This is a genomic window from Sphingobium sp. TomTYG74, from assembly GCF_055393875.1.
Genome location: NZ_AP027342.1, coordinates 837,501 through 952,843, shown reverse-complemented (window position 1 = coordinate 952,843; position 115,343 = coordinate 837,501). Strand labels below are relative to the sequence as shown.

Sequence of the window (115,343 nt, the reverse complement as noted above, 5' to 3'; positions counted from 1 at the left end):
CGGATGCGACGGCAACAAACCTCATCGACGATTCCCTCGCCAGTGATTTTGCCGCAATAGGATCGATAACTCCGGATATTTACGACCGCTTCCTGACGCTCGGCCGCTACGCCGCCGCCTCGCATAACGGCACGGTACGCACGGCGGGGCTGCTGTTCACCTGCTCCGCCTTTCGGCCAGCTATCGAAAGGGTCAAGGCCGACCTGTCCATTCCCGTCGTCACGCCCAATGAGGGCGCATTCGACGAAGCGCTGGCGCTCTGCCGGGGACGGGAAGAAGGCGGACGCATCGGTCTGCTGCTTACTTTTCAGGGATCGGTGGCGCCGCTGACCGGCGAAATTCATGCGATGGCGGACGCTCTTGGCCAGGCGCGTCCCCAGATCGTCCCGTCGGTCGCGGAGGGTGCGCTGGAGGCGCTTCAGGCGGGCGACAGCGATCTGCACGACCGGCTGAGCGTGGCCGCCGCCGAGGCTTTACCGTCCGTCGATGTGGTCGTGATCGGGCAGTTCTCAATGGCCCGCGCTGCCCCGCTTATAACGGCATGCCGCCGCGAGCCGGTGCTGACCACGCCCCATATGGCCGCGCGCAAGCTGAAGCGCCTAGTGGAGGCGGCGTCCATATCTTCATGATCCCCAACAACGGCGGGGGTTCAGATGCGAAGAATTTTGATAGCTCGACGCCCGCGCTTCAAGGGGTTTCGACCGTCTGTCCGTGCCGCTTTCAAATCACTCCATCTATCATCTGTCTGGCGAAGCGCGGCATGAGTGGGAGCATAGCATCGTGGGCATGGAGAGGTGCCGCTGGTCGATCACCTTCCGCTCGCTTTCGGCCAAGGGCATCCTGATGGGACGTGCCGGTTCAGCCGACGTTCCCGCCTGACCCTTGTTCCAACCAAATCCGCGCCCATATCCCTATTATCGTCAACAACGGAAAGGAGGTGGTCTGATGTCTCATTGTCACATGCCGGTCATGGCAGAAACGAAGAGTCTGACCGCCGCTGCGGGGGTCCGCCTCTTCTGAGCGCGTCCAATCGGCTGACAATGGAAAGGCCGTCCGGGATCAACCGGGCGGCCTTTTACCTTGGCGGCGTCTGAAAGCCTTCAGTCGCTTGTGATCGCCAACCTCTCGAGCGCAATTCGTCTGATCCGTCTTCGCTTTAGCCTGAGGCTTGTTCCCGCCGCCATCGAACCAATTGAGCCGCAGAACGTCTAACTGCTCAGAGCCATGAAAATCGCGACCTATAATGTGAACGGCGTCAACGGGCGTCTCCCGCTACTGTTGCGATGGCTCGAACAGGCCGCGCCTGACATCCTGTGCCTGCAGGAATTGAAGGCGCCGCAGGAGAATTTCCCGGAGCAGGCAATCCGGAACGCGGGATATGACGCGGTATGGCACGGGCAAAGCCGATGGAATGGTGTCGCGATCTTGAGCCGGGTCGGGACCATTCATGAAACCCGGCGCGGCTTGCCCGGCGATCCTGAAGATGCGCAAAGCCGCTATATCGAAGCGGCTGTGAACGGCGTCCTTATCGCCTGCCTATACCTTCCAAACGGCAACCCCCGTCCCGGCACCAAATTCGACTTCAAACTTCGATGGTTCGAGCGGCTACACACGCATTTGGCCTCGCTGATCGAACTCGATGCCCCGGTGATCGTGACAGGCGATTATAATGTGATGCCGACCGATCTCGACGTCTATGCTCCCGATCGCTGGCGCGATGACGCGTTGTTCGCGCCCGAAGTCCGCGCCGCCTATCAGCGCCTGCTCGATCAGGGATGGAGTGACGCGATCCGGCAACTGCATCCGGACGAGGTCATCTACAGCTTCTGGAAATATTGGCGTGGCGCATTTGAACGCAATGCCGGGCTACGGATCGATCATGCGCTGCTAAACCCGGTAGCCGCTCGCAAGCTGGTCGCTGCCGAAGTCGATACCCGGCCCCGCGCATGGGAAAAGACAAGCGATCATGCGCCGGTCGTGATCACGCTGGATATCGGGCAGGGGGAGACATGACCCGGCCAACTGCTACCTCAGACGAAGATCAGCCGATCCTCCTTCCATTGCCGATGGAAGCGCGTCTGGTTGCCGAACTGCCCGTGCCGCCCGGCTGGCAATATGAACCCAAATGGGATGGTTTTCGCGCTGTGGTCGGCCGTGATGGAACGCGCGCCGCCATACGCTCCAAGTCCGGAAAGTCGTTGGCCCGGTTCTTCCCGGAAATTGTTGAAGCTCTGCTGGCGACGGCTGAGCGCCGCTATATTCTCGACGGCGAGTTGATCCTCCCTCTGAATGGCACGCTTTCCTTCGATGCGCTTCAGCAGCGGCTGCATCCAGCGGAAAGCAGGATTCAGCGTTTGTCACGAGAGACCCCGGCGCAGCTCATGCTCTTCGACTGTCTGGCGCTAGGCAACAGCGAACTTATGGATGCGCCTTTGCAGGATCGCCGCACTGCCTTGGTGCGCTTTCACGCCAGGAATGGGACAGGGATGCTGCGGCTGTCGCCAGCGAGCGACCGGATAGAGGATGCGACGCGCTGGCTAGAACGGAGCGGCGGTGCGCTGGACGGGATCATCGCCAAACCGCTCGACCTGCCCTATCGCTCCGGCGAGCGCGCTATGATGAAGATGAAGAACTACCGGAGTGCTGACTGCGTCGTCGGCGGCTTTCGTCGAACTAGGGACGGGCAAGGCGCTGCTTCATTGCTGCTGGGGCTTTATGATGAGACAGGCGCGCTGCACCATGTCGGTTTCACCTCCAGCTTCAAGGCCAGCGAGCGTTCGCTTCTTTTGCAGCAGCTCGAACCGTTCGCAGGCGGGCCGGGCTTCACGGGCAAGGCACCGGGTGGACCCAGCCGCTGGAACCGGGGCGAGGAAAGCGCATGGGAACCGCTGCGTCCGGAATTGGTAGTGGAAGTGAATTATGATCAAGTGACCGCAGGCCGCTTCCGCCACGGCACGCGCTTTCTGCGCTGGCGTCCGGACAAAGCTGCGGATCAATGCTCATGCGATCAGTTGCAAGCAGAGCTGCGGCCTGCCGAGGTCGATCAGCTGTTGAAAGGCTGACTCACGCGCTGCTGCGCCCGCAGCGCTATGCTGCCATCCTGCCCAGCGAAGAACTATGCCCGCTACTAGGTCGTAAACTCATAAAATGGCTTGAGGATTGGCCATTTGCATGATTCAAGAGCCTCCAGATTTGGAGGGTTTGATGGCACGGCGGCGGTATGAACTGACAGATCGGGAATGGGCGATTATCGAGCCCTTGCTTCCCAACAAGTCGCGCGGCGTGGCCCGGGTGGATGACCGTCGAGTTATCAACGGGATCATGTGGCGCTTTCGCTCGGGAGCGACGTGGGCCGAAGTGCCCGAGCGCTATGGGCCTTCGACAACCTGCTACAATCGGTTCGTCCGCTGGCGCAAAGCCGGGGTGTGGGACCGGCTGCTGGCAGCGGTTTCTGCCGGATATAATGGCGAACTGGTGATGATCGATTCCACCTGCATGCGCGTCCACCAGAATGGTGCGACGGGCAAAAAGGGGGAGGCTGCGATCGTGGCATGGGACGTTCCCGGGGCGGCCTTACCAGCAAACTCCATGCTCTTGTCGATGCTGACGGACGCCCTGTCAGCCTGAGACTGACAGGCGGGCAGGTCCACGACGCCTGTGAAGCCGAGGCGCTGATCGAGGCCATCCCCGAAGGCGCAACCCTGCTGGGCGACAAGGGATATGACAGCAATGCCATCCGTGAGGCCGCTGCCGCCAGGAACGTTTGGGCCAACATTCCCAATCGATCCAACCGCACGCAACGCTTCGCTTTCTCGCCATGGCTCTACAAACAGCGAAACCTCGTCGAGCGCTTCTTCAATCGCATCAAACAGTACCGCGGCATCGCGACCCGCTACGACAAAGACCCGGCCAACTTCCTCGCCGCCATCAAGCTCATCTGCGTTCGCCTCTGGTGCAACGCGTAATGAGTCTACGCGCTAGTAGAACCGGACGGTCAGATGCCCGGGATCGCGCAACTCAACTCACGAAATCAGCCACTCTTCTGACTAGGTGTTTGGTCCCGACATTCGGTCGAGGACGGTGTCGCACCTGCTCAATATCGACGAGACACTGGCGGTGAAGGTGGCCGATGGCCTTGGCCTGCCTCTGCCCGATCCGGCCGTGGCCGCGCGCAAGCCTATCACGGACCTGCCGCCCTCCGACAAGCTCAGCATCGTCAAAAATGGTCCGAAGAGTTTTCGCGGTCGAAAGCTGGGCGTCCTGCTGAGCGACGGAGCGGACGCAAAATTGCTCAAGGCGCTGATCGATGCAGTGGAGGCAGAAGGCGCCATCTTCGAGATCATCGCCCCGAAGATTGGCGGGGTAACCCTGTCCGATGGGACGCGGATAGCTGACAAGCACAAAATTGACGGTGGGCCGTCGGTGCTGTTCGATGCCGTCGCCATCATCGTGTCCGCTGAGGGGGCAGCGCTGCTGTCGCTCGACGCGGCAGCCAAGGATTTCGTCACCGACGCTTTTGCCCATTGCAAATTCATCGGGATCAGTGCTGAGGCAGAGGCGATTTTCGCTAAGGCGGGTATAGCCGACGATCTGGACGAGGCTTGCCTGCCGATCGGCACTGCCGACGACGCCCGCACCTTCATCGCGGCGTGCCGCACGCTTCGCCTCTGGCGACGTGAACTGAAGGTGGACCTTGACGCCCACCCTCAAGCATAAAGCACCGCGGCGCAGTCTTAGGGCTTGATGAAAATGTTGAATCGGGATGGGGACCCACGTGAGCAGGTGAACCGACCCTTTGTCGCCGTTCAAAGGTAGAACGCAGCGCCCTAACAGCGGCCCCTCCCCTCACCGGATTTTGCATGATCATCTTTCACAAGGGGGCAGCCGATGGTGGCACATGTTCGGTACGAACAGCAGATGACCGTTGACAACTTTGCTCGCTGGCTGGCTCTGTGGCAGCAGGCCAGCAGCGAGTTGCTCTCCTCCGCCGCAGGCGCAGCCTTTCAGGAGAAGGCGGAGCGGATCGCCAAAAGCCTCCAACTCGGCATCCAGTTCTGCCGCGAAAGGAATGAAGGATGATCAAGCACCTTCCTGACGGTGTGACGCCATATAAACGCACCCCAACCTTCACTGAGGAGAATATCCCGGCGGGTCTTCTGAATGACCATCAAACCAAAGAAGGCACCTGGGGCCTGATCTGCGTGGAGGAAGGCCAATTGCGCTATGTCGTGACTGATCCGCGCAGGACGCCAGCAGAGACAAAGTTGAGCAAAGATGCGCCCCCCGGCATTGTCGAACCAACAATTCTTCACCGGATCGAGCCACTCGGCACCGTTCGCTTCCATGTCGAATTTTTCAGGCTGGAGCGCTGATTTGCCGCCCATAGTGCTGCGCGACTGCTCGCTGAAACGACTCTTATGAGAGGTTTGGCGATGGATTCTCTCCAGCAGTAGACGTTCAGCTTACTTCGCGGCCGTCACAGGACTGGTCATTCATCGCTTTAAATCGAACTGCGTCAAAGTCACTGTCGACCAGCTCGTGGACCAACAGCGATGAACGACCACTATCACCAACCGCTTCACCCGCTCTTTTCACTACTCACTGTGCGCAGCCCATTCGCCTATGTTGGTTTCCTGACCGATCAGCGCCAGTCCATGGGCGATCGACGTCAGTTCATTGCCCGAGGCGATGCGATTAGCTGGGAAACGCTCTTCAAAAATGCGTCGTACCGCAGGGATTAGCGAGGAACCGCCGGTAAGAAAAATATGATCTATCCGTCCGGCTGAAAGACCCGCCTTGGCAAGCGTCTCGTCCACTGTCGCGCCGATGCGGTCGAGATCCGGAGCGATCCACTTCTCGAAATCGGTGCGGCTGACGTCCGCCTCCACATACACGCCGGCGCTATCAAAATGAAAATGTGCATGCTCTTGGGTCGAGAGTGTCCGCTTCAATTGGGCAACCGCGTTATAGAGGGGGTAGCCAAGCTCATTTTCCACAACGGCGATCATTCGACATATTGCAGCGGGATCGGTCGCAGCTCGCTTCAGCTTCTGCAATTCAGCGAGCGTACGGCGATTATGCATCAGCGCAAGGCGAGCCCAGTCCCCAAAATCGGCGAAATGGCCCGCTGGTATCTCCAGCGTCTTGCCCATGGACGCATATGTGCCGCCTTTACCCAGCATGGGGAGTACCAACTTGTCCATGATGCGATAGTCGAAACGATCGCCCGCTATGCCGATCCCGGCGGACCCAAGCGGTATGCAGCGTTGCGCCGTGCCCGGCGCCTCGATCCGCACAACGGAAAAATCGCTCGTACCGCCCCCGAAGTCGGCGACCAGCAAGGTTGCGGGTTCAGTGAGCCGCGCGGCGAAGCTGAAAGCCGCCCCCAGTGGTTCGTAAACATAATGCACTTCCCGCTCGAGGGCCGCGAACATGAGGTCGTAGCGCTGGCGAGCGAGCCTGTTGTCCGGCCGTTGCCCTGCATAGCGAACCGGGCGGCCAACAACGACGCGCGGCGGCAACAGCTTCAGTGCATCGGCCGCACGTGCCCGCAGCCGCTCCAGAAAAACATGGCCCAGCTCCTCGAAGCCTAATCGCTTGTCGAAAATGGTTGCATGCTCGAACGCCCTGCTTGCAGCGACGGACTTGAAGGATTGCAGGAAACGGCTGCCTTGAGGGAAATCCAGAAACTCGGCGATGGCCCATGGTCCTGCTTCCCGCGCAATGCCGCCCGGCACGCCGCTATCCTCCCAGAAGCAAAGCGCGGAGCGAAAGATGGGGCCGGAATTGCCGGGCGCCGGGTAATCGACCAACCTTGCGCCACCGTCAGTATTGCCCAATGCCACAACGGAATTGGTTGTTCCAAAGTCGATCCCGATTGAACAAGCACGCGAAGTCATGTCATTTCCATGTAATTTGGCGGAAGGTCACCTTGACCGGTGGGGCGGGCGCCTATCACAGGCATGGGCGCGCGGTGCAACCTTTACGATATCCCGGCCGAGTTGTTATCGCTCCGCACATCACCTCAAATCGGCCATGATCGCGCGAACTGCGATGGCATTGCCGATTGAAGCGCTCGTAACGGGCTTTCCCGTTGGAGAGATCACTACGCCACCCATTTTAAGGGCAGCGGTCGGCCAAAAGAATATCGGCCGTGATGACCATTGTTCCCGCCGTCACCCGCGCGGCGATCCAGTCGTCCGCCGCGTCGAAGCCGTCACTGACCACCGTGCGGCTGATCAGCGGATGACCGGATATCCGCAAGGAATCTGGATCATCGGGAAACCACATTCATGCAGCATTGCAAGTCATTGTCCGCCACGCTCGGCCTGGGCAAGGCGCCGTCCGGTGATTACCGTCTGGATGATGAACAGCAGGATCAGGATCATCCCGACCGCCCCCACAAAGACATCGAAGCCCGACACCGCGCCAAAGATGCCGGGACCGGACCCAAGCGCCATCATCATCAGGGTCAGGGCAATCAGCACCAATCGCAATTCCGTGGGACCAGCGGCTAGATAGGACAGCTTGAACTCTCCTAGAACACGGGCGGAAAGATAGGCGTGGATCGAAAGCAACAGATAACCGGCCAGCGCCACCAGCGCGACATCCATGGTCACGAAGGGGCTAAGGCCAATGCCTGCAAGGATCAGCAATGTCGCCAGACCATCGCAGCTGTGATCGATAAAATAACCGTAGGAAGGACGTTCGATATGGCGATAACGCGCGATGCTGCCATCCATCGAGTCCCCGAACCATTGGACGACATAGCCGACGATGGCAAGGAGCAGCCAGGAGGCCCCCACACTGCTGGCGACATACCCCAGGAAGGTCATGAGTGCGCCAACCATGCCAAGTGAGGTCAGGCGATCAGGCGTCACCCACTGCGGCATTCGGCCGCATAGCCAGTTGAGCAATCGCCGTTCTTTGGCGGCTAACCAATTTTCCTGAATTCTCGAAAGCGAAGGCACAGTCTGTGATTGGATTTTCATACGATCTTATGAAGCCATGCCTTTCGATGAGCAACGTCCGAAATACCGGCAAATCAGATTATGTGACAATGGGGCGAACAGCGAGTGGGTGAACGGGTAGCTTGTGGCGGTTAGGCAACGACTTTTGTAATGATCACCTGGTCAGAACAGATGACTGGCACCGACATATTTCTGCCTCAGACCCCTTGGCGCCACTCAGCCGACGATTATCGATCCCTAGGTGCAGACGCGGGGCTTTTCCGCAATGGATGCCCAACCTGCCGTCATGAGGTCTACCGTTCAGCGCGAACTAAGGCCGATCGACATTCAGAGCATGGTGATCCATGCGTCGAGCCCAGGTGTCGCTAAAGATGGCGAGGGCATGCGCGCTTGCGAACCTCCCCCGCCAGCCGACATGTTCGAAAGATTTCCGGCGTCGGTAGCAATCAATCAATAGCCTGATGGGTGGATGCCACAATCGATCGCCGCCCGATCGCTATTTCTGCCGCCGCGACTGGCAGGCATTTGCCCATGCTTATAGAGTCTGCCTGTTGAGTCTGAGAGCATTGGTGACGACGCTGACGGATGACAGCGCCATCGCGGCCGCCGCAATCATGGGTGAAAGCAGGATGCCGAATAGTGGGTAGAGCAGGCCCGCCGCGATCGGGATACCGGCAGCATTGTAGATGAAGGCGAAGACGAGGTTTTGCCGAATGTTCGACATGGTCGCCCGGCTAAGGAGCCGGGCGCGGACGATGCCGTTGAGATCGCCCTTGAGCAAGGTCACGCCTGCGCTCTCGATGGCGACATCCGTTCCAGAGCCCATGGCAATGCCGACATCGGCGGCGGCAAGGGCTGGAGCATCGTTCACGCCGTCACCGGCCATGGCGACCACCCGGCCTTCGCGCTTGAGCTTGGCGATGACCGCGTTCTTTTGATCGGGCAGCACGTCCGCCTCGACCTCGTCGATGCCCAGACGGGCCGCCACCGCCTGCGCCGTGGTCTTGTTGTCGCCCGTCAGCATCACCACGCGGATTCCCTCATCGCGCAGTGCGGCGAGTGCTTCCGGGGTCGTCTGCTTGACGGGATCTGCGATGGCAATAATCCCTGCCGCTTCGCCGTCGATACCAACGAAGATCGCGGTCGCGCCGTCCCTCCGCAGATCGTCGGCGGCAGCGGCGAGCGCACTGGTATCGACGCCCTGATCATCAAGAAAGGTCGCGTTACCAAGGACAATCCTGCGCCCTTCGACGATGCCGGTCGCTCCGCGTCCGGTCGGAGAATCGAACGTGCTGACCTGAGGCAAGGCCATCGACCGAGCGCGGGCGGCTTCGACAATGGCAAGAGCAAGCGGATGCTCCGAAGCCCGTTCGACCGAGGCGGCGAAGCGTAGTAACTCGGCCTCCATCTGGCCCGCAGTCGACACTATCGCAATCACGGCCGGGCGCCCTTCCGTAAGCGTGCCGGTCTTGTCGACGACCAGTGTGTCGACCTTCTCCATATGCTCCAGCGCCTCGGCATTCTTGATGAGGACGCCCAGGCCCGCGCCTCGGCCCACGCCCACCATGATAGACATCGGGGTTGCCAGACCCAGCGCACAGGGGCAGGCGATAATGAGCACCGCGACCGCCGCGACGAGACCGTAGGCGAAGCGCGGCTCCGGCCCCCAGATACCCCAACCGGCAAAAGCAAGGACGGCGACGGCGATGACGACCGGCACGAACCAGCCCGAAACCTGATCGGCCATGCGCTGAATCGGCGCGCGCGAGCGCTGTGCCTCGGCGACCATCTGCACGATGCGAGCCAGCATCGTGTCGCGGCCAACCTTGGTCGCCACGACGACAAGCGCGCCGGTCTGGTTGAGTGTACCGCCGATGACGCTGTCGCCCTTGGCCTTGGTGACCGGCATGGATTCTCCCGTCACCATGGACTCGTCGAGTGATGAACGTCCGTCCTCGACAGTCCCATCTACGGGCACCTTTTCGCCCGGTCGTACCCGAAATCGGTCGCCAACGCCGACGAGATCGAGACTGACCTCCTCGTCCTCGCCATTTGCGAGCAGACGGCGGGCCGTCTTGGGGGCAAGGCGGAGGAGTGCCTTGATCGCACCTGAGGTTCGCTCGCGCGCGCGCAGTTCAAGAAGCTGGCCGAGCAGGACGAGGACAGTGATCACCGCCGCTGCCTCGAAATACACAGCCACCGTGCCATCGGCGTTGCGGAAGGCTGGAGGGAACAGTTCAGGGGTAAGTGCGGCGACCATGCTGTAAGCCCATGCGACACCCGTGCCCATGGCAATCAGGGTGAACATGTTCAGGTTGCGGGTCTTGAGCGAGGCCCAGCCCCGCGTGAAAAACGGCCATCCGGCCCACAGCACGACGGGCGTCGCCAGCACCAGCTGGATCCATGTTGAAACCGGCATGGGCACGAAATGATGAAGAGCGGGAAACAGATGCCCGCCCATTTCCAGCACGAACACGGGAAAGGCGAGGATGAGGCCAATCCAGAAGCGACGTGTCATGTCAGCCAGCTCCGGACTGGGGTCACTCTCCGCACGCGCCATTTCCGGTTCGAGAGCCATGCCGCAGATCGGACAGGCGCCGGGATGATCCTGTCGCACTTCCGGGTGCATCGGGCAGGTCCAGATCTTGCCCTCAGGGTTTGCGTTCGGGACGGGCGGCGCTTCGCCAATATAGCGCAGGGGATCGGCCGCGAACTTTGCCTGGCACTTGCTGCTGCAAAAATAGAAAGTCTTGCCGCCATGCTCGGCGCGATGCGCCGTGCCATGCGGATCGACCATCATACCGCAGACGGGATCGCGCACGTCCTGCTCCACCTTGGAGGCGTGATGATCGTGACGGGCATGGTCCATCTCAGTTCCTCGTCTGATCTGTCCCTGCTGCTCGACAGCGTGTTGACGTCAATAAGCCAAGGCGGGGGCTTTGAATGCTTAAAATAGGGCGGTCGCGTTGGGCGCGCGCTACGGTACGATACTTATATCGCGCGCATGGCTGACGGTCGATGAGCGCCGCATTTCAATTTCGCGAGGACAGGAAGATGAAACATTCGGCGGAGGGATGCTCATGCTCCCACGACGGCCACGTCGGCTTTCGCTCAGCAGGCCGATCCGCAGGCAGATGATCAACCCGCCGCGCAGGCAACCCTGTCAGAGAAACCTGTTCCGAACGCGCCTGCGCGAAGATCAACCTCGTTCACCGCACGACACGACCCTATACCCCGCAAACCAATGGCATGGTCGAACGCTTCAACGGCCGCATCGCCAGCGAAGTGATGGGCATCAACGTCGCCGGCCATGCTGATCTGGAAATCCTGCTGACCGGCTTCAACCGTGCCTACAATCGGCGACGACAGCGCGTGCTCCTCGGCAGCTCACCATGCCAGAAGGTAGAGGAGCGGATCGGCCTTATGCCCGCGCTCGCCAATCCTCTTTACAAGCCGACGGCACCGGACGATCTTATGACCAAAGTCGACGACATACTATATTACGCCAATGATGTGTCGCAACCAGACAGCTAGCAGAAGGGTGTCATCTATATCCGGCGCTTACAGCCGGTCGAAGCAATGATAATGATTATGTTAGTCGAAACACCGGCTGTCCATGTAAACTGTGTCCACCCTCAGAGGACATTTGTGGTTCGCTCGTGCAATGACCTATTTCAGAACGTCACCTTTAGAATGGCGAGGGCCGTCAATCCTGGCAAGGCGCCTCTATTTCCGTGACGATATGCCACTGGTTCTCAGCCTTGACCACGACGTAGTTCCAGCCAGGCTTAATGCAGGCGGTGACGGAGTGGCCATCACCATCGGTTATCGACCAGCGCGCCTGCAGCAGCACAGTGTTCCGGCCCAAGGCTACTGCCTTGACATTGGCAAGGTGGCTATTCTTCCAGCCAGCCTTGGTCCAGGGTTCCACATATTCGGTATAAAGGGCTGCTTCTAAATCGCCGCGATTTAGTATCCGGGCCTCGTTCCCCCGGATGAACTGTACCTGGGCAAGATAGTGACCGTAGAAATTCGGGCTGCCGCTAACGAAATCCGCCGCGTAGACCCGCTCGTACCACCGGTTTGCCTCGTCAGCGAGAGAAGATGGAGTCTGTGCCGTGGCCTCGCCCGTAACGGCGACCAGTGCGGAAACGGCAATAGTAAGCAATGCTGTTCTCATTCTTACCCTCAGGGATGATGTTCCGATGTTAGTGAAGCGCCTTGAGATAGCAGATCGCGGCTGCCCGGGCGGCCGCATCCTTGACCCCACCAAATGCCATGCGCGTACCGCTCACGAAGGTTTGCGGATTGGCCAAGAAGGAGTCGAGAGTCTTCTCGTCCCATGTTATACCTTTCGCCTTCAGCGCAGGCGAATAGGCGAACCCTTCCATCGAAGCCGCTTTGCGGCCGACAACATCCCACAGATCGGGACCGGTCATATTAGGCTGGCCCTTCTGAAGGCTGTGGCACACCTCACACTGGATGACAGTGGTCTTGGCCAGTGCCTGATCGCACTCGGGATCAAGCTTTACCTCCTTTGGTAGCGGAGGCGCAGCATCCTGGCTTGCGACACTGCCGCCTGAGCTTTCCGATTCTGAATGGCTAGCCTGCTTCGGCTGCCCGCCGCAGCCGCCCAAGGCTAGTGCGACAGTCATGGCGGTTACCGCGATGCGGTAATGAGCAATCTTCATCCTTCTTCCTTTTCCGTCCGTCAGGCCTTGACCAGGTCCTTCGCGATCTGCTGACCGGTGCTGACACCCATCTCGATACCGCCGTCCATCCAACCGCGCCACATGGTCGCAATATCAGAGGTGGCAAAATGGATATTGCCCTCAGGCTTCTGCAGTTCTGGTATCAGTGCGAACTGATGCGGTCGCAGCGTGCACCATGTCCCCTTCGAGAATGGATCGAACGCCCACTGGTAGCCAAAGGTCGCCTCCAGCTCGAGATCAGGAATGAAGGTGCGCAGCATGGTCTGGACCGCCTCGAGATTATTGACATCGAAGCTGCCATCAAGGCCATAGGACAGCAGTGTCGTCCCCTCCGGCCCGGACTTTTCAGTATACCCATATTGCAGCGGTCCGAAACTGTCATCGGCGGTAAGAAAGATATTGCCCAGTTCGGCCTTGGTCTTAACGTGAAGCTTGTTGCCGTTGCCGACATGCCGTTCCTTCGACGTCTTCAGCTTAACTTCGGCAAGGGCGGGTTCAAATTCGAAATCGGCCCATGTATTAAGCGGAGCGGCAAGGACCACCTTACGGGCAGTCAAGGTCTGCCCTTCCTCGGTAGTGACCTTTACCCTGTCCCCTTTCTGCTCGATCCGCTTGACCGGGGTACTCAATTTCACTTCGGTTTTGCCGTCGTTGATCATTGCGTCGATGAGCGAGATAGTACCCTTCTCAAACTTGTAACGGGAGGTGGCATTGTTGAAATCGGTCGAATTGCTGCCGAGGTTAGCCCACCAGCGGAGCATTTCGAGAAAGCCGCCCTCATTGCACTTGGCATGAGACATGGCCGACCAGATGGCGTTCACATTGATGCGGACATCCTCATCCAATCCCATCTGGTTCAACCGGTCCTGGATCGAAAGGTTCTGATAGGGCTTCCACTTGTCGTTGAAGAAGGTGTCATAGGGCCGTTCGAATACCTCGCGAGACATGCCGCAATAATCGGTCAGCGCCCTATCGACCTTGGGCCAGAGGGTGGCGATGTCCGCCTCAACTGCCTTCCCGTTCTTGAGGTAGATCCACCGTTCGGGAGCGACAGCCGCTGGCGTGTCAATAATCGGCAGCTGGTAACGGTTTACTTCCGCCCAGATATGCGGTTGCAGCCAGTAGAGATAGTTAGCGCCGAGTTCCACTTTCTCGTCGCCGAACGGGGCAAAGAAGGTGCGTCCGCCAAGGCGGTTGCGGGCTTCAAGTAGTATAGTTTTAAGACCTGCCTTGGAGGTTTCGCGAGCGGCGCTGACACCAGCCATGCCGCCCCCCACGACTATAACGTCGTAGTCCGAACCACCGCCGCCATTGACGGCAGAGCAGCCCGATAGGGCGACTGACGTGGCAACAGTGGCGACAGAAACACTAGCGATGAAATCCCGGCGGGAAACGGTTTCAGCGGTTTCCGCTGCGGCAATGGATCTGCTTCTCGCCTTTTTGAACTTGATCACTGCCTTCTCCGATTGATGCCCACTTCAAGTCAGGACGGCAGCCTTAGCCCACTTCTGCCAGCTGTAATGGCCCCGCCTTTACACTGAAGTGTGATCTGATGTGACGAAGCATCAATACCTCTTTGAGGGTATTGTAAAGCAGGCGCTCAGCCCTGAATTTCAATTCCTGCCTCGCGGAAAGAGGCCTGGGGCGCAGAAGCCTAAAATTCAGAAAAAATAGTTCTGTGGGGAAAATTATGAGAAAGTCATATTTCTGTCAAGGTGCGGCATTTTGCGCGTTCTTCATGTCCGGCATCTCGCCGCTTTATGCCCAGGAGGTGGATACATCTTCCGGGCTGGGGGATATAGTCGTCACCGCTCAGAAGCGCGCGCAATCCGTGCAGGATGTTGGCATTTCGATCTCCGCTTTTTCCGGTCAGGACATCGCACAGATGGGCTGGTCCAGCTCGGAAAATATCGCTGCGCAGACTCCTGGCCTGGTCGCCACGTCCTTTTCCGGCGGCGGTTCCACCGGCCTCTTCTCGATCCGTGGCATTTCGCAGAACGACTTCGCGGACCATCAGGAAGCACCGAGTGCCGTCTATGTGGACGGGGTCTATATGGCGCTAACCGGCTCGGCAACGGCGGAAATGTTCGACGTCGATCATGTCGAGGTGTTGCGCGGCCCGCAGGGCACGCTGTTCGGCAGAAACGCGACCGGCGGGCTCGTCCATATCGTCACTAAGGACCCGACGCGAGAGTTCGAGGGTTATACCGATATCACGCTCGCCAAATATGGGCAGATGCGCTTCGAAGGAGCACTTTCCGGACCGTTGTCCGACACGGTGCGCGCGCGGATCGCCTTTGTATCGAACAAATCCGATGGTTATTTCAAGCATTCAGGAACCGGACTGGCAACCAACGCTGGTGAGATTTTCGGTGAATTTCCTGAAAAGGCAAAGGCGACCAAGGCAGACAGATTTCGCAATTTCGATAATCAAAACATCCGCGCGAAGGTGGATTGGGACGTCACCGATGCCGTGACCGCTGGTTTCACCTTCAACTATGGCAGGGTCAACAATGTCGGAAACGCGTATGACACTGTGCCTACGCCAAACGGTGTCATCGACCTCAACGCCACGGACTTTTTCGGCTCTCCTTTCGATCCGAAAATCAACTCGGAAGCTCCAAATATTCGCGGTTTCGTTGATAAGGAATCCTATTCCTACACTGGCGACCTAACCTATACTGCAGATGACTGGAATCTGACCGCTATCGTCAATTATTCTAAGAGTAAAAAGTCATATCTCGAAGATGATGATGGAGGTCCGTATAATATTGCTGCGTTCGGAACGGATCAGGATGCTAATACGTTTAGCGCCGAAGTCCGTGCCAATGGAAAGTCTGACAGTTTTACATGGACAGCCGGACTATATTACCTGGTTATAGATGGTAATTATTTTGGAACTTTCCAGTTTCCTGGCGTGACAGGGGCGACAGACAGTGTTACCGGCGATCCGATTCCCGGCTATGGTTATGGCATTGATCTCGACTATGGACTCAAGACGAAGGCTTTCGCTGCCTTCGCCCAGGGAGAATATGAGTTGACCGATCAACTCAAGCTGATCCTCGGCCTGCGTTGGACGGATGACCGCAAGCAATATAATATCAAGGCCAACTGCGTCGATATTCCCGGTGGCCTTAGCACCTGCGCGGATGTCACCATCCCTGGGTCGCTGCTGGCCGAAACGGATCGCTCCCATCTCAAGCTGAACAGCAGTTTCTTCACCTGGAAGGGCCAGCTCGAATATTCGCCCAATCGGAATCTGATGTTCTATCTCGGTTATAACCGAGGGGTGAAGGCGGGCAGCTTCACAGCGCCTCTCGACGGCCTGCTCAGTGTTTCAGAGCTGCCGTTCAAGCCTGAGACGCTGGATGCCTATGAAGTGGGCATGAAAGCTGATCTCATCGATGGCGTGATGCGCCTCAACATGAGCGGCTTCTATTACGACTACAAGAACTATCAGGGCTTCATCTTTACTGGCCTTTCCTCAATCGTGAAGAATTTCCCCGCGACGATCTACGGCGGCGAAGCGGAACTGACCATTCGTCCGTTGGACGGTCTAGAAACCCGGTTTGGCGTCGCGGCGATGTCTGCGAGTGTCAAGGATGTCGAGGTGGCACCGGGAACATTCGCCAAGCAGCATATGATCCTCGCGCCCGATCTTACCGCCAATTGGCTGTTGCGCTACGAGCAACCGGTCGCCAATGGCACCCTGTCGTTCCAGTATGATGGCTCTTATACAAGCCGCCAACATTACAACACAATCAACGGACCACTGGTTAGCGGCAAGGGGTATGCGCTGATGAACGCGCGCGTCGGCTACAAATTCCCGCTGGGGAATAAGGATGCCGAAGTGTCCTTGTTTGTACAGAACCTCGCTAACAAGAAGAATCAGACCTACGCTTTCGACTTGACGTCCTTTTTTGGCAACACCATTCAGGTCTATGGTCCCCCGCGCATCTTTGGCGGCACGGTACGCGTGAATTTCTGACCCTGCCACCATGGCTCCCGGTTCCGGTGGTAAGCATCGTGACCGGGAGTCGAGTGGATCTGCGGACGGCTATTTGCCGGGCTCAGAGACGGTTTCGAAATTCGGCGGTAGGCACTCGCCGTCGGGCATCCCCCCCATCTAGAGCATGATCCGATCAGATTGAATCGAATCATGCTCTATTTGTCTTTGTTTTCCGCATTTTCCGGGCCAGCAGATGATGCCATCTGCTTCGAAAATGCTCTAGCACGCCGCCAGTTCCTCCTCACGTTGCAAACTTGGATAGCATCACTTCTACCATCTGAAGGGTATTGTGAGGTACGAGAGAGGTCGAGATAATGGCCTGTTCGGCCAGGTGGGGCACCGCCGACATGCAGTCAGACCAGGAGTTTCCATGAACGAAGAGTTGCAGGCGAAGGTTCGTCCAAAGCCGACATGGGCGATCCTGCCCGATGACTGGAGCCTTCTCTTCGTATGCTTTGCTTTTTCGCAAGCTATCGGCCTGATCACCTATTGGGTGCTGCCACTGCTGGCAGGCTCGCTCATGGCTGGATTGCACCTTAGTGCAACGCAGGTCGGATTTCTGGGAACAATTGAATTTTCCGGCCTATTTTTGAGTTCCCTTGCGCTTGCCCCTTTCATGGATCGCGGCATTCGACGACAGGCCGCCTGGGCGAGCGTCATCATAGTCATCAGCATCAATTTACTCTGTGGGACACTCGAACTCGACATGACCAGTTTTGCGGTCCTGCGGTTCATTGCCGGGCTGGGCGCCGGTATCGCCCTGACAATTGGCAATGCCTCGATCGCGAACGGCGTGAACCCGGAAAAACTGTCGGGACATCTTACCCTGCTGCTGGTCGGATTCATGATGATCCTGATGCCGACCTTTGCCTTCATCAGCGAACATTATGGCCATCGGGGCGTGTTTTTAGCGCTGGCCGGAACGGTTGCGCTTGGGGCGCTCGCCACACCCTTCGTGCCACGCAGGCCGAATGAAGAGGCAGCGGCTATGGCCGACGCGGAACAGGGCGGACCACATGTATTGCTGGGCCTCAACGGTATCATGCTGATGCTGGTTGCGTTGTTTTTCGGCCTGAGAGACACGCTGCCATGGCTCGTCGCCGAGCAGATCGGCACCAAGACTGGAATGAGCCTCCAGCAGATAGGTACACTATTCTCGGTCATGTATGGTATCAGCATCATTGGTCCGGTCATGCAGTTGTTCCTATCGCGAACCATGCCGCCGAAATTTCTGCTGGCGCTTTCGCTCGTTGTCGCCGGGTTGTTCCTGTGGCTCTTCACCCTCGCCAATGGAAGTGCGATCCAGTTTAGCATCGGCATCGTCGCCTGGGCGACGATATACTTCATGGCTTATGCCCAGCTTTATGCGGTGGCGGCGCTGGTCGATAGAAAAGGCAGGCTGGCGTCAGCGCTCGGCGGGGCGTTCATCGGCGGCATCGCTATCGCGCCCTTTATTGGCGGTTATCTCAATGACATGGGCGGATATGATGCGATCGGCTATGCCGAGATCGGCCTGACCCTCCTGATGGCGATCTTCGCCATGACCATGGTTTCGCGCGGAGGCCTGGCTTGGGGGGCGTCGGACAGAGGAAGGAAGGCCGCGATTCCAGCCTGTCCTCACGACGTGTGTGCCGATCGGCAGTAAAGGATCGGGGAAGAAACGCCATCAATCCTGGCGAGACGCCTCCACACTGTGGCGGTAGTCACTGGTCACCAGTCTTGACCTGGTAAGGGGGGCGCAGAGCCAGCCATTGATGTTGTCGGCATTATTTGTCCAGACTTGGTTGGAACGAGCAGCCTTGCCGTGACGGAAAGCGCGCAAGCCTCAAGCAACTTCTGGAGGACCAAAAGCGTAATGGGGACCCTTATCACCAGATCTTGGCCGTGAGCGCCCGGCTGCGCCCTGCTCGGCGGCGAGATTGCGGTTGCGTGGTGGCGATTTACAACGCAGCCCGTCCACGATGCTCGCGAGATCCTCGCTGCTGGGTTGAGCCCCACCCGATGTCGAATGCGCTGATCCCGTTGGGCAACCGCGCCACATCATCCGCCGTCAAATCCGGCAGCGCGCGGCGATCGAACGCGCGCTGAATCGTCGCCCGCCAGATGTGACCAACCGGGGCCGAATGGAGAGCCCTCCCCCTCCTGATCGCAATTGCTACGCCCGACGCTGAGCAGCCGCGCACCGGAGCGGTCGATTCATCCTCGACAACGATCGCCACCAACCCCGACGCGCGCAGTCGGCTCTGTCGCAAAAATTTGGCAATGGGACAACGGGATGGCCGAACGCCCCGGGGGGAGATGGAAAGACATTGTTTCGAGGGCGGCATCCGCGCGGATCATGCCACGATCTACCGTCGGGTGAAGCATTATGCGCTGCGGTTTGCTCGTGCGACCAGGCGACCGACAAGCGATCGGCGATATAGGTAGCGAGTTCGGGTTTTCGCGCAATCTTATCGCCGCGAACGCGGCGCTCGCGGGCCAGGTTTTGCGCGACGGTGGGGAAATAACCTCGAAACAGCGGATGCTCATCCAGGTGCCGGGTGCGCTTGAACTCGCGAGAAATCGTCGACGGATGACGGCGGAGCGCTGCTGCAACCTCCCGCACGAACCGACCGGTCGCCACCAAACGATAAACGTCGCGCCGCTCGTCCAAACCCAGATGCTGATAGCTGTTCATCATGTGCCTTCCTGGAAAGGGGATCAAACCCCTATAAAACCTAGGATTTCGCACTTCGAAATAGAATCCACCGGCAAATAGAGCGCTCGATCGATAAAGGCGTGACCCCGTGCCGACACATAGGCGGCGAACACGCCAATCTGGCAGTTCGTGTCTTGCTCGCCGACCCGATTTGTTGACGCGCAACACCACAGGATGCCTTGCCCTGCTTGAGGAATCCGGTCTCATCAATGACCAGAACTCCGTCCTGTGTGTCGAGGTTCTCGACAACAAACTCCCGCACAATGTCGCGAAGCCCGTCCGCGTCCCAGCGCCCGGCACAAATAGCCTGATTCGCCAAGGCCTCGGATCACCCGCCGCCTCAGCGCGCATCCAACCCGTCTTACGACGCTCGTCGCTCAGCAGGAAAACGCTGACGCTGCAACTCGTTACTGCGTGAACAAGCCGCGCATACGACCCTTCACGTCGCGAAGCGACGGTGCCCACAGCTCCAGCGTGGTCTCAATCGATGCATCCGTCATCCACGGCCTCCTTACAATGGAGACCCTTTGATTCAGAGTTTCAATCGATATGCAACTGTAATGCGAGCCTTTCTGTAATTTCTTTCACGAACTAAGACAAAATCGGGATTTCACTTCTCGCCGCCGAACGCTTCGGCGTCAGCATAAGGGAACCACCAGAAATCATGGGATGAGCAGGACGGGTCGATCATCACCATCTTAGAATGCCGGAACTGGTCCAGGCCTTCCGCTCCTAGCTGGCCACCCATGCCGGAGATCTTGCGGCCGCCGAACGGCGCGGCGTTATTGTCCATCAGTGGCGCGTTGATCCAGGTCATGCCGCTTTCAAGCTCTTCGATGGCGCGATGCGTTTCGCCAAGGTCCGTGGTGTAGACCGTCGATCCCAGACCATATTCCGAACGATTGGCGAGCGTGAGGGCTTCGTCGAAATCAGCGACGCGGCAAATGGACATCACCGGGCCGAAGCTTTCGACGTTCAGGATTTCCGCGTCCGGCTGGACGTCCGTCAAGACCGTGGGTTCGACGAAATAGCCCGCGTTGAGGTGAGACGGACGCGCGCCGCCTGTCGCCACCTTGGCCCCTGCCTTGATCGCACGGGAGACAAGTCCTTCGTAGCGACTCCGCTCGCGCTCCGACACCATCGGCCCCATATCGACCTTGTCCAGGCCGTTGCCGATACGAATCTTTCGCGTCAGCCCGACCACCTTGTCGATGAAGGCCTGGTGGATGTCCTGATGGATATAAAAGCGCTCGCCCGATGTGCAGACCTGACCCGCATTGAGATTGGCGGCGAAGACGGCGGCGCGCGCAGCAATATCAAGATTCGCCGACGGCATGACGATGAACGGGTCGTTGCCTGACGTTTCGATCAGAGCCTTTTTGAAATTTTCGGCGCACCCCTTCGCGACGGCCCGGCCCGCGCCCACGCTGCCAGTGAAAGCGATGCCATGAATGTCCTTATGTGCCACCATCGCCGTACCGACGCGGACGCCGCCCGTGATCATACCGATCAGGCCAGCCGGGAGGTGCGGCATCATCGTCTTGAGGAAAAGGATCGAGGAGACTGACGTGTGGTCGGACGGCTTCAGGATCACGGCATTCCCGGCGCCCAGCGCCGCCGCCGCTTCCCAGGAAAAGAGGCAGTAAGGGAAATTGAAGGCCATGATGATGCCGACGACGCCGAGCGGATGCTTGGTGACGAGGTTCATATGACCGGCCACGACCGGCCCGACGACGCGGCCATGATCATGACGGGACACTTCGGCATAGTAACGGAACGCCCATACGGACCATGTGACCTCGTCAAAGGCTTCCTTGTAAGGCTTGCCCATTTCGCGGGTCATCGATTCAGCCAGCAACGGCCGGTTGTCCTCGATCGCCTGTGCGACCTTATGAAGCGCTTCGGTACGCTCCAGCGCCGAAAGCTTGAGCCATGCGCGTTGCGCCTGCATGGCGCTGGCGACCGCCTGATCGAGTTCGGCGTCGGTCGCGTCCGATACGCTCGCAACCACTTGTTCCGTGGCGGGATCGATCACGTCAAGCGCGGTCGTGGAAGCACTTCGCCGCAGCTCTCCGTTCACCAGGATATGGTTGCTATAGTCGGCAAATGGCTTGAACCCAGACATCAGAATGCTCCCAGAAAGACTATGGTAAAGTTCAGTTGCGCGTCGCTCTCGCCCGCCCGGTCAAGCTCCAAGCCAACCCCCACCGACGGCATAGGTGTAGCCTGTGCAGTATGATGAGGCGCCGGACGCCAGGAAGAGAGCCGCGCCTCGCCGTTCCTGCGGCGGGCGTAGCGCTTTATCGGCGGACGAGCCAACAGTTCGGCCTGGAGTCGGCGAACGTCTGGCGACATTAACCGGGGCTATCGAATCTGCCCGGATGCCATCGGGAGCGAGCATGGCGCCCAGCGGGCGCGCAAGCTGCACGACCCCGCCCGTCGTCGCCGCGTAGCCGATGGAGCCTCCGCCACGATCCTTCATCACCTTGGCCGCCGCCAGAGATCGGCAGAATAAACAATCGCGCCAGCGTGAGACAGGGCGGTGCCAAGCTCAAAGCCGATGCCGCGCGCGCGCCCCGTTACGAGAGCAACTCTCCTTTTGAGCTTGAACAAATCCATCATGTTCACGCGCCACCTGGCCTTCTAACTTCCAAAGTTATGAAAACTCTGTTCTTTTTTAAAAGTGCACGCTTTTCTTCAAAGCAGCGAAAATTACGACAGCCGCTGGAAGACGACTTCCTTCAATAACTGGAAAACAACTATACCCTAATTCGCCCGTTGGTGCCGGTGGCGACCTTGATCGGCAATACCTCTGCGAGGGTATAAACGAAGCCCTGCCGTCAAGGCCAACTCCGCGGTCTCCAAAACACGAAAGGAAAAATCACCAGTTCAACCCTCGCCCCGCAACGCTTCCATTGCTATGGATTGTTTTAGCCTCCTGGCTGCCGCAGCACCGCGTTGCGGAGGCGGTGCAAGCAAAACCAGGTTCCGGTCAGTATGAGCGGCGTCGCGACGGACACGATCGCCGAAGCGTGCAGAGCAGGCGCGAAGGGCTCTATCCCTTCAAGCATATGCCCCAGCAGCGACACGCTATAATAGCTGATGGCGACCACAGACAATCCCTCGACCAGTTGTTGAAGCCTCAGCGTCATGCTGGCGTTTCGTTCGAGCGAGGTCAGAAGTCTGGCATTCTGATTTTCGATCCGCGTTTCGATCCGGGTCCTCAGCAAATTGGAAAGATGGGCAGCGACATTGGCGATCTGGTGCGACCGTTTAGTGAAGCTCGCACATGTGCGCACCGCCGGAAGAAAGCGGCGCTGGGTGAAATCAATGAGCGACTGACACCCCCTTATCGGTCGGGGAGCCAGTTCGGCCAGCCGCTCATCAACCAGTTGAGCGTATGCTGCGGTCGCGCTCATTCTATAGTTTGTTGCGCCAGCGACGGCGCCGATCTCCAACGAAAGCTGACACAACTCGTCCAGCAGATCGTCATCACGGACCTCCGGATGACTCAGCATCTGGCCAAGCTCCCCCAATTTGGCTTCGGCTTCGAGCAGCAATCGCGATTGCGCTTGGGCCACCGGCAAGCCCATAAGGGCCAGATTGCGGTAGTTCCCCAGTTCCTGAAAACGCTGCACGGTACGTGTGAGGTCGCCATCACTGGCGCCGTTTGCGGCCACCAGAAGCCTGCCATATCCTTCAGGCCCGATACGAAAATCGGACCAGATACGAATACCGTCGCCTACATGGCAGGATACCAGTTCATCGCCAAAGAACGCCATATCCTCCAAGCGGGTCTGAGCCTTCTCCTCATCTTCGACGATCTCGATCCTGGTTGCGCGTATCGCCGCCCCCGGCAATTTTTCCATTTGCGAAACAGCATGGTCCGTCGAGTCCGCTTGGCCGGAGTCTATAAAAAGAGTGATAGTGCTTGCTTCGCTGTGACGCTCCCAGGTGTAAGCTATCCCGTCATGCAGCGTTCCTGAAACATGGCTGGCGCCGGGGAGACAAGCTGGCTTCCCACTGAATTGAGCGACGAAATCGCGTTCCTGCGCCCGATCACCTTCATCTAGAATGTTGAGTATCTGCACGATCTCCATCGACGCTGAAAGCCGTGGCCAGCGCCGCAAATGCATTTCTCCGACGACCCGCTTGCGGAACTCATGTTCTCTCACGCTCCCCGTCCCCTCACTTGGCCATCCTCTTCAAACACCTTTCTCGAAACGGCGCATCCGCAGATTTTTGCTGTTCATCCCACTAGATAGAAGGGTGGCGGGCTTGACCCGCGTCCTAAATCAGTTCTGGACGCTCAGGCCCGCCACTCTTTCGCCGTGACAGACCTATAGCTGACGCGGGATGGCCATGCTCCTACCCTCATCGGAGTAGTTACCCAGTCGCAGACTTCACCTTCGACCATTGCTGCCCCTGAGAAATGCGGCCTGCGAGACGTTGGGTTACGAGAGACGGATGCCACACTTCTATCTGATGGTGGCCAAGAGCAGCCGCCTTTTCGGTTGGCGCACCCTCTAGGTGGCCCGTGCTCGCCCCAGCCGCGCCCGCATATACTACCCCGAGCGGGGTATTGTTACACCAGTCCGTCATCAGCACAATGCCATCTACACAATAGATTTCTTCCTGATGGGTGCGTCGTTCCAATAGCGGATAAACAGTTTGCCGGACATTCAAACGCTCCGATCAAAATTTAAAGACCTGCTGCCGGGTGATGACTTGATGGACCGGCAACCTCTTCACATGCGCATGTGAATACCTCTGCGCACTCGCCATATCGCAGACATCTGGAGTGTTTTTCGTGACGTCATATCCGAGTTCCGCCGAAGTCGTAATCATCGGTGGCGGCATCGCAGGATGCTCCATAGCGTACCATTTGACCAAATTAGGCATTTCCGACGTAGTGCTGTGCGAGCGCAAGCAACTGACCTGTGGCACGACCTGGCATGCGGCGGGATTGGTCACACAACTCCGCGCAAATCGAAGGATGACGGAGCTTGCCTATTATACGGGGCAGTTGTTCGGGCAGCTGGAGGCCGAAACGGGCATGGCCACCGGCTATATGCAACGGGGTTCGCTGCGCCTTGCCAAAACGCCCGAACGGCTTGAAGAGCTTGCCCGCGGCGCATCGATGGGGCGCAATTTCGGTTTGCCTGTCGAACCCGTAACCCCCGGCCAGATCAAGGAGCGCTGGTCGCCAGTAAACATCGACGGCATCGTCGGCGGATTCTGGTTCCCCAATGACGGTCAGGTCAACCCCATCGACGTAACGATGGCCTATGCCAAAGGCGCGCGCATGGGCGGCGCCAAGATCCTTGAGCAATGCTTGGTCAAGAACATCATCGTCGAAGGCGGCAAGGCTGTCGGCGTCATGACAGAGCAAGGTGAAATCCGGGCGAAGAAGGTCGTCATCACCGGCGGCATGTGGTCGCGCGATCTGGCGGCGCAAATCGGCGTAAGCCTTCCCCTGCATGCCGCAGAGCATTTCTACATCGTCACCGAGGCTATCCCGGAACTTCCCCGCAACCTGCCTGTCATGTTCGTCACCGATGAGCATGCCTATTATAAGGAAGATGCGGGCAAGCTCCTGCTCGGCTGCTTTGAACCTAACGCCAAGCCTTGGGGAATGGACGGCATCTCGCCCGATTTCTGCTTCGACACGCTGCCCGAAGATTTCGACCATTTCGAGCCGATCCTGGAACTCGCGGTAAACCGTGTGCCACTGCTGGCCAATGCGGGTATCCAGCTGTTTTTCAACGGACCTGAGAGCTTTACCCCCGACGACCGTTACCTGCTTGGCGAAACGCCCGAGGTGCGCGGCCTGTTCACCGCTTGCGGCTTCAACTCGGTAGGCATCTTGTCATCGGGCGGCGTCGGCAAGGTTCTTGCGGACTGGATCAATGACGGCATGCCGCCGGTCGAGCTGGTCGATGTCGATGTCCGTCGCACGGTCTCATTCCAGACGAACAAGAAATATCTCCACGACCGGACGACGGAAACACTGGGCGCCATGTACAACATGCATTGGCCCAACCTGCAGATGGAGACCGCGCGCAACGTGCGCCGCAGCCCCTTCCACGATCGCCTGATCGCCAAGGGCGCATGGATGACCGAAATGAACGGCTATGAACGGCCCGGCTTCTTCGGCGGCACAGGAACGGCGCCAAAAGTAGAATATTCCTATCATAAGCCAAGCTGGTTCGACGACACTGCTGCCGAATGCCGCAACACGGCGGAGAATGTGTCGGTCTTCGACCTCAGCTGCTATGTCAAATATCTGATGGAGGGCCGCGACGCTCTCAAGGTTCTCAACCGGCTTTCCGCCAATGAGATCGACGTGCCCGTCGGCAAGCTGGTCTATACCCAATGGCTCAATCCCAAGGGCGGTATCGAGGCCGACGTCACCATCACGCGCCTGTCCGAAACATCCTTCATGATCGTCACGATCGCTGCGTCCCAGCGCCGCGACATGGCCTGGCTGAAGCGGCATATCCCGGATGACGCGCATGCCCATGTGGTCGACATCACGTCTGGATTGCCGATGCTGGCCGTGATGGGACCCAAGTCACGCGAGCTGCTGCAGAAGATTTCGCCCGCCGACTTCTCCAACGAAGCCTTTCCCTTCGGCACCAGTCTGGAAATCGACCTTGGCTACGCGAAAGTCCGCGCCAGCCGCGTCACCTTTGTCGGCGAACTGGGTTGGGAACTCTACATGCCGGCCGAATTCGCCCAGCATGTGTATGATGTCCTTGTCGAAGCGGGAACGGAGTTTGGACTTCGCGACGCTGGCTTCTTCGCCCTCAATTCCCTCCGCATGGAAAAGGGGTATCGCCACTGGGCGCACGACATCGGCGAGGAGGATACGCCACTGGAAGGCGGCCTGGGTTTCGCGGTCGCGCTGGACAAGCCGGGCGGGTTCATCGGCCGAGATGTGCTTCTGCGTCAGAAGGAAGCAGGCAAGCTCACCAAACGCCTCGTCCAGTTCAAGCTGAAGGACCCGGACGCCCCCTTCGTCTTCCACAACGAGCCGCTGTGGATCGGTGACCGAATAGTCGGCGACATCTCTTCGGGCGCTTATGGCCATCGCATCGGGGCTTCGCTGGGGATGGGTTATGTCCATCACGAAGATGGCGTCGACAAGGCGTTTCTGGAAGGGAGCAGCTTCGAGGTCGAGATCGCATGGAAACGGCATGAGGTGGAGGCGCAGTTGGGGCCTTGGTATGATCCAAAGGGCCTGCGCATCAAGGCTTGAGCCGCCAAAGCCACCTTTCTCACATCAGCAGTTGCATCTTGAAGGCGCTTAGCGTCGCCGGGAGGATATCATGCGCATTCTCGTTCCCGTGAAGCGGGTCATAGATTTCAATGTAAGGCCCAGGGTCAAGGCGGACGGAAGCGGCGTTGACCTTGCCAACGTCAAGATGGCCATGAATCCCTTCGATGAAATCGCCCTTGAGGAAGCGATCCGCCTCAAGGAATCGGGTCAGGCAGCCGAGGTCATCGCCGTGTCCATCGGCCCCGCCAAGGCGCAGGACACGTTGCGCACGGCGCTGGCCATGGGGGCGGACCGCGCCATCCTTGTCGAGACCGACACGGACGTCGAACCACTCGCCGTCGCGAAGATTCTGAAAGAGATCGTGGCGGAGACCGACCCGGGTCTCGTCATCCTCGGAAAACAGGCGATCGACGACGATGCAAATCAGACGGGGCAGATGCTCGCGGGACTCATGAACCGGCCGCAGGGCGTCTTTGCAAGCCGGATCAGCGTCGATGGCGACGCAATCGATGTGACGCGGGAGATCGACGGTGGCCAGGAAACGGTAAGGCTGTCCCTGCCAGCGATCATCACTGCCGATCTCAGGCTGAACGATCCGCGCTATGCCTCGCTTCCCAACATCATGAAGGCGAAAAAACAGCCTGTCACGATCAAGAGTCCCGCGGACTACGGGGTGGATTGCACGCCACGCATCAAGACCCTGAAGCTGGCCGAGCCGCCAGCCCGCTCCGCCGGTATCAAAGTCGCCGATACGGACGCTCTGGCTGTCAAAATCAAGGAAATGGGAGTTGCCTGAGATGAGAACTCTCCTTTTGGTCGAGCATGATAATGGCGCGGTAAAGGACGCTACCCTGTCCGCCGTCACGGCCGCTGCCAAACTCGGCCCCGTCGACCTGCTGGTGACCGGATTTGCGTGCCGTGCCGTGGCAGAAGCCGCCGCACGGATCGCGGGCGTCGATAAAATCCTTCTCGCTGATGCCCCCTGTTACGAGCACGCGCTGCCGGAAAATGTCGCGCCGCTGGTGGCAGCCCTTATGACCAACCGTGACGCGTTTCTCGCCCCGGCGACAAGCATGGGGAAGAATGTAGCCCCGCGCGTCGCCGCGCTGCTCGATGTCATGCAGATTTCGGAGATCCTCTCCGTGGAAGGCGAAAAAAGCTTCACCCGCGCGATCTACGCCGGAAATGTCATCGCGACCGTCCAATCCACAGATCCCAAGCTGGTGATCACCGTGCGGGGTTCGGCCTTTCCCATGGCGTCCGCGACAGGCGGTTCCGCCGCGATCGAAGAGGTTTCCATCGGGGCCGACGCAGGTCTATCGACTTTTGTCGGTGCGGAAATCGCAAAGCTGGAACGCCCTGAACTGACCTCCGCCAAGATCGTGGTTTCCGGCGGCCGCGCGCTCAAGGATGCGCAGACCTTCGAACAGATCATCATGCCATTGGCCGACAAGCTGGGTGCAGGCGTGGGCGCCAGCCGCGCCGCCGTCGACGCGGGTTATGCCCCCAACGACTATCAGGTGGGGCAAACGGGCAAGATCGTTGCTCCCGAACTTTATATCGCGGTCGGCATATCGGGCGCGATCCAGCATCTGGCTGGCATGAAGGACAGCAAGACCATCATCGCCATCAATCAGGACGAGGACGCGCCGATTTTTCAGGTCGCCGATATCGGGCTCGTCGCCGATCTTTTCACCGCCGTCCCTGAACTGACCGCGAAGCTGTGAAGCCCACGGCGCGCAACTGGGCATAGAATTTTGGAGAAGAATGTGACGACCGATATCCTCACCGTATCCTGTCCGTCAAAGCGCGGGATCGTGGCCGCCATTTCCAGCTATCTGGCGAGCCAGGGATGCAGCATCTCGGATTCCTCGCAATTCGATGATGTGGAAACCGGCACCTTCTTCATGCGGGTCAGCTTCGTCTCCGAAGAGGGCAAGTCGCTTTCGGAAATCGCGGAGGGCTTCTCCCCGATCGGCGCAGAGTGGAATATGAATTTCGAATTTCATGATTCCACAGTCAGAATGAAGGTCATCCTGATGGTGTCCCGCTTTGGACATTGCCTGAACGACATTCTGTATCGCTGGAAGATCGGCATGCTGCCGATCGACATCGTGGGCGTCATCTCCAACCATTTCGATTATCAGCATCTTGTACTCAGTCACGATCTGCCGTTCCACCATATCAAGGTGACCAAGGATAATAAGGCTGAGGCGGAAGCCGAACTGATGGCAATCGTCGAGCGCACGCAAGCCGATCTCATCGTCCTTGCCCGCTATATGCAGGTGCTTTCGGACGAACTGTGCCGCAGGATGCCGGGCCGGGTCATCAACATCCATCACAGCTTCCTGCCCGGATTCAAGGGTGCGAAGCCCTATCACCAGGCCCACAAGCGCGGCGTGAAACTCATCGGTGCCACCGCCCATTACGTTACTGCGGAACTGGATGAAGGCCCGATCATCGAACAGGAAACCATAGCCGTCACGCATGCGCAGAGCGCGGACGATTATGTATCCATCGGACGGGATGTGGAGAGCCGCACATTGGCCCGCGCGATCCACGCTCACATACATCATCGCGTATTCGTGAACGGCGACCGGACGATCGTTTTTCCCGCCAGTCCGGACAGTTACGCCGCCGATCGCGTGGGCTGAAATCACCGTCGGCACCCGGCTGTCCACAACACCCGAATGACAAGGCTGACCATGGCGAAGATCATTGACGGCAAAATGATGGCCGATGGCATTCTAGAGACCGTTCGCCACGACGTGGACGCCTTTCGGACACGCTGTGGCATCGCGCCCACCTTGGCGGTCATTCTGGTGGGTGATGATCCGGCGAGCCATGTCTATGTCTCGCGCAAGTTGAAGGCATCCAAGCGGGTCGGCATAACGTCGATCGAGCGGCGCCTGCCGAGCGAAACGACCCAGGATGCCCTTCTGGCGGAGATCGATGCGCTGAACATCGATCCCACCGTGCATGGCATATTGGTCCAGCTACCGCTGCCGCAGCATATTGACGCAAGCGTGGTGCTGGACCGCATTTGCCCATCGAAGGACGTGGACGGCTTCCATCCCGTGAATGTCGGCCGACTGTCTACGGGTACTCACGGACTGATCCCCTGCACGCCGCTCGGTTGTCTTCTTCTGCTTGAAAGCGTGGTGCAAGATTTTTGCGGCCTCAAGGCTGTCGTCATCGGAAAGTCCAACATCGTCGGCAAGCCTGTCGCCCTGCTTTTGCTGGAAAGAGAATGCACCGTCACCGTCACGCACATCAACACGCGTAATCTGCCGTCCATCGTTTCAACCGCCGACATCGTGATCGTGGCCGCGGGCAGTCCCGGCCTGGTGCGCGGCGGCTGGGTCAAGCCCGGAGCGATCGTGATAGACATCGGCATCAACAAGATTGTCGACAAGGATGGCCGGAGCATAATCGTGGGTGATGCGGTGACTTCAGAGCTGGATCATGCCGCCGCCGTCACCCCTGTGCCGGGCGGCGTCGGACCCATGACCATCGCATGCCTGCTTTCGAATACAGTCCGCGCAGCCAACATGATGACGGCTGGTTCGTCACCGGATGTTCAAGGGGCCATATCCGTCCCTCGCGTGGCCTAGAGCATTTTCGAAGCAGATGGCATCATCTGCTGGCTCGGAAAATGCGGAAAACAAAAGACAAATAGAGCATGAGCGCGCAGGTCAGTCAGTTGCTGCGGGGCACCTGCCCATATTGAAGCAACGGATCGGCATCCAGGCCGACATTCACTTCCCCAACCACGTCGATGAACAGCGAAAACAGTTCCGCCATCGAATTGATATCCAGCTTGGCGTATATATTCCTCCGATGCACCTTCGCCGTGCCCTCGGCCATTTTCAGCCGTTTCGCGATCACATCTATCGGATATCCTCTCAGCATCATTTGAACGACTTCGAACTCGCGATCGGTCAATAGCGAGCGGCCGAAATTATCGCGGGCTCTTTTAAGATCGTCGTGCAGCTTCACTTCTTCGGGCGAAGGAGGAGCAAATAGTTTCGGATCGGCAAAATGTCGCCAGCTCGAGGAAAGCGTGCCGAAGACAATCGGAGCAATCGCCTTGGCCAGTTCCAATTCCTTATCCGAATAACGCCCCGCATCACGGGAGCGCGCGAAGGAAAGCAATATGTGCCCGCCCTGCCCCTCCGACATGCAATAGCACATCTCATCGACAAGATCGGTGTCCACATAGTGCCGAACGAAAAAATCGCTGGCTTGAAAATCATCCTGATCTACCACGTCCTTAAGGCTGATCGCCTGATTTTCGATGGACCGCTCAATGGCGAGATAGAATGGATCAGTAAGGTAAAATCCGTTTTTATAGTCGTCGACCTGCTGCTGCCTGACAGAATTCAGCGTGCGATGTTCCACCACCTCTGGTCCAACATTTTCCCGAAAATGAAACAACATCATCTCGTCTGATCGGAGCGCGGCCGAGAACATGTCAAACAGCGCCTCTGCTCTCGCCTTACCTTCCAAAGCGATAAGCTGGGCGATCTTGCCATTCCACTCAGGGGAAGCCAGATATTCCAGTGACAACATTTCAGACATTTCCCCCTGCCCTGACTTCAAAACGAAACATGTTCAGGCAAACGCGTCCCGGCCAGCCCGTTGAAGACGCGTCAATATGCCGGGTCCGCGCTGAATTGCGCCGCAAGCCAGCGTCTGAAACGGACGATTGATGGGTCCGACCACCGATTGGCAGGGCCTCTGAAAACATAAGCTCCCAGTGTCACGGGCACAAATTCCTTTTCACGAGGCACGACCTTCACCAGTCTACCCGCCGCAAGATCTTCGGCAATGAGATAGTGATTGCCAAGCGCGATCCCTTGGCCAGCGCGCGCGGCGGCTAGCGCCAGATGGGCATGACCGTATCTGCCGGTCGGGGTGTTCGGCGGAAGATCGATAGATTGCGCTTGCATCCACATGCGCCATTCCACATCGCTGCGTTCCTCGATCAGCGGCAATTTGGCCAGGTCTTCCGCCGAACGGATTTTATCGCCCCAGCGAGAAACGAACATCGGCGAGGCCAACGGAAAGACATGCGGCCTCGCCAGTTCAAGCGTTCGCACACCGCGCTTCCGGTCCAGCGTCTGGCTATCGCCTATATATCGAATGTCGCCATCAACGGCGTTGTTCGAGAGGTCGAGGAGCCCATCTTCCGACCGAAGATCGACCGGCGGCATCCCGTTTCGACCAGACGACATCGCCAGCCGCGTCGCGAGCCAATGCAACGCCAACCCGCCGACGCAGGATATTACGAGCTTGCCATCGGTTCTGCCCCGAACGGCATCCGTTGCTTCCCTCAATTCATTGAAAACCCTCACCAGGCGGCCATGATAATCAACGCCGACCGCTGTCAGCTGCCCGCTTTCCCGGTCAAGCAAGGTAACGCCCAGGCGCTCTTCCAGCCCCCTTACGTGACGGCTGACAATGGCATGGCTTACGCCAAGGGCCTTCGCTGCTCGCCGGATACCACCCAATCGGCCCACCGCCTCAAAGGCCTTGAGGGCGGAGAAAGGAGGCAATGGTGAATTCATCGCGTTCAGCCATATAATTAGATGGTGACTTCAGGTTACCAAACCCGCCGCCGAAAGCAACTGCTCCCGAGATGCGGAATCACCTAATGTGTCAGCATCAGGAAAGATTCCAGAAACCATCATGAAGGTCATCAGATGCGGAATTCAGAATATATCGCTCGTCGCGCGAAAGCCGTTCCGCAGGGCGTCGCCACCGCCACCAATATTATCGCCCACAGGGCCAAGAACGCCACCATCTGGGATGTCGAAGGCAATGCCTATATCGATTTTGCGGGCGGGATCGCGGTTCTCAACGTGGGCCATCGTCATCCCAAGGTGATCGCGGCGGTTCGCGACCAGATCGACAAATACACGCACACGGCATTTCAGGTGGTTGCCTATCCGCCTTATATCGAATTGGCTGAGCGGCTGAACGCTTTGGCGCCCGTCGATGGCGATGCCAAAACCATCTTTTTCACGACCGGCGCGGAAGCGACCGAAAACGCAGTCAAGATCGCACGCGCAGCCACTGGCCGCCCCGGCATCATCGCCTTTGCGGGCGGCTTCCATGGCCGGACCTTGCTGACGTCCGCCATGACCGGCAAGGTTTCGCCCTACAAGAAGGGTCTTGGACCCTTTCCCGGGGAAATCTACCATCTCCCCTATCCCAGCCCGACCACAGGAGTCAGCGTTGAGGAAACACTCAAGGCTCTCAACTTCCTGTTCGCGGCCGACATTGAACCCGAACGCATCGCGGCTTTCATCATCGAGCCGGTCCAGGGCGAAGGCGGTTTCCACAGCCCGCCGCCCGAATTTTTCCAGGCGCTCGACGATATCCGTCGCCGTCATGGCATATTGGTGATCGCGGACGAGGTTCAGACCGGCTTCGCGCGAACCGGCAAGATGTTCGGCATTGAACATGCGCCGATCAAGCCGGACCTCCTTACCGTCGCGAAGTCGCTGGGCGGCGGCTTTCCGATTTCCGGGGTCATAGGGCGCGCTGATGTGATGGACGTCATCGGCCCTGGCGGTCTGGGAGGAACCTATGGAGGCTCTCCCGTCGGGCTGGCCGCAGCCTTGGCGGTGCTGGATGTGATCGAGGATGAACGCCTCCTCGACCGTGCCAATGTCATCGGCCACAGACTTCGCGAACGGATTACGCAGTTCGCCGAGAACAAGGATCTGGTGAAAATCACCGGCCTGCGCGGCCCCGGGGCGATGATTGCCTTCGACATCGTCGATGAACATGGCCAACCCGACGGCGTTGAGGCAAAGCGCGTTTGCTCTCGCGCGCTTGAACATGGGCTGATATTGCTAAGCTGCGGCCAGTCCGGTCAGGCTATAAGAATTTTGGTGCCGCTGACTGTCGAGGACGAAGTGTTGGAGCAAGGTCTGAATATTCTGGAGAAGGCGCTGACAGTTTCCGCGAGGGAGGTCGCGTGACCTTCCCACACACACTCTCTCGACCGGACCTGCTCAAGGAAGCGGCTTTCATCGACGGGCAGTGGATCGAGGCAACGGCGAAGATCGCCGTCACCAATCCCGCAGACGGCTCTGCGCTGGGGACTGTGCCCAATTTGGGCGCGGACGAAACAAAGCAGGCGGTCGCTTCCGCCTGGCGCACTCAGGCCGATTGGCGCAAGCTGGCTGCAAAGGCGCGCGGCGCCATACTGCGGCGGTGGGGCGAACTGATGCTCACGCACCAGGACGATCTGGCGACAATTTTGACGCTGGAGCAGGGCAAGCCTTTTGCCGAGGCCAAAGGCGAGGTCGCCTATGCAGCCTCCTTTCTGGAATGGTTCGCGGAGGAAGCACGGCGGATCAATGGCGAATTGATCCAGCCGCACGCATCCGATCGTCGCCTGGCCGTGCGCAAGGAGCCGGTTGGCGTCGTCGCCGCCGTCACGCCCTGGAACTTCCCCCTCGCAATGATCACGCGCAAGGCAGGGCCTGCTTTGGCCGCCGGTTGCTCGATGGTGCTCAAGCCCTCTGAACTCACACCCTTTTCGGCACTGGCGCTCGCCGTGTTGGCGGAGGAGGCAGGGGTGCCTGCGGGGATATTCAACGTCGTGACCGGCGATGCGGCACCGATCGGGGAAATCCTGACCACGGACCCGCGAGTGCGAAAATTCACGTTTACGGGTTCGACGGGCGTGGGCAAAATGCTGGCGGCACGCTGCATGTCGACAGTGAAGCGTGTTTCCCTGGAACTGGGCGGCAACGCGCCCTTCATCGTCTTCGATGACGCCGATGTCGAAAGCGCGGTTGAAGGCGCTCTCATTTCAAAATTTCGGAACACCGGCCAAACCTGCGTCTGCGCGAACCGCTTCCTCGTTCAGGATGGCATTTTCGACATCTTTGCAAAGCGCCTGGCCGAACGCGTCAGCCAATTCGTGGTAGGCGCGGGCATGAACGGACCCACCGACCAAGGGCCGCTGATTGATAAGCGGGCCGTGGTCAAGGCATCCGCTCATGTCGATGACGCAGTGACGCGTGGGGCGCACATTCTGACCGGCGGTCACGCGATCGAGGGCGAAGGCAATTTCTTCCTTCCCACGGTATTGGCAAATGTTTCTGCCGACGCGCTGCTTTGCAAGGAGGAAACATTCGGCCCTGTCGCTGGTCTGGTGCGGTTCCAAAGCGAGGCTGAAGCGATCGCGATGGCCAACGACACTTCGGCCGGCCTCGCCAGCTACATCTACACGCGGGATTTGGATCGAAGCATTCGCGTTTCGGAAGCGCTGGAATATGGAATGGTCGGCCTTAACACCGGACTGATCTCGACGGAGGTCGCGCCATTCGGCGGCGTCAAGGAATCAGGCCTTGGGCGCGAAGGCTCCCACTGGGGCATTGATGATTATGTGGAATTGAAGTTGATCTGCACGGGCTTATGAGACCTCACATGACGAGATTGAGGTCAAGGGGCATTAAGGTGGCATCGACTGGCTGCGCTTGGCGGGATCGAGCCCGCGTTCGAACAGCGTGCCTAGGATCGAGGGATCGATCTGGCTCCAGTCGCGCCGCGCGGCGCTGAGCAACTGGTCGATATCCTCGCTCGCGACCGGCAGCACACTGGCATCGGTGAACAGCCCGCCGTTGAACCATTCGATCGGCTCGAAATCGATGTCGCCGCCGATCGCCATCGCGCTGAACAGCTTGGCGGCATTGCCCTCGAACCGCTCGGGCCGCACCCGGCTGGCGCTCAACACCTTGGTGAACAGATGGTCGGGCAGCAGGCCGACATCCTCGGCGAACATGCAGAAGACGAGCTGGTTGACGAAATGGGCCACCCGGTGCGGCTCGCGCCCCCGGTCGCGAAGCCGCTGGGCGATGCCGACGAATTCGCGCGCGGTCTCCTCGGTCAGTTCTTGGCGCGACTTGGCGGGCCTGAATTGCTCGGAATCGGTGAAGGCGGCCCTCAGCCGATCGCGCACCGCGCCGTCGGTCAGGTCCTCCAGCGCGATCTCGTGCGTTTCCTGAACGCTGTTGGTCCAGTTGGTGCGGATCACGATCCGGTTCATGTCGGATACGATCAACAGCGGCGGATTTTCCAGCGCCACCGATATTGCAGCAGCTGGCCATAGGCCTTGTCGAGATTGGCGTGGCGGCCCTTATATTCCCAGCCAAAGCATTCGCGCCGCCAGACGTCCGCCCAGCGGTTTCCGCCGCTGGTCTTGTTCGCACCCTTCTCGGAAGTGAACCACTCGCCTTTCGGATCGGCCGAGACCGGATCGTGGACGCCGAGTAGCGCGCACAGATCGTTGAAATGGCTCTGCGACGGACTGCTCCTGCAGCTCGACGTTGCGCCATTTCTTCAGAAAATCGTGCGGTTTCATGCGCCCCCGGGAACAAGTGATCGAACCTGCGTCAATTTTGCGCAGCCCCGGCTCTTTAGTAGCCAATCAACACGATGGAGCAATCACCAAGGGCGCGCTGCTGCCGGACAGCCTCCTATGGCACCAGCGGCAGGTTCCACCGAAAGCTGCCGTCCAATGGCCGCCAGAGAGCGGCGGAACTGGTCGGTGCCGCCATTCCCTGCAGATAGGTCATGCGGTTACATTCGCCAACATAGCCGTCGTTCGCGCGGCCGCAGGCACTCGCTGATACCAGCCGATCATTCATGTGAATGCACCGGCTTCCCAAGGATGTCAGGAAGCCGGAATTTTCAGATTTCGGTCCGTTCAGACAGCGTCAAAGCATCATCGATATCTACGCCGACATATCTGACGGTATTCTCGATGTTGGTATGACCGAGCAGGATTTGCACTGCCCGAAAGTTGCCTGTGGCTTTGTAGATCAGTGAAGCCTTCGTTCTTCGCATCGAGTGTGTGCCATACTCCCGCCTGTCGAGGCCGACCGTCGAGACCCATTCGTCGACGAGGCGCGCATATTGCCGTGTACTCAAATGACCGAGGTAATCGATCCTGCTTGGGAATACGAAGTCGCGGATCGTCCCGCCGCGCCGATCAAGCCATGCCTTCAGGCTCTTGCGTGCCTCGGACATGATCTCGAATTGCACCGGACGGCCAGTCTTTTGCTGGACGACAGTCGCGCGATCACGAAATGATCCTGCACTCATCAGGTCGCCGATCCTGATCTTGACCAGATCACAGCCACGCAGCTTGCTATCGATTGCCAGGCCGAAGAGCGCCCGGTCCCGTAGACGCTTATGTTCGTCCAGATAGAAACGGATGGCCCAGATATCACGCGGCTTCAATGGGCGCTTTGGCCCAACATTCTGCCCTGCATTCCAAGGGCGCCGATCATGTATGGCGGGATCAAGGTCTGAATGTCCCATGATAGTTCTCCGATGGCCAAGATTGGCCGACCGGAAGATATCGGAACGTCGTTGTGTGCGGTGATTTGAGCCTCGCGACATCGTGCCAAATTTTGCCAAACCCGCGAGGCGGTGCGGATGCTCGCAATTGTCGAGTTCATATCGACCAGTTCATCGCCGAACGTCGCGGCCTTAGCCGTATGCGCCGAAGTGATTGGCTATCGCCGATCCAGTCCTCAGAATTAGTTCGTAGGAACGCGCTATCGGCTCGATATATCTCGTTTGAATATCGGCATAGACTTGGGTTAGGTCGTCCGGGTAATCTGACCGAACGGGGATATTGAAATCGGCCATCGTCGGTGCCGATACGGGGAACGCCCATCGCAGTTGCCGCACCGCGTCGTCGATCCGTAAACTCAGAACCATATGCAGCACGTCCTCGCGGCTGATGTCATTAGACCGTGAGAATGGGGGGATTTGGACAGCACGAAGAAACATGTGCTGCATCAACGCAAGCCGAACGGCATGGAGCGCACCAAGAGACCGCCGGAGATCTTCCCGGCCTTCGTCGAAGTCTTCGTCCGGAATATGGTCGAGCAAGCGATGGAGTTTCACCGCATCGACGCGCAGCCGCGAGACGAGCGTCCGGAACGCACTGTTGCGATCGTCGACCGTCAATTGATTGGCCAGCGCCAAACAGGCGGCTTCAAGATGTCCTTCCATGCTTCGATAGGGCCGACTAGCCCAGTAGGCCGAATTGAAAAGTTCGCCGTAGGCCGCGACCGACTTGATGCTTGCGAGCCGGTTCCCGGCCCTCAGCAACCGAACAATCTGCCGACCTCGAGCACTCGACGTGAGCATTTCCGCAACGGCTTCCATGTTCTCGGTAGAAGCGGTGCCGACACCGGCAATGAGATTTACCGGATAGCCAAGCTGCTGAAGGATCGCATTGTGGGGGATGGCCCGAATCTGCCGCAGGTTCATCTCTCGGTCGGTGGCCAGATCCGACTGACGCCGAGCCTTGCGACTGCCGGTTTCATGCAGGAGACCAAGGCCAAACGCGGTGATCGATCGCGCGTAGGTCCGGGACTCCATGAACCCGCGCTGGACCCTGCGGATGCCGCGGTAAAAATCCAGGCTGATCTCGGTATGGTCGTAGAGCGGATCCGGTTCCTGTTCGGGCATGCCCGTTTCAGCCTCGGCAATGCGAGATAGGGCGGCCAGCGCGAGCTGCGGCGTACGAAAGTACATGTAACCGTCTCCGCCCTGGAAGCTTGCCTCGAGTTCAACGGCGATGCCTGCTTCAGCGAAATGGCTGCGCGCCCAGCAGCTCATCGGGTAGGTCTGACGATCCAGCATGCTGCCCGGATGAGCCCCACGGCCCATCGATTCCCCATGGGTGTTGAAGATCAGGGCAGAAACGTCGTTGAGGCCATATTTCGCCATGGTGCGTGCGAGGCGACCATGCAGACGCTCAATCGCAAGGGCCGCCGGAAGCTGTCCGATGAACCGCCCCGCGTCGGAGAAGCCCGTCTGAATCGCCAGGCGGCCTCGTCCTCGCACATAGGCCTGATAGGCCGGTTCCGCCAGCAGGGCGTCGAAAAAACGTTCGGCCTGTTCCATCGCGCTCTCGGTTTCGAAGAGCGGGGAGACGTCAACTTTCTTCTCAAGGCCGAACAGGCGGGCAAAGTACAAGGCAGACATTACCGTTTGGGGGTCTTCGCATTCCGCGATGAGCATTCGGATCGGCGTGTCGGCGTCAATGTGTTCGAAAATCTGCGCCATCGCGAGAAACTGGCGAACAGCGGTGGTGTTCTCGATGGCCAGCACTGCAAAACTGGTTTGGCGTGGCCGGACTTCGTCCAGAATCGACCGGATGCGAAGCAAAGCCGTCTTGCTGGCCAGGTCCAGCCTATTCTCTGGATCGATCCGTCGCCGGATCGCGTTGTGCAGTTGGGCGGCGTTGACGCGGAACTGGATCCCACCCATGCCCAGCCCATCGGCCTTCATCGCGCAAACAAGGGTGAGCAGGGAGCGTGCGCGCGCTTCTTCAGCGTCGCGTGCAGAGTTTTCCAGAGAGGCTATCACGCGATCGAGCGAAGTCAGCTTCGCCGGATGCTCCGCAGCCAGCGCATTGGCGGCGACGGATATGGAGTCCGGGTCGGCCAATTCGCTGGTGAACAGGTCGGCCATCTCGGCCGAATGCGTCTCGGCCGCGCGGAGCAGTAAGACGCATTCGTGCTCGGGCATGATCTCTTCGAGCACACGCGCGTAGCGTGCCAGTCTGATGGCTTTCTCCTGAAGGCGGCAGTGGATGCTGGTCGTCCAGCCGATGTCGGTCCGCCCGTCCATGTCGTATCCGACCCAGGTGGCAAACCGGAAAGGCACGGGGCGAAACTCCCGCCATTTGTCCGGAAATCGATCGAGGGCGTGTTCGAACAGCGCATCGACAATCTCATCGCGGGCGTTCTGGGCATGCGTCAGCGCGGACATGGCCTCCGCATGTTCGTGCGCCAGCGTAATGGCAGGTCGGACGGTTTCCGCATTGAAAACGATTTGCTCGTTCTGGTCACAGCAACTGGCTGCCCGAGCAATTGCATCGCTCTGTGCCGGGGTCAGCAGGAAAGTCGGGTGAGCCGTGAACACGACATGTAGCAAGGGCGAGGACCAGCGCTTGGTCAGGTCTTCGAAGGTATGTGATCCGGCCGCCAATGAGCGAAAAACGGCCTTGTTTTCTTCGTTATCGACCGGCCGAAGAATGCGAGCGAGACGGATTGCCCTGCTTTTCAGGCTTTCGCGCTCCAGCTCCGCTACGATTTTCGCCAGACCATCGCTACAAAGCGCGCCGGTTTCCAGCAACCGGGAGATTTCCAGGCTCAACTGGAAGACAGGATTGTAAAGCGGGCTTTCCTGCGTCCGCTCGTGCAGCGCTTCCAAACGTTCGCGGAGCGCTGCGGCATCAACTGGAGGCGAAAGAGGCGCCGCAGCCCTTGTGGCCAGGCCTGAATGGCGATCCCGCTGTTTAGAAGTCAACATCGCCGCTCAACTCTCGCATGGCCGCGCGTTCGAAAACATACTGCTCAAAGCACGCAAAGTTGTCGTTGGATGCGGGCGAAGTTGCAGCAATGCTGCGTACGGATTCACATATCGATCGGCTTTGCCTGTATTCGACGCAAAGTCGGGCGGATGCCTGAAAGTCGGCTGTTTGAGTCATGGTTCATCTCAATCTGAATCAGAGCCACAGCCAGCTATCGAAACGCGCCGCCTGCCCCTTGATCACGTTGTCTTCATCGACAAGAGTCCAGACGGTCGCTTGTTCGATGCGAAATTCCCAACCTTTGGCCGTGACACGGTCCCCCGCGTAGCCGGGCTGACAGAGGCTCAGGGATTGGCTTTCGCCAGTTCGGCAGCCAGCAATAGCTGACGGTTCCAGACCCGCGCGGCGTCCGGATCCTTCACGATCTCGACGGACAGTTCACCGAGCCCCGAAATCTCCGCATCGATTCGATCGCCGACCTTCAGATAAGTGCCTGAAGCGTGACCGACCCCCGCTGGCGATCCAGTGAACAGTAGGTCTCCAGGCCTCAGAGTGATGTGCTGACTGACATCGGCAATCAATTCCGCAACGTTCCAGATCATTTCTCCGGTATGCGAGTCCTGCTTCGTCTCGTCATTGACCCGCAACCTTAGTGAGAGTTCGTCGGGACTGATGAACTTGGCTGGAACGATCCTGGGGCCAATCGGGGCACTGTCGTCGAAGCCCTTGCCTCCGAACAGGTCGAATTGCCGCCGCTGCCGCTTGTTGAACTGCAGATCGCGCGCCGTCAGATCGAGTCCGATCGTATAGCCTGCCACGTGGCTCATGGCTTCATCGAGAGGGATGCGACGCCCCACCTTGCCGATGACCACTACGAGTTCGATTTCCCAATCGAATGCCTCCGATTGACTGGGATATCGCACAGTCTTCCCAGGTCCGACGATCGATCCAACCTGCTTGGTGAAGTAGAGGATGTCGTTCGCCGCTTTGTCGAAGTCGGCAATGCCGAAGTCCTTGAGCAGATGATCGTAGTAGTTGCTGCCTGCGCAGATGACATTGGCTGGCCTCTGCAACGGCGCGAGAAATGACGCGCCTTGCGTTGACGAGATCGGCGAGGGAAGGTCACCCCGTGCAAGGGCGCCTTCAATCGCGCCGAGCATGGTTCCCCAATTTTCGAACAGCGGAACCAGATCGGGCCCGTTCACGGACGCTTCCGGCACGAGGTCGGCAAGAGCATACAGCTCGTCGCTCAATTCCAGCACGGCACATGGACCATTGGCTCCCTCGATCAAGGCTAGCGCAAAGCTCATCTGAAATCCTTTCAATCCACCAGGGATCTGGATTGGCCAAAAATTCCGCCAACCCCGGCAAACGGGATATCGCCACCCTCTTCGATACGAAGGAGCTGATTGTATTTGGCCAGCCGCTCGCTGCTGCGAACCGACCCGATCTTGATCTGGCCCGTTCCCAAAGCAACCGACAGGTCAGCAATGAACGTATCCTCTGTCTCGCCGGACCGTGCGGAAACCACAGCCGCATAGCCAGCCGACTTCGCGACCGCAGTCGCTTCTATGGTGCCGCTGACCGTACCGTTCTGATTGAGCTTGATCAGCGCGGCATTGGCCGCACCTTGTGCAATTCCCTTTTTGATCCGCTCGGCGCTGGTGACGAAGAGGTCATCGCCCACGACCTGGCAGTTCGGTAAGGCGGCCGTGAATTTGCGCCAGTTGTCCCAATCATCCTGTTCGAGCGGATCTTCTATCGAGACGACCGGATAGCGGCGGGCCAGATCGACGATGAAATCCGCCATTTCCGCGCCGGACAAGGCGCGACCTTCGCCCGCCAACCGATAGCTGCCATCCTCGAACAATTCGCTGGCCGCGACATCCAGCGCGATCGCCGCGTCCTCGCCTGGCCGCAGTCCTGCGGCTTCGAACGCACGCACCATGAGTTCCATGGCCTGGTCGGCCTTGCCGAAACCCGGACTTAGCCCACCTTCGTCTGCCAGGAGGGTCGTCAGACCACGATCCTTCATGAGGCGCGTTGATGAAAGTCTTACCCGGGAAATCATCTCAAGCGCTTCGCTGTACGACTTTGCACCGACCGGTATGACCAAGAAGTCCTGGAGGTCCATCCCGCGACCGGCGTGTGCGCCGCCACTCAAGATGTTCGTCATCGGCATCGGGATTGAAATGGCCGTGCCTGCCAAATCCGCAAGATAGCGGTAGAGCGGAATCCCCTGATGATCGGCAGCGGCGCGTGCCACTGCCATTGAAACCGCGAGTACGGCATTGGCACCAAGCCGTTGGAGCGATGCGGTCCCATCGATGTCCCTCATCAGCTGATCGATAGTTTGCTGATCCAGCGCCGACTGCCCGCAGAGCGCGGATGACAGTTCTTCATTGGTATTGGCAACAGCAATCTGGACGCCTAGACCATCATAGTGATCCGGATCCTGGTCCCGCAGTTCCCATGCCTCGTATCGCCCCCTGGATGCTCCGGACGGAGCGCAGGCGCGACCGAAGCTGCCGTCTTCCAGCGTCACATCGGCTTCGACCGTGGGCCGCCCACGACTGTCGAGAATTTGTCGCGCGCGAACCAAGGTAATCTTTGCGGAAGATGTCATGCGTGAAGCTCCGGGAAAATGAGAAAATCGGAAGATTGGGGTGCAGCCTTCATAGCGAGCAGTTCGTTTGCCTTGGCTTCGATGGCGCCGGAATCGAGCCTCGCAAGATAGTCCGCCGGTGATTTGCCGAAGAGCCGCGCCAGCAAGAGGCACGCAGTGACATGTGCCAGCCCGGCATCGACTATCGGTAGGCCTTTGGCCCGGTAGCCATCGAGAAATGTTTGGATCGCGGCGCCTAATTTTGCCGGATGACCGCCTACCAGCGCGGATTTGAGCATCAGGTGCGCGAGGCAAAAGGCGACGTCGAAACGGGGATCGCCCCAGTGCGTGACTTCGAAGTCGAGGATGACGGCATCGCCGCCATCGGCAAGAATATTCTTCGGACTGTAGTCGCCATGGACCAACGCCTGCCGTCGCCCGAGCATAGCGGCCGTAATTTCACGAATGCGAGGCGCGAGATGGGGCTTTTGCCCGGCGACGTGGTCGAAGAAGGGCTCGACCCTGAGTTCGTGAAAGAACTGCAAATCGTCGAACCGGCGCGCGAGTTCCGGACGCTGCGCGGAACGGCTGTGAAACAGCCCCAGGATTTCCCCGACGCGAGCCGCCGTCGCCAAGTCGATCCTTCCATCCAGCAGATCGGTTTTCCAGTTGCGCAAGCGAGGAGCAACGAGCCGCATCGCAAAGCAATTTTCATCGGGGCGCACCCAGACGATCTCCGGGACGGTCTCCGTGCCGCCAACACTGCCAAAGGCCTGGATCGCCGCCACTTCGATCATCGAACGCGAAGGGTCGGAAAACCAATCCGCAGCAACCTTGAGCTTGGCCAACGCCTTCTTGACCACCAGTGGTCCGTCCGGAGTGTCGATGACACGGACGTCGCTCGCCACGCCGCCTTCAAGCGGGATGCCTTGATCCTCGGTATCAGACATCGGGTGCGTTCCGCGCATGTTTCGGGCGTTCACCCCTCAGGACCCTGATAGCCTCTTCACAGGCACGGCGGCGAAGTTCGGCCATCGACGCATCCGATGCATAAGCCACATGCGGCGTGACGGTAATGAGCGGATGATCGACGATCGATCTTGGCGGGCACGGCTCCCCATCGATGACGTCGAGCGCCGCGCCCCGGATCTGTCCAGCCTCAATGGCCGCAACTAACGCCTCGTTGGAAACGATCGGCCCGCGACTTACGTTGACGATGAGCGGCCTCTTCCGAGTGGCCGAGAGGAAGACGGCATCAACAAGCCCGGTTGTTTCCGGGAGCAAGGGAACATGGACGATGATCGCATCGCACTCGGCCTGAATTTCGCTGATACTCGAACTTCTGGCCACCGAGGCATCCGGCCTGAAGTGGGGGTCATAGGCCAGAACGCGGCAGCCCATCGACTTGAATTTCCGGGCGGTTTCGCGGCCGATCCTTCCATAGCCCAGAATGCCGATGACCTGGTCCGAGGTCCGAAGAAGACCGGTCGCATTCGACTCCCAGCCATGGCTCTTGGAGGCGGCGTTCAGTCTCGAAATGCCGCGGCAGTGGTCAAGAACAAATCCCAGCGCGTGGTCGGACACTTCCTGAACGCAGTAGTCGGGCACATTAGTGACCCAGGTGCCACGCGCCGTGGCGGCATCGACATCGATATTGTCCAGTCCTACGCCCAGCCGCGCGACGATCTTCAAGCGAGGCGGCATTTCAATCGCCTTGCGGGATACCGGCGCCCAGCATGTGACGATCGCCAGCGGCGAGCAATTCGCGACCAGTTGCTCGACCTCTGTCGCGGTGCCGGCGACCTCGGGACCCACCACCAACCGATATCCGGCACCTTCGACAATCGATGTCTCGATATCGAGGTCGGGCCAGGGATGATCCGTCAGCAATATACAGCCCGGATCGTTGGTAATCGAATCACTCATCGTTCGACGGCATCCTATTTAATGCGAACGTTAGCATTTATCCAGATTGTTTATGCTGTCAACCGGTTTTGAGGACAGAGGCGTTTCGGCCGCGACCCTGAGTGTAGTCGCCATCAAGAAAAGGGGCGGTTCAGCGGCCTGCTTTTGGTGATCATGGGGCGATGCCACCTTCGCTTGACCGGGTCGGCGCCTTTCCGCCAATCGGGTCGAGAGCATGTTGACATCAGCCGTATTGCTCCGCTAGGTTAATGCTAACGATAGCGCAATGCGATTCCCGAGCCATAGGAGCCTTACAATGCTGCCCCCCGTCAACCTTCGTCCGGCGTTCAACATCACGCGCACGAGCCACGTAACTCTTACCGTGGCGGATTTGCAGAAGAGCCGCGAATTCTACACGGAGGTGGCAGGCCTCGTAGTCTCGGATGAAGATAGTGAGACCTGTTATCTGCGCGCGCTTGCTGAGGCCTGCCATCACAGCCTAACATTGGTTCAATCGAAAGATGGCGGCAAATGCCGACGTATCGGCTTTCGCGTACTGAGCGATGACGATCTCGATATTGCCTATGACTGGTTCACCCAGCGCGGGTTGCCGGCCAGTTGGGTGGAGGTGCCGTTCCAGCAACGGACCTTGCACGTTGAGGACATCGACGGAGCGAAACTGGAATTCTGCGCCCATATGGAAACCCGCCCACGGATGTTCCTCGACAAGAGAAACCATCGCGGGGCGTGCGCCCAGCGTCTGGACCATTTCCAGACCCACACATCGAACATGCAACGTGCCTGTGCATTCTACAACGAGCTCGGGTTCAGATACTCGGAATATATCGCGCATGAAGACAAGCTGCTCGCAGCCTTCATGTACCGTAAGGGAACCTGTCTCGATCTGGCGATCGTCCCTGGCATGTCGCCGCGACTTCACCACTTTGCCTATACCGTATCGGAGTCGCACGACATCTTCACTGGATGTGACATTGCCGGGCTTCTCGGTTACCCCACGAATGTCGAGCGCGGCCCTGGCCGCCATGGTCCTGGCGGCATGTTGTTTGTCTACATTCTCGATCCTGACGGACACCGTATGGAGCTCTTCAACAGCCACTATCAGACCATCGATCTCGAGATCGAACCGGTTCGCTGGGAGGCTGCATCGCTTTCGACCAGTTTACGCTGGGGCCTTCCGGCTCTTGCCCGGTGGTATTTCGAGGCCAGTCCGTTTGAAGGTGTCTCGCTCGCGGCCCCTGCGCAAAAGCCGGATCCGGAAACGCTGGAAAGCTATCTGATGAAGCTACAGCAATCAGGAGGCAATTGCGGAACGCTATGACGCGTGTGGGCATCATCTTGAACAGCGAAAGTTGATGCAGTGACTATCAATGTCGCTTGAAAGTCGTGGGCAAGATACAGGGTATGCGCACCTTACCCTCAAAGTCAGAGAATTGGTCAAGGAGAGACAGGGCGATGGAAGGTTCTGGAGCTGGTGTACCAGTAAAAATCCGGCGACTTGTCACGCGGCATGACAGTCAGGGACGATCCGCCGTCGCCTCCGACGGCGCGCCCACCATATGTTCGGCCTATGAGCATATTCCCGGCATGGTCACGCGTCTCATATGGGCGACTTCGACCGGAGAACCCGTCAGGAGCGCACCGGAAGATCCAACGACACCGACGCTTTCCCATGTGCCGCTACCGGGTGAAACCCGCTTCATCGTCGCGACCTTTCCGCCCGATAGCATTTTCGCGTCTACATCGTTCGATGGAGCCAAGGCGGGAGAAGAAAATTTCCGCCTCAGCCCCGGCCTTGCCGAACTGTTCGACGAGGCCGGATTTCATCAGACCGCTTCGATCGATTATGGAATCGTGCTTGATGGCACGCTGACCCTGGAACTGAGCGACGGGTCGAAGTCGGTCCTCCATCCTCACGATGTCATTGTTCAGAATGGCACCCGTCACGCCTGGCGGAACGAAACCGACAAGCCCGCGACCATAGCGTTCATATTGATCGGAACTTCACGAGACAAATGCAACGAAACTCAATCAGGAGAGATTTGAATGACCCGGACAATGGTCGCCGCCAGGCTCCACGAACTGCATAACCCCATGACGCTTGATACGCTACCTGTACCTCAACCGCGTTTGGGCGAAGTGCTGGTGAGGGTGAAGGCGTGCGGCATCGTTCCAAACATGGGCAACGTGATCAACAACTGGACGTCCTGGTTCCCGCATCAGCCTTTGCCGAAATTTCCCGCGATCTTTGGCCTCGACCCTGCCGGGATCGTTGATGGCGTCGGTGAGGGCGTTATCGGCATTAATCCAGGAGACCGGGTTTATGTCAGCCCGCTTCGTTCATGCGGTTCCTGCAGGCCCTGCTCGGCGGGCCGCCGGACGGAATGCCGATACTACACGCTGAACGGCTACTTCAGCACCAGTCCCGACGGACAGAAAATCTTCGATGTCAATCAATATGCCGGTTTCGGCGAATATATGCTGGCTCCCGCCTATGCGATCGTCAAAATCCCGGACAACATGACCTTCGAGAAGGCAGGCCGGATGGGCTATCTTGGCACATCCTACGGCGCCTTACGCAACGCCAACGCGGGGCCGGGACAGGTTGCCTTCATCGATGGCATTACCGGGACGCTCGGCGTCGCCTCCACGCTGCTCTGCTTGGCTATGGGAGTGACGAAGATTCTTGGTACGGCGCGCAACAAGGAGCTTATAGCTCGCGTCAAGGCGTTTGCCCCGAATCGCATCGAGATACTGACGCTGGGCGAGCGCTCGGCTGCCGAATGGGCCATGGAACATACGGACGGCCACGGCGTCGATTTCGTCATTAGTGCGCTTGGCGCACGGGCGCCTGTCGAAACGGTCGCTGACTCGATGCATGCGCTCAAGCGCGGCGGTCGCCTGGTGGTGATCGGAGGCGTTGCCGATCCGCTGCCGGTGAACGTCAAATGGCTGATGGACGAGCAGATTCATATCATCGGTTCGAACTGGTTCACCACCGAGCAGGGCCAGGAACTGGCAGATATGGTCGGTGCCGACGTCCTGGACATGAGCTACCTGAAGGACGAGATCTATCCACTTTCTCAGGTGAATGAGGCTATTTCCGGACTCAGGGAACGGGACGGCGGGTTCAGCAACTACGTCGTTTGCCCCTGACGGAGTTCAATACTTCACCCCCCGGACCGCATCCATATGAGGGGTGCGGTCCTTTTTTTGGCCGACGTCCTATCAGGTTTTGATGGGGTGCGTGCTGCGGCGAACAATCAGCGTCGACGCCACAACCGAACTGTGTTCGACCATGGGAGACTTCTTGTTCTGCTTGTCTCGCAGCTGATCAAGGAACCAAAGAGCGCAGCTTGTGGCAAGATTCTCGACAGGTGGCCGAATAGTCGTGAGACCGCCGTGCCACCATGAGAACCATTCGGGATCGCCAAAGCCAATGAGCGAGGGGACATTCCTGTCCCAGCCGCGCGTCTCGAGCCATTCGATGATGCCGATCGTCACATTGAAGGCGCCTGAGATGATTGCCGTGGGTTGCTGGTCGAGCGACATGACCTCGTCCAGCGCCACGCGTCCGAATTCACGGGAGGGCGCTCCAACCCGGATGATGCATTCGCTGACGTCGAGTCCAGCCCTTTCACAACCAAGCAGGAAGCCTTCCCGGCGCGATATGCCGGTGGACAGCGATCCCTCACCGCCCAGATAGGCGATCCTACGGTGTCCGAGCGATGCAAGGTGGGCGACGGCTTCCTTGATCGAGTTTTCGTCGTCGATGCCGAACCAGGTATTTTCGAGCCCGTTCACGCGCCTGAGCAGCTGAACATGCGGAATCTGGCGAAGGAGTTGGAGGCTGGCACGCTTTGGCGAGGGCGTGGGCACGATGATGATGCCCGCAGCCTGGGCCGCGACGAGTTCACGTATGTTCCTGATTTCGTCGTCTTTGTCGTCGCGGGTGAGCGAGAGGACGAGGCGATAGCCATGGCGTCCACAGACATCGGACAGCGCCTGGGCTATCGTTGAATAGAAATCGTTGCTGATCTCGGGCACCAGAAGGCCGATCAGATTGCTTGTTCCCCCTCGAACGATGCGCGCGGCAATATTTCCAGCATAGCCGGCCCGGTCGGCCGCCTTGCGAACCTTCGCCTTTGTGTCTTCGCTAATTCGAGGATCATCCGCCAGGGCGCGACCAACGGTCGAGACAGATACTCCAACAGATTTGGCTATTTCTCGGGCTGTTACCATTCTCTCACCCTAGCAGTGCGAGGAATGTTCCGCAAAGCGATCGATGATCGACGCTTGCCGGCTTAAACGATGAGGCCGCTTGCAGCGCAAGCTGCAAGCGGCCCCTCCACTCAGAAGCGGTAGCCCAGCGAGGCTCCAAATGTGCGCGGCGGGTCATAGGTGCCCTGGATCGGGAAGCCCTGGAAACCGCTCGACACCTGGGTCGAAGAATAGGTACGCTTGTCGGCGATATTCTTGATCCACAGCGAAGCCGTCAGCCCATTCTCACCCTCGTAGCTCAGCGAGGCATTGTACTTCGTGTAGCTCTCCTGAGAGATTTCGGGTCGGTTGTAGAACGAAAAGTAAATCTGGCTGGTGTAGGCCACCTCGCCGCGCAAGCGTATGTCGCCGCCGCCAACCGGAAGCGAATACTGCGCCGCGAGGTTGGCCGTGTATTTTGGCGCCTGCGGCAGACGGTTGCCGGCGAGATTGATCAGCCCAAGCGTTGGCCGCGCCGAGTCTTCCGACAGGAAGCTTGTGAATTTGGCATCGAGGTACGAGGCGTTCCCCGACAGTTCGAAACCGACGAACGGCTTGATCGTGAACTCTCCCTCGATCCCGCGGACCCGCGCATTTGCGGCGTTTACGAGAACTGCGGCGGCATTGAGAATGCGCTGAACCTGCAGATCCTTGTAGTCGTAGTGAAAGATCGAGCCGTTCAGCCTCACGGCGCCATCTGCCAGCGTGGCCTTGAACCCCCCTTCATAGTCGGTCAGCTTTTCAGGCTGAACCGCTGGAGAGAAGCCCGCAAGGTTGAAGCCGCCCGACTTGAAGCCCTTCGCATAGGTTGCATAGAACATCAGATTGTCGGTTGCCTGCCAGCTCAGATTGAAGCGCGGCGTAGTCGAGCTGAAGGTCGCCGATGCATTCTGGAAACTGGTGTAATTTGGCTGAAGTCCAGGCGCATCGGGCGTGAACAGTTCGACGGCTCCGCGCTGGTCGATGTACTTCGTTTCACGCGAATAGCGCAGGCCGACCGAAAAGGTCAGGCCATCGATTAATTCGTAGTCGAGCTGGCCGAAGGCCGCGCCGGCCTCGGTCTTGAGATTGCCATTGAAGTGAAGGCCCTTGCTCATGAAAGCCGTGCTGAATGTCAGGACCGGAGCGAAGTTCGATTCGGCGTAGATCTTCTCATGGAAATAGTAGCCGCCAACGAGCCATTTGAGACGCCCGACCTGACCGTCTAGCCGCAGTTCCTCGCTGAATTGATTTGCCTTTTCATATGTTCTGATCGTCGACAGATCCGCCTGCGTGCCGTCATGATCGCCGCGAACATCCGCGCTGGAATTGCGGTAGCCGGTAACGGATGTGAGAGTAACGCCGCCCAGATCGGCGATCAGCGTCGCGCCGAGCCCCCAATTGCGGCGCTCATCATCCTGCCGAATATTGGCGAACGTATCGCGTGGGTTCGCCGGAAAGGTTCCTCCCAGAGATACGACTCGGGGGGGCGAGTCCGGATTTCCCTGGCCGACGAAGTGAATGGCGAATGCGGCATCGCTCTGGTAACTGTAGTCGGCCGACAGCAGCAACGAGACCGACGAAGACGGCTCCAGTCTGATCTTACCCCGCATACCAAGCGAATGCTCGTTGTCGATGTCTTGGCCGAGATTCAGATTTCGTCCATAACCGCTGCGGTCAGTCTTGGTGAAGGCAAAGCGCGCCGCCACGCCTTCGGTGACGGGTCCGGTGATCGCCCCCTCTTCCTGGAAGAGGCTATAGTTGCCAACCGTCGCCTTGACATAACCGCCAATGGTATCCTGCGGATCGTTTGTGATCACATTGATCGCACCGGCCGTGGCATTGCGACCATAGAGCGTTCCCTGGGGGCCGCGCACAACCTCAACACGGTTGATGTCGAAAAAGGTCGAAAGCTGCGAACTCGGACGTCCGATGTAGATACCGTCGGAATGGTATGCGACGCGTCCTTCCTGGCCACCGACGGTTGCGTCCAGACCCAGGCCTCGAATGGCGATTCGGGCGAAGCCAACCTGTTTGCCGAAATTCACGCTGGGCAGCGATGGGGCCAGACCTTCGAAGCTGGTGACCTGCCGATTCTGGAGCGCCTCGCCGCCAACGGCGCTGATCGCCAGTGGCACCTTTTGAACAGATTCGGAGCGCTTCTGCGCCGTAACCACGATTTCGCCTTCCGCGACACTGGCGTCGGCAGTCCGATCAGCTTGCTCCTGTGCATGTGCCGTAGCAAGTGAGGCGAAGGAAACCCCCGCCGCGATGGTAATCTTGAGTGCGCTCGAAAGTTTCATGTTCCTCTCCCTAAGCCAAGCCGCCCATTGATGGTCGAAGCTTTGGCGGTTCCGGCGGGACTCGCGCCCTGCAGCACCGTGTCTTTCGTTGACTGGGGCGGGTAAGTCAACATAATTATGCTATCGTTAGCAGAATCTGCGTGCCGGTCGCATTTGGAATGCGGCAGCTAGTGGTGTCAACAATGCCAACAAATTGAGCGTAAATGTCGGAAAGGGATCATTATACCTACGGGGCACGATCGCACAGGGACCGTCGCCTTATGACTGAAATCAAATTCTCATGCTATCGTTTGCGCTTGCAATCACGCTTGGATGCGAGTGATATGCTCGCCGATTCGCAATGGTAGCCGACACATCCGCTCGGATGGGGCAGCACCTTGAAAACAACTCGGGAAGGGGATGCAATGTCGAATCCGCAGTTTGTAACAGCAAGCGATCTAGTGAACGCCAACCCTTTGTCCCGGCTTCAGTATCTGGTGATAGGATTCTGCTTCGCAATCGTGTCGGTCGACGGGTTCGACACCGCAGTGATCGGCTTTTTGGCGCCAAAGATCGCGGCAGAATGGCAATTGCAACCGCAAGGCCTGGCTGCCCTTTTCGGGGCCGCTCTGTTCGGGTCCATCGCCGGATCCGTAATCTTCGGGCCGATTTGCGACTATATCGGCCGGACACGTACCCTGGTTGTCGCCACCTTGATGTTCGGGATTCTCACTGTTGCCGCGGGTCTTTCCCAGAATCTGACGCAACTCATCGCGCTACGGTTCCTGGCAGGGATCGGCCTAGGAGGTGTCCTTCCCTGCGCCATCGCGTTGACGTCCGAATATGCTCCGGCGACCAGACGGTCTGCATTGGTCAATGCCATGTTTTGCGGTTTCACATTAGGCGCGGCCACCTCCGGCCTTATCGCCGCTTGGCTCATCCCGGTGTTCGGTTGGCGGATGGTTTTCCTGGCCGGCGGCCTGGTCCCGGTGACATTAGCGATCGTTTCCCATTTCATTCTGCCCGAATCGCTCAGCTTCCTGACCGCAAAAGGTGGACGGGAAGATGAGATACGTGCTGTTCTGGCCAAGATCACTCCAGGCGGTGTGCCCCTGGATTGGTTGCCGCAGTCCGAAGTCGTTTCTGCAGGAACGCCAGCGACCGAACTGTTCGCGGTACGTCCTCTTTCCGGAACATTGCTGTTGTGGCTCACCGCGTTCTGCGGCTTGATGTCGATATACCTTCTCAACAGCTGGATGCCCCTGCTCCTTACCCAGCAGGGCTATTCCATCAGCCAAGCCTCCGTAATCGGCGCGATGTTCCAAGTGGGTGGGACTCTCGGAGCAATCTTCCTCGGCATCCTGATGGATCGGAAGAAACCCAATCGGGTGATCGCGATCGCGAGTCTTCTGGCCGGCTTCTTCCTTTTCGCGATCGGATGGTTCGCGGGGCAGCCAGTTCTTCTCGCGGGAGCACTTTTTTGCGCGGGGGTTTGCATTCCGGGCGCTCAAGTCGGATCCTCCGCCTATGCCGCAACTTGGTATCCGACACGTGTTCGTGCGACCGGGATCAGTTGGATGAGCGGCATGGGCCGCGTGGGATCACTTATCGGCAGCGTCGGTGGAGGGGTGTTGGTCAGCATGGGGCTCGGCATCGGCGGCATTCTTGGCCTTCTGGCAATACCCATGACAGTGGTTGCGGCCGCAATGGCCTTTCATGAGCGCATTTCTTACAAGGACTAGGTGCTTGGACAGGTTTGCGGCTAGGCTAATCCCAGTTGTCGATCGTGTCGCCTGCGATAGTTCTTCACGGGGTTCGCCCGGCGAGGCCCGAGCGCGGAGACCGGCCATTGTAATAGGCGATCTAGCGATCAAGGCCAGCTTTCAGCTTCGAACCGGTCTCGAAGGCATGGAGACAACCCGACGCAGAAGCCGACAGGTCAGCACTGTGCGGATCGCCCAGTCCATGATCGCGATCAGGTACCGGAAACCGCGCCAGGTTACATCCGCGCACCACATGTGATTGGATCGCCAGCTACGACGCCATTGCTTACAAGCAATATTGGGCCGTCGAACGCTTCTTGGCCAAGCTCAAACAGCGGCGCTGCATCGCAACTCGATACGACAAGCGCCCCGGCTTCATCAAAAACGCGCCATCATCATGCTTCAGCCCAAATGATAAATCGTCACTACAGCCTAGCGCGCCTCACATGTTTCGAGCGCCGCTCCAGATGCGGCGCTCAATCATCTGCCCTATCGGCTTCACCCGATCAGAGCCTCACCAAATCCGCTTCGATCGGCAAGCACGCGGGTCCGGTGACGCGGGCCGACATATTGTACCAGCCGATCGTGAAAAGCAGGGACAGCATCTGTTGATCGCCGAGGTTGCTGTGGACTTCCGACCAGATTTCCGCGCCCACCCCTTCGGGATCCCGGGTTGCGTCACGCGCCAAGCGAAGGACTGCCTTTTCCAGCGCCGAAAATTCCTCCGAAACTTCAAATTCACCAATGAGCGCCAGCTTTTCAGCCGGAACACCCAGTCGCCTCGCAATGTTCCAGTGGCGAACCTGCTCATAACGGTTGCCCAATGACTGGCATGTCATGATGACCGCAAGTTCACGAAGCACAGGATCGAGACCATAACCATCGCGCACGGCGTCTGCCATGTCGAGAAAAGGCTTCAAGATATCCGGGCAATTGGCAAGCAGCGCGAAAACATTGGCATCCGCCACGTTCCTGCGCCGTAGATCGAGAAGCTCGAAAACTTCGGGAGCGCTGCCACGCCGTACGAGCGGCAACCTGCATTGCTTATCGTCGGAATTCATTGCGATGTTCTCCATCTTTGGCCGAGTCTTACTCCCTTGGGATCCCGGCATCCATGACAGTCCTATTGAGATGTCGAACAGGCATGGAAATGAACGATTTTCCACTCGCCTTTCCGCCTGTTCAAGACCGTGGTGGCGATGAGAGTGCGATCTTCGCTAGACCCGTCTTCGCGAGGCATACGATTGATCTGCGGCCCCGAGGCGATCGCAACGTCGCCATAGACGCGGATCGACATCTCGCCACGCCAGCATTGGCGCGGCGCGTTCATGAAGGAAACCAGTGCTCCGGCCTTGTCATCGATCCGTCCAGTGATGTGGACATGCGCATAATCGTCACCGAGTAAGCGGCCAAATCCATCGATATCATTCGAACTGATGAGTTCGCACCGCGCGTCTTCAATAGCGTGTACCGCTGCTATGTCCATTTGCATGTCGTTTTGCATCGACAATGTCCCCTATGCTGTTTGTGCTCGACCCGTAGCCTTGGGCAAACATAGCATCTGCCGCCGCACTCCCGGCAGAACTTTCGCTTCGATCGCGGTGCCGATCCGGTCGGACCAGGACCATGTTCAGGTCGAGGATCACACGACCCTGCAGGCTTGGGGTTCGACGAAGAATGCGGGATTGAGGATGACGGATTCCATGCGTTCGATCATCTCGAACAGCTTCGGAACTACTTCGCGCCACTGACTGTCGGCGTAGAGAGCCGCCCGCCGGGCCGCCCGATCGTTGGCATCCGCATAGGCCCACATATGCATGATTTGATTGAGCTCCCCCGTTTCGGAGAAAAAATATCCAAACGGCTGCCCGAGGTGCCGAATTTGTGCTTCAAGCCCTTCGGCCCTGTACAGAGCCAGATAGTCGTTCACTCTGCCGATCTTGAGCGTATAGATGCGCTGTTCGACGATCATTGCATGTCTCCAAACTGAAGCAAGGCCGCCTCACCCAGTTTTGGCGAAACCCTTGGATGGGCGAGATCCGACCGCGAAAAGCGAATTGGCAATCGCACGCCGGGAATGCCGACACCCCCTTCACCGCCCATCATGAGCATCATGCCACGGCTAACGATTTGCGGGTCGGCGAATGCATCGGCGACCGTATTGATCGGACCCGCGGGCACTCCTGCAAGTTCGAGCTCGGCCAGGAGGGCACCTCGCCTCCATTGTCGTGTGCGGGCTGCAACAAGCGCGCTAAGTTCGATGCGATTTTCGATGCGCAGCGAATTGGTCGCGAAGCGGTCCTCCCTGGCAAGTCCGACAATAGCGCAGAACCTGCGGAATTGTTCGTCATTTCCGATCGCGAGGATGATCCAACTATCTTGGGTCGGATATGTTTCATAGGGGGCTATGTTGGGGTGCGCATTGCCGAGACGTTTGGGAGCAGAACCAGATATCAGATAGTTCATCGCCTGGTTTGCCAAGGTGCCGACCATCACATCGAACAACGCCATATCGACATGTTGGCCCATCCCGCTCTGCTCCCGCTCGGCTAGGGCAGCCTGGATGCCGATTACCGCGTAGAGCCCGGTGAGAATGTCCGCATAGGCAACACCGATTTTTTGCGGTGCCCCATCGGGTTCACCTGTCAAATCCATGATGCCGCTCATCCCCTGAACGATGAAATCATAACCGGCGCGGTGCGCGTAGGGGCCATCTTGGCCAAATCCGGTGATCGAACAATAGACGAGGCGAGGGTTGACTGCGCTGAGCGAAGCGTAATCTAGACCGAACTTCGCCAGTCCGCCAACCTTGAAGTTCTCGATGACCACGTCGGCGGACTGCGCTAGCTGGCGGGCCTGGACTCTTCCGCTTTCTTCGGCGAAGTCTATTGTCACGGATCGTTTGCCGCGGTTCGTGGCATGGAAATAGGCCGCGTCCCCGCTGCCGTCCGCATGCTCAACGAACGGCGGCCCCCATTTGCGCGTGTCGTCTCCGGCCGGACTTTCGACCTTGATGACCTCCGCGCCAAGATCAGCAAGGATCTGACCGGCCCACGGGCCGGCCAGAATCCGGGCGAACTCAACGACCTTGATGTCGGCAAGCGGAGTTTGGGTCATCCTAAAAGGCTGCCAGCCCGGTGATCGCGCGCCCGAGAATGAGGGCGTGAACGTCGTGCGTGCCCTCGTAGGTGTTGACAGTCTCCAGATTGACCATGTGGCGGATGATCTGGAATTCTTCCGAGATGCCGTTGCCACCATGCATGTCACGCGAAACGCGGGCGATATCAAGCGCCTTCCCGCAGTTATTGCGCTTGATCAGCGAGATCATCTCAGGCGCGAAGGCGCCTTCATCCATCAGTCTGCCGACACGCAGGCTTGCCTGCAGCCCGAGTGCGATCTCCGTCGCCATGTCAGCCAGTTTCTTCTGGTACAACTGGGTCGCGGCGAGCGGGCGGGAGAACTGCCTGCGATCCAATCCATACTGGCGCGCCGCGGCGTAGCAGGATTCCGCGGCCCCCATCGCACCCCAGGAAATCCCGTAGCGAGCCCGATTGAGGCAACCAAAAGGCCCTTTGAGACCTTCGACATTCGGCAACAGCTTGTCTTCCGGTACGAAGACATCGTCCATGTTGATCATGCCGGTGATCGACGCTCGCAGGCTGACCTTGCCCTCGATCTTCGGTGCGGAGAGCCCCTTCATTCCCTTGTCGAGTATGAAACCGCGAATGGCGCCACCATGCGCTTCGGATTTTGCCCAAACGACGAACACATCCGAGATCGGTGAGTTTGAGATCCAGGTCTTGTTCCCGTTGAGGCAATAGCCGCCATCGACTTTCACGGCGCGAGTCCGCATCCCACCAGGATCGGAACCCGCATCCGGTTCGGTCAGCCCGAAGCACCCGATCCATTCGCCGCGCGCGAGCTTGGGCAGATACTCCATGCGCTGTTCTTCCGAACCATAGGCATAGATCGGATACATGACGAGACTGGACTGCACCGACATCATCGACCGATAGCCCGAGTCCACTCGCTCGACTTCGCGCGCAACGAGCCCATAGGCGACATAGGAGGCAGCAGCGCCGCCATAGGCCTCTGGAAGAGTGATGCCGAGCAACCCCTGTTCACCCATTTCAGCGAAGATCGCCGGATCGGTATGTTCCTTTGCGAAGGCCTCGATCACGCGCGGTTGCAGGCGGTCCTGGGCGAAGCTCCGCGCCGCGGCCGCGATCATTCGCTCGTCTTCGGTCAGCAGGCCCTCAAGGCCCAAAGCGTCTTCCCAATCATACCTTGCCAGCTCAGCCATCCGTTTTTCCTTCTCGTGACCTGCAAAACCTATCGGGCGCTTTGATTTCTTAAACTGAGAAAAATTGTATTTTTAATCTCAATATGAGATCAAATTGTCATGATTGATCCTGAAAGCCTGAAAGCCTTTGTGGCTATCGCCGAGCTCCAACATTTCGTGCTTGCCGCTGACCGCCTCGGCGTCGCTCAGTCGGTTGTGAGCAAGCGGCTCAAGCGGCTTGAGGACCAGATTGGAACCCGTCTGGTGGACCGCGGCAAGCGGAACAAAGTGCGACTGACCCATCCGGGTGAACTCTTCCTGCCCGAAGCACATGCAGGTATTGCCGCACTCGAGCGAACCGAAGCGCTCGGGCGCAAATTCGGCAGGGGCACTGCAGGGCCAGTCAGGATCGGCTATGTCTTTTCGGCGATCATGGCAGGCGTGCTGCCCAACATCCTTCGCCTCCTGCGATCTCACCTTCCTGAACTGGAGGTAGAACCCGTTTCGCTCGAAACGCCGGAGCAGATTTCTGCGGTCGATGATGGAAAGATCGACTTCGGCATCATCAGGCCGCGACCCACATACCCTGTCGGGACACTGGCCAGGACGATACACGCGGAAGACGTCGTAGTGGCCTTTGCTCCTGATCACTTTCTGGCCGGAGTGCATCCGCTGCGCGCGCGCGATGTCGTGGAGCACCGCATAATCGTGCCCCAGTTCCACGAGGAAGTCGGGTTGATCGACATCATCCGCGGCGTTGCAAGGACTGCCGGGTCGCCGCTGCCCCCTATTCAGCGAACCACCGATTTCATAACCGCTGCGGGCCTTGCTGCATCCGGAACAGGAATTGCGATCGCTCCCAGATCCCTCGCCCGACTGAACCTCCATAACCTGTGCTTTCGCGACATCTCGGACCATAGCGCGCGCTTGGAACTCGTCCTTATAGCCCGGTCCGACATACCGTCGGCGATCAGCAACGTGCTGTCCGGTTTCCCGTCAACCAGCTGACACGGAGACTATCTCGTCCCAGTTTGGCCTGCCTCGGCCCTTGTCGCAGGCGGGGACGGAGGGGAGTTCTTCATCCAGCCAAGCGTCCCAAGCGCGGCAAGGACCAGGCAAGCAATCAGCCATATCTTGAGTCTGGCCAAGCCGAGCAACGGTAGCGTCGGCTCGGAATCAGGGCCGTCTCGGTGTCGCAGACCGGGAAGCATATGTGACAATACATCGTCCCTATTGAGGAAATGATGCTTCATCGAAGCTGCGACATGCAAGACGATCAGGGCGAGGAGGCCATAGGCCAGCCACGCGTGAATACCGCTAAGGTGGAACGACAGGGTTCGCCGAACGCCTGCTTCGGCCTCAGAGATGAAGTTTGCATAAGGAACTGCAAATTGCCCGAAGAAGAGCGTGCTGGCCTTGAACTCCTTATCCAGCGACTCCGCCCATTCGGTCGAAATATACAACCAGCCTGTCAGCGGGATGGCGACGAGCAGCAAATAAAATAATGCCTGCGCAATGAGAGCGGCAAGTCGCTCCCAGTTCGCCATGCCGACGGGCAGGCCAGGTGCCTTGCGGCGGAGTCTGAGGGCAATACGCGCTAGCGTGATGGCAAAAACCAGCATGCCAAGCGACTTATGGAACTGGAAAATCGGGAATGCGGATTTCATCCGTGCCGGATCCCGGATCAATTCGAGCATCCACCAGCCTGTCCCGATCAGCACGATCACAACCAGTGCGGATATCCAGTGGAATGCCATCAGACCGAACGAATATCGCTTGGGCGCCATGGCACTGGATTCGGGACGCTCCACAACGATTTGATCTTCAGGCATTCTCGCCTCCTGTTTTGACAGCGTGCGCGCCCGTCCTGCGCTTCAAAGGCTATCCACACACCAACTTATATGCTAACGATAGCACAGGTTGTGATTTGATCAAGGCCGCAATGGCCATTAGTTTCAAGGAGGTGTGTAGTGCAGACTATCGGCGTAATCGGGGCAGGCCAGATGGGTATCGGTATTGCTCAAACGGCCGCGCATCATGGTTACAGCGTACTGCTGTCGGACCTCGATATCGAACGTGCCGAAGCCGCAAAGGCGATGATCGCCGGATCTTTGCGCAGGCTCGAGGAACGGGGGAAACTGGATGGCCTGACGGCGGATGAAATTGAGCACAGAATCACGCCGGTTGCTGGATATGGCATATTTCGCGACGCTTCACTGGTGATTGAAGCAGCCACGGAACGCGAAGCGGTCAAAGCGGCAATTTTTAAAGATGTGGCGCCGTTTCTTGGGGATGGCGCAATTCTGGCAACAAACACGAGTTCGATCCCGATCACCCGGCTCGCTGCGAGTGCGAGAGACCCTAGCCGTTTCGTGGGCCTTCATTTCTTCAATCCAGTCCCCCGGATGGGTCTGATCGAAATCATTCCTGGAATGGCGACCAGCCAAGCCACTGTCGAATATGTTGTCGGGTTCGCTGAATCCTTGCAAAAGCAGCCCATTCTATCTCAAGACGAGCCGGGTTTCATCGTAAACCGCCTTCTCTTGCCGATGATCAACGAAGCCGCATTCGTGCTTGGCCAAGGGACGGCCGGAACGGCTGACATCGACAAGGCCTGTGTCCTTGGTCTCAATCACCCCATCGGGCCACTGCAACTCGCTGATTTCATCGGACTCGACACCTGCCTGGAGATTATGCGATTGCTGCAAGAAATGACCGGAGATCCAAAATATCGCCCGGCGCCGTTACTGATAAAGCTTGTGGAAGCCGGGTGGTTCGGCCGCAAATCAGGGCGCGGCTTCTATGAATATTGCGGAAATGAACCCGTCCCCCTGCGGTAACATTCCCTATGCCCTGGCCGCCCCTTGTCTTGCGGCCCACTAATCCGCTTCTGCACCATGGCACTAGGCTCGGGAATCGTTAAGCGGTTTGCTCTTCGGGGCTTCTCACCTCTTGTTCCGACGGCGCGACAATCGACATCAACCCAGCCCTCGCGGTTCTAAGGCTATCCATATGCCATCCTAAATGCTAACGATAGCACATTGCGATTCGATCAAATCCGGTCGAGGCCGCGCTTGCTTCAAAGTAGTTTTTTCGGAACGAAAAGGATACCAGTATGCAGACGCAAAACAACTCAGAGGCCAAGGCGGGTCCCAAAGGCTGCCAGGAAGTGGACAGAAGATTGGTAGCGCGGGTCGAGGCTATGGTGACACACCGCACCGACGAGGCGCTGAATGCCCGTTTGGGTATCAGCTATAATACTTGGCGCAAGCTGATCGCTGGACAACCTGTCCGAACCTCATTGTTAACCCGCCTAGAGGCGAAGCTGAACATGCTCGAGGCGCAGGAGCATGGCTGAAAGGTAAGCCAGCTCCTCCGTCAGCACCGGCATGGCAGGCGCGGCCTCGGGCTGCAAAAACGGCAACGCGGAGCGAGGTCGACGAGATCCGTCTGCGGCATATGTGTGCCTCGCCGCCGCAGCCGAGATGGCGCGGGTTTGAGGGGAGCCTGAACGGTTCCTCATCTGGTGCGGCGTCGGCTTCGAGCAGCGCCTGTTGTATATTGGCGCTGCTCCCCTGTGTCGGAATTCGGCAACAAAGCGGTTGTTCGCGGCGCTCCGCGAGGCCGTCGAAACCGGCCTTTCATTCACGGGCGAGTTATGAACCCTTCAGGCCGTGAGCAGACTTTCTCGAGTTTAGCCACATTCGGCCGACCCTTAACCTGTCGCCATCTGGGTCATTAACGCATAATCTGTCTTACCCGTACCCAGCAGCGGTAGCGAATCCAACACCCTGATCTCGCGCGGCAGTGCCAACTCGGTCACGCCATTGGCCCTACCCCAAGCCTGCAACGCCGCCGCCTTTGCATCCCGCGCGGTGGTGAACAGCACCAGCTGCTCCCCCTTGCGCGCATCCGGGCGGGTGACGACCGCATGTTCGGCTTCGGGCCAAAGCGTCGCGACATAGCCCTCCACCGCAGGCAGCGAGATCATCTCGCCACCGATCTTGGCGAAGCGCTTGGCGCGGCCCCGGATGGTGACAAAGCCCTGCTCATCGATGGTGACGATGTCGCCGGTGTCGTGCCAGCCTCCCTCGGGCGGTTGCAGGATGCCGGGCGTGTCGGCCTTCATATAGCCCGCCATGATATTGGGGCCGCGTATGGAGAGCCGTCCGCCCTCGCTGATCCCGGGCACACTGTCCAGCCTCGCCTCGACCCCCGGCAGCAGGCGGCCGACCGACCCGGCGCGGTAATGCATCGCCGTGTTGACGGCGATCACCGGGCCAGCCTCTGTCGCGCCATAACCCTCCAATATCCGCAGCCCGAATTTCTCGGCATAGATTTTCCGCGTCTCGTCCCGCACCCGCTCAGCCCCCGCGAAGATGTAGCGCAGCGAGTAGAAGTCATAACCATGCGCCATCCGCGCATAGCCCGACAGGAAGGTGTCCGTCCCGAACAGGATCGTCGCATTCGCGTCATAGGCGAGCGCCGGCACGATCCGGTAGTGCAGCGGACTGGGATAGAGTAGCGTCCGCACGCCATGGAAGATCGGCAGCAAGGTCCCGCCGGTCAGCCCGAAGCTGTGAAACACCGGCAGCGCGTTCAGCACGACGTCCGACGAATTGAAATCGATCCGCGCCGCCAGCTGCCGGCAATTGGACAGCAGGTTGCGATGCGTCAGCACCACGCCCTTGGGTAGGCCTTCCGACCCGGAGGTGAAGAGGATCACCGCCGCATCATCGGGGGAAATCCTGAGCTTCCCATGCATCCTTCCGGCAAAGCGGCTGGCGATCAGCCCACGCAGCTTCGCACCCGCACCGATGGTCGCACCCAAATCCTCCAGCCAGATAAAGCCGATTCCTTCCGCCTCCAGCCCTGTGATCACATCGCCAAGCTTCCCCTGCTCGACAAAGGCGCGCGCGGTGACGATCGTCCGGATCTGGGCCGCAGTGCAGGCCGCCTTCAGATTGGCGAGGCCCGCCGTGAAATTCAGCATCGCGGGCACGCGCCCGCCCGCCTGCAGGGCAAAGAAGGCAACCGCCACACCCGCAACATTGGGCAGCAGCACACCCACCGCCTCACCCTGCCGCGTCGAGCGGCCCAAGGCCCGCCCTAGCACTAGTGCCCCCGTAACCAGCCTTCCGTAACTCAGCGGCTCGCGCTTCACATCCTCGACCACCAATGCCTTGGCGCCATGGACATGCCTCGCTTCGAGCAGCGCCTCGAACAGCGTCCGGTCCGTGTCCGACGTCGCGAACATCATCTGGCTCATCTCGTCATAGAGCCGTCGCCCGGCGATCGCCCGCCGCGCCCGCGCCGTCATCTCGCCTTCTATGGTGAAGCGGCGTGGTTCCAGCACGGTCAGGATGATCTTGGGGAAACGCCGCAACCGCACCTTCCCCTTCAATCGCGAAAATGGCGTGAACTGGGCGCCATCGATCCGCACGGGGATGATCGGCGCGTCGGCCTTGTCCGCGACCATGCCGGGGCCATCGAAGACCTTCATCAAGGTGCCGGTGACAGTGATCCGGCCTTCGGGGAAGATCACCAACGTCCGCCCCTCGCGTACCGCCTTGACCATCGCTTTGGCCGACAGGGGATTGGTGGGATCGACCGGAAAGGCATCGAACAGCGGCAGGAAGGGCTTCACCCACCAGGCCTTGGCGATCCGCGTATGCACCGCAAAGGTCGGCTTGCCGGGGAGGAAGGCGGCCAGAAGCAGCCCGTCAAGGAAGGACACATGGTTGACGACCACCACCGCCGGTTCCCCAGCGGCGGGCATGTTCCGAGCGCCATGCGCCTCTACACGATAGCAGAGCTTCAGCAGCCCGCGCACGATCGCCTTGATCACCGTCTCCGGCAGCAGCCAGCAACTGATCAGCGCCACCGCCAAAGTCGCAAAGCCCATCACCCCGATGATGCCGGGTACGCTCTCGCCCCGCGCCAGCATCGACGTCACCGCCGAGACGACCGCCACCGTCGTCGCCGCATTGACGATATTGTTTGCCGCGATGGTGCGTGACCGCTCTTCGCGTGGGCTGTGCGTCTGGAGGATGGCATAGAGTGACACGATGAACATCCCGCCCGCAAAGGCGATGCCGGTAAGATCGACCATGATCCGCCAGCTTCCAGGCGAGCCCACGAATTGCGCAATCCCGGCGCCCTGATGCACAGGTACAAAACCACTGGTCGATAACCAAAGATCGATCATGAACCCAGCCAGCGCCAGCGCCGAAACCGGCACGAACCGCGCAGACACATGCCCGCCCAGCAGCCGGTTCACCAGCATCGATCCCAGGGCGACACTGATCGAGAAGATCAACAGGAACAGCGTCGCGACCTCCTGCCTGGCCTTCAGCACCCCGCTCACCAGCGGCGCAAATTCAGCCAGCAGAACCGCGCCCACGGCGAAAAACCAGCTGATGCCCAGAATCGACAGCCAGACGCCCCGGCCATGCCGCGCGGCCTTCAGGATATGCCAGGTGCTCTTGAACACATTGCGCTCGATCCTGAGGCCCGGCGCTACCGCTGGCGCGGGCGGCACGGCAAGGCTGATGAGGAAGCCGAAGATCGCGACGCCGACAGCCACAAGGCCCGCCTCCCAAGGCGCGATAACCCCCGCCAGCAACTGCCCGCTCAAGATCGCGAGGAAGGTTCCCGCCTCGATCAGTCCGGTCCCGCCCATAATCTCATGCGGATGCAGATGCTGCGGCAGGATCGAAAATTTGACCGGCCCGAAAATGGTCGAATGCAGCCCCATCAGGAACAGGCAGGACAGCAGGATCGGCACCGATTGTAACCAGAAACCTGTCACGGCGAGGGTCATGATGACGACCTCCGCCGCCTTGACCACGCGCACCAGCTTTGCCTTGTCCCACGCGTCAGCCAATTGACCGGCAAGCGCCGAAAAGAGGAAATAGGGCAATATGAAAAGGCCTGTGGCGATCGTCGCCAGCATCTCCGCCTTATCCGGCTCGGCACGATAGAGGCCGAAATTGGCGAGGAACAGCAGCGCGAACTTCAACAGATTGTCGTTGAACGCGCCCAGAAACTGCACCACGAACAATGGCGCGAAACGGCGTTTACCCAGCAAAGACAGATCAGGTGCGGACATATTCTTACCCCCGTCCTTCAGCCATTATGCGGCATTTGTCGCAGAGTTGTTAACCGGTTCGCGCAGCACGCGATTATAAAGCCATCCGATCCCGATCAGGCTGAAGCCCAAGGCCAGGAACGCCCCGATCCGCAGCAGCCCAGAGAGGCCCGACGCGTCGAGTAGAAATACCTTGGCAACGGCGCAGAGCATCAGCAGCAGCGACGCGATGCGCCAGTCATGCGCTTGGGTACGGATGCCCCAAAGCAGGAAGCCGATCGCCAACCCCAGCGCAAGTACGGAACGCAGGATGTCCTCAGCCTCACCCAGCCCCGGCACGGTCAACACCGACCCCACGAACATCTGCCGCACGCTGGCCAGCGCAAAGAGCGCGATCAGCAGCATTCGCAATATATCCGCAGGCCGCTGCAACAGCTCCTTCCTGCGCTCGACCAACCCGACCGCCACAAAGGGCAGACCGAACGCCGGCAGCAGCAGATTAGCGACCGGCCAGTCCCCAACCGCCTGAGCAGCCCAGAGCGGATCATGCAGCAGGACCGTATAAACCAGCGCATGGCCAAGGCCCACGCCGATTAGCCCAAGCGCTACTCCGCCCGATTTCGCCCACCGCCAAACGCCAAAGCCCAGGCCAATCAGCACAGCCTCCCAAATCACCCTCTCAGCTAGGGCCAGGCGCACCACGTCCGCGTCATTCACCAGCCCAAAGATCTGCTTGTAACCGATATGGATCGCGACTCCGCCCATCACCGCCGCTGCTGCAAGGCCCCCCTGCCGAACCGGCAACGGTACGGCCCCACCAATCCGCCACAGAGCGACGCCCAAAAACAAAGCCGGAACCGCGAGCCGTCGCAACGCCTCTCCAACCTGCGGCAAGCCCGTCACCAGCATCGGCTCCCCCGCCAGCGACATCAGCGCATGGCCAGACCAGACCGCCAGCGGCCGGACCGCCCACAGCAACGAAATAGCGGCCATCACACCCAGCGCAGGGAGCCACCGCCGCGCGCCTTGCGCCAGCATAACCAGCCCCAGAGCCACCGCCACCGGCAACCAGAGCGCGGGCATGATCTGCGCCACCGCCCCATAACCGAGCAGCGCTGCAAAACCTTGCGCCACCAGCCGCCCCTCGCCGAAACGTGCGCGCCAGCCGAACAGGACCGCCATCAGAGCCACCGCCAGCCAGCGCAGCCCCGCCTCGGCGGGCACGACAGCGTCACCCCAAAGCCGCGCGACCTGAGCGAAATCCCATCCGACCAACGCCATCACTGCGCCCAGCGCAAACGCCCAGCCGCTCCACTCGACGCGATGGTCCCCCGCCCGTTCCGCCAGCATCAGCAGACCCGCCGCCACCGCCGCCATGACGATGGCCAAGACCCATCCCGCCAGACCGAAGTCGCCCGCCGCGACCAGCAATGCCGCCGCTGTCGTCGCAAGCAAGGCAAAGCGCTCATCCTGCCGGCGCTCGGCACAGTTCCAGCCCAACATCATGGCCGCGACCGGCATGGCCGTGATCGCCAGGGCCAACAAGGCAAAGTTGCCGTCCGCTCCCATCTGATGGAAATGAACAACACTGACGAGCAGGCCACCCAAGGCCAGCCCAGCGACCTGTCCGGCCTCCACCAGCCCCCCGTCCGTGCGCCACAACCGTCCCAACGCCGCCCCGCCATAGATCGCGCCCATCGCTAGCATCACCAGCGCAAAGCGGCCCATTTCCGGCTCCGGCCAGATTCCGGCGAGCAGCAACGCGACACTCAGTCCGACCGCGCTCAGGGGCCGCAAGGCCGCATCGCGCCCTAGCCAGACCAGCGCCACAGACAGCAGAGCAAATAGGCCCCAATGCAGCATCGCAAAACCGCCGGTCGCGACCAGCGCCGCCATCTGCGCCGCTGCCACCACAGCAGCAGCTATGCGCACAACAGTCCCTCGCGTCCCCGAAAAGGCCAGCAATGGGAGGCCCACGCCCAACGCCAGCAGCAGCAGCCCGACCGACAGCGAGGAGGCCCAGTCCAGAGCCCCCATGACCAGCAGTGCCACGCCCCAACCGGCTCCGCCGATCAACGCACTCACCCCCAGCCACATCCAGCGCTGTGTCCGCGAGAGCGCGCACAGGCCGCCGACCGCTAGTGCCAGGTAGCAACTGAGCAGGGGCACATTGGGCGACCCCGCCTCGACCAGCGCGGGCGCGGCCAGACCGCCCACAAGCCCCAGCAGCGCGCTCGGCGCCCCGAAACGTAGCGACAGCCCCATGGCGAGCGCCGTCACGCCCGCCAGCCCGGTAAAAGCCGTTCCCGGCCCGACAAGCCCATAAAGCCCGTGCGCGGCCAATATGCTGACATAGAGCGTCGCCAGCCCCGCTCCGGCCAGCGCCTGCCGCACCCGAGGATCGCGCACCCGCGCCTCCTGCCACAGCGCGGCTTCCGCTCCGCCGATCAACGCCGCGCCGAACAGCAGGCCCAACACGATCCGCACCACAGGGGACAACAGCCCCGCGTCGATCGAATATTTGACCAGCAGCACCCCGGCCACGGCCAGCGTCACCCCGCCCGCCCAGATCGGCAGCCGCCGCCCGAACAGCTCCTCAAAGCCGAAGGAGGGGCGCGATGGTCCAACCGATGCGGCGGCGGGCTCCGGGGCAGCCTCCGGCTCCGCTTCGACTGGCTCTTCCACGACAGGTGCAACCGGCTCGGCTGGAGGCGCAATGGGCGGCGCAGGCGGGGTCGGCCGCTCACGTATCACGATGACAGCGGATCGCACGGCCTCGTCTGCCTGCTCGCGCGGCTGCGGTCCACCCTCCAGCATGGCCAACCGTTGCTCGGCAGCCGTCAGCCGCGCCCTCATGTCGAACAGCATGATTCCGAAAATCAGCAGAACAAGCGCCACCAGCATGAGTCGCATTCCTCGAAGCGGAGAATGTGCCGTCGCTATCGCAAAATTTTACGCTGTTCAATAAAATAATTAGACACTGTTCAATTGTGCCGCTATCGAGCCCTTCATGGGAAGACGCTCCGACCACAGCCGCGAAGAACTGAACGCGATGATCCTCGCCCAAGGCCACCGGCACATGGCGGAGGTCGGTTTCGCACGCTTTTCCTCGCGGGAGGTAGCCAAGCGGATCGGATATTCGGTAGGCACGCTCTATAATGTGTTCGGCAGCTATGATCGGCTGATCGTCGCGATCAACACGCGCACCTTCGACCTGTGGTCGGCCTTTCTGGAGGCGCGCCTAGCCGGTAATCCACCGGATCGGATCGCCGCGTTGGTCGATGGCTATTTCAGCTTCGCTCGCGAGAATATGAATATCTGGATGGCGATCTACGACCACCGCCTGCCATTGGGCGTGCCGATGCCGGAGGACTATGCCGGGCAACGCGCAGGCCTGACCGAAGTCGTGGTGCGCGAAGTCGCCGCCGTCCTGCCACTCCAAGGCCGCGACATCGCACCGCGCCTCGCCCGCTCGCTGGTGGCTACCGTGCACGGTCATTGCACCTTCGCGCTGAACGGCAGTTTCGCCTTGCTCGGCGAAAGCGATCCGCTCGACATGGCCATCACCCGCGTCAAGGAATCCTTGAGGGCGGCGGGGGCAAAGCTCTAAACAGAGACTCACAAGGGGAACAACCGATATGCCAAGCTGGTTCGAAGAGCTGGAACATGATCTGCAATCGCCGTTGGCGGTACGGCGGCTAGGCAGCGGATGGTTTTCGGGCTTTTTCGGGCTGTTGCTCAGTTTCACCGGCCTGTGCCTTGTCGTGGCCCTGCGATGGCCCGACTGGTTCGCCACGCCCGAACTTGCAGCGCTGCATAGCTGGTGCGGCCTGCGTCCGCTGGTTCATGGCTTTCTAATCGGCGGTTATGCGTTGGCTCTTCTCAGCTTGCTCCTGCGCCCGCGCAAGGCGATCGGGGCCACTGCGCTGATCATCGCGCTGCTTGCCACCCTGCTCGGCGGCGCGGAGGTGCAGCCGAGCGAAACCCATGATTGGGGCATCTTTTTCGGGCTGGATTTCTTTGCGGTCAACATGGTCGCCACTGGCCTGATGTTCGCGCCCATAGAGCGACTTTTCCCTCACAAGGCGCAGCAGCGCCTGTTTCGTCAGGAATGGCGCGAGGACCTGTTCTATTATCTTCTCAGCTCAATGCTGGTGCAGCTCATCACCTTCCTGGCCCTCGCGCCATCCAGCTATATCAATGCGGCCACAACCGGCCTCGCAGGTATCCGCGCCATGGTCGCCAGCCAGCCCTGGCCGCTTCAGTTCCTTGAAGTCGTGATCCTGACCGATCTCGTTCAATATTGGTTCCACCGTGCCTTCCATCGTGTGCCCTTCCTTTGGGGTTTCCACGCGGTCCATCATTCGGCCAAGGCGATGGATTGGCTGGCGGGTGCGCGCATGCATTTCTTCGAGATCATCGCGCTGCGCGGCGTTACGTCGTTGCCGCTATTGACCTTCGGCTTCTCGCCGCTGGTGATGCAGGCCTATATCGGTTTCGTTTATATCTACTCCTCGCTGCTCCACGCGAACCTGAAGGGCGACTTCAACCGCCTGGGCCAAGTGATCGCAACGCCCCGCTTCCACCATTGGCACCATGGGATAGAGGCCGTGGCAGTGGACAAGAATTTCGCTATCCACCTACCGCTGCTCGACCGTCTGTTCGGCACCTATCATCTTCCCGACGGCGAATGGCCCAATGGCTACGGCGTGCCCGAAAAGGTGCCGCAAGGATACCGCGCGCAATTTCTTTATCCCTTTCGACGCACACAGGATGCGTAGAGGGATGACCTTCGGGTTACACAGGAGGGCGCTGGGCGCGGGTCGCTAATGGTCTAGGTGTTTAGTCCCGGCATGTGATGGTGTAAATTTGACCTCATCACAACGGAGGGAGCTATGGGCCAGGTTCTCCACGGCAGCGCCAAGACCACGCACACCATTCGAGGCGAACTACAGCGATCGCAAGCTTCGGTCGCGCACCTCGCGAAGCGATACGGGATCAACGAGAAGACCGTCTTGAAGTGGCGTAAGCGGCAGTCGGTGGAAGACCTGCCGATGGGGCCGAGGGAACGCCGCAGCACCGTCCTCTCGGCCATGGAAGAAGCCGCCATCGTAGCTCTGCGCGTACAGGCGAGGCTTCCGTTGGACGATGTCTACATCGCGTTGAAGGATGTGATCCCGCATCTGACGCGCTCGTCGCTGCATCGCTGCCTACAGCGGCACGGGATCAGTCGCCTACCCAAAGCGGACCGCGAGAAGCCGAAGAAGTTCAAGGCATACGAGATCGGCTATTTTCACATCGATATCGCCGAACTGCGACACGAGGGCGGCAAGGCCTTTCTCTATGTCGCTGTCGATCGCACATCAAAGCTGGTCTTTGCCCGCATCTATCGCAGGGCGACCAAGATGGTGGCAGTCGGCTTCCTCAAATCCCTGATCCGCACAGTGCCCTACAAAATCCACACCGTGCTGACTGATAATGGCGTGCAGTTCGCCCAGTTCGAGCGCGGCACCGGCCTGATCTTCCCGCACATCTTCGGGCGTGTCGCCCAGGAAAATGGCATCGAGCATCGGCTAACCAAGCCCTACCACCCCTGGACCAACGGTCAGGCCGAACGCATGGTGCGGACCATCAAGGAAGCGACCGTCAAATCCTTCCAGTACGCGTCGATCCTCGAGTTGCGGCGGCACGTCCGCGACTGGCTGATAGCCTACAACTTCGCCAAACAGCTCAAGGCTCTCAGGTTCAAAACCCCATACGAGGCTATCGAGGAACTCTGGAAATCAAAGCCAGACATCTTTATCGTCAAGCCACACCATCACATGCTGGGACTAAACACCTAGTGGGGGGCCAGCCGAATGGCTGGTGCCGGAAACGAATCAAGGAAACCGAACCCTTGGCACCGCTTACAACGGCGGCGGCCGCCAACATAGCCGCCATTGACAGCGCCTAATCAGGTTATTGGAATCTGCCCTACGTTCATCCGCAGCTGACATGGCCTAACAAACGCGACTGTCGCCATTCACCAACTCATGAAGGGCCTTATCCGGGGAGATGGGGCCTTGTACAACGGACTGCAAGGCGCCTCGGCGAGTTTCGCAGAAATGGCTAGCAGGTCGTCGTTATCGCCCTTTTCGTGCCCATAGGCTGCCAGCCAAAATTCGGCTTGGCGCAGAAATTCATTGGAGGACGCCAACCACGCTGCGGTTAGCCGTTTTGGCGTAATTGACGCGACTCATTCGCCAGACCTCTTGAGCGATGAAATCAGCGGCGATCCCATGCTCCATCAGAACGAGCGCCAGTTGGGCGGGGAAACGCCGGGCCAACGTGGCAGCAGGCGCCAGCGGCATCAACACGGGCAGCAGAGTCCGCTCCGAAACCAGCATTGCGACTTGGGGCTGCCAGAACAGAGCGGTGGCGTACCAGTTGCCCAACGAGGTATCACTTTGGCCGGGAGGTGAAATTTCCGGCTTGATCCGATCGAGCAACTTCTTGGTGCAATGCAGGTGAAACATTGGGCCAAGGGATAAGGAGTAACCGGTGTTCTCAGGCCACGGCGGTCCATGGCATGAGTTCGCCGACGGCGCTGGCCGGATGACCCGCGGCCAGCTTGCCGAGCGTTTCGGTCAGCCAGGTGTGCGGATTGATACCGGATATCTTGCAGTTCTCGATGAGCGTGGCGATGACCGCCCAGTTGTCGCCGCCTTCATCGGAGCCGGCGAACAGGGCATTCTTCCGATTGAGCGCGAGGGGTGGGGTTGAGCGTTCGACGGTGTTGCTATCGAGATCGATGCGGCCATCATCAAGGAAGCGGGAGAGGCCATCCCAACGGGTGAGCGCGTATCGGATTGCCTCGCCGAGCTTGCTCTTGGCGCTTACCTGGCGGTTCCGCGCACCGAGGTATTGGTGGAGGTCATCGACGATGATGCGACTGCGTCCACTGCGGATCAACCGGCGTTGTTCGGCAGGCAGCCCTCGTACCTCGTCCTCAATGGCATAGAGCTGGGCGATCCGGCGCAGCACTTCGGTGGCGACTGGCGAGCTGTCGGCCAGTTCGTAGAATTTGCGGCGCACATGTGCCCAGCAAAAGGCGAGGTGGATCTGGTTGCGCCGCCGGGCGAGCGCGGCGTAGCCACCATAGCCATCGACCTGCAGGATGCCGACGAAGTCGCCCAGGTGCGTTTCCGCCCGCTCGCTCTTGCGATCGGCAGCATAGACATAGGCAACCATCGGCGGATCATCGCCGCTCCACGGGCGATCATCGCAAGCATAGGCCCATAATTGCCCGGTTTTGGTCCGCCCTTGACCGGGATCAAGCACTGGTGCGGTGGTCTCGTCGGCGAACAGCCGCTCGGATCGCCGCAATCGCTCCAGGATATGGTCGCGCAGTGGGCGCAGGTACCAAGCCGCCCGTCCCACCCAGTCGGCCAGCGTCGAGCGATCAAGCTGGATGCCTTGGCGGGCGTAAATCTGTGCCTGTCGGTACAACGGCAGGTGATCAGCGTACTTGGCGACCAGCACCTGCGCGATCAGCGCTTCGGCAGGAATGCCGCCCTCGACGATCCGTGTCGGCGCCGGGGCCTGCACAATGGCACTCTCACACGAACGGCAGCCGTAGCGCGGACGGCGCGTGACGAGCACGCGAAAGGTGGTGGGCACGACATCGAGACGCTCGGCCACATCCTCGCCGATCTGGTGGAGTGAACCCGCGCAGCAAGGGCAAACCTTGTCCTCGAGATCGACTACCTGTTCGATCCGTTCGAGATGGGAAGGCAGTGATCCGCGGTTGGTCTTGCGCGGCCGATCCGCCGGTGTCCGCTTCGCCTTGTCGCGGGCCTGCTCGGCCTGAGCCAATGCTGTCTCGACTTCTTCCAGGGAGAGCTCGAACTGGTCGGGATCGAGCTGTTCGAGGACGAGCGCACGGAGCGCTTCGACGTCGTTGGGAAGGTCCCGCTTCCATAAGCATGAGGGCAGTGAATCAGCAGACGAAAGCCCCGTCAACTGGCAATCTGCGGAGCAATCGGGCGCCGCCCGCCATGCACTCGGCGCCAGTCCAGGCCTTCCGGCAGAGCGCCCAGTTGCGCCGCCGTAAGACGCATCACGCCGTCCTGGATGCCGGGCCACTTGAAACCGCCGGACTCCAGCCTCTTGGCCATCAGGCACAGGCCGGTGCCGTCCCACCAGACCAGCTTGATCCGGTCGGCGGGCTTCGCCCGGAACACGTAGATCACGCCCGAATAAGGATCACCGCCGTACTCAGCACCAACCAGCGCCGCGAGCGAATCTGCACCCTTGCGAAAATCTACCGGGCGCGTCGCCACCATCACCCGCGTACCAGGCCCTATCCCGATCATCGATCACCATCAATGCCTGGGCCCTGCAGAGCTTGGATAACGGCTACCACCAGATCGGTCCGGGCCGCTTGCCCGATCCGGATAACGGCACCACTGACCTCGACCTCTACAACCCCATCGTGCGAACCCGGCGGCGATGTCTCGCCAACCACGGGCACGAACATCGGCTCGTGACGGGGCGAAATCTTGCTGGCCTCTACCGCGTAACGCAACTCCCGGCGCCATGTGTATAGCAGCGCGGTGCTGACATCCCGCTCGCGTGCAAAGGCAGCGACATTGTCGCAACGCTACATCTCCGCAACGAGCGCCAGCTTCTGCTCCAGCGTCCAGGAACGCCGTCGTCCGGCCAACCCGCTGAGAACTTCAACCCGTCGAACTGGCTTCAGAGCCACTCCAGTGTGAGTGTCCAATGCGGTCGTAAGGATGGCGTCGTCCATCCCCGCATCTCTGCCTGAGCCACCAAATCAGACAAGGTGGCGCCAGAACACCGGTTACTCTGTTCGAGCGGAAGGTGCCGCGTTGATGGATCAACTAATCGAAAGCGTGACGATCTATCCTGACGGCGCTCGGGGTCCCGAAGCGCAGATCGTGTCCAACGTGACGGATCTGGCGGCGTTTGCCTTAAACGACAACGCCGCCCCGTGGGGCGGCGTATGTAGTTCTATGCCGTGGGTTGCGGGAGCCGAGTTCCACCGCTGCAGAACTCGCTTTCCCTTGAACGGGTATGTTCTCGGGGCGAGACCGTGACAGGATTGCTAAACCGGCAGATTGCACCCACGGCCCGCCGAAAGTGGGTGAATAGTATCTGTCTCAATAAAATTGTCTCGCAGAGTTTGCGAGCGCCAAAAATTCCTACATTTTTTAACCGGTTTGCTAAAAAACTGGTCACTCCCGCGTCGATACTGGAAGCGCGGTAGCGGATCGCCCGCGAAAACCTCTTACGCAGCGATCTCTTCGAAGATCGCCATAGTGCGCTCAAAACGGGCAAAAAGCTCGTCAAGCTCTTCCGCTGTGATGATAAGCGGTGGGCAGAAGACGATCGTGTCGCCTAAGGCTCGCACGATCAGTCCTTGGCTGAGCCCGATTTCAACCAAGCGCGCACCCGCCTTAGCGGCTGGATCGAAGCTGATCCGGTTCTTCGGATCAGCATAAAGCTCGATCGCGGCCACCAGCCCCACCCCTCGCACTTCGCCGACATATTTTCGGCCTTCATAGCTACGGAGCGCCTTCCAGAATTGCGGCATCAATGACTGCACATGGCCGACCACATTATCTTCTTCGTAGATCTTGAGCGTTTCCAGTGCGATGGCGCAGCTCACCGGGTGCCCCGAATAGGTGAAGCCATGTCCGAAGGTGCCGATGGTGCCGCTGTTTCGGGCGATGGGAGCATAAACCTTCTCATTGACCATCACCGCCGAAATCGGTGCATAGCCGGATGACAAGCCCTTTGCCGTGGTCAGAATGTCGGGCTTCATGCCGTAGGTGGTCGATCCGAACATCTCGCCCGTCCGGCCATAACCGCAGACCACCTCGTCCGCGACGAGGAGCACGTCATATTTGGCGAGGACTTTTTGAATCTTCTCGAAATAGGTCGTGGGCGGCTGAATCACCCCGCCTGCGCCCATCACCGGCTCAGCGAAGAAAGCGGCGACGGTCTCCGGCCCTTCCGCCAGGATGCGCTTTTCAACATTGTCGGCCAAGCGGGTAGCGAAATCCTCTTCGCTCTCACCAGGCTCGGCGTAGCGGAAATAATGGGGGCAATCGACATGCAAGATGTTATGGATCGGCAGGTCGAAATCACGGTGGTTCGTGATAAGGCCACTTAGGCTTGCCGAAGCCACCGTCACGCCATGATAGGCGTTGAGCCGGGCAATGATCTTCTTCTTTTCAGGTTTGCCGATGGCATTGTGATAATACCAGATTAGCTTGACGGCAGAGTCATTCGCTTCGGACCCGCTGTTGGCGAAGAACACCTTGGACATGGGCACGGGCGCGATGGAGAGCAGCTTGTTGGCAAGCGCGATAACCGCCGGGTTCGATCGACCGGTGAAGGTGTGGTAATAGGGCAGCCCCCGCAACGCATCGCTGCCCGCTTTGGCAAGGCGCTCGTTGCTGAAGCCCAGCGAAGCGCACCAAAGGGCAGACACGGCTTCAAGATAACGCCTCCCCTTATCGTCTTCCACAAAAACGCCGCCACCCGTGGTAATGACAAGGGGGCCGACCTCAGGATGGGCCTCCAGGTTGGTGAAGGAGTGAAGGTGAGCTGCAATATCAGCTTCGGCATTTTCGCTGGGATCGTACATTTTCGTCCTGCTTGTAATCGTTAAGAACTGACTTCGCGGCTACGTTCATTTTCATGCACGCCCGGTAGACCATACAGCCTTTAGTAGTTGACTTGCCTTTTCTACATTTACGCCCACGGGGCGGAGCATGATTCAGTTTAATAACTCGGCGTGCTACAACAGCCTGAGATTTCCGTTGAAACCCTGCTCGAGCTCAGACGCCTAACTTTCCTCACCAAAGTGCCAACGCGGCCACACTAGGCCCGCCGCCATAGGTCGAACCCTGGCCGCGAAGCGCTCAATCGCCAATTTTGAAATTTCCATTGGACTGTAGCGGCGTTCGCCTGGTCAATGACACTTCCCAAATCGTGCCGACGGGGTCAGAGAAATAACCGGCCCGATTGCCGAAAATCAGGTCTCTCGCTGGCGAAATTACCTTGCCGCCCAGTTCCACGACCTTTTCGAGGATCATTCGCTGTTCGTCCTCATCACGAACGACATAGCTCAAGATGACACCGCTGAACGCGGGCGGGTGCTTCACGGCATCGGCTACTTCAGGCGGAAGCGGCTCTCCAAACGCCTCTTCAGCACCCAATATCCTGGGGCTGATCATGAATACGAACCCATTGGCGTTGAACAGTGGAAGAGATTCGCGGCTGAGGGATGATCTTTTCCAACCAAGGGCTTCGTAAAACGCACATGCGCGTGGAACGTCATCGACGCAAATCACTATGCAGCTCAGTCTCTGCTCCATGATGGTCATGTCCATTGTTTCCTCTCTCATTCGGTCCATTCAGCGCGATAACCGGCTGCCTCAGTCGGCTATCCGGTTACGCAACTGTCCAAGCTTGAGTGCTTCCAGCACGATTTCGTCGCCAGCTTTCAGCCAGCCATGCTTGTCGCGGCCTTTGGTAAACCGCAGTTCGATGATGCAACCGCTTGGACAGGTGCCAGAACCGATGACGTCGCTAGGATAGAGTGTTGCATCCGCCGAAGCGTGCGCCAGCAGACGAGGCCAGTTGAAATACATCTCGCGCAGATTGCTGTCTGACCAGCACTCACCATTGACGCGACCAGTGAGCGGCAGGTCGATGCGCCCATCAACGATGTCGAACTCATCAGGTGTTGTCAGCCATGGCCCACTAGACGTGGCGAAATCCTTGGCCTTGGCGGGGCCCATGAATAACTTGGTCTCCTGTGCGCCAAGGTCACGCGCTGACCAGTCGTTGATCAGCATGAAGCCCGCGACATGATCGGCCCAGTTCGCGTCATCGACATCGAGGTCTCTCACCGGCGACCCCATGACCAACGCCACCTCAAGCTCATAGTCGAGCGATTTTGCCTTACGCGGCGGGATAACGGGGTCATCCGGACCAATGAAGCAATTGGGATTGCTGAAGTAGAAAACCGGAATTTCATACCATAGCGGGTTCATCTTGCCGCCAATGCCCTCGACGCAATTTTTCGTGTGCATCTCGAAGGCGGAAAAGTCCCGGAATGACCGCGGTTGCGGTACAGGGGCCAGAAACCGCACATCTGCGGCATCGAAATTCCGTCCCAGCGCAGGCGCCTGCCGCGTCATCGCGACTGCGACCAGATCATCGGGGCCAGCGCCCGTGACTTCCGCGACACGCCCATCATCCAATATCAGTACCAAGGACGTCGTTTCGTCCCGCAGGACTGCCCGGCCAATCTTCATGAGTTTTGATCTTTCCTATTTCGCGCTGCTTGCGTGCGCGCATCTTGCGCTTCACTCCCAAGCTGCGTCAGTGTCGCCGACAGCAGTTCGGCTCGCATAAAGCTTTGCAAATCCTCGGTTTCCGCTCGGTCGATCAGCGCTTTGGTCAATTCCACCGCTTGTGGCACATGACTATGCAGAGAGCCGATCAGCGCGATGGTGTCCGCCTCCGCCTGCCCCGGTTCCGCCAGTTGATTGACAAGGCCCAGCGCCAACGCGTTCTCGGCACCAAGGGCGGTATCGCTCAACAGCAGCGCTGAAGCGCAGTGTCGTCCCAACCGCTGCGTCAGAAACCAGGCGATACCGCCGTCAGGCACCACGCCCAGCTTGACGAAAGGTGCAGCGAAGCGTGCCGTCCGGCTCGCGACGATAAGGTCGCAAGCCAGCGCCAAGCTCCAACCCGCACCGACCGCCGCACCTTCGACCGCCGCTATGACCGGCACGGACGCCGTGCGGATCGCCGTGATCACGCGATGCCCCAGCGCCACGCGCTCCGCTGGAGCCGTCGCACGAAACCCTTCGGCTGGAAGCGATTTGACGTCACCGCCCGCAGAAAAGAAATCCCCCGCTCCCGCGATTATGATCGCCCTTATGTCCGCTTCACCGCAGAACAGGTGAAGTGCGGCTTCTATCCCGCGCCACGACTCAAAAGTCAGCGCGTTGCGTGCCTCGGGGCGATTGAGCCGGATCAGCCCGATGTGCGATGCAGGTCGCTCAACCTGCACGCTGTGAATGCCATTTAGATCTTCCATTGCGGCGCACGCTTTTCGGTCCAGGCACGCGCGCCTTCACTCGCATCGGGGTGCGGCATATGCGCATCAAGCGCCCGGTCGGCCGTAGCGATCACTGCACTCTCATGTGGCGACTTGCTCAGCGCGCGCAGCAAGCCAAAGGTCTCCCTGACCGCCGTAGGAGATGCGTCAGCGATCCGACGCGCCGCCGCCATGGCGGCCGCCATGCTCTCCTCCGCCGTGTCATATAATTCGTTGACCAGCCCCAACGCATGGGCGCGCTCAGCATCGAGAATGCCGCCTGCCAGTGCGATCCGCTTCGCCTCGCTCGCGCCGATGATCCCGACCAGCCGCAGCGCACCATAGCCGCAAATCTGGCCAACGTTGACATGCGTGTCCAGAAAGCGGGCGTGCCTGGCCGCGAACACAATGTCGCCGTCCACCACGAAGCCCAGCCCGCCACCAGCCGCAGTCCCATTCACCGAAACGATCACCGGCTTGGTGAAACCTGCATGTGCCCAGGTCAGCCGCCACGCCTCGCCCGTGCGTTCACCCGGACGGCGCAACTCACCCTGCGTCGTCAGGACGCTGACGTCCGCGCCCGTGCAGAAATGCCGGTTACCCGAAGCGGTAAAGACCACTACCCGTACATCGTCGTCGTTGTCCAGCGTCGCCCATGCCTGGCTCAGGGCCTTATATATCTTCCGCGTCAAGGCATTGCCGACGCGCGGGTTGTGCAGCGTCACCGTGGCAATGCCCTCGGCCTTTTCGATATAGACGCCTGGCGCCCGTTCTTCGGTCATTTTATCATTGCCCCAAAAGGTGTCGCGCGATCATGTTGCGCTGGATTTCAGATGTGCCGCCAGCAAGGCGTAGGACGCGGACGTCGCGATACATTTGGCAGATCGGCGTTTCCGCCATGAAACCGGCGCCGCCGAATATCTGCAGCACACGATCGACGACCCTCCCCGCCATTTCCGAGGCGTAGAGCTTAACCATCGCCACTTCATAGGGCGCCACCTGTCGGTCGCCCAATTGCCGGGCGAGCGCGAAGGTCATGGAGCGGGCGGCGAACAATTCGGTCGCACAATCCGCCAGCGAATGCTGGATCGCCTGATAGTCCGCAATCGCGCTGCCAAACGCCTTGCGCGTCTTGGCATAATCGACGCCAAGTTCGATGGCGCGCTGCGCCGTGCCCAGCGCCGTGGTGGCCATGGTCAGCCGTTCTTCGGCAAACGTCTTGAATACGAGCTTGAGGCCGCCGCCCACTTCACCGATGACGGCAGAGTCGGGCAGTTCCAGATCGTCCAGCACCAGCTCGGCCTGTTCCAGTGGGCGGCCGCCCATCGTCTCCTGAAGCCGCGCAACCTTCAGGCCGGGCGTGCCCTTTTCTACGAGGAACAGCGTAAACGCCTTGGACCCCGCCTCGCGCCCAGCGGTGCGGGCGAGAACGAACAATATATCCGCGCGCGCGCCGAAGGTTATGTAATGCTTGCCACCATTCAACCGCCAGCCGTCAGGGATCGGTTCCGCCTTGGTCTTGAGCCCTTGCACGTCCGATCCCGCTTCAGGCTCCGTCACGGCAATCGCAGGCAAGATCGTGCCAGCGGCGATACCGGGCAGATATTTCCGCTTCAGCGTTTCGGAACCACCAAATTCCAGAAAGCGCGCGGCGATGCCGTTGGCGTTGTTCAGTTGCACCCACACCGGCTTGGGCGCGCGCGTCAGTTCTTCGTGGATCGCGTAAAAGGCCAGGTGCGAAAGCCCCGACCCGCCATATTCCTCGGGAATGGTGAGGCCGAAATAGCCACTGTCGCACAATTCCTGTTGAAGCGCGTCGGGCACTTCTCCACTTGAGCTAATCTCGACCTCATGAGGCAATATACGGCGGTTGACGAAATCGGCGGTCGCGCTTTTCAGATCGGCGACGTCGTCGGGAAAATCCAGAATTCCAGTAATCAGCGACATTGGTTAGCCTTTACAATTATTGGGGCCCGGCATCGTTCAGCAATGCGTTATCGGCGCCCAGCGCGGGCGCCGCAGATGCGGCGGGCCGCTTAGTGCGGAAAATAGAGAATGGCGAAGGCACGCCATGCAAGGAAGTGGAATCCCAACTCCACTCGCTGGTCATTTCGTTGGCCGCGACCTGCGGATCGGACAACAACTCGTCCGGGAAGGCAACCCGTTCCCAGGTTACCCCTTCAGCTGCGAAGCGTTCGGCCCAATGAGACAAGGGATGTGAGCCAAAGACTTCATCCAGCAGGGCAATTATCGCAGCCGCATTCTCCCCGATCGAACGCGGGGAGGCAAAACGAGGATCGTTGGAAAGCTCAGCTCGGCCAAGCGCCCTGGTTACACCCGGCACATGCTGCATGGCATCGACGCAAGTCAGGAAGAACCATCTCCCGTCGGTCGTTCGATAGCTATTGTTCAACGGTGTGCGGGACTTCAACCGGGGGCGGGCTCGCGGCACGCGGCCATAGGCCTGATGCGACACCAAATCGCCACTGATCGCAAAGGCCGCCGTCTGCAACAAGGATGTCTCGACCAGCCCGCCGCGCCCGGTGCTTGCCCGTTCCAGCAGACCCGAAACTATGGCCGCATAAAGGGAGAGCGAGGTCATGAGGTCGCCATAGCCGCCTGTCAAGGCAGCGGGCTCGCTGCCGTCCTGGGTGACTTGCGAGAGAAAGCCGGATCGCGCCCAGAAGGCGCCGACGTCGAAGCCCCCATTGTCCGCATCCGGCCCGCGCAGGCCAAGTCCGGTCAGGCTGGCTACGATCAGTCTAGGGTATCCTGATGCGAGATCCTCGGCGTCCAAACCCAGCCTGCTAATCTGCGCGGGTCGAAGGTTGTTCACCAGCACATCCGCTGTACTTAGGAGCTTTTCAAATCGGGCGCGGTCCTCTGGCTCAGTTAGGTTCAGCACCACGCTCTTCTTGTTGCGGTTGAGCATTGCAAAAGCGGCGGAGGAGACATCATCGCCGCGCATGGAATGGGGAAAGCGCCTGACCGGATCACCGCCTGCGCTTTCTATTTTCAGGACCTCGGCGCCCAGATCAGCGAACATCGCGGTTGCATTGGGGACGGCCAGCCAGGAGCCGACCTCAACAATGCGTAGCCCGGCAAATGCCTCGAGCCTGGAGTCGGCAGGGGATTGGACGGATGAGTGAAATTCGTTCATGCCCCCATCACACTACAAAACAAACGACCGGTCAATTAAAATTGCAGAATGGCTGGTGCTTTAGGACGCTGGCGTTATGCAGAACAACACTTAACTCCAGATTTTCAAAACTTTTCTGCCCACCAAAGGCGTCCTCAAGAGCGTCGCCACAAGACTCATTTATTTTATTGACCGACCGGTTGGTTGTGTATAGCCTTTCCGAAAGCCTAAAAAGGTAAGGAAAGGATTCTGGGTGGAACAGGTTCGCCACAATCATGGCAAGCTGCGCGCTGCGGCCGACGATTGCTGTTCCATGCATCAGCAATCAGCCACGATCGTCAACACGTTGCGCATCTTCTGCCGCGTCGCCTATGGCCTTGGCCAGCAAGTCGATCGCCGGTCCGTCGCTGGATTTGCGTCTGACGAGGTACAGCCCTGCGTCAAAATCTATGCCCACAAAGCGTCGGAAGCACAGCCCTACCGGGTGAGGTCGTTCATGGATCGACGTGCTGGCGATGCTGATGCCCATATTTGCGGCGACCAGCGCAAGTCGAACGGTTTCCACCGGAATTTCCTGAACGATACGCGGCTGGGCTCCGGCCGCGACGCAAGCAGCGACGATCTTGTCAAATGCTACGGTGTCAAGCTCGCGCGAAAAGCTCAAAATCGGAAAGGCGGCAAGGTCCGCCACGCTGACCTCAGCCTTGTCACTCAGCGGATGGTCCGTGGGCATGACGACCACGCTGTCGAAAGTGCGTATCCGCTCAGCAAAAAGCCCTGGCTCGCTCACATCGCCCTGAACGAGTGCGAGGTCAACCTGTCCAGTGCGCAGATGATGAAGCGCCTCGCCACGGCTGGTCACGATTTTGACAATCACCTCGACGTCGTCCGTCATGTTCCCGAAGACCGTGAACGCCTCGCCCACGAAACGCAGCTGTCCGGCGAGGGCGGTCATGCCGATCCTGACGGTCCCCGACCTTCCAGCCGCGTAACGAGCAAGATGCGCCTTGGCGTCGGCGACGCTTTCAAGAATTGGTCGAGCGTGCCTGAGCAGGATTTCACCCGCCGGCAGCAACTGCGCACCACGAGGCAGCCGGAGGAACAGCGGCAGCCCAAGCTCTTCTTCCAACTCATGGATTCTCCGGGACAAGGCGGATTGCGCGACATGGAGTACGCTGGCCGCACTTTGGAAGCTGCCCTCTTCAGCAATCGCGACGAAATAATGGAGCCTTCTAAGATCCAAATCACCCTCCATAATTATCAATTATCATTTCAATAACAAATCAACTTTGATCAATAAACCAACATTATGAATTATTATTTTAGGTATATCATATACAACCGGGGAGTATCGTCATGAATAGAAAGAAATTCTATAGAGCTATTTTGTGCGGAGCCAGTGCACTTCAACTGAGCCATAGCCTGCCTGCTTTCGCTCAGGAAGGCACTGAGGCAAAAGGCAACGAGATCGCCGACATCGTTGTGACGGCGAACCGCCGCGAGGAACAGCTGCAGACCGTCCCGGTGGCCATTACCGCCTTCACTGGAGAATCGCTCCGTCGCGAGGGCATAACGTCGAACCAGGATCTGGCGGGTAAGGTGCCGTCACTCGTCGTCGGCCAGGCGTCCGGCCAGCGCGATACACAGACCTTCACCATCCGCGGTCAGGGATCGACCTTCGGCGGCGGACCGGGCGTTGCGGTCTATTTTGCCGAAGTACCCCTTCCCCAACGCAGCGACACCGTCGGCCAGATCGGCACCGGCACGCTGTTCTACGATCTGGAAAATATCCAGGTCCTCAAGGGACCGCAGGGCACGCTGTTCGGCCGCAACACCACCGGCGGCGCGGTGCTGGTGGAACCGGCCAAGCCAAAGAACCAGTTTGACGGCTATGTGCAAGGGCAGCTCGGCAACTATAACGACCATGAAGTCGAGGCTATGGTCAACGTGCCGGTGGTCGAGGACAAGCTGCTGTTGCGCGTCGCTGGCCGCTTCGCCGCGCGCGACGGCTATACCCGCGAAGTCACCACCAATCGCGATCTCGACGACCGGCATTACTGGACGCTACGCGGCGGCCTGACATGGCGGCCGACAGAGACAATCGAAAATTACCTGCTGGTGACGAATGTGAAGGTCGATCAGCATGGCACCGGATCAGTCTTCGCCGGTTTCAATACGGCGCTCAACCCCGCTAATGGCGCCTTGCAGGGATCAACGGCGCGTGTCTTCGGCGTCCCGCTGCTAAGCCAGGTCCTGGCCGAGCAGCAGGCCCGTGGCCCGCGCAGGACCCAGCTCAACATCGTCCCGGTGGAAAAGCAGCGCCTGTTTATGGCGACCGACAGTCTGACAATAGATCTGTCCGACACCTTCAAGCTGCGCAATATTGCAAGCTATGCCCGGTACAAAACCCGCGCCGCTTTCGACCAGGACGGGTCGCGCCTGCCCATCCAGGACACCGGGCCGGGTGACGCAAATTCCACCGATGCGCGGCAGTGGACGGAGGAACTACAACTCCAGGGCAAGCTGCTGGACGATCACCTGAACCTGGTGACCGGTGTCTATCATGAAGATGCCAAGTCACTGGGGCCGGAAATCCGCCAGGGTTCAAACAACGGCGCATTCTCAACGGCCTCGACTGGCGAGCATCGCAAATCGACCGGTGTCTATGCACAAGCGGCGCTCGACATGGGCGTTCTCACCCCGGCGCTCGATGGGCTAAGGCTAACCGGCGGCTATCGCTACAGCTGGGACGACAAGAAATCCTTCCACGCCTTCTACACGCCGACGGCCTGCATCATCCCGGCGGCGACCTTCCCCGGTTGCCAGCTCAGCGCCCGGTCGAAAAGTTCGGCGCCCAACTGGCTTGTCTCCGTCGATTACCAGATCACGCCCCGCGTGATGGTCTATGCCAAGGCAAGCCATGGCTACAAGAGCGGCGGGTACAACTTCAACGGCACCAACCCGCAGAAGCTGACCTTTGAACCGGAATATGTAACGACCTATGAAGCGGGAGCCAAAACCCAGTTCCATCTGGGCACCATCCCCGTCCGCCTGAACGCCGATTATTATTATTCGGACTATAAGGACATTCAAAAGTCGGGGACGACGACTACGGTTTTGCCGAACGGCCAGATTTCCGGCGGTTCTGCGATCGTGAACGCGGGGGCCGCGCACATCCAGGGCATCGAGGTGGAAGCGACCATCAATCCATTCCCGAATTTCAGCATCAGCGGCGGCTACAGCTATACCGACGCGAAATATGACAAGTTCCAGTTCACCTATCTTTCCGGCGGCCAGGTGTTGATTGACGACAAGACGGCTGTTCCATTCTCATTTTCGCCTAAGAACCAATTTTCGGTATCGGCGCGATATGACCTGAAGCTGGACGACATCCAGACGCTGTCACCCTCAATCAGCTTCTCGCATGTGGACCGCTATTACACGCAGATCACCTTCCCCAGTCAGGAACCCTTCGGCTACCTGCCGCAAAGCAACCTGCTCAACCTGCGCGTCGAATGGGCCAATGTCGGGCGTCGCCCGATCGACATGTCGTTCTTCATGACCAATGTCGCCAACAAGACCTTCCCGATCCAGCTGCAGGCCAATTACGGCAAGAATGGCGCAAGCTATGGCGGCGGCTTTGCCCGCTATGTCTATAGCGAACCCCGCATGTATGGCATTCAGTTGCGCTATCGCTTTGGCGCGTCGGCGCGGTAAATAACGGACAGGAAGAGGAATAAGACCATGAAAACGAAAAGTTCCGTCCTAGCGCCGGGATGGCCGATATTCCTCTTCCTGCTTTTCGCCACACTGCCCAATACCTTCACGACAACGTTGCTTTCGCCTGGGCTGCCGCTGCTAGCAGCGGAACTGGGGGATGGAGCGCGTGGCATAGCCTATGCGCAAATGCTGATGACCGTTCCGGGCATCGCCATGATCGCATCACCTCTGCTCGGCTGGCTTGCAGACCGCTGGGGCAAGCGTCCGATCCTTCTCGCCGCCCTGTTCACAGACACGGCGGCGGGCCTCGGGTGCATGATGACGACCGATTTCACGGTCCTTATCATCCTTCGCTTCATCCTGGGCCTGGGCGTAGGCGCGCTGATGACGGTCAGCCTGTCCATGATCGGCGATTATTATGCCGGTGAAGCACGCACGAAAATGCTGGGCTATCGCTGGGCTGCGATGACGTTCTTCTCGATGCTTGCCGTGCAGGCAGGCGGGCTCTTTGCAAATAGTCATGGATGGGCTGCGCCGATGTGGCTCTATCTCGTTGGCGTCCCCCTGTTCATCTTTGCGCTGCTGCGCGTGAAACCCGCTGCGCGCCAGTTAGAAACAGCGGTCCAGGAACCAACCGAAACGCAGCAACCGTTGCGCGAGACGATTAACGCGATCTTCATTCTGGCCATGCTGGGTAACGTCTTCCTCGCTCTGGCACAGTATAATATCTATACTCAGTTGCCGTTCCTGCTTCGGGAAAAGGGGTTTCTCGACCCTCGCACATTCGCGGCCGTCATGTTGCCGGCGCCATTGGCCTCGATCGGGATCAGCCTCTATTTCGTGCGGCTGAGGCGAAAGATGCACCCCTTGGCGATCATTGCGCTCTCTCTTGCCTTGTTCAGCCTTGGCACGATGTTGTTCGTCCGTGCTGACGGTGTGACGGGACTGCTTATTGCCTCCGCTGTCACAGGCAGCGCTTCCATTCTGTTTGAACCGGCGCTCAGCAGCTTCCTGCTGGACCGTATCCACGCCAGCCGTCGCGCCTTTGCCATGGGAGCTATCTTCAGCACATTTCATGTCGGCCCGTTTTTGATCCCGATCATCTTTGGCCCTGTGAACAGGATGTACGGCTTCTCAACGTCATTCATGCTGCTTGCCGGTGCGACGCTCTTCGGCGCGGTGCTATTGGTCATAGGTTCACGCGGGCGCATTCGACCAGACCCGGTCGTCACCGCCCCAGCCTGACGCGCCGGAGATTTCGCGGATGCAAACCCGAACGATCGCTATTGCCACAACAACGCAATTCATCGTGATGCTGGGGTTCACCGTCATCCTGCCAATCGGGCCGGACATCGCGGTGGACCTGGGCCTACCAGTAGCAGGTCTCGGACTATTGGCATCATCCTATTCGTTGGCGGGGTTCGCCACGGGTCTCGGCTCGGCAGGACTTCTCGATCGATATGATCGTCGCACGCCACTAACAATCTGCCTCACCCTGATCGGCCTTGCTACCATAGGGGCAAGCTACGCCAACAGCCTGCCGATGCTGATGCTCATGCGCGCCATCGCGGGCGGATGCGGCGGAATATGCTCGGCACTGTTGACGGCGATCATTGCCGATACGATCGCACCCGAACGACACGGACGGGCCTTCGCGCTCGTGCTCGGAACAGGCCCACTTGTGTCGATCATCGGCCTGCCTATGGCGATACAGCTTGCCGCGATCGCGAACTGGCGGTTGCCTTTACTGCTGCTGGGCACGGCGGCGCTGGCGCTCATGGTGATCGCGCGGTTCGCCCTGCCCCCGATGGCGGCACATCTGAATGACCCCCTGCGTCCCGCCGGATTCCGGTTGAAAGGCGCATTGCTTCGCCCTGCCTTTCGTGTCGCCATGGCGAGCATATTCACGATGACAATCGCCTTCGGCCTGCTGGCGGCGAACAATGCGTCGCTGCTGCTGCTCAACCTGCACCTGCCCCGCGGCTGGCTGGCGATATTCTATATGGGGTGTGGTGGAGTAACTTTCGCCCTGCTTCGCGTGGTTGGACGGATTATGGATCGCCGGGGTCCTCACACATTGATCCTGCCTGCCGCGTGCACCTTCAGCGGGGGCGTGTTACTAAGCTATGTGCTCCCGTTTGGCCTAGCAACGGGCGCGACCGCCATGTGCGTCGTGATCATGAGCATATCGACCTTGAGCGTGTCCATGACCACATTGGCGCTTCAGGCACCTGATTCGGTCGAGCGGGCCGGGTTCGGCGCATTGCTCGGTGCGCTTCAATATTCAGCGAGCGCCATTGGCGCGGCCGTATCAAGTGGCATCCTGACCGATTTGCCAGGACCGCGCCTAGGCAACACCCAAACCGTCGGTCTGTTGTCGATCGGCGCAGCCGCGCTCGTTCCCTTATGGGCGGGCATGCTGCGGCGGCACTTGGTCGCAGCACCGCAGGAACCGCCCTGCCCGCAGCCACAACCCGCTGAATAAATCGTTCACAGGAGAGAATTGCCAATGCCGGATCGGAGCATGATCGGACCCGTTGAGGGCGGACGTGGCCAGCCCTTCATCCAACCGCTGTTCGACTGCACCAGCGTCGAATATAGGCAGGAGGAATATTTCCTCTCCGGCACCGCCTCGCGCTTTCATTTCGCGGATGGGACCGGGCCATCGCCGGATGGTCAGTGGCAGGTCGAACGAGGGGAAGCTCTGCCCTATTGCACCCGCATTGTCGTACGACGTCCCGCAGATGACTCCCGCTTCAATGGCATCGTCATCCTGATCTGGAACAATGTTTCCGCCGGTTTCGACAATATCCGCACCCATCCCCTGATGTATGAGAATGGCTACGTCATCGTCGCGGCATCCGTGCAGCGCGTCGGGATTGAGGGGTTTGCGGGCCCCGACCCCAAGGGCCTCCTCGCCTTCGATCCGGAGCGATACCAGGACCTTTCGATTCCGACAGACGACATATCCTACGACCTGTTCTCGCAGATTGGAGCGGCGGTCGGTCCGCACCGAACTGGTCCCATCGACCCCTTAAGGGGCCTTGCCGTGCGGCATGTGATCGCCCGTGGCGCATCCCAGTCGGCTGGGAGGCTCGCCGCCTACATCAACGCGATCACGCCGATGGGCCATCCCTTTTCCGGCTTCATGCTAGACGTTTACTTCGGCAGCCCCACCGCCATCGAAACGGATGGCGATGCGCTACCCGGTGGCCTGGACGATCTGTCAGACCTGATAGACGGTAGCTGCCCGTCCGGGACCAGCCGGCTGCGCGACATCGACGTCCCCGTTTTTGTGATCAATAGCGAAACCGAAAGCCGCAGCTTCGCCCTCGTCCGCCAACCAGACAATGAGCGGTTCCGCCTGTGGGAAGCAGCTGGCATCGCTCACGCAGGGGGTATCAAGGTCAGCGCGGCCTTTACCGCCACGGACCTGCCGCCCAACAGCATTGACATTCAGCCCTTTCGCGACGCTGCTCTTTACCGGATGCGTCGATGGATCGAAGAGGGCGTCCCGCCCACTATCCAGCCGCGCATTAAGGTCAAACCGGCAAGCGACAGCATTCCGCCGCGCATTGTCCGCGACGCACTCGGGATTGCTCGGGGCGGTGTTCGCCTGCCCGAGGTCGCGGTGCCGACGGCTGTGCATACTGGTTTCAATACACCCGATTGGGCGTTCCTTCGCGGATCGAGCGAGCCATTGACGTCGGAACAATTGGCCGCGCTATATGAAGGCCCCGAAGATTATCTGCGCCGCTTCAGCGAAGCTGCCGAAGCCGCTGTTGAAGCTGGCGTTCTGCTGCCAGAAGCAGCACGAGCATCGGTGGAGCGCGCAAGAGAAGACAATCCGCTGAGCCACGAGCAAAAGGAACAAAAGGCATGATATTGCCGGAACTGCGCGACAGGACAGTCATCATCACTGGCGGCGCGTCAGGCATTGGCCTTGCCAGCGCCCATGCCTTTGCCCGGCAGGGCGCCAGACTGCTGCTCGCCGATGTCGATGAAAGCGGCCTGGCCGCTGCCAGGGACGCACTTGTCGCGACGGGGGCGGAAGTAATCGTGGAACGGGTCGATATCGCTGACCCCGCCGATGTCGCGCACATGGTGGAACAGGCGATCCTTCATTTCGGAGGACTTTATGCGCTCATCAACAACGCCGGCATCACCCAGACCGGGATGAAACATCTTTGCGACGTGGACGAGGATCAGTTCGACCGTCTGATCACGGTCAATCTCAAGGGCATGTGGCTGGCCATGAAATATGCGATCCCGGCCATCGAACGCAGCGGCGGAGGCTGTGTGGTCAACATGTCCTCTTCCGCCGGGCTGGTGGGGCAGGCAGGCGTCAGCATCTATGCGGCAACCAAACATGCCGTGCTGGGCATGACCAAGGCGGCGGCGCTGGAATATGGCATGAAGGGCGTGCGCATCAACGCCGTCTGCCCGGGCGCGATCGACAGCCCGATCCGGGCGCATCAGCGATCAAACTACACGGCGGAGGAATGGGCCGCTCGCAGCAAAGCCTATCATCCGTCGACAGGCCGCGATGGAACGGCGGATGAAGTGGCGGGGGCGATATTGTTCCTGTGTTCGGACGCGGCATCAAACATCCACGGTACATCGCTGGCCGTGGATGGAGGGCGCACCGCCCAATAAGGGCGCCCGTTCGCCAGAGTATTTTCGAAGCAGGCGACATGACCTGCTGGCTCAAAAAATGCGGAAATTCAGGTGATTGGGAACGTGGTCCGATCCACCGATCGGACCACGCTATTGCTCAGTCCAGAGCGTCTTGCTCCGCCGCCATCGCCCGCGCAACGTCGCCGATGGCGATCCAGGGCTGCTGTGATGGATCTTCGATCCGGCTGAACATCCGGTTGTGACAGATCGCAACGGCAAGGCCGCTCGCCGTGTCGCCCCAGCCGATCGATCCGCCAGCGCCCGGATGGCACAGGATGGACGGTGCTATCCCGATCGCCGCTTCCACGCCCGGATGGTCGCTACCGAGCCAGAAGCCACCCTGCCCCAATATGGCGACACGGCCGACCACGCGATCAGTCTGGAACGGGTCCGTGCGCAACTTGGTCAAGCTCTGCACGGTGGCTTCAGAAAGGATGCGCACGCCGTCCAGTTCACCCCCGCATGCCAGCATCGCATAGAGGCGCGCTACCGACCGCGCGTCGGCAATGCCCCCCGCGCCCGGCAGAACGGCCGCGTGAACATCGGGGCGGTTGAAGTTCGCGGGGCCGGTCGCCACCGCTGGCGGCACGGCCAGGCTGAGGTAGGGCGCAACATCCTCGCCAGCGCGCGCATGGCTGGGCGCCACCGCCGTGGTCAGTGACACCGCCCCGCTATCGCCTGCCGACGCCTGCCCGCCATGGGCGACATTGGTCAGCGTCGCAACGCGCGGTTCCAGCGCGGGATCAAGGCCGAGGTGGAAGTTCGCGATGCCGAGCGGCGCGCAGATTTCCTCCGCGATGAATTGGCTGATCGGCCTGCGCGCCGGGTCGGTCCGCCGCACGATCTCACCTATATACCAGCCGAAAATAAACGCCTGATAGCTGCTCTGGGAATCGGCGGGGAACAGCGGCTCCATCTGTTCGATGTGGCGGATCATCCAGTCCCAGTCGCACATGGTTTCCACTGTGATCCCCGGCGGCATCTGCGGCACACCCGACCGATGCGACAGGACATGGCGAACCGTGATCCCTTCCTTCCCGTTCGCCGCAAACTCGGGCCAATAGCGCGCGATCGGTGCATCATAGTCGATGAGGCCTCGTTCGGCCTGGATGTGACAGGCTACGGCCGTGAATGATTTGGTGACTGAAAAGACAGGAAAGAGCGTTTCTCTCGTCACCGCGCTACCCGTGGTCGCATCGGCCTTCCCCGCCCATGTGTCCACCAGCAGCCGTCCCTGATAATAGACCGCGACCTGCAAGCCCACTTCCCCGAGCTGCAAGGCCCGGGCAATAGCAGCATCCATGTCCGGGGTGCTGATCCTCTCCATTCGCATCTCCTGTCTATTCGCTTCTTACTTCATGATTTTGCGCCCAGCGACACCTTGATCCCTTCGCCGGTAATCGCGGCGGATTCCGGCGACAGCAGAAACGCAACCACCTTCGCCAGATCAGCAGGTGCCACCCATTCGCTGCCGTCGGCGTCCGGCATGTCGGCCCGGTTCGCAGGCGTGTCGATGATCGTCGGCAGGATCGCGTTGACGCGGCTATGCGGCTTCAATTCATTGGCAAGGCTTTCGGTCAGCGCCATCACCGCCGCCTTGGATGCGGCATAGGGCGCCATACCCGCCGCCGGAGCACGAGCAGCCGCCGCGCCGATATTGACGATGCTGCCACCCGATTCAGACAGATAGGCGGTGGCCGTCCGGCAGCAGAGCGCGGCCGACAGCAGGTTCATTCGATACATCCTGTCCCAATCCTCAGGATCGGTATCAGCCACCATGCGCCACATGAAACCGCCAGCGATATTGACCAGACCATCGATCCGCCCATGCACCTTTGCAATCTGTGCGAAGGCTCCGGCAACGGCATCCGGCTGCGTCAGGTCGATGCCGCCAATGGCCATCCCATAAGGATAGCTCTGCGGCGCCTCGCCCAGATGGATGGCAGCGATCACATGCCCCCGGTCGGCAAGCAGTTCCACGACGCTCCTGCCCAACGCGCCGAACGCTCCCGTTACCGCGATAATGCCCATGACAACCCCTCTATGTCTGCAATTGCCCACACGCTAGGCACGTTCGAAAACCGCTGCCAGCCCCTGGCCGCCGCCAATACACATCGTCTCAAGGCCATAGCGCACGTCACGACGCCGCATTTCCCGCAACAGGTTTGCGAGTATCCGTCCCCCCGTCGCACCAATCGGATGGCCGAGCGAAATGCCGGAGCCGTTCACGTTCAACCGGTCCCGATCATCCCAGCCCCAACCCTTGAGCACGCCCAGCACCTGCGGCGCGAACGCCTCGTTCAATTCGACCAGCCCGATGTCATCCCAGCTGAGCCCAGTCCGCCGGAAAAGCCGCTCCACCGCAGGAACGGGACCGATGCCCATGCGAGATGGCTCGCACCCCGCCGCTGCCCAACTATGCAGCCACGCCATCGGCTCCAGCCCCATTTCCTCCAGCCTATCCTCCGCCACGACCAGGCAGGCGGCGGCGGCGTCATTTTGCTGGCTGGCATTGCCTGCGGTTACGACGCCATTCTTTTCGATAGGACGCAGGAGGCCAAGGGAATCCACCGTAGCGTCCGAGCGGAATCCTTCGTCCCGGTCGAAAATAATGGGATCACCGCGACGCTGCGGCACGGCAACAGGCACCAGTTCATCATCGAACCGGCCTTCCGCCCACGCCGCCGTCGCCCGCTGGTGACTCATCGCGGCGTAGGCGTCGCATTCCTCGCGCGTTATGCCGAAATCGCGCGCGACATTTTCGGCCGTCTCTATCATGCCGCTGATGACGCCGAACCGCGCGATCGGCTGCGACATCACGCGCCCCCTCGATAGCCGGTCATGCAGTTCCGTCGATCCCCCGCGCACCCCCCGGCGCATCTGTGTCGTATAATGTTCGACCTGGCTCATGCTTTCGACACCGCCCGCAATCACCACATCGGCCGCGCCAGTCTGCACCATCATCGCGGCGTCGATCACCGCCTGAAGCCCGGAGCCGCAGCGTCGGTCGAGTTGATAGCCCGGCACCGAGACCGGAAATCCCGCCGCCAGCGCCGCCCAGCGTCCGACAGCAGGCGCCTCGCCATTGCCATAGCCCTGCGCGAAGACGACATCGTCCACCCGCTCCGGGTCAATCCCGGTGCGATCCACCAGCGCCCGCAGCACCACCGCCGCCAGTTCGCCCGCAGGGATGTCGGCCAGCGCACCCAGATATTTGCCGACCGGCGTCCGGATAGGATCAACGATGGCTGCCCGCCGCATTTTCATGCCTGCACCTTCCCGCTTCCAATACCCTCAAAATCGCGCCCCTCGGCGGCGAGCTTTGCCAACAGTGGCGAAAGGATAAAATCCTCGCCCAACCGAGGTGCGAGCGCCCGAAGCCGCTCAACAATCAACCCGATGCCCTCCTGCCCCGCCCAGAAAAGCGGTCCACCGCGATAGGCCGGCCAGCCATAGCCAGTCGCCCAGACAACATCGACATCGGACGCCCGCAACGCCTTGCCTTCTTCCAATATGCGCGCGCCTTCGTTCACCATCGGATAAAGGCACCGCTCGAATATCTCGCGCTCCCCTATCTCCCGTCGCACAATGCCCTTGCGCTCTGCCAGTTCAAGGATGATGCCCTGCACCTCATCGGACGGGACAGGCTTTCCCGCAGCGTCATAGTCATAATAGCCCTTGCCCGCCTTCTGGCCGAACCGTCCGCGCTCGTTCAATATTTCCCGGACGGTCGAGGAACTGCTCGTCTCCCGGTTCCAGCCCACATCATTGCCAGCCAGGTCACGCATCTGGAACGGCCCCATGGGAAAGCCGAAATCAAACAGCACGCGATCCACGTCCCACGGCATCGCCCCTTCCAGCAGCAGCTTTTCCGCTTCCTTCTGCCGCTGCGCCAGCATGCGGTTGCCGACAAAGCCGAAGCAGTTACCGACGATCACGCCGACCTTGCCGATCCGGCGCGACAGGCCAACGACCGTAGCGAGTATGTCGGGCGCGGTATGTTCGCCCCGCACGATTTCCAGCAACCGCATGATGTTGGCGGGCGAAAAGAAGTGCATGCCAACGACGCTCTCCGGCCGGTTGGTGAAAGCCGCGATATCGTCCAGATCGAGATAGGATGTGTTCGTAGCCAATATCGCATCGGGCCGCGCGACCCTGTCGAGCGCCTCGAAAACCTCGCGCTTGACCGCGATATTTTCATAGACCGCTTCCACGATCAGGTCGCAAGCGGCGACGTCTTCAATCCGGGTGGTGGGCCGCAGCAATGCCATGGCCGTATCGATGGCGTCCTGCGTGACACGCCCGCTCGACAAGCCTCTTTCATAGTTTCGACGGATCATGGCGACGCCCCGATCCAATGCTTCCCTGTTACGCTCAACCAAAGTCACGGCAATTCCGGCAGTCAGGAAATTAATCGCGATGCCGCCACCCATCGTGCCCGCGCCGATGACCGCGACTGTCTCGACCGGTCTCGTGCCGCTGCCTGCCAGATCGGGCGGCAGCTTTGCCGCCAGCCGTTCGGCCAGGAATATGTGCCGCTGCGCCAGCGCCTGATCGCCGTCCCGCAGGCCCTCATAAAGGGCGCGCTCGGCCTTCAACCCTTCCGCTAGTGGCAGGCTCATCGCCGCCTCGATGCAGCGCACCGCATATTCGGGCGCCTTGAACCCGCGATATTTGCGCGCGTTGGTTTTGCGATAGCGATCGAACAGTCCCGCGACCTCCTCCGCCGGAAGGTCTTTGGTCGCGCTCCCGACAATTGGTAGGCCGTCACGCGCCGCCAGATCCCCCGCCAACGCCACGGCGCGGGAGCGCAATTCGCCATCCGCAACCACGGCATCGACCAGACCGGCCTTCAATGCCTCATCTGCCCCAATCTGCCGCCCGCTCGTCACCAGATCGAGCGCGAGTTCAGGCCCGGCGATATGGGTGAGCCTCTGCGTCCCACCAGCGCCTGGCACAATGCCCAGCTTCACTTCGGGCAATCCCACACGCGTGGTTTTCGCCGCGACACGGGCATGGGCGACCAGCGCCAGTTCCAGACCCCCGCCCAGCGTGGTGCCATGAATGGCGGCAACCACCGGCTTGGGGGAGCGCTCGACGATCGCCTGAAGGTCGCGCAATTCCGGCCACTCTCGCGGCTTTCCCATGGCCGTGATGTCCGCCCCTGCATGAAAGGTCCGCCCGGCACAGGCGATGACAATGCCCCGCACGCCTGCGTCGGCATAGGCCCGCTCCAGCCCTGCGGCCATTCCGCTCATCACCGCGTGGGACAGGGCGTTGACGGGAGGATAGTCGGTGGTGATCACGGCGATGCCGTCCTCGACCGCATAATCCGTGACCTTGTCTTTCGTGATCGTATCTACAGTCATATCAGCTCGCATCGCCGGATGGTTGGGCCTGTTCGAGAAGCGCACGCTCCAGCATTCCCTTCGCGATCACCTTGAGCGCCAGCGTTTCCTCGGCTCCTTCGAAAATCGACAGCACGCGGGCATCGACGAAGTAGCGGCTGACCGCCATTTCCTCGGCATAGCCCATGCCGCCATGAATCTGCTGCGCCTCGCGCGTCACCAGTTCGGCCGACCGACAGGCCAGCAACTTGACGAGACTGGCCTCCATCTGCCCCCGCCCCTCGTCCAGCCAAGTTCCGACCGCATAGGTCAGGTGACGGCAGGCGACGAAGCGCGCCGCCATGCGCGCGATCTTCGCCTGCGTCAGCGGATAGTCGCCAAGGGCGCGGCCGAAAACCTTGCGCTCCCCGGCATAGCTGCGCGCGGCCTCGATCGCGGCGCGCATCACACCGCACGCCCGCGCGGCGGTCTGCATCCGCCCACCGGTCATGCCCGCCATGGTGTAATAGAAGCCCTTGCCCAGCCCCGCTTCCCCGCCCAGCAGGTGATCGTCGGGCACGAAGACATTTTCAAAGGCCAGATCGAAACTGTGCATCCCACGATAGCCGATCGTCGGGATCGCATGGCCCGTCAGCCGCCCGCCGCCGGGCTGTTCGTGCTGGAAATCATGCCCCTCGAACGAAGGCTTTTCGACCAGCATGATGCTGAGGCCTTTATGCCCCGCATCCTTCCCACCAGTACGGGCGACGACCATCAGTAGCCCGGCTTTCCCGGCAAAGGTGCACCAGGTCTTCGCACCGTTCAGCAGCCAGCCGCCCTCCGTCCGCGTCGCCCGCAACGACAGGCTGGCGACGTCCGACCCATAATCGGGCTCAGTGATGGAGATGGCGCACAACGGCGCACCCGCAGCGATACCGGGCAGGAAGCGAGCCTTCTGGTCCTCCGTACCGCCAGCCGCCATGGCGCGCGCCAATATTTCCGCCCGCGTGATCAGGCTGCCCGCAGCGCCAAGCGATGCTTCCGAAAGCGCCTCTGTAATGGCGATCATGACATGATTGTCTTCGCCATCGTCAGGTGCCGTGCCGCCAAAACGCGCCGATACACCCAACCCGAAAATGCCCATTTCGCGCATCGGGCCAAGCAAGGCTTCGGGAACGATCAGGTCTTGGCGATGAATCTCTTCGGCCAGTGGGCGGACAACGTCAGCACCAAAGCGAGCAAAGCTGTCGAAGCTCATCCGCGCATCGGCCGACATTTCAACGTCGCCAAATGTGTCGCCAGAGCAGACTTGCGCGCCCAACCGTTCCTGGGCGCCAAAGCCACCGCGTTCCAGAATTTCCCGCCATTCCGATGTGCTGCGTAAGGCCGCTACGTCATCCACTGCCACGTCCAGATAACGCGCAATTCTTTCAAGCCGATCTAGCGCCCCCACGAGAACATCCGCGATGTAAATTGCAGCCAGTCCGGCATCGAGTGCATCGGCACTCGCTCCTACGGTAGCAGAGCAAAATTGCCGTGCTGCCAGGATTTCGGCGCTGGCAAAAGCCAGTTCATAACAAGCCGACTGTTCGCGATCGAGCGCATCCGGATCGAGCCTCCCGCTCGGCGCGCAGCGGTCAGCAAGACGCCTTACGACCGCATCAAGGAGACTCTCAGACCTGTCGACGAGAATAGCTTCGTAACGATCAGGCCGGACTTCTCCTGCATAAGGCGACTGTCGTGGGTGCGACGATTTCGTAGCCATCTCATTCCCTGAATCAGCTTCACCACTCCAACTAACCCCAGCAACGCGATTTGTAAACCGGTCGTTTGGTTGGTGATGAATTATTGCCGTTCCGATTCGCACGATTAGTGGGTCGGACGACTGTCTTCCGAACCGCCATTAGCTTCATTTTGCTGTATATTATATGCCTTTCAGACCTTTTTCACCCACTGTTGGATTTTTGCCTAATTGCTCCTTGCGAACTTATCTCAATCAATGTAATCTACCGGTCGTTTGGTATTCAATGCGAGAAAAAGGCGCAGTGGCGATGAACAAGCTCCCTTTCAAGATGATCGACGCCGATCAGCATTTCTATGAGACCGACGACTGCTTCACGCGCCATCTGCCGCGTAAGTGGATCGACGAGGGTCGTGCCGTTCAGGTTATCCGCCGCGAAGGCGAAGCCACCGGCCGGGTCATGTTCGGCGACCAGAAGGTAACCTATTATGGCGCAGCTCCCACCCATTCCACGGGGCAGCCAGGCGCGATGCTGGAATATTATAAGTCCGGCGGTCACGGCAGCAAAGGCTGGTTCGCCCAGGGCATGATCACCGCCGATGACCTGCCCGAATCCCGTCGCCGCGACGTGCGCCTCAAATATCTCGACAATGATAATATCGAGGCGGCGATCATGCTCCCCTCGCTCGAAATCGGCGCGGAATGGCTGTTGTCCAGCGATCCGGAAGCACTGGGGGCCAACCTCACCTCCTACAATATGTGGCTGGAGGAAGATTGGGGCTTCGGCGCCGACGGCCGCCTGTTCGCAGCACCCTGCCTTGCGCTCGAAAACCCAGAATGGGCCTGCCGCGAGCTGGACCGCGTACTGGAGCGTGGCGCAAAGCTCATCCATCTGCGCGCCGGGCCGGTGCGCGGTAACTTGTCCCCCGCCGATCCGCGCTTCGATCCTTTCTGGAGCCGAGTCAACGAAGCCGGGGTGACCGTTTGCTATCACCTCTCAAACACTGGCGAAGCCGAATATTACGGCGCGCTGTGGGGCGAAAGCCACACCCGCCCTCTGCACCGTTGGACGCCGTTCATGCGCGCCACTTGCTTCGGCGACCGTGCGATCGGCGACACGCTGATGGCCCTCATCACCCACAATCTGTTCGGCCGTTTCCCCAACATCAACGTGTTCGTGCTGGAATATGGTTCAGAATGGGTGCTGCCGATGGTCCGCAAGATGGATCGGGCAGCACGCATGTCCGGCAAGGAAGACTGGCCGTTCGGCAATATCGGCGAACGCCCGCGCGAAGTGTTCAAGCGCCATATCAAAGTATCGCCCTTCCCCGAAGACGATATCGCCGGCCTAGTCCAGACGCTGGGCGCGCCTTGCGTGCTGGGCGGGTCCGACTGGCCCCATCCCGAAGGCGTGCATATGCCCTCTGACCTTGTCGATCATCTGCCAGAGCTGACCGATGAAGAACTGCGCCTCATCATGCGGGACAATACCGGCCGTGCGCTCGGTCTGGTAGCGCCTGCTCCAGCGGCAACCGCCTGAAGGACCGCTAGGGATGGAAAAGGGAACAGGGCCGCGCCTCAAGGTGGTTGAGCTGGGAAGCTGGCTCGCCGCACCGGGAGCCGCGGCCCTGCTGGCAGATTTGTCCGCCGAGGTCATCAAGGTCGAACCGGCGACCGGTGATCCCGGCCGCGACTTTCTGGGCGCGATGGGCAGCGACAAGAGCAGTCCCACCTTTTCGCTGCTCAATCGCGGCAAAGACAGTATCATCCTCGATCTCGCCACGCTGGATGGGCGCGACGCGCTGGACGGACTTCTGGCCAATGCCGATGTCTTCATCACCAATCTGCGGCCGGGCTCGCTGCAACGCCTATCGCTTTCTCCCGAAGCCGTGATGGAACGCTTCCCCCGGCTTATCTACGCCTCCATCACCGGTCTTGGCCTGCGAGGGCCACAAAGTGACACGGGCGTGTTCGATGTGGGCGGCTTCTGGGCGCGCAGCGGACTCATGCACCAGTTGCTCGTTCCAGGCGGAACGCCGCCAGTCCCGACCGGCGGTTATGGTGACATGGCGATGGCGCTCGCGGCCTATGCCGGGATCATTTCGGCGCTGCTCCGAAGGGAATGGACGGGCAAGGGCGGCATGGTCGAAACCTCGCTGCTTCAGACCGGCGCCTATATCATGAGCGGGGATCTGGCTGTGCAGGCCGTCCATGGCGGCATGGGCGCGCAGCAACCGCGTACCGACTGTCGCACACCCATGGTCAACAGCTATCAAGCGAGTGACGGGCGCTGGTTCTTCCTGACTGAGATCGATTCCCGGCGTGGCTTCGTTCGGCTGTGCGAGGCAATCGACCGCCCCGACCTTGCCACCGACCCGGATTTCGCGACCGCCCGGTCGATCCGCCAGAACCGCGCAGCATTGATCCCATTGCTCGACCAGTTGTTTTCAGCAGAACCCCTCACCCACTGGGAAGATCGTTTCGCCCGCGCGGACGTGCTCTGGCAGATGATTGCGTCACCCGAAGAGGTGCTGGCGGACCCGCAGCTTCATGAAAACGGCATGCTAAGCCCGATCGTGGATGGCGAAACCGTCATGCAGATGGTGCCCAGCCCTTTCACCATCGACAGGCAGCCGCGCCCCGTCATGCGCGCACCCCGGCTTGGGGAACGCCATTCCTGCCAGCCCGCCGCCCCATCCCTGGCAGCACCGGAGTAAAATCACCCATGCCACGCGGCAATTTCTTCGAAGATTTTCATGTCGGCCAGCGTTTCCAGCATCCGCTGCCCCGCACTGTAACAGATGCAGACGCAAGCCTTTATGTCGTGCTTACCGGCGCGCGCAACCCGGTCGCGTCCTCCGCTCCGCTCGCGGCAAGTCTTGGGCATCCCTCCCGCCCCCTCGATGATCTGCTCGTCTTCAACATGGCCTTTGGGAAGACGGTGGCCGACATCTCGCTCAATGCCATCGCCAATCTGGGCTATGCGGATGTGCGGTTTCTCGCCCCGGTTTATGACGGGGACACGCTCGCCGCCACGTCGATTGTCATTGGGCTGCGCGAAACGAGCGGTGGCGATAGCGGCGTCGTCTATGTCCGGTCGGAAGCCGTAAACCAGAACGGCCAGCCCGTTCTGACATGGATCCGATGGGTGCTGGTACGGAAACGAAATGCCGGACCCGGTGACGGCATCGATGTCAGGCCCGACCTTCCCTCCTTCGTGCCTGCCGACCGCTTGACCGTATCTTCAGGAACTGTCGACCGGGAGACCCTCAACCGCGCCACCGGGTCAGAGTCCTGCTGGGAGGATTATGCACCCGGCCAGCGATTGGATCATGCTGCGGGGATGACGGTGGAAGAGGCCGACCACATGTCCGCCACCCGCCTTTATCAAAATGACGCGAGGGTGCATTTCGACGGCCTCATGATGCGCGATACGCGCCATGGCCGCCGACTGGTCTACGGCGGACACGTCATCTCGCTCTGCCGCGCGCTTACGAATGACGGGTTGGAAAACATTCTCGCCATCCTCGCCATCAACGGCGGAACGCATGTCGCCCCGACCTTTGCCGGCGACACACTCTACAGCGTGACTCAGGTGATCGATGCCATGACCGTGCTGGATCGGCAGGATGTCGGCGTGCTGCGGCTCCGCCTGATCGGGCTGCGTGACATGCCGCCCTCCGATTTCGATTGGGATGGTGATGCGGCGACGTTGCGCAGCCACCCCAATGTCGTCCTCGATCTCGATTACAACGTCCTGCTGCCCCGCAGGTGATCCAACTTTTCAACGATAAAGGCCAACTCATGTCCAAAGCCCTTCATCCAGATCAAGCCCTGTTCAATGGCGAAAAGTCATTCCCGACGATCGCCAGTTGCGAGCATTTCGCGGGTAGCGAGAAGCTGATTGCCAAGGCGTTCCAGCTTCAGGAACAGCATGGTCCGATCTTCGACATTAGCTGCGACTGTGAAGATGGCGCGGCGACCGGCACTGAAACCGAACATGCCAAGATGGTCGCCGCCATGATCGCTTCACCGCAAAACCGGCATCGTCAGGCGGGTATCCGCATCCACGATCCCTCGCACGACCACTGGCGCGCCGATGTAGATATCATCCTGTCGGGCGCGGGTAACGAAGTCGCCTATATCACCGTGCCCAAAGCCACATCCGCAGTCCAGTTGGCCGGGGTTATCGACTATATCCGCCAAGGCTGCGCCAGCCGCGGTATCAAGCGCACCATCCCCATCCATGCCCTCATCGAAACGCATGGCGCACTTGCTGATGTCAGAGCGATCGCGGCGCTTCCGTGGATGCAGGTGCTGGACTTCGGTCTCATGGACTTCGTCAGCGCGCATAATGACGCGATCCCCGCGTCGGCCATGCGCTCACCGGGCCAGTTCGAACATCGCCTGCTGGCCCGCGCGAAGGCGGAAGTGACCGCCGCAGCGCTCGGGGCGGGCCTGATACCTGCGCACAATGTCTGCCTGGACCTGATGGACACCGATCGCATCCACGCCGACGCTCGCCGCGCGCGGGACGAATTCGGATTCCAGCGCATGTGGAGCATCTATCCCGCGCAAATCCTGCCCATTGTCGAAGCCATGCGCCCCGATCATTCCGAAATCGAAGACGCAGCCGCCATCCTGATTGCGGCGCAGCAGGCCGACTGGGGACCGATCCAGTACAAAGGCGAACTGCACGACCGCGCGACATACCGCTATTTCTGGAGCGCCCTTCAACGCGCCAAAATCACCGGCGCGGCCATCCCCGCCCCCGCTCTATCCGCATTTTTCAGCTGAGAACAATCATCATGGCGACACAATCACCAACGGATGCACCCCATATCCCTTCCGAAGTAAAGCAAGCCGTCCGCACGCTGATCGGCTGGGCAGGCGATGATCCCGAACGGGAAGGTCTGGTCGATACGCCCAACCGCGTCGCAAAGGCGTGGCGCGAATATTTCGGCGGCTATCATGAAGACCCCTCACAGCATCTGCTCCGCACCTTCGACGAAGTGGGTGGCTATGACGAAATCGTGCTGTTGCGCGATATTCCTTTTCAGTCACACTGCGAACATCATATGGCGCCGATCATCGGCACGGCTCATATCGCCTATTTGCCCCGCAACCGCGTCGTAGGCATTTCAAAGCTGGCCCGCGTGCTGCACGGCTTTGCCAAGCGGCTTCAGGTGCAAGAGCGGCTGACGGCCGAAATTGCCGATTGCATCTGGGAAAATCTGAAGCCTCTTGGTGTCGCGGTAGTCATTCAGGCAAGCCATGCCTGCATGACGGCGCGTGGCGTCAACACGCCCGGCGTCCAGATGACGACCAGCCGCATGATGGGCGTGTTCCGAGACGACGAAAAGGCGCGGCGCGAAATCATGGCGCTGATCGGCCTGTAATATTCAATCGAAAGGGTGCGACGATGCGCTTTGAAAAAATCGACGCCGTGCAGGCGATAGCACAGCTGTCTGGATGGACAGTGACGCGGGATGGCAAGGCGATTGGCAAGAGTTTCGTCTTTGACGATTTCGCCCGCGCCCTGGGGTTCATGACATGTGTAGGCGTGCAGGCGGAAAAGCTGGATCATCATCCCGAATGGAGCAACGTCTACAACAAGGTAGAGGTGGAGTTGACCACCCACGACGCCGGGACGGTGACGACGCTGGATGTGACCCTTGCCCGCTTCATGGATGCGGTCTGCTGACCTTCCATCCGACTAACCATCCAATCATGGCAGGTGCTGGCGTGTGGCGGCGCTCTCGTGTAGCAAAGCCGAAACACGGCATTCTGGGACTATTGGCGGGATGAAAAGCAGAACGAACGAGGTAGCGGCGGCCCGGCCTTCGCAGCGCAGAGGCAGAGCGCCCAAGACCGGCAATGGTGAGCGCCGCTTCGAAGACATCGTCCTGATCGCGGGCGAACTCTTTTCCGAACGCGGGTTCAACGGCACGAGCCTTAACGACATCGCCGACGCTGTCGGTGTGTTGAAGGGCAGCCTTTACCACTATATTTCCTCGAAGGAGGACTTGCTCTACGAAGTTATCAAGGTCGGCAGTGAAGGGCTGGCTGAGAATATGCGTCTTTGCGATCATTTCGCATCCAGTCCCGCCGAACAGCTGATTGCCTTTTGCTATGGTCATATCGTGCTCAATGCCGTGCCTGATCGCATCCACCGTGGCATCGTCATTATTCAGGACGCCAAGCATTTGGCGCCGGACAAGCGTGAGCAGATTTTTGCTGAGCGCGATGCCTATCAGGCTTATCTCCGATCGATCATCAGCCGGGGCATTGCGGCAAACATTTTCGATGCGGGGATCGATCAGCGAATTTCGAGCTTCACCATATTGGGCGTGATTACGTCCTATATCCGCTGGTACAAGCCCGGTGGCCCGATTACTCCGCATGATCTTGCACGCGACAGCGCCGCTTTTGTCATCGCCTCCCTACACCCCCAATCGCCTGGTCAGGAGCGTTTTGCCCTGGTCGACCGGGTCGTCGCGCAGATCCAGGCATTGCAGGAAAAGGCGGGCAAGGATTGATGAGTGCTTGATGCAGCAAGTCACAGAGCTGCCTCAGATCCCAATATCACGGTAGCCTGATGCGACAATGATCCACCACTGCCGTGGCACAGCGCCACATCGGCTCGATCGAGTTGGCGCGCGCCGCATTCACGCCGGATTTGTTGCGTCGCCTCAATCAACGTGAATATGCCATACATGCCGGGGTGGACGCAGGACAAACCACCGCCATTGGTGTTCACCGGCAGAACACCGCCGGGGGCCAGCGCACCCTTTTCGACAAACCGCCCGCCTTCGCCCTTAGGACAAAAGCCCAGATCTTCCAGAAACAAGATCGGGTTGATGGTAAAGGCATCATACATCTGCACCATGTCTATATCATCCGGGCCTAAACGGGCCTGAGCATAGGCTCGCTTGCCGGAGTCTGCGGCGCCCGTGACAGTCAGATCGGGCATGGACGATATTTCGCGATGGGTCGTGGCTGACCCGGTGCCCAGAACATAGACAGCCGACCTTAGCATCGACCTGGCCCGTTCCGCTCGCGTCATCACAATGGCCCCTGCCCCGTCGGTCACCAGACAACAGTCCCTGACAGTCAGCGGATCGGAGATCATGCGCGAAGACAGGCAATCATCGATGGTCAATGGGTCACGCGCGAAGGCGTCAGGATTGAGCGCGGCCCAACCCCGTGCCGCAACAGCGACCTCGGCCAGTTGCGACCGTGTCGTGCCATAGACGTGCATGTGCCGCGACGCGGCCAGAGCATAGGCGCTCACCGGCACGAGCGGGCGGTAGCGCGTCTCCAGATCATTGGTGGTTGTGGTCGCTCCGACCAGCTTGCCCGAAGCGCTGCGCTGATTGCTGCCATATGTGATGAGGGCGACTTCACATAAGCCCGCGTTCAGCGCCGTGGCCGCCATCTCAACATGGGTGAGGAAAGCCGATCCCCCAGTCCGGTTGTTGTCGCTGATTACCGGGTCGATCCCCAGATATTCCGCCATCGACAGCCCCGAAAGAAAATCCTCCGGCAAGCAGACGAACAGCGCATCGACATCGCGCGGCTGAAGCCCGGCGTCACTCAGCGCCAGCAGCGCGGCCTTTGCCGCGAGGTCGATCGCACCATGGCCCGGTGCGACACCCAGACCGAACGTCGCGGCACCAACGATCGCGGTCTTCCCACGAACAGAGCCTTCACTCATCAATTTTGCGCCTCAGGCCGAAAGACCAGCAGCGGCTTGCCCGCTTCCGTTATGATCTCGGCGCGCACTGCCATGTCGATCCGAACGTCTTGCGGATCGACACCCACAACCCGCGCCATCATACGCGGCCCTTCCGCCAAACTGACCAATGCTACATTATAGGGCACTTCCGGCAACCGGGGCCGAATGACGGTCGTTGCATAGCCCACACCACGCCCACTGGCTTCAACCCATATCAGATCCTGATCGCCCGAAGCCGGTTCAGCGACACGTGGGTAGAATATATATTCACCACTGCCCCGCGCACACTGGATCATGAATCGGCCTTGCCCAAGATAGGCATGAAACTGCTCCTGAGGGCTGAGGGCACGTTGTTCAATCATTCCTGCTTCGCTCCGCCCATCGCCCCCACGATGGGGTGCAGAGCATAGCATCCCACCAATTCAGCGACAAAAACGAAAAGGGGAGCACCATCCTGGATGGCGCTCCCCGTCAATAGCGTCGATTTTTATTCCGCAGCCAGTTTCCTGAACATCTCTGCGCGCTGGGCGGCCTTCTCCTCCGTGTAAGTCTGGCCGCCCTCCATCACAATGTCCGACCGTCGCATCCACTCTCTAAAATCGAGGTCTTCAACACCGCAGATTTCAAGCGCATCGCGCGCTTCCTCGACGGAAAGATGCAAATAATCTTCGATCTTTTTGAGGAAGTAAGTGCCTGACTGACGACCAATTTCAACACCCCGGTTCATGGCTTCCCACACCCATGGGAAACCCTGGGGGTAGTGAAGAGACGAACGGAAGAAATAAGGGAAGAAGAGAAAGATATTGCTCACAGTCAGCTGCTGGGCCAATTCTGGTTTGAAATATTTATGAAAACTACCAAAATGAATGAAGTTTGGAATACCTTCTGCAATATAATCGAATCCCGCGCCGGTCAGGATATGCATGAAGTCGTGAATCTCGACCTTGCGGCGACGGAAATACTCATAATGGTTACGAACCGGCATAGCCATGCTGGCCATGGTGTTATCATACCCATATTTATCGTAATGGACAAAGATAGCATGCCCTAACGAGCCCTTAGGACAATTTTCCAAATCCTTCTTCATCCAGCGTGACATGTAGCGTTCTTCGAGGAACTGATCGAGTTCCGGCCAATCCTTGCGCGCTTCCTCGAAGAGATGATTTACATAATCCTGGTCTTGAACTTCCTCAATCGCCAAGTTAATGTCGGGGATGCCATAAGTAGATGGAAGATCTGTACCGTTGCGGCGTAGACATTCTCGAGATGTCCATTCCCGGATGCGATAATCATTCAGGTAGACCGACGAGCTCACCAGTTCGCTGTTCTTGACCACAGGTTTCTTGTAACCATCAGTCATGTAGGTTTCGTAGGTTTTCCAATCCATCGCCCGGTCTTCCATGACCCGCTCCTCTGTTCCTAAAAATCCCTGTTCCGACTGTTGTCGGCTAGGGAGGCAGGATAGGTCAAACAGGTGGGAAGTCTAATTCCGAGTAGACAATCATCCCATGCCAATTTGGCATAGGATCGCGGTTTACGGGCGCTTCAAATTAGGCTACCAACCGTTTGGATGATAATTTTGGTGATCTGCGTCTGGCGGTAGCTGCCAATGGATTGGAGGAACAATACTTCGCATGAGCAGGCCAGTTTATAGCCGCGACCAGTTGATCCGGAGTTTGTCGCCCAAAACTATCGCGGTAGTCGGTGTTTCGACTAATCCGTCATCTTTTGGCGCCCGAACGGTAGCGCGACTCGCGAACTTTCAGGGCGAATTGTTCCAGATCAATCCCCGTTACGAAGAGATTGCCGGGCGGCCCTGCTACTCCTCCATCGGTGCACTGCCGACAATTCCCGATTGCGTGGTGGTGGCGACTGGACGCGATCAGGTCCTCGATATCGTTCGGGAATGCGCTGGCGCAGGTGTCGGCGGCTGCATCATCTACGCGTCCGGCTTTGCCGAGGTCGGCACCGAACAGGGAATTACCGAACAGAATGAACTGACCCGCATCGCCCTGGAAAGCGGTATTCGGATCATCGGTCCCAACTGCATCGGCCTTGCCAACTTCACGATTGGCGCCAACATCACTTTCTACAGCGAAACCCGACTGGACGCTCCCGCCGCCCATGCCGTTGGCATCGTCAGCCAGTCCGGCGCGCTCGGCAACGCGCTCATACAGTCGATAGAACGCGGCACGCAGGTCAGTCATATGTTGGCTTCCGGCAACAGCTGCGATGTCGATGTCGCCGATTTCGTTTCCTATCTCGTGGAAGATCCCGGTTGTCGGGCCATCGCCTGCCTGTTCGAGGGGATGGATGACCCCAACCGCATGATTGAGGCAGCGCGATTGGCATGGGCGGCCGACAAGCCCCTCATCCTGTACAAGATCGCCGAAAGCGAACAGGGCGCCAGCGCCGCCATGTCGCACACCGGATCGCTCGCCGGTTCTCACGCGGCCTATCGCGCCGCGCTCGAACGATATGGCGTGGTCTTCGTGGATCAGCTCGAAGCGCTGATGGAGACCGCCGCTTTCTTCGCCAAGATGGGAGCGGCAAAGGCAAATGCAGCAGCCGTCATTGCTACTTCCGGCGGCGCTACCGTGATCGCTGCGGACAAGGCGGAAGCGCATGGCATAGCGCTGCTCCAACCCGAAGCAGCGGCACAGGCCGTACTGGACGCAAACGTCCCCGACTTCGGCTCCGCGCGCAATCCCTGCGACGTGACGGCGCAGGTCGTGAATAATCCCGCGTCGCTCACCGCTTGTCTCAACGCGCTGTTCGCCGATCCCACTTATGGCGCCGTGGTGCTGGCCAATCCTTATGCGTCAGATGCGACTATCGACCGTATCGACACATTAGGTCGCGAGGCCGCACAGGCGGGCAAAGCGGGCTGCTGGGTGTCCTTCACCGACTGGCTGGAAGGCCCCGGCCTGATCGACGCCGAACGGCATCCATATGTCGGTTTGTTCCGCTCCTTCGACCGCTGTTTCCGCACCCTGTCCGTTTGGCAGTGGCGCAGCGAACTGCGTAACACCCCTGCACAGGAGGCGGCTCCCACCCTACCCATCGAGAATCGCGACCGTGCCGCACGTCTTCTCGATGAGGCAGGCGCAACCACATTGACCGAGCGGGAGGCGAAAGCCGTCCTCTCACTCTACGATGTGCCGGTCGTGCAGGAGACGCTCGTCCAAAACGCCGACGAAGCCGTGCAGGCCGCATCCGGCCAGTATCCTGTCGTCATAAAGGTCGAATCCCCCGCGATCCCGCACAAGACCGAAGCGGGCGTCATCCGCCTGAACCTGACCGATGAGGCCACACTGCGCGAAGCCCATGAAGCAGTGATGGCGAACGCCCTGCGCGAAACGTCGTCTGACAACATCCGGGGCGTACTCGTACAGTCCATGATCCCGTCAGGCGTGGAGCTGATGGTCGGCGTACGCAACGATCCTCAATTCGGTCCGCTGCTGGTGGTCGGCATGGGCGGCATCATGGTGGAGTTGTTGCGCGACACGGCACTGCTCCCGGCGCCTGTGACACCGGCAGAAGCAGAAAGGATGCTACGCAGCCTGAAGGGCTTTGCGCTGCTGAACGGATTTCGCGGCTCGGAACCGGTCGATATTGGCCAGCTTGTGCGCATCATCTGCAACGTAGGCCGCTTTGCCGCCGATCACGCCGACAGGGTGGCGGAGTTAGACATCAATCCGCTGATCTGTGCCGGTGGGCGGATCACTGCTGTCGATGCGCTCATCGTCCGGGAATAGCGACCTACGCGTTAAACGCTTCCTGCTGAGATATAGCCTGAATCTCAGCTACCGCTTTGCCTAAACGCGCTGCATAACCCCAATGCCTTCCCGCTATCGATTTTGCGACGCATCCTCGCCAGCATAGAATATTCGTACTTTGGCGCATGTGGAGAGATAATGAGCGCTCGATTAGGTTAGCTACGCCTGAAACGCTTGGTCCTAAATGCATGGCGAAAGGCGATCTTGGCGCGCCGCGCTCAAGCGTGACCGCAGGCGTTCCTGGCAGGGTTTGCCGGAGGCAAGTTAAGGGAATCGCACAGCATCAAAGTCAGTCATCCGTTAAGTCTCAGTCTGTTGAACGTCTCTGTCCGTCAAGATTTTCACTTGCCTGAAGCCAGACGAAAAAATCTTTTAACGAACGACGTCGATGACCTGGCGCGCTGGGAAGCGCTGGCGAAGCGCAATCAAGATTTGGCATCGCGGGCAAGTTACTCGAGCATTCGCGCAGTCCATTTTCCCTCGGCTTGTTTATACCGGAGACTGATATCTGCGGCAGATCGATGAGGTGCGCTCGGCGCAACCAATGCACCTACAGGATCCGCCTGCATCTCATCCATGCCGGTAATTCAGGGCAGCCGATTGGCTGCCCTGATCCTGATCATGCGGCGTCTTGCAGCCACGGTGCGAACGCTGCCATGCTCGCGGCCGATTCCTTCTGCTGCACCTTGAACAGTCGCTGCCGGTAGGCGCTCAGCTCTGACAGATAGAGTTCCTCCGGCCGCATCTCCTCAACCCGGCGTAGGATACGGTCCTTGACGACATGGAGTTCCGTCCGCAGATCGTGAAGCTTACGCCAATGGGCCAGTAGCAGAGCGGTGCTGATTACGTCATTCTCCACCACGCTTCGCACAAGATCCCATCGCTTCAGGTTGATCAGCGGAGCAACCGCAAAGGCAGGAACCGTGATCTTGGCCGGAATGTCGAGTGACGCCAGTACCTCGGCCAGATGGATCGGCTTCATCTTGAAGCCACCAGTCGTGGTGCGCGCCAAATCAAGATGTCGGACGGGATCGTCCCGCCAAACCTCAACCAACGCCATCCTGCGGGATAGGTCAGGCCGTGGCGCTTGCAAGCCATGGACATCAACGGAACATCATGGAGCATTCCTGCCCATGAACAGAGTTCCGCCCCGGCTGGCGCAGCAGCCAGCGCGTCGATGATACCCATCATGACGCCTTTTCGTCCAACTCAGGCGCGCTGAGGGTGGTGAAGCTGGCGACATCAACATTGCCATCATCATGCTCAACCAGGATCATGATGGCGGCAGCCACGATGGTCTGGAATGTCCACCGGGGCGTCTGGAGCGGATCCGCGCTCCGTTCGTAACTGCGCCGCGACGGCTTGCCGGGCGTCGGCACCCAGCGTTCCATTGCCATATAACGGCGGTGGCCGCTTTCATCAGTCACGGCGCTTTCGATGTCGATGATCACCCAGCTGCGCGGCTTGGGCTGAGGGGCGTGTGTATTGTGCATGGAAATTGCTCCTGAAATATTTTGAGTGGGGAAGGCAGCCGACGGCGACAGCGCCGTCGGCGCAGGATCAGCTGAACTGGATCACCACCGTCTCCGACGGTTCGGCATAGGTGGGCATATACGCGCCGCCGCGCGGCATGATCCCGCCCCCGTCGAGCATCTCATCGAGCCGGGCATTTGGGGAGTGGATGATCCGCTCTTCCGCACGGCGCTTGCCAAGTTCCAGCCGACGCCCCGGCATCCCTGATCGGCGTTCAAGAAAAAGCCGGTCGTTCAGCACATAATGCTCGTCCCGCACCTCGCACATCAGGATGAGCGGAGCTGTCTCACCGGCAGCATAGAAGCTGCAGTTGCGGATGATATCGACAGTGTGGGGCTGCCGCAGAGCTAGCACATACTCGCTCGGCCGCTCGTGCTCGAGCGAATGCCAGGCGCCGTAGATAACGTCGCGGCCCCTGATCTGGGCAAGCCGGGCAAAGTCCATGCCGACCTGAATATCGACAGGCCCTCCCGACGACCATGACAGGGTGTGGCACGCCGGAGCAGTGAGTGGGTAGCCCATCTCTGCGCGGATCGGGAGCATATGGTTCTGCAATGTAACGTTCGTGATAGTCATTTCATTTCCTTTGAAGGTTCAGCCTGGGGCTGGAGCCATTTTTCCACTCTGCCGTGGGGCTCACTTTCCTTTTCATCTGTTGGGAATTGAGCGTGCCGCATGGGCTGCACGCTGCTCAGCATTCAGCGGTGACGCTGATGCCAAGTGATGGGGCGGATGCGTGGATAGGGACCAAAGGGCGTGATCTCACGCTGCAGCCAGAGCCGCTCTTCGTCTAGTTCGCCATAGGTCACCTCGATCCACCAGACCTTGGCGACAACATCCCAGCGATAGCCGCGCGCTTTCAGCAAGGACCGCTTGCCAAATCCCGCGCCCGTCGCCTCCAGCCGTACGGTTTCCCGTTCAGCGTTCGCCAGCAACGCGCCCATCACCGTCTGATCGCTTGGCAGACGCCAGGCCAGTAGATGGATGAGGCTGATCACATCGTTGAGGGCGCGGTGTCCATCGTTGAAGAAACCGATCTGCATCAGCAGATGCCCCAAGGCCCGGCCATCAAGACCTGCGTCCTTGAGCCAATCAAAGTCGCGCAAGCTGCACGCCCAGGCGGCGTCCTTGGTGGAGGGCAGAAGCTGCCGCAGGAAGCTCGCGTCGAACGCACAATTTTGGGCAATGAACACGTCTACGGTCTGAACTGATGCGGTGGATGCCTCCCTTCGCCCGGCATCGTATGATGCTGACTAGCGCCATGGTGGCGCGCGAAGGAGGAGCATATGTCGGACGCACACATGCTGGCGATCGATCTGGCAAAGCGGAGCTTCCAGGTCTGCGCGACCGATCAAGCAGGGTCGTGTGTGGATGCCTCCCAGATTGCAAGGTGATTTTCTGACTTTGCTCGGCAGAGCGCTTCATCGGTCGTGTGTCAGGCCTCTGGTGTGGCTTGCTGACGCCACGGGCCGTTATGCAGTTCGAACGATCCGGGCCACATCGGTTCAGCGAGCTTGGTTCGCTCTCGCCCCGGGACTGGTTAGCCGCACCGTGAACATTGAAGTCCTTGCCGCATAATATCAGTCGATCTCCTTGCCGGGACCAAGGCCCCGAGCGCTATGGCAGTTACGCCATTCACGCCAAACGGTAGTCTTCCTCGCGTGTCATCATCGCCCAGATTGTCCGCGCCATTTTGTTCGCCAGCGCGACGGCAACCACCATCCGCGGTCTGCGGGCCATCAGGCGTCCCAGCCAGTTGTCGGGGAGAACGCCTTTGCGAACAATCCATCGAATCCTGCTCATCGCACCGACAACGAGAAGCTTGCGAATGTCGCTTTGTCCCATTTTGCTCATGGACCCGAGCCGCGCCTTCCCACCCGTCGATCGCTGCTTCGGTACCAGGCCGAGCCATGCCGCAAAGTTTCTGCCGCTGCCGAATGTGCGCAGGTCTGGCGCGAAGGCCATGATCGCGCCGGCGGTCACTGGTCCGACACCCGGTACCGTGCAGAGGCGGCGAAGCTCGGCGCTGACCGTTATAGCCTCTCGTAATCTGAACGAAAGTTCGTCGATTTTGGCAGAGAGGGCGTCGATGTGCTCCAGGTAAAGGCGTGCGATATCCCGGATACTGGCAGGCACGTCGATGTTATTGTTGTCCATCGTCGCGCGGATATCTTTCAGGTGAGGAACGCCTTGGGGGAATACCAGACCGAATTCGGCCAGGTGCCCTCGCAGGGCATTGATGGTCTGCGTACGCTGACTGACAAAACATTGGTGGGTTCGGTAGGCAACCGCCCGCGCTTGATGTTCCGCACTCTTTACCGCCACGAAATGCAGGTTCGGGCGCACAGCTGCTTCGGCAATGGCCGCCGCATCTGCCGCGTCGTTTTTCTGCCTCTTCACGAACGGTTTTACATAGATCGGTGGGATCAACCGAACCTCATGACCTTCTGCGCCCGCAAACCGGCCCCAGAAGTGGCTCGTCGCGCAAGCCTCCATCGCGACGATGCAGCGAGGCTGACCCTTGAGCAAAGCCTCCAGTTTGGACCGAGAGACCGTCCGATTATATAGAACCGACCCTGCTTGATCGGTCGCGCAGACCTGGAAGCTCCGCTTTGCCAGATCGATCGCCAGCATGTGTGCGTCCGACATATGCTCCTCCTTCGCGCGCCACCATGGCGCTAGTCAGCATCATACGATGCCGGGCGAAGGGAGGCATCCACCGCATCAGTTCAAGGCCTCATTGGAAAAACCTTGCGAGGAATGGAGGCAGCGGTCGCGGCTGGCCGCTTCGCGGGCGGCCGCGCCTATGCTTACAAGAAGAAGATCCTGCTCGATGCCGATGGAGAGCCGATCGCTGGCCATCTCGAGATCGATCCGGTCAAGGCCGAAATCCTAACGCGGATATTCCGGGATTTCGCAAGCGGCCTCTCCTCCGTCAAGATCGCCACCGCTCTGAACGAAGAGGGTATTCCCGGTCCGCGTGGCGGGGAGTGGAATGCTTCGACAATTCGTGGAAACCCCAAGGTTCTGACCGGCACCCTTAACAATCCGCTCTATATCGGGCGGCTGGTCTGGGGACGTCGGCAATGGCGGCGCAATCCCGACAGCGAGATGCGTGAGCGGCGCTATCGCCTGCGTGATCGGTCGGAGTGGATCGAAGTTGCGGTGCCGGACCTGCGCATCATCGACCAGGAACTCTGGGATGCGGTGCGAGCCGAAATGGATCGGCGGTCGATTTCCGGTGAACCGGAGCAGGAGCACAGCGACAAATCACGATCGCCGGCAGGAAGGCCCCGCAAGAAGCACCTGCTGTCCGGTCTAATCAAGTGCAGCTATTGCGGCTCCAACTACACCATCAGCGGCAAGGACTATTATCGCTGCGCCGGGCAGAAGGAGCGCGGGACGTGCGGCAACACACTGTCGGTGCGCAAGGGCGCGCTGGAGCATGCAGCGATGAGCGTTCTCCAACACCACCTCCTCACCGAAGAGCATGCGAAAATCTTCACGGAAACCTTCAACCGGGAGGTAATCAGGATTACCGGGCCGCAGAGCGACCGCGATCGAGAGGCCAAAAGCCGCCTTGCCGCGATCGAGAGGGAACTCGCCAATCTGGCTGCCAATTTGCGGTGCGGCGTGCTCAGCCCCCTGTTGATGCAGCTGCTCTGTGATACGGAGGCCGAGAAAGCGAAACTGGAAAGTCTTCTGACGCGCTCGACGTCGACGAAGCCTGTCGCCCAGATCGTGCCGCACCCAGTGCTCGTGAGAAGTTTGGCGAGAAGGTCCGCGCCCTGCGTGAGACCCTGAATGACGATGCAGTCCGCAGGAGGCCGCCGAGTTGATCGACAAGCTGATTGAGAGCGTGACGATCTATCCCGACGGCGCCAACGGTCCGGAGGCAGAGGTGGTCGCGAATGTGTCGGAGTTGGCGGCGTTTGCCTTAAACGACAACGCCGCCCCGGGTAGGGGCGGCGTTATGTCAGCGACCAGTTCCATGGTGTTGGTTGCGGGAGCAGGATTTGAACCTGCGACCTTCAGGTTATGAGCCTGACGAGCTACCGGGCTGCTCCATCCCGCGCCACCAAAGGTAAAGGGGCGGCTTTGTGGGCCGCCCCTTTATGAACAAGTGAATGGGTTTTGTTTGTTTCAAAGCGCAAGCTTCAATGCCTGGCGACGCCCTACTCTTCCGGGGCTTGAGCCACAGTACCATCGGCGCAGACTGGTTTCACGGCCGAGTTCGGGATGGGATCGGGTGGGTCACAGACGCTATGGTCACCAAGCAATGAAGCTTGCGCTTTGGGTTTTAATCGATGCCGTGCACGGTATGTATATTCAGTTGTTATCTGGCTTGAGGTTTATCACCACATCGCTGACGTTTTGCTGTTGCCAGCACTGTCATTGATGGTGGGACTCGCTTCTTTCGAAGCATTCAAGCGCGATCAGAGCAATTAGGACCGGTTAGCTCCATATGTTACCACACTTCTACATCCGGCCTATCAAGGTCGTGGTCTACGACCGCTCGAAGAAATCTTATCTTGAGGGAGGCTTCCCGCTTAGATGCTTTCAGCGGTTATCCCGTCCATACATAGCTACCCTGCTGCGCCCTTGGCAGGACGACAGGTACACCAGAGGTATGTTCAACCCGGTCCTCTCGTACTAGGGTCAACTCCTCTCAAATTTCGACGCCCACGGCAGATAGGGACCAAACTGTCTCGCGACGTTCTGAACCCAGCTCACGTACCACTTTAATTGGCGAACAGCCAAACCCTTGGGACCTGCTCCAGCCCCAGGATGTGATGAGCCGACATCGAGGTGCCAAACGATTCCGTCGATATGAGCTCTTGGGAATCATCAGCCTGTTATCCCCGGCGTACCTTTTATCCGTTGAGCGATGGCCCTTCCACGAGGGACCACCGGATCACTATGACCGACTTTCGTCTCTGCTCGACTTGTCAGTCTCGCAGTCAGGCGGGCTTATGCCATTGCACTCTAACAGACGGTTTCCAACCGTCCTGAGCCCACCATCGCGCGCCTCCGTTACTCTTTAGGAGGCGACCGCCCCAGTCAAACTACCCGCCACAGAGGGTCCCTGCACCGGATAACGGTGCGAGGTTAGACATCAGAAAACAACAGGGTGGTATTTCACCTATGGCTCCACGACAACTGGCGTCATCGCTTCAAAGCCTCCCACCTATGCTACACAGTTCTTTCCTAATGCCACTCTGAAGCTGCAGTAAAGGTGCACGGGGTCTTTCCGTCTAACCGCGGGTACTCCGCATCTTCACGGAGAATTCAATTTCGCTGAGCATATCCTGGAGACAGTGGGGAAGTCGTTACGCCATTCGTGCAGGTCGGAACTTACCCGACAAGGAATTTCGCTACCTTAGGACCGTTATAGTTACGGCCGCCGTTTACCTGGGCTTCAATTCAGAGCTTGCACTCCTCCTCTTAACCTTCAGGCACCGGGCAGGCGTCAGGCCCTATACGTCGTCTTGAAGCCGACTTAGCAGAGCCCTGTGTTTTTGCTAAACAGTCGCTACCCCCTGGCCTGTGCCCCCCACAAAAAGTTGCCTTGATGTGGGGCCTCCTTCTTCCGAAGGTACGGAGGCAATTTGCCGAGTTCCTTCAGGATACTTCTCTCAAACGCCTTGGTATACTCTACCATTCCACCTGTGTCGGTTTAGGGTACGGTCTATACGGAGGGGCTATTTCCTGGGACAACTTCACAGCCTGGACCAATCCAATAAGGCCAGACCATTTACGCCATCCGTCACACACCTCCAGGCCCACGAATATTAACGTGGTTCCCATCGACTACCCCCTTCGGGCTCGTCTTAGGGGCCGGCTTACCCTGCTCAGATTAGCTTTAAGCAGGAACCCTTGGAATTTCGGCGACAGTGCATCTCACACTGTTAATCGCTACTCATGTCTGCATTCGCACTTCCGATACCTCCACGACCCATTACCAGATCGCTTCAACGGCCTACGGAACGCTCCGCTACCGCGTGATCGTAAACGATCACACCCTAAGCTTCGGTGCACGTCTTGAGCCCCGTTACATCTTCGCCGCAGAACCTCTTATTTAGACCAGTGAGCTGTTACGCTTTCTTTAAAGGATGGCTGCTTCTAAGCCAACCTCCTGGTTGTTTTGGAAGTTCCACATGCTTTCCCACTTAGACGTGACTTGGGGACCTTAGCTGTAGGTTAGGGCTGTTTCCCTTTTGACGACGGACCTTAGCACCCGCCGTCTGTCTGCCGAACTAGACTCGTTGGTATTCGGAGTTTGGTTAGTATTGGTAGATCTCGCGACCCCCGCAACCATCCAGTGCTCTACCCCCAACGGCAATC

The 115,343-nt window shown here is 59.6% G+C and carries 95 protein-coding genes, 1 tRNA gene, 2 rRNA genes and 6 pseudogenes (2 of these 104 cut by a window edge); 42 read left to right on the top strand and 62 right to left on the bottom strand.

The window, feature by feature from the left end:
* The 8 genes and pseudogenes from ACZ5TB_RS17295 to ACZ5TB_RS17260 form a co-directional block, all read left to right on the top strand.
* Positions 1-629 carry the 3' portion of an aspartate/glutamate racemase family protein gene (locus ACZ5TB_RS17295; RefSeq protein WP_464780675.1) on the top strand. 88 nt of this gene lie to the left of the window's left edge, so 629 of the gene's 717 nt are visible here — the last part of the coding sequence; the start codon falls outside the window, past its left edge; its stop codon occupies positions 627-629.
* Between the two features lie 82 nt (positions 630-711).
* The gene (locus ACZ5TB_RS17290; protein WP_464780674.1) at positions 712-879 is read left to right on the top strand and encodes a hypothetical protein; all 168 of its coding nucleotides are present in this window, start codon (positions 712-714) and stop codon (positions 877-879) included.
* Positions 880-1,224: 345 nt separating this feature from the next.
* Entirely contained in the window at positions 1,225-2,013 is a 789-nt protein-coding gene (gene xth / locus ACZ5TB_RS17285; protein ID WP_464780673.1) for an exodeoxyribonuclease III, read from the top strand.
* On the top strand, positions 2,010-3,062 hold the full coding sequence (locus ACZ5TB_RS17280; protein WP_464780672.1) for an ATP-dependent DNA ligase: 1,053 nt from the start codon (positions 2,010-2,012) through the stop codon (positions 3,060-3,062). Before xth ends, ACZ5TB_RS17280 begins: the two co-directional genes overlap by 4 nt.
* A 142-nt stretch (positions 3,063-3,204) precedes the next feature.
* Positions 3,205-3,965 (top strand): IS5 family transposase gene (locus ACZ5TB_RS17275; protein ID WP_464792877.1). Its coding sequence is split into 2 segments (ribosomal slippage): positions 3,205-3,535 and positions 3,535-3,965, totalling 762 coding nucleotides; the frame shifts between segments, so codons are not numbered across the junction.
* A gap of 94 nt (positions 3,966-4,059) precedes the next feature.
* Positions 4,060-4,716, top strand: a pseudogene (locus ACZ5TB_RS17270) (catalase); the annotation flags it as partial.
* 171 nt (positions 4,717-4,887) lie between these two features.
* Entirely contained in the window at positions 4,888-5,079 is a 192-nt protein-coding gene (locus ACZ5TB_RS17265) for a globin family protein (RefSeq protein ID WP_464792876.1), read from the top strand.
* Positions 5,076-5,372: a TehB family protein gene (locus ACZ5TB_RS17260; RefSeq protein ID WP_464780670.1), complete on the top strand. Its 297-nt coding sequence runs from the start codon at positions 5,076-5,078 to the stop codon at positions 5,370-5,372. Before ACZ5TB_RS17265 ends, ACZ5TB_RS17260 begins: the two co-directional genes overlap by 4 nt.
* 222 nt (positions 5,373-5,594) lie before the next feature.
* Here ACZ5TB_RS17260 and ACZ5TB_RS17255 read toward each other — a convergent pair whose 3' ends face one another.
* From ACZ5TB_RS17255 to ACZ5TB_RS17240, 4 genes and pseudogenes are all read right to left on the bottom strand, one after another.
* Entirely contained in the window at positions 5,595-6,899 is a 1,305-nt protein-coding gene (locus ACZ5TB_RS17255; RefSeq protein WP_464792875.1) for an Hsp70 family protein, read from the bottom strand.
* Positions 6,900-7,022: 123 nt separating this feature from the next.
* Positions 7,023-7,263 (bottom strand): annotated as a pseudogene (locus ACZ5TB_RS17250) (DUF188 domain-containing protein); the annotation flags it as partial.
* A 44-nt stretch (positions 7,264-7,307) separates the two neighbouring features.
* Positions 7,308-7,991 carry a CDP-alcohol phosphatidyltransferase family protein gene (locus ACZ5TB_RS17245; RefSeq protein WP_464780668.1) on the bottom strand — a complete coding sequence of 228 codons (684 nt, stop codon included), beginning with the start codon at positions 7,989-7,991 and terminating at the stop codon, positions 7,308-7,310.
* Positions 7,992-8,505: 514 nt separating this feature from the next.
* A complete protein-coding gene (locus tag ACZ5TB_RS17240) occupies positions 8,506-10,839 on the bottom strand; it encodes a heavy metal translocating P-type ATPase (protein WP_464792874.1) in 2,334 nt (777 codons plus the stop codon).
* 311 nt (positions 10,840-11,150) lie between these two features.
* Here ACZ5TB_RS17240 and ACZ5TB_RS17235 point away from each other — a divergent pair.
* Positions 11,151-11,504 (top strand): annotated as a pseudogene (locus tag ACZ5TB_RS17235) (integrase core domain-containing protein); the annotation flags it as partial.
* A 172-nt stretch (positions 11,505-11,676) separates the two neighbouring features.
* Here ACZ5TB_RS17235 and ACZ5TB_RS17230 read toward each other — a convergent pair.
* Genes ACZ5TB_RS17230 through ACZ5TB_RS17220 form a run of 3 tightly spaced genes read right to left on the bottom strand, consistent with a single transcriptional unit; the run spans position 11,677 to position 14,136 of the window.
* The gene (locus tag ACZ5TB_RS17230; protein ID WP_464792873.1) at positions 11,677-12,150 is read right to left on the bottom strand and encodes a hypothetical protein; all 474 of its coding nucleotides are present in this window, start codon (positions 12,148-12,150) and stop codon (positions 11,677-11,679) included.
* A gap of 28 nt (positions 12,151-12,178) precedes the next feature.
* Complete coding sequence (locus tag ACZ5TB_RS17225) at positions 12,179-12,661, bottom strand: c-type cytochrome (RefSeq protein ID WP_464780665.1); 483 nt, start codon at positions 12,659-12,661, stop codon at positions 12,179-12,181.
* A 20-nt stretch (positions 12,662-12,681) separates the two neighbouring features.
* On the bottom strand, positions 12,682-14,136 hold the full coding sequence (locus ACZ5TB_RS17220) for a flavin monoamine oxidase family protein (RefSeq protein ID WP_464780664.1): 1,455 nt from the start codon (positions 14,134-14,136) through the stop codon (positions 12,682-12,684).
* Between the two features lie 284 nt (positions 14,137-14,420).
* Here ACZ5TB_RS17220 and ACZ5TB_RS17215 point away from each other — a divergent pair, with 284 nt between their 5' ends.
* On the top strand, positions 14,421-16,670 hold the full coding sequence (locus tag ACZ5TB_RS17215; protein WP_464792872.1) for a TonB-dependent receptor: 2,250 nt from the start codon (positions 14,421-14,423) through the stop codon (positions 16,668-16,670).
* 391 nt (positions 16,671-17,061) lie between these two features.
* Entirely contained in the window at positions 17,062-18,336 is a 1,275-nt protein-coding gene (locus tag ACZ5TB_RS17210; protein WP_464780662.1) for an MFS transporter, read from the top strand.
* A 180-nt stretch (positions 18,337-18,516) separates the two neighbouring features.
* Here the strand turns inward: ACZ5TB_RS17210 and ACZ5TB_RS17205 are convergent.
* The 6 genes and pseudogenes from ACZ5TB_RS17205 to ACZ5TB_RS17180 all read right to left on the bottom strand — a co-directional run.
* A pseudogene (locus tag ACZ5TB_RS17205) lies at positions 18,517-18,823 on the bottom strand (hypothetical protein); the annotation flags it as partial.
* Between the two features lie 236 nt (positions 18,824-19,059).
* Positions 19,060-19,368 (bottom strand): annotated as a pseudogene (locus ACZ5TB_RS17200) (helix-turn-helix domain-containing protein); the annotation flags it as partial.
* A 71-nt stretch (positions 19,369-19,439) separates the two neighbouring features.
* A pseudogene (locus ACZ5TB_RS17195) lies at positions 19,440-19,889 on the bottom strand (transposase); the annotation flags it as partial.
* Positions 19,890-19,999: 110 nt separating this feature from the next.
* The gene (locus ACZ5TB_RS17190; protein ID WP_464780661.1) at positions 20,000-21,514 is read right to left on the bottom strand and encodes an aldehyde dehydrogenase family protein; all 1,515 of its coding nucleotides are present in this window, start codon (positions 21,512-21,514) and stop codon (positions 20,000-20,002) included.
* Between the two features lie 60 nt (positions 21,515-21,574).
* A complete protein-coding gene (locus ACZ5TB_RS17185) occupies positions 21,575-21,889 on the bottom strand; it encodes an SDR family oxidoreductase (protein WP_464793276.1) in 315 nt (104 codons plus the stop codon).
* A 430-nt stretch (positions 21,890-22,319) separates the two neighbouring features.
* Positions 22,320-23,564 (bottom strand): DUF3422 domain-containing protein, encoded by a 1,245-nt coding sequence (locus ACZ5TB_RS17180; protein WP_464780660.1) that lies wholly within the window; start codon positions 23,562-23,564, stop codon positions 22,320-22,322.
* A gap of 635 nt (positions 23,565-24,199) precedes the next feature.
* Here ACZ5TB_RS17180 and ACZ5TB_RS17175 point away from each other — a divergent pair.
* The 5 genes from ACZ5TB_RS17175 to ACZ5TB_RS17155 all read left to right on the top strand — a co-directional run bounded on the left by ACZ5TB_RS17175 (position 24,200) and on the right by ACZ5TB_RS17155 (position 30,285).
* On the top strand, positions 24,200-26,650 hold the full coding sequence (locus ACZ5TB_RS17175; protein ID WP_464780659.1) for a GcvT family protein: 2,451 nt from the start codon (positions 24,200-24,202) through the stop codon (positions 26,648-26,650).
* A 70-nt stretch (positions 26,651-26,720) separates the two neighbouring features.
* A complete protein-coding gene (locus ACZ5TB_RS17170) occupies positions 26,721-27,467 on the top strand; it encodes an electron transfer flavoprotein subunit beta/FixA family protein (protein ID WP_464780658.1) in 747 nt (248 codons plus the stop codon).
* Position 27,468: 1 nt separating this feature from the next.
* Positions 27,469-28,398 (top strand): electron transfer flavoprotein subunit alpha/FixB family protein, encoded by a 930-nt coding sequence (locus ACZ5TB_RS17165; RefSeq protein ID WP_464780657.1) that lies wholly within the window; start codon positions 27,469-27,471, stop codon positions 28,396-28,398.
* Positions 28,399-28,440: 42 nt separating this feature from the next.
* Positions 28,441-29,325, top strand: a complete 885-nt coding sequence (purU, locus tag ACZ5TB_RS17160) for a formyltetrahydrofolate deformylase (RefSeq protein WP_464780656.1) — start codon at positions 28,441-28,443, stop codon at positions 29,323-29,325.
* 51 nt (positions 29,326-29,376) lie between these two features.
* Complete coding sequence (locus ACZ5TB_RS17155) at positions 29,377-30,285, top strand: bifunctional 5,10-methylenetetrahydrofolate dehydrogenase/5,10-methenyltetrahydrofolate cyclohydrolase (protein WP_464780655.1); 909 nt, start codon at positions 29,377-29,379, stop codon at positions 30,283-30,285.
* 85 nt (positions 30,286-30,370) lie between these two features.
* Here ACZ5TB_RS17155 and ACZ5TB_RS17150 read toward each other — a convergent pair whose 3' ends face one another.
* On the bottom strand, positions 30,371-31,273 hold the full coding sequence (locus ACZ5TB_RS17150) for a helix-turn-helix transcriptional regulator (protein WP_464792871.1): 903 nt from the start codon (positions 31,271-31,273) through the stop codon (positions 30,371-30,373).
* A gap of 50 nt (positions 31,274-31,323) precedes the next feature.
* On the bottom strand, positions 31,324-32,241 hold the full coding sequence (locus tag ACZ5TB_RS17145; protein ID WP_464792870.1) for a LysR substrate-binding domain-containing protein: 918 nt from the start codon (positions 32,239-32,241) through the stop codon (positions 31,324-31,326).
* Positions 32,242-32,376: 135 nt separating this feature from the next.
* On the opposite strand from ACZ5TB_RS17145, the gene gabT reads away from it, so the two are divergent.
* On the top strand, positions 32,377-33,663 hold the full coding sequence (gene gabT / locus ACZ5TB_RS17140) for a 4-aminobutyrate--2-oxoglutarate transaminase (RefSeq protein ID WP_464792869.1): 1,287 nt from the start codon (positions 32,377-32,379) through the stop codon (positions 33,661-33,663).
* A complete protein-coding gene (locus ACZ5TB_RS17135) occupies positions 33,660-35,114 on the top strand; it encodes an NAD-dependent succinate-semialdehyde dehydrogenase (protein WP_464792868.1) in 1,455 nt (484 codons plus the stop codon). Before gabT ends, ACZ5TB_RS17135 begins: the two co-directional genes overlap by 4 nt.
* Positions 35,115-35,147: 33 nt before the next feature.
* Here the strand turns inward: ACZ5TB_RS17135 and ACZ5TB_RS17130 are convergent, their stop codons facing one another.
* From ACZ5TB_RS17130 to ACZ5TB_RS17090, 9 genes are all read right to left on the bottom strand, one after another.
* A complete protein-coding gene (locus ACZ5TB_RS17130; protein ID WP_464792867.1) occupies positions 35,148-35,780 on the bottom strand; it encodes a type IIL restriction-modification enzyme MmeI in 633 nt (210 codons plus the stop codon).
* A 391-nt stretch (positions 35,781-36,171) separates the two neighbouring features.
* Positions 36,172-36,342 (bottom strand): hypothetical protein, encoded by a 171-nt coding sequence (locus ACZ5TB_RS17125; RefSeq protein ID WP_464792866.1) that lies wholly within the window; start codon positions 36,340-36,342, stop codon positions 36,172-36,174.
* 43 nt (positions 36,343-36,385) lie between these two features.
* The gene (locus ACZ5TB_RS17120) at positions 36,386-37,018 is read right to left on the bottom strand and encodes a tyrosine-type recombinase/integrase (RefSeq protein WP_464792865.1); all 633 of its coding nucleotides are present in this window, start codon (positions 37,016-37,018) and stop codon (positions 36,386-36,388) included.
* A gap of 171 nt (positions 37,019-37,189) precedes the next feature.
* On the bottom strand, positions 37,190-39,934 hold the full coding sequence (locus tag ACZ5TB_RS17115; RefSeq protein ID WP_464792864.1) for a phosphoenolpyruvate carboxylase: 2,745 nt from the start codon (positions 39,932-39,934) through the stop codon (positions 37,190-37,192).
* Positions 39,935-40,229: 295 nt separating this feature from the next.
* Positions 40,230-40,382, bottom strand: coding sequence for an MEKHLA domain-containing protein (locus tag ACZ5TB_RS17110; RefSeq protein WP_464793275.1), 153 nt, complete (start codon positions 40,380-40,382; stop codon positions 40,230-40,232).
* On the bottom strand, positions 40,379-41,344 hold the full coding sequence (locus ACZ5TB_RS17105) for a fumarylacetoacetate hydrolase family protein (protein ID WP_464792863.1): 966 nt from the start codon (positions 41,342-41,344) through the stop codon (positions 40,379-40,381). Before ACZ5TB_RS17105 ends, ACZ5TB_RS17110 begins: the two co-directional genes overlap by 4 nt.
* A gap of 11 nt (positions 41,345-41,355) precedes the next feature.
* Positions 41,356-42,660: a phosphopyruvate hydratase gene (gene eno, locus ACZ5TB_RS17100; protein WP_464792862.1), complete on the bottom strand. Its 1,305-nt coding sequence runs from the start codon at positions 42,658-42,660 to the stop codon at positions 41,356-41,358.
* Positions 42,657-43,589, bottom strand: a complete 933-nt coding sequence (locus ACZ5TB_RS17095; RefSeq protein WP_464792861.1) for a phosphotransferase family protein — start codon at positions 43,587-43,589, stop codon at positions 42,657-42,659. Before ACZ5TB_RS17095 ends, eno begins: the two co-directional genes overlap by 4 nt.
* Positions 43,582-44,565, bottom strand: coding sequence for a C-terminal binding protein (locus ACZ5TB_RS17090; RefSeq protein WP_464792860.1), 984 nt, complete (start codon positions 44,563-44,565; stop codon positions 43,582-43,584). The genes ACZ5TB_RS17095 and ACZ5TB_RS17090 overlap by 8 nt, the downstream gene beginning before the upstream one ends.
* Positions 44,566-44,860: 295 nt before the next feature.
* Here ACZ5TB_RS17090 and ACZ5TB_RS17085 point away from each other — a divergent pair, with 295 nt between their 5' ends.
* From ACZ5TB_RS17085 to ACZ5TB_RS17075, 3 genes are all read left to right on the top strand, one after another.
* Complete coding sequence (locus ACZ5TB_RS17085) at positions 44,861-45,883, top strand: VOC family protein (RefSeq protein ID WP_464792859.1); 1,023 nt, start codon at positions 44,861-44,863, stop codon at positions 45,881-45,883.
* A gap of 134 nt (positions 45,884-46,017) precedes the next feature.
* Positions 46,018-46,608, top strand: coding sequence for a cupin domain-containing protein (locus ACZ5TB_RS17080; protein ID WP_464792858.1), 591 nt, complete (start codon positions 46,018-46,020; stop codon positions 46,606-46,608).
* A 12-nt stretch (positions 46,609-46,620) separates the two neighbouring features.
* Complete coding sequence (locus ACZ5TB_RS17075; RefSeq protein ID WP_464792857.1) at positions 46,621-47,718, top strand: alcohol dehydrogenase catalytic domain-containing protein; 1,098 nt, start codon at positions 46,621-46,623, stop codon at positions 47,716-47,718.
* Between the two features lie 72 nt (positions 47,719-47,790).
* Here the strand turns inward: ACZ5TB_RS17075 and ACZ5TB_RS17070 are convergent, their stop codons facing one another.
* On the bottom strand, positions 47,791-48,804 hold the full coding sequence (locus tag ACZ5TB_RS17070) for a LacI family DNA-binding transcriptional regulator (protein WP_464792856.1): 1,014 nt from the start codon (positions 48,802-48,804) through the stop codon (positions 47,791-47,793).
* A 110-nt stretch (positions 48,805-48,914) separates the two neighbouring features.
* Positions 48,915-51,104 carry a TonB-dependent receptor gene (locus tag ACZ5TB_RS17065; protein ID WP_464792855.1) on the bottom strand — a complete coding sequence of 730 codons (2,190 nt, stop codon included), beginning with the start codon at positions 51,102-51,104 and terminating at the stop codon, positions 48,915-48,917.
* Between the two features lie 404 nt (positions 51,105-51,508).
* On the opposite strand from ACZ5TB_RS17065, the gene ACZ5TB_RS17060 reads away from it, so the two are divergent.
* Positions 51,509-52,825: an MFS transporter gene (locus ACZ5TB_RS17060; RefSeq protein WP_464792854.1), complete on the top strand. Its 1,317-nt coding sequence runs from the start codon at positions 51,509-51,511 to the stop codon at positions 52,823-52,825.
* A gap of 527 nt (positions 52,826-53,352) precedes the next feature.
* Here the strand turns inward: ACZ5TB_RS17060 and ACZ5TB_RS17055 are convergent.
* The 5 genes from ACZ5TB_RS17055 to ACZ5TB_RS17035 all read right to left on the bottom strand — a co-directional run bounded on the left by ACZ5TB_RS17055 (position 53,353) and on the right by ACZ5TB_RS17035 (position 57,149).
* On the bottom strand, positions 53,353-54,012 hold the full coding sequence (locus ACZ5TB_RS17055; protein WP_464792853.1) for a carboxymuconolactone decarboxylase family protein: 660 nt from the start codon (positions 54,010-54,012) through the stop codon (positions 53,353-53,355).
* A complete protein-coding gene (locus ACZ5TB_RS17050) occupies positions 53,970-54,350 on the bottom strand; it encodes a YybH family protein (RefSeq protein WP_464792852.1) in 381 nt (126 codons plus the stop codon). The genes ACZ5TB_RS17055 and ACZ5TB_RS17050 overlap by 43 nt, the downstream gene beginning before the upstream one ends.
* Before the next feature lie 138 nt (positions 54,351-54,488).
* A complete protein-coding gene (locus tag ACZ5TB_RS17045; protein ID WP_464792851.1) occupies positions 54,489-54,818 on the bottom strand; it encodes an NIPSNAP family protein in 330 nt (109 codons plus the stop codon).
* On the bottom strand, positions 54,815-55,963 hold the full coding sequence (locus ACZ5TB_RS17040) for a CaiB/BaiF CoA transferase family protein (RefSeq protein WP_464792850.1): 1,149 nt from the start codon (positions 55,961-55,963) through the stop codon (positions 54,815-54,817). Before ACZ5TB_RS17040 ends, ACZ5TB_RS17045 begins: the two co-directional genes overlap by 4 nt.
* Before the next feature lies 1 nt (position 55,964).
* Complete coding sequence (locus tag ACZ5TB_RS17035; protein ID WP_464792849.1) at positions 55,965-57,149, bottom strand: acyl-CoA dehydrogenase; 1,185 nt, start codon at positions 57,147-57,149, stop codon at positions 55,965-55,967.
* 99 nt (positions 57,150-57,248) lie between these two features.
* Here ACZ5TB_RS17035 and ACZ5TB_RS17030 point away from each other — a divergent pair, with 99 nt between their 5' ends.
* The gene (locus ACZ5TB_RS17030; protein WP_464792848.1) at positions 57,249-58,136 is read left to right on the top strand and encodes a LysR family transcriptional regulator; all 888 of its coding nucleotides are present in this window, start codon (positions 57,249-57,251) and stop codon (positions 58,134-58,136) included.
* Between the two features lie 8 nt (positions 58,137-58,144).
* Here ACZ5TB_RS17030 and ACZ5TB_RS17025 read toward each other — a convergent pair whose 3' ends face one another.
* Complete coding sequence (locus ACZ5TB_RS17025) at positions 58,145-58,960, bottom strand: cytochrome b (RefSeq protein ID WP_464792847.1); 816 nt, start codon at positions 58,958-58,960, stop codon at positions 58,145-58,147.
* 138 nt (positions 58,961-59,098) lie between these two features.
* On the opposite strand from ACZ5TB_RS17025, the gene ACZ5TB_RS17020 reads away from it, so the two are divergent.
* Positions 59,099-59,968: a 3-hydroxyacyl-CoA dehydrogenase family protein gene (locus tag ACZ5TB_RS17020; protein ID WP_464792846.1), complete on the top strand. Its 870-nt coding sequence runs from the start codon at positions 59,099-59,101 to the stop codon at positions 59,966-59,968.
* Positions 59,969-60,243: 275 nt separating this feature from the next.
* A complete protein-coding gene (locus tag ACZ5TB_RS17015; RefSeq protein WP_464792845.1) occupies positions 60,244-60,486 on the top strand; it encodes a hypothetical protein in 243 nt (80 codons plus the stop codon).
* 357 nt (positions 60,487-60,843) lie between these two features.
* Here ACZ5TB_RS17015 and ACZ5TB_RS17010 read toward each other — a convergent pair whose 3' ends face one another.
* Both ACZ5TB_RS17010 and ACZ5TB_RS17005 read right to left on the bottom strand, forming a co-directional pair.
* On the bottom strand, positions 60,844-64,239 hold the full coding sequence (locus ACZ5TB_RS17010) for an acyl-[ACP]--phospholipid O-acyltransferase (protein ID WP_464792844.1): 3,396 nt from the start codon (positions 64,237-64,239) through the stop codon (positions 60,844-60,846).
* Between the two features lie 24 nt (positions 64,240-64,263).
* Positions 64,264-67,131 (bottom strand): DUF2339 domain-containing protein, encoded by a 2,868-nt coding sequence (locus tag ACZ5TB_RS17005; RefSeq protein WP_464792843.1) that lies wholly within the window; start codon positions 67,129-67,131, stop codon positions 64,264-64,266.
* 97 nt (positions 67,132-67,228) lie between these two features.
* On the opposite strand from ACZ5TB_RS17005, the gene ACZ5TB_RS17000 reads away from it, so the two are divergent.
* The 3 genes from ACZ5TB_RS17000 to ACZ5TB_RS16990 all read left to right on the top strand — a co-directional run bounded on the left by ACZ5TB_RS17000 (position 67,229) and on the right by ACZ5TB_RS16990 (position 70,061).
* Complete coding sequence (locus ACZ5TB_RS17000) at positions 67,229-67,828, top strand: TetR/AcrR family transcriptional regulator (RefSeq protein ID WP_464792842.1); 600 nt, start codon at positions 67,229-67,231, stop codon at positions 67,826-67,828.
* A 28-nt stretch (positions 67,829-67,856) separates the two neighbouring features.
* A complete protein-coding gene (locus tag ACZ5TB_RS16995) occupies positions 67,857-68,999 on the top strand; it encodes a sterol desaturase family protein (protein WP_464792841.1) in 1,143 nt (380 codons plus the stop codon).
* A 114-nt stretch (positions 69,000-69,113) separates the two neighbouring features.
* Positions 69,114-70,061, top strand: a complete 948-nt coding sequence (locus ACZ5TB_RS16990) for an IS481 family transposase (protein WP_464792840.1) — start codon at positions 69,114-69,116, stop codon at positions 70,059-70,061.
* A gap of 336 nt (positions 70,062-70,397) precedes the next feature.
* Here ACZ5TB_RS16990 and ACZ5TB_RS16985 read toward each other — a convergent pair whose 3' ends face one another.
* From ACZ5TB_RS16985 to ACZ5TB_RS16930, 12 genes are all read right to left on the bottom strand, one after another.
* Positions 70,398-70,733: a DUF6933 domain-containing protein gene (locus ACZ5TB_RS16985; protein ID WP_464792839.1), complete on the bottom strand. Its 336-nt coding sequence runs from the start codon at positions 70,731-70,733 to the stop codon at positions 70,398-70,400.
* 31 nt (positions 70,734-70,764) lie between these two features.
* Complete coding sequence (gene tnpC / locus ACZ5TB_RS16980; RefSeq protein ID WP_464792838.1) at positions 70,765-72,219, bottom strand: IS66 family transposase; 1,455 nt, start codon at positions 72,217-72,219, stop codon at positions 70,765-70,767.
* A complete protein-coding gene (tnpB, locus tag ACZ5TB_RS16975) occupies positions 72,216-72,572 on the bottom strand; it encodes an IS66 family insertion sequence element accessory protein TnpB (protein ID WP_464792837.1) in 357 nt (118 codons plus the stop codon). The genes tnpC and tnpB overlap by 4 nt, the downstream gene beginning before the upstream one ends.
* Positions 72,573-73,510: 938 nt before the next feature.
* Positions 73,511-74,875 (bottom strand): aminotransferase, encoded by a 1,365-nt coding sequence (locus ACZ5TB_RS16970; protein WP_464792836.1) that lies wholly within the window; start codon positions 74,873-74,875, stop codon positions 73,511-73,513.
* Between the two features lie 277 nt (positions 74,876-75,152).
* Entirely contained in the window at positions 75,153-75,623 is a 471-nt protein-coding gene (locus ACZ5TB_RS16965; protein WP_464792835.1) for a VOC family protein, read from the bottom strand.
* Between the two features lie 45 nt (positions 75,624-75,668).
* Positions 75,669-76,553 (bottom strand): fumarylacetoacetate hydrolase family protein, encoded by an 885-nt coding sequence (locus tag ACZ5TB_RS16960; RefSeq protein ID WP_464792834.1) that lies wholly within the window; start codon positions 76,551-76,553, stop codon positions 75,669-75,671.
* Complete coding sequence (locus ACZ5TB_RS16955) at positions 76,550-77,344, bottom strand: enoyl-CoA hydratase/isomerase family protein (RefSeq protein WP_464792833.1); 795 nt, start codon at positions 77,342-77,344, stop codon at positions 76,550-76,552. The genes ACZ5TB_RS16960 and ACZ5TB_RS16955 overlap by 4 nt, the downstream gene beginning before the upstream one ends.
* Entirely contained in the window at positions 77,332-78,126 is a 795-nt protein-coding gene (locus ACZ5TB_RS16950; RefSeq protein WP_464792832.1) for an enoyl-CoA hydratase/isomerase family protein, read from the bottom strand. Before ACZ5TB_RS16950 ends, ACZ5TB_RS16955 begins: the two co-directional genes overlap by 13 nt.
* 4 nt (positions 78,127-78,130) lie before the next feature.
* The gene (locus ACZ5TB_RS16945; protein WP_464792831.1) at positions 78,131-79,291 is read right to left on the bottom strand and encodes an acyl-CoA dehydrogenase family protein; all 1,161 of its coding nucleotides are present in this window, start codon (positions 79,289-79,291) and stop codon (positions 78,131-78,133) included.
* A 16-nt stretch (positions 79,292-79,307) separates the two neighbouring features.
* A complete protein-coding gene (locus ACZ5TB_RS16940) occupies positions 79,308-80,504 on the bottom strand; it encodes a CaiB/BaiF CoA transferase family protein (RefSeq protein WP_464792830.1) in 1,197 nt (398 codons plus the stop codon).
* 31 nt (positions 80,505-80,535) lie between these two features.
* On the bottom strand, positions 80,536-80,808 hold the full coding sequence (locus ACZ5TB_RS16935) for a hypothetical protein (RefSeq protein WP_464792829.1): 273 nt from the start codon (positions 80,806-80,808) through the stop codon (positions 80,536-80,538).
* A complete protein-coding gene (locus ACZ5TB_RS16930; protein WP_464792828.1) occupies positions 80,809-81,738 on the bottom strand; it encodes a LysR family transcriptional regulator in 930 nt (309 codons plus the stop codon).
* Between the two features lie 101 nt (positions 81,739-81,839).
* On the opposite strand from ACZ5TB_RS16930, the gene ACZ5TB_RS16925 reads away from it, so the two are divergent.
* From ACZ5TB_RS16925 to ACZ5TB_RS16905, 5 genes are read left to right on the top strand one after another with little or no spacing between them, the layout of a single operon-like run.
* A complete protein-coding gene (locus ACZ5TB_RS16925; RefSeq protein ID WP_464792827.1) occupies positions 81,840-84,200 on the top strand; it encodes a TonB-dependent receptor in 2,361 nt (786 codons plus the stop codon).
* 27 nt (positions 84,201-84,227) lie between these two features.
* On the top strand, positions 84,228-85,448 hold the full coding sequence (locus ACZ5TB_RS16920) for an MFS transporter (RefSeq protein WP_464792826.1): 1,221 nt from the start codon (positions 84,228-84,230) through the stop codon (positions 85,446-85,448).
* Between the two features lie 19 nt (positions 85,449-85,467).
* Positions 85,468-86,688 carry an MFS transporter gene (locus ACZ5TB_RS16915; RefSeq protein ID WP_464792825.1) on the top strand — a complete coding sequence of 407 codons (1,221 nt, stop codon included), beginning with the start codon at positions 85,468-85,470 and terminating at the stop codon, positions 86,686-86,688.
* 39 nt (positions 86,689-86,727) lie between these two features.
* A complete protein-coding gene (locus ACZ5TB_RS16910; protein ID WP_464792824.1) occupies positions 86,728-88,086 on the top strand; it encodes an alpha/beta hydrolase domain-containing protein in 1,359 nt (452 codons plus the stop codon).
* A complete protein-coding gene (locus tag ACZ5TB_RS16905) occupies positions 88,083-88,859 on the top strand; it encodes an SDR family NAD(P)-dependent oxidoreductase (protein ID WP_464792823.1) in 777 nt (258 codons plus the stop codon). Before ACZ5TB_RS16910 ends, ACZ5TB_RS16905 begins: the two co-directional genes overlap by 4 nt.
* A gap of 118 nt (positions 88,860-88,977) precedes the next feature.
* Here ACZ5TB_RS16905 and ACZ5TB_RS16900 read toward each other — a convergent pair whose 3' ends face one another.
* From ACZ5TB_RS16900 to ACZ5TB_RS16880, 5 genes are read right to left on the bottom strand one after another with little or no spacing between them, the layout of a single operon-like run.
* Entirely contained in the window at positions 88,978-90,207 is a 1,230-nt protein-coding gene (locus tag ACZ5TB_RS16900; RefSeq protein WP_464792822.1) for a serine hydrolase domain-containing protein, read from the bottom strand.
* 29 nt (positions 90,208-90,236) lie between these two features.
* A complete protein-coding gene (locus tag ACZ5TB_RS16895; RefSeq protein ID WP_464792821.1) occupies positions 90,237-90,911 on the bottom strand; it encodes an SDR family oxidoreductase in 675 nt (224 codons plus the stop codon).
* A 33-nt stretch (positions 90,912-90,944) separates the two neighbouring features.
* Entirely contained in the window at positions 90,945-92,141 is a 1,197-nt protein-coding gene (locus tag ACZ5TB_RS16890) for an acetyl-CoA C-acetyltransferase (protein ID WP_464793274.1), read from the bottom strand.
* A 2-nt stretch (positions 92,142-92,143) separates the two neighbouring features.
* Positions 92,144-94,249, bottom strand: a complete 2,106-nt coding sequence (locus tag ACZ5TB_RS16885; protein ID WP_464792820.1) for a 3-hydroxyacyl-CoA dehydrogenase NAD-binding domain-containing protein — start codon at positions 94,247-94,249, stop codon at positions 92,144-92,146.
* A 1-nt stretch (position 94,250) separates the two neighbouring features.
* Positions 94,251-95,972, bottom strand: coding sequence for an acyl-CoA dehydrogenase family protein (locus ACZ5TB_RS16880; protein WP_464792819.1), 1,722 nt, complete (start codon positions 95,970-95,972; stop codon positions 94,251-94,253).
* A 286-nt stretch (positions 95,973-96,258) separates the two neighbouring features.
* Here ACZ5TB_RS16880 and ACZ5TB_RS16875 point away from each other — a divergent pair, with 286 nt between their 5' ends.
* The 7 genes from ACZ5TB_RS16875 to ACZ5TB_RS16845 all read left to right on the top strand — a co-directional run bounded on the left by ACZ5TB_RS16875 (position 96,259) and on the right by ACZ5TB_RS16845 (position 102,487).
* A complete protein-coding gene (locus tag ACZ5TB_RS16875) occupies positions 96,259-97,488 on the top strand; it encodes an amidohydrolase family protein (RefSeq protein ID WP_464792818.1) in 1,230 nt (409 codons plus the stop codon).
* A 13-nt stretch (positions 97,489-97,501) separates the two neighbouring features.
* Positions 97,502-98,665 (top strand): CaiB/BaiF CoA transferase family protein, encoded by a 1,164-nt coding sequence (locus ACZ5TB_RS16870; RefSeq protein WP_464792817.1) that lies wholly within the window; start codon positions 97,502-97,504, stop codon positions 98,663-98,665.
* An 8-nt stretch (positions 98,666-98,673) separates the two neighbouring features.
* Complete coding sequence (locus tag ACZ5TB_RS16865) at positions 98,674-99,723, top strand: MaoC family dehydratase (protein ID WP_464792816.1); 1,050 nt, start codon at positions 98,674-98,676, stop codon at positions 99,721-99,723.
* A 29-nt stretch (positions 99,724-99,752) separates the two neighbouring features.
* Positions 99,753-100,745 carry an HpcH/HpaI aldolase/citrate lyase family protein gene (locus ACZ5TB_RS16860; protein ID WP_464792815.1) on the top strand — a complete coding sequence of 331 codons (993 nt, stop codon included), beginning with the start codon at positions 99,753-99,755 and terminating at the stop codon, positions 100,743-100,745.
* Between the two features lie 11 nt (positions 100,746-100,756).
* A complete protein-coding gene (folE, locus tag ACZ5TB_RS16855) occupies positions 100,757-101,347 on the top strand; it encodes a GTP cyclohydrolase I FolE (RefSeq protein WP_464792814.1) in 591 nt (196 codons plus the stop codon).
* A 23-nt stretch (positions 101,348-101,370) separates the two neighbouring features.
* Positions 101,371-101,652, top strand: coding sequence for a 4a-hydroxytetrahydrobiopterin dehydratase (locus tag ACZ5TB_RS16850; protein ID WP_464792813.1), 282 nt, complete (start codon positions 101,371-101,373; stop codon positions 101,650-101,652).
* 100 nt (positions 101,653-101,752) lie between these two features.
* Positions 101,753-102,487, top strand: a complete 735-nt coding sequence (locus ACZ5TB_RS16845) for a TetR/AcrR family transcriptional regulator (RefSeq protein WP_464792812.1) — start codon at positions 101,753-101,755, stop codon at positions 102,485-102,487.
* Positions 102,488-102,507: 20 nt separating this feature from the next.
* Here the strand turns inward: ACZ5TB_RS16845 and ACZ5TB_RS16840 are convergent, their stop codons facing one another.
* The 3 genes from ACZ5TB_RS16840 to ACZ5TB_RS16830 all read right to left on the bottom strand — a co-directional run bounded on the left by ACZ5TB_RS16840 (position 102,508) and on the right by ACZ5TB_RS16830 (position 105,088).
* A complete protein-coding gene (locus ACZ5TB_RS16840) occupies positions 102,508-103,665 on the bottom strand; it encodes an acetyl-CoA acetyltransferase (RefSeq protein WP_464792811.1) in 1,158 nt (385 codons plus the stop codon).
* A complete protein-coding gene (locus tag ACZ5TB_RS16835) occupies positions 103,665-104,048 on the bottom strand; it encodes a Zn-ribbon domain-containing OB-fold protein (RefSeq protein ID WP_464792810.1) in 384 nt (127 codons plus the stop codon). The genes ACZ5TB_RS16840 and ACZ5TB_RS16835 overlap by 1 nt, the downstream gene beginning before the upstream one ends.
* Before the next feature lie 125 nt (positions 104,049-104,173).
* Entirely contained in the window at positions 104,174-105,088 is a 915-nt protein-coding gene (locus ACZ5TB_RS16830) for a hypothetical protein (protein ID WP_464792809.1), read from the bottom strand.
* A gap of 232 nt (positions 105,089-105,320) precedes the next feature.
* On the opposite strand from ACZ5TB_RS16830, the gene ACZ5TB_RS16825 reads away from it, so the two are divergent.
* Positions 105,321-107,444, top strand: coding sequence for an acetate--CoA ligase family protein (locus ACZ5TB_RS16825; protein WP_464792808.1), 2,124 nt, complete (start codon positions 105,321-105,323; stop codon positions 107,442-107,444).
* A gap of 640 nt (positions 107,445-108,084) precedes the next feature.
* Here the strand turns inward: ACZ5TB_RS16825 and ACZ5TB_RS16820 are convergent.
* The 5 genes from ACZ5TB_RS16820 to ACZ5TB_RS16800 form a co-directional block, all read right to left on the bottom strand.
* Positions 108,085-108,447, bottom strand: a complete 363-nt coding sequence (locus ACZ5TB_RS16820) for a hypothetical protein (protein ID WP_464792807.1) — start codon at positions 108,445-108,447, stop codon at positions 108,085-108,087.
* 205 nt (positions 108,448-108,652) lie between these two features.
* Positions 108,653-108,958, bottom strand: coding sequence for a hypothetical protein (locus ACZ5TB_RS16815; RefSeq protein ID WP_464792806.1), 306 nt, complete (start codon positions 108,956-108,958; stop codon positions 108,653-108,655).
* Between the two features lie 67 nt (positions 108,959-109,025).
* Positions 109,026-109,574, bottom strand: coding sequence for a hypothetical protein (locus ACZ5TB_RS16810; RefSeq protein WP_464792805.1), 549 nt, complete (start codon positions 109,572-109,574; stop codon positions 109,026-109,028).
* A gap of 122 nt (positions 109,575-109,696) precedes the next feature.
* The gene (locus ACZ5TB_RS16805) at positions 109,697-110,191 is read right to left on the bottom strand and encodes a hypothetical protein (RefSeq protein WP_464792804.1); all 495 of its coding nucleotides are present in this window, start codon (positions 110,189-110,191) and stop codon (positions 109,697-109,699) included.
* Positions 110,192-110,633: 442 nt separating this feature from the next.
* Positions 110,634-111,647: an IS110 family RNA-guided transposase gene (locus ACZ5TB_RS16800; protein ID WP_464792803.1), complete on the bottom strand. Its 1,014-nt coding sequence runs from the start codon at positions 111,645-111,647 to the stop codon at positions 110,634-110,636.
* Between the two features lie 111 nt (positions 111,648-111,758).
* Here ACZ5TB_RS16800 and ACZ5TB_RS16795 point away from each other — a divergent pair, with 111 nt between their 5' ends.
* The gene (locus tag ACZ5TB_RS16795; RefSeq protein ID WP_464792802.1) at positions 111,759-112,802 is read left to right on the top strand and encodes a recombinase family protein; all 1,044 of its coding nucleotides are present in this window, start codon (positions 111,759-111,761) and stop codon (positions 112,800-112,802) included.
* Between the two features lie 194 nt (positions 112,803-112,996).
* Here ACZ5TB_RS16795 and ACZ5TB_RS16790 read toward each other — a convergent pair.
* From ACZ5TB_RS16790 to ACZ5TB_RS16780, 3 genes are all read right to left on the bottom strand, one after another.
* A tRNA-Met gene (locus ACZ5TB_RS16790) sits at positions 112,997-113,073 on the bottom strand.
* A gap of 87 nt (positions 113,074-113,160) precedes the next feature.
* Positions 113,161-113,275, bottom strand: a 5S ribosomal RNA gene (gene rrf, locus ACZ5TB_RS16785).
* Positions 113,276-113,423: 148 nt separating this feature from the next.
* A 23S ribosomal RNA gene (locus ACZ5TB_RS16780) occupies positions 113,424-115,343 on the bottom strand; it runs 877 nt beyond the window's last position.

What these genes read in the sequence shown, in the direction of transcription:
- xth (WP_464780673.1), top strand. Translation starts at nt 1,225, where the DNA reads ATGAAAATCGCGACCTATAATGTGAACGGCGTCAACGGGCGTCTCCCG.
- ACZ5TB_RS17280 (WP_464780672.1), top strand. Translation starts at nt 2,010, where the DNA reads ATGACCCGGCCAACTGCTACCTCAGACGAAGATCAGCCGATCCTCCTT.
- ACZ5TB_RS17265 (WP_464792876.1), top strand. Translation starts at nt 4,888, where the DNA reads ATGGTGGCACATGTTCGGTACGAACAGCAGATGACCGTTGACAACTTT.
- ACZ5TB_RS17260 (WP_464780670.1), top strand. Translation starts at nt 5,076, where the DNA reads ATGATCAAGCACCTTCCTGACGGTGTGACGCCATATAAACGCACCCCA.
- ACZ5TB_RS17255 (WP_464792875.1), bottom strand. Translation starts at nt 6,899, where the DNA reads ATGACTTCGCGTGCTTGTTCAATCGGGATCGACTTTGGAACAACCAAT.
- ACZ5TB_RS17245 (WP_464780668.1), bottom strand. Translation starts at nt 7,991, where the DNA reads ATGAAAATCCAATCACAGACTGTGCCTTCGCTTTCGAGAATTCAGGAA.
- ACZ5TB_RS17240 (WP_464792874.1), bottom strand. Translation starts at nt 10,839, where the DNA reads ATGGACCATGCCCGTCACGATCATCACGCCTCCAAGGTGGAGCAGGAC.
- ACZ5TB_RS17230 (WP_464792873.1), bottom strand. Translation starts at nt 12,150, where the DNA reads ATGAGAACAGCATTGCTTACTATTGCCGTTTCCGCACTGGTCGCCGTT.
- ACZ5TB_RS17225 (WP_464780665.1), bottom strand. Translation starts at nt 12,661, where the DNA reads ATGAAGATTGCTCATTACCGCATCGCGGTAACCGCCATGACTGTCGCA.
- ACZ5TB_RS17215 (WP_464792872.1), top strand. Translation starts at nt 14,421, where the DNA reads ATGTCCGGCATCTCGCCGCTTTATGCCCAGGAGGTGGATACATCTTCC.
- ACZ5TB_RS17210 (WP_464780662.1), top strand. Translation starts at nt 17,062, where the DNA reads ATGAACGAAGAGTTGCAGGCGAAGGTTCGTCCAAAGCCGACATGGGCG.
- ACZ5TB_RS17190 (WP_464780661.1), bottom strand. Translation starts at nt 21,514, where the DNA reads ATGTCTGGGTTCAAGCCATTTGCCGACTATAGCAACCATATCCTGGTG.
- ACZ5TB_RS17170 (WP_464780658.1), top strand. Translation starts at nt 26,721, where the DNA reads ATGCGCATTCTCGTTCCCGTGAAGCGGGTCATAGATTTCAATGTAAGG.
- ACZ5TB_RS17165 (WP_464780657.1), top strand. Translation starts at nt 27,469, where the DNA reads ATGAGAACTCTCCTTTTGGTCGAGCATGATAATGGCGCGGTAAAGGAC.
- ACZ5TB_RS17155 (WP_464780655.1), top strand. Translation starts at nt 29,377, where the DNA reads ATGGCGAAGATCATTGACGGCAAAATGATGGCCGATGGCATTCTAGAG.
- ACZ5TB_RS17145 (WP_464792870.1), bottom strand. Translation starts at nt 32,241, where the DNA reads ATGAATTCACCATTGCCTCCTTTCTCCGCCCTCAAGGCCTTTGAGGCG.
- gabT (WP_464792869.1), top strand. Translation starts at nt 32,377, where the DNA reads ATGCGGAATTCAGAATATATCGCTCGTCGCGCGAAAGCCGTTCCGCAG.
- ACZ5TB_RS17125 (WP_464792866.1), bottom strand. Translation starts at nt 36,342, where the DNA reads ATGAATGATCGGCTGGTATCAGCGAGTGCCTGCGGCCGCGCGAACGAC.
- ACZ5TB_RS17120 (WP_464792865.1), bottom strand. Translation starts at nt 37,018, where the DNA reads ATGGGACATTCAGACCTTGATCCCGCCATACATGATCGGCGCCCTTGG.
- ACZ5TB_RS17105 (WP_464792863.1), bottom strand. Translation starts at nt 41,344, where the DNA reads ATGAGCTTTGCGCTAGCCTTGATCGAGGGAGCCAATGGTCCATGTGCC.
- eno (WP_464792862.1), bottom strand. Translation starts at nt 42,660, where the DNA reads ATGACATCTTCCGCAAAGATTACCTTGGTTCGCGCGCGACAAATTCTC.
- ACZ5TB_RS17095 (WP_464792861.1), bottom strand. Translation starts at nt 43,589, where the DNA reads ATGTCTGATACCGAGGATCAAGGCATCCCGCTTGAAGGCGGCGTGGCG.
- ACZ5TB_RS17090 (WP_464792860.1), bottom strand. Translation starts at nt 44,565, where the DNA reads ATGAGTGATTCGATTACCAACGATCCGGGCTGTATATTGCTGACGGAT.
- ACZ5TB_RS17085 (WP_464792859.1), top strand. Translation starts at nt 44,861, where the DNA reads ATGCTGCCCCCCGTCAACCTTCGTCCGGCGTTCAACATCACGCGCACG.
- ACZ5TB_RS17080 (WP_464792858.1), top strand. Translation starts at nt 46,018, where the DNA reads ATGGAAGGTTCTGGAGCTGGTGTACCAGTAAAAATCCGGCGACTTGTC.
- ACZ5TB_RS17075 (WP_464792857.1), top strand. Translation starts at nt 46,621, where the DNA reads ATGGTCGCCGCCAGGCTCCACGAACTGCATAACCCCATGACGCTTGAT.
- ACZ5TB_RS17070 (WP_464792856.1), bottom strand. Translation starts at nt 48,804, where the DNA reads ATGGTAACAGCCCGAGAAATAGCCAAATCTGTTGGAGTATCTGTCTCG.
- ACZ5TB_RS17065 (WP_464792855.1), bottom strand. Translation starts at nt 51,104, where the DNA reads ATGAAACTTTCGAGCGCACTCAAGATTACCATCGCGGCGGGGGTTTCC.
- ACZ5TB_RS17060 (WP_464792854.1), top strand. Translation starts at nt 51,509, where the DNA reads ATGTCGAATCCGCAGTTTGTAACAGCAAGCGATCTAGTGAACGCCAAC.
- ACZ5TB_RS17050 (WP_464792852.1), bottom strand. Translation starts at nt 54,350, where the DNA reads ATGCAAAACGACATGCAAATGGACATAGCAGCGGTACACGCTATTGAA.
- ACZ5TB_RS17045 (WP_464792851.1), bottom strand. Translation starts at nt 54,818, where the DNA reads ATGATCGTCGAACAGCGCATCTATACGCTCAAGATCGGCAGAGTGAAC.
- ACZ5TB_RS17040 (WP_464792850.1), bottom strand. Translation starts at nt 55,963, where the DNA reads ATGACCCAAACTCCGCTTGCCGACATCAAGGTCGTTGAGTTCGCCCGG.
- ACZ5TB_RS17035 (WP_464792849.1), bottom strand. Translation starts at nt 57,149, where the DNA reads ATGGCTGAGCTGGCAAGGTATGATTGGGAAGACGCTTTGGGCCTTGAG.
- ACZ5TB_RS17030 (WP_464792848.1), top strand. Translation starts at nt 57,249, where the DNA reads ATGATTGATCCTGAAAGCCTGAAAGCCTTTGTGGCTATCGCCGAGCTC.
- ACZ5TB_RS17025 (WP_464792847.1), bottom strand. Translation starts at nt 58,960, where the DNA reads ATGCCTGAAGATCAAATCGTTGTGGAGCGTCCCGAATCCAGTGCCATG.
- ACZ5TB_RS17015 (WP_464792845.1), top strand. Translation starts at nt 60,244, where the DNA reads ATGCAGACGCAAAACAACTCAGAGGCCAAGGCGGGTCCCAAAGGCTGC.
- ACZ5TB_RS17010 (WP_464792844.1), bottom strand. Translation starts at nt 64,239, where the DNA reads ATGTCCGCACCTGATCTGTCTTTGCTGGGTAAACGCCGTTTCGCGCCA.
- ACZ5TB_RS17005 (WP_464792843.1), bottom strand. Translation starts at nt 67,131, where the DNA reads ATGCGACTCATGCTGGTGGCGCTTGTTCTGCTGATTTTCGGAATCATG.
- ACZ5TB_RS17000 (WP_464792842.1), top strand. Translation starts at nt 67,229, where the DNA reads ATGGGAAGACGCTCCGACCACAGCCGCGAAGAACTGAACGCGATGATC.
- ACZ5TB_RS16995 (WP_464792841.1), top strand. Translation starts at nt 67,857, where the DNA reads ATGCCAAGCTGGTTCGAAGAGCTGGAACATGATCTGCAATCGCCGTTG.
- ACZ5TB_RS16990 (WP_464792840.1), top strand. Translation starts at nt 69,114, where the DNA reads ATGGGCCAGGTTCTCCACGGCAGCGCCAAGACCACGCACACCATTCGA.
- ACZ5TB_RS16985 (WP_464792839.1), bottom strand. Translation starts at nt 70,733, where the DNA reads ATGTTTCACCTGCATTGCACCAAGAAGTTGCTCGATCGGATCAAGCCG.
- tnpB (WP_464792837.1), bottom strand. Translation starts at nt 72,572, where the DNA reads ATGATCGGGATAGGGCCTGGTACGCGGGTGATGGTGGCGACGCGCCCG.
- ACZ5TB_RS16970 (WP_464792836.1), bottom strand. Translation starts at nt 74,875, where the DNA reads ATGTACGATCCCAGCGAAAATGCCGAAGCTGATATTGCAGCTCACCTT.
- ACZ5TB_RS16965 (WP_464792835.1), bottom strand. Translation starts at nt 75,623, where the DNA reads ATGGACATGACCATCATGGAGCAGAGACTGAGCTGCATAGTGATTTGC.
- ACZ5TB_RS16960 (WP_464792834.1), bottom strand. Translation starts at nt 76,553, where the DNA reads ATGAAGATTGGCCGGGCAGTCCTGCGGGACGAAACGACGTCCTTGGTA.
- ACZ5TB_RS16955 (WP_464792833.1), bottom strand. Translation starts at nt 77,344, where the DNA reads ATGGAAGATCTAAATGGCATTCACAGCGTGCAGGTTGAGCGACCTGCA.
- ACZ5TB_RS16950 (WP_464792832.1), bottom strand. Translation starts at nt 78,126, where the DNA reads ATGACCGAAGAACGGGCGCCAGGCGTCTATATCGAAAAGGCCGAGGGC.
- ACZ5TB_RS16945 (WP_464792831.1), bottom strand. Translation starts at nt 79,291, where the DNA reads ATGTCGCTGATTACTGGAATTCTGGATTTTCCCGACGACGTCGCCGAT.
- ACZ5TB_RS16940 (WP_464792830.1), bottom strand. Translation starts at nt 80,504, where the DNA reads ATGAACGAATTTCACTCATCCGTCCAATCCCCTGCCGACTCCAGGCTC.
- ACZ5TB_RS16930 (WP_464792828.1), bottom strand. Translation starts at nt 81,738, where the DNA reads ATGGAGGGTGATTTGGATCTTAGAAGGCTCCATTATTTCGTCGCGATT.
- ACZ5TB_RS16925 (WP_464792827.1), top strand. Translation starts at nt 81,840, where the DNA reads ATGAATAGAAAGAAATTCTATAGAGCTATTTTGTGCGGAGCCAGTGCA.
- ACZ5TB_RS16920 (WP_464792826.1), top strand. Translation starts at nt 84,228, where the DNA reads ATGAAAACGAAAAGTTCCGTCCTAGCGCCGGGATGGCCGATATTCCTC.
- ACZ5TB_RS16915 (WP_464792825.1), top strand. Translation starts at nt 85,468, where the DNA reads ATGCAAACCCGAACGATCGCTATTGCCACAACAACGCAATTCATCGTG.
- ACZ5TB_RS16910 (WP_464792824.1), top strand. Translation starts at nt 86,728, where the DNA reads ATGATCGGACCCGTTGAGGGCGGACGTGGCCAGCCCTTCATCCAACCG.
- ACZ5TB_RS16905 (WP_464792823.1), top strand. Translation starts at nt 88,083, where the DNA reads ATGATATTGCCGGAACTGCGCGACAGGACAGTCATCATCACTGGCGGC.
- ACZ5TB_RS16900 (WP_464792822.1), bottom strand. Translation starts at nt 90,207, where the DNA reads ATGGAGAGGATCAGCACCCCGGACATGGATGCTGCTATTGCCCGGGCC.
- ACZ5TB_RS16895 (WP_464792821.1), bottom strand. Translation starts at nt 90,911, where the DNA reads ATGGGCATTATCGCGGTAACGGGAGCGTTCGGCGCGTTGGGCAGGAGC.
- ACZ5TB_RS16890 (WP_464793274.1), bottom strand. Translation starts at nt 92,141, where the DNA reads ATGCGGCGGGCAGCCATCGTTGATCCTATCCGGACGCCGGTCGGCAAA.
- ACZ5TB_RS16885 (WP_464792820.1), bottom strand. Translation starts at nt 94,249, where the DNA reads ATGACTGTAGATACGATCACGAAAGACAAGGTCACGGATTATGCGGTC.
- ACZ5TB_RS16880 (WP_464792819.1), bottom strand. Translation starts at nt 95,972, where the DNA reads ATGGCTACGAAATCGTCGCACCCACGACAGTCGCCTTATGCAGGAGAA.
- ACZ5TB_RS16875 (WP_464792818.1), top strand. Translation starts at nt 96,259, where the DNA reads ATGAACAAGCTCCCTTTCAAGATGATCGACGCCGATCAGCATTTCTAT.
- ACZ5TB_RS16870 (WP_464792817.1), top strand. Translation starts at nt 97,502, where the DNA reads ATGGAAAAGGGAACAGGGCCGCGCCTCAAGGTGGTTGAGCTGGGAAGC.
- ACZ5TB_RS16865 (WP_464792816.1), top strand. Translation starts at nt 98,674, where the DNA reads ATGCCACGCGGCAATTTCTTCGAAGATTTTCATGTCGGCCAGCGTTTC.
- ACZ5TB_RS16860 (WP_464792815.1), top strand. Translation starts at nt 99,753, where the DNA reads ATGTCCAAAGCCCTTCATCCAGATCAAGCCCTGTTCAATGGCGAAAAG.
- folE (WP_464792814.1), top strand. Translation starts at nt 100,757, where the DNA reads ATGGCGACACAATCACCAACGGATGCACCCCATATCCCTTCCGAAGTA.
- ACZ5TB_RS16850 (WP_464792813.1), top strand. Translation starts at nt 101,371, where the DNA reads ATGCGCTTTGAAAAAATCGACGCCGTGCAGGCGATAGCACAGCTGTCT.
- ACZ5TB_RS16845 (WP_464792812.1), top strand. Translation starts at nt 101,753, where the DNA reads ATGAAAAGCAGAACGAACGAGGTAGCGGCGGCCCGGCCTTCGCAGCGC.
- ACZ5TB_RS16840 (WP_464792811.1), bottom strand. Translation starts at nt 103,665, where the DNA reads ATGAGTGAAGGCTCTGTTCGTGGGAAGACCGCGATCGTTGGTGCCGCG.
- ACZ5TB_RS16835 (WP_464792810.1), bottom strand. Translation starts at nt 104,048, where the DNA reads ATGATTGAACAACGTGCCCTCAGCCCTCAGGAGCAGTTTCATGCCTAT.
- ACZ5TB_RS16830 (WP_464792809.1), bottom strand. Translation starts at nt 105,088, where the DNA reads ATGGAAGACCGGGCGATGGATTGGAAAACCTACGAAACCTACATGACT.
- ACZ5TB_RS16825 (WP_464792808.1), top strand. Translation starts at nt 105,321, where the DNA reads ATGAGCAGGCCAGTTTATAGCCGCGACCAGTTGATCCGGAGTTTGTCG.
- ACZ5TB_RS16820 (WP_464792807.1), bottom strand. Translation starts at nt 108,447, where the DNA reads ATGAAGCCGATCCATCTGGCCGAGGTACTGGCGTCACTCGACATTCCG.
- ACZ5TB_RS16815 (WP_464792806.1), bottom strand. Translation starts at nt 108,958, where the DNA reads ATGCACAATACACACGCCCCTCAGCCCAAGCCGCGCAGCTGGGTGATC.
- ACZ5TB_RS16810 (WP_464792805.1), bottom strand. Translation starts at nt 109,574, where the DNA reads ATGACTATCACGAACGTTACATTGCAGAACCATATGCTCCCGATCCGC.
- ACZ5TB_RS16800 (WP_464792803.1), bottom strand. Translation starts at nt 111,647, where the DNA reads ATGTCGGACGCACACATGCTGGCGATCGATCTGGCAAAGCGGAGCTTC.
- ACZ5TB_RS16795 (WP_464792802.1), top strand. Translation starts at nt 111,759, where the DNA reads ATGGAGGCAGCGGTCGCGGCTGGCCGCTTCGCGGGCGGCCGCGCCTAT.